This window comes from Amycolatopsis sp. NPDC051106 (assembly GCF_040682775.1).
In the GTDB taxonomy this organism is placed as follows: Bacteria; Actinomycetota; Actinomycetes; order Mycobacteriales; family Pseudonocardiaceae; genus Amycolatopsis.
The window spans coordinates 1-94970 of sequence record NZ_JBFBBQ010000029.1 but is presented as its reverse complement, the minus strand read 5'-3'; the positions used below and the strand labels follow the sequence as shown (position 1 = coordinate 94970).

Annotated in this window: 90 protein-coding genes; 46 read left to right on the top strand and 44 right to left on the bottom strand. The window is 71.9% G+C overall.

Features of this window, described 5'->3' with window-relative positions; translation table 11 throughout:
• From AB0M83_RS22620 to AB0M83_RS22590, 7 genes are all read right to left on the bottom strand, one after another.
• A partial coding sequence (locus AB0M83_RS22620) for a WXG100 family type VII secretion target (protein ID WP_364519988.1) occupies nucleotides 1-2482 on the bottom strand: 2482 nt, incomplete at its 3' end.
• A complete protein-coding gene (locus AB0M83_RS22615) occupies nucleotides 2482-2799 on the bottom strand; it encodes a hypothetical protein (RefSeq protein WP_364519986.1) in 318 nt (105 codons plus the stop codon). The genes AB0M83_RS22615 and AB0M83_RS22620, both read right to left, overlap by 1 nt.
• A 1-nt stretch (nucleotide 2800) precedes the next feature.
• Nucleotides 2801-3058, bottom strand: a complete 258-nt coding sequence (locus AB0M83_RS22610) for an acyl carrier protein (RefSeq protein WP_364519984.1) — start codon at nucleotides 3056-3058, stop codon at nucleotides 2801-2803.
• Nucleotides 3051-4697, bottom strand: a complete 1647-nt coding sequence (locus AB0M83_RS22605) for a fatty acyl-AMP ligase (RefSeq protein ID WP_364519982.1) — start codon at nucleotides 4695-4697, stop codon at nucleotides 3051-3053. The genes AB0M83_RS22610 and AB0M83_RS22605 overlap by 8 nt, the downstream gene beginning before the upstream one ends.
• A 10-nt stretch (nucleotides 4698-4707) precedes the next feature.
• Nucleotides 4708-5310, bottom strand: coding sequence for a cysteine hydrolase (locus AB0M83_RS22600; protein ID WP_364519980.1), 603 nt, complete (start codon nucleotides 5308-5310; stop codon nucleotides 4708-4710).
• Nucleotides 5303-6703, bottom strand: coding sequence for an MFS transporter (locus AB0M83_RS22595; protein ID WP_364519978.1), 1401 nt, complete (start codon nucleotides 6701-6703; stop codon nucleotides 5303-5305). Before AB0M83_RS22595 ends, AB0M83_RS22600 begins: the two co-directional genes overlap by 8 nt.
• Nucleotides 6700-7143, bottom strand: a complete 444-nt coding sequence (locus AB0M83_RS22590) for a MarR family transcriptional regulator (RefSeq protein WP_364519976.1) — start codon at nucleotides 7141-7143, stop codon at nucleotides 6700-6702. The genes AB0M83_RS22595 and AB0M83_RS22590 overlap by 4 nt, the downstream gene beginning before the upstream one ends.
• 78 nt (nucleotides 7144-7221) lie before the next feature.
• Between AB0M83_RS22590 and AB0M83_RS22585 the strand changes: the two genes are divergently transcribed.
• Nucleotides 7222-7686 (top strand): DUF2087 domain-containing protein, encoded by a 465-nt coding sequence (locus AB0M83_RS22585; protein ID WP_364519974.1) that lies wholly within the window; start codon nucleotides 7222-7224, stop codon nucleotides 7684-7686.
• On the opposite strand, the gene AB0M83_RS22580 is transcribed toward AB0M83_RS22585, so the two are convergent.
• A complete protein-coding gene (locus AB0M83_RS22580; RefSeq protein WP_364519972.1) occupies nucleotides 7650-8618 on the bottom strand; it encodes a sigma-70 family RNA polymerase sigma factor in 969 nt (322 codons plus the stop codon). The genes AB0M83_RS22585 and AB0M83_RS22580 overlap by 37 nt on opposite strands.
• A gap of 35 nt (nucleotides 8619-8653) precedes the next feature.
• Nucleotides 8654-9172 carry a bifunctional nuclease family protein gene (locus AB0M83_RS22575; RefSeq protein ID WP_364519970.1) on the bottom strand — a complete coding sequence of 173 codons (519 nt, stop codon included), beginning with the start codon at nucleotides 9170-9172 and terminating at the stop codon, nucleotides 8654-8656.
• Between the two features lie 159 nt (nucleotides 9173-9331).
• Between AB0M83_RS22575 and AB0M83_RS22570 the strand changes: the two genes are divergently transcribed.
• Nucleotides 9332-9805, top strand: a complete 474-nt coding sequence (locus tag AB0M83_RS22570; protein WP_364519968.1) for an SRPBCC family protein — start codon at nucleotides 9332-9334, stop codon at nucleotides 9803-9805.
• A gap of 164 nt (nucleotides 9806-9969) precedes the next feature.
• Nucleotides 9970-11403 carry an MFS transporter gene (locus AB0M83_RS22565; protein WP_364519966.1) on the top strand — a complete coding sequence of 478 codons (1434 nt, stop codon included), beginning with the start codon at nucleotides 9970-9972 and terminating at the stop codon, nucleotides 11401-11403.
• On the opposite strand, the gene AB0M83_RS22560 is transcribed toward AB0M83_RS22565, so the two are convergent.
• Nucleotides 11331-12734 carry a PLP-dependent aminotransferase family protein gene (locus tag AB0M83_RS22560; protein ID WP_364519964.1) on the bottom strand — a complete coding sequence of 468 codons (1404 nt, stop codon included), beginning with the start codon at nucleotides 12732-12734 and terminating at the stop codon, nucleotides 11331-11333. The two genes, AB0M83_RS22565 and AB0M83_RS22560, sit on opposite strands and share 73 nt — an antisense overlap.
• A gap of 81 nt (nucleotides 12735-12815) precedes the next feature.
• Here AB0M83_RS22560 and AB0M83_RS22555 point away from each other — a divergent pair, with 81 nt between their 5' ends.
• Nucleotides 12816-14039, top strand: a complete 1224-nt coding sequence (locus tag AB0M83_RS22555; RefSeq protein ID WP_364519962.1) for an MFS transporter — start codon at nucleotides 12816-12818, stop codon at nucleotides 14037-14039.
• Nucleotides 14040-14051: 12 nt separating this feature from the next.
• Here AB0M83_RS22555 and AB0M83_RS22550 read toward each other — a convergent pair whose 3' ends face one another.
• Nucleotides 14052-15521, bottom strand: a complete 1470-nt coding sequence (locus AB0M83_RS22550) for a helix-turn-helix domain-containing protein (RefSeq protein WP_364519960.1) — start codon at nucleotides 15519-15521, stop codon at nucleotides 14052-14054.
• A 178-nt stretch (nucleotides 15522-15699) separates the two neighbouring features.
• Here AB0M83_RS22550 and AB0M83_RS22545 point away from each other — a divergent pair, with 178 nt between their 5' ends.
• From AB0M83_RS22545 to AB0M83_RS22535, 3 genes are read left to right on the top strand one after another with little or no spacing between them, the layout of a single operon-like run.
• The gene (locus AB0M83_RS22545; RefSeq protein WP_364519958.1) at nucleotides 15700-16713 is read left to right on the top strand and encodes an amidohydrolase family protein; all 1014 of its coding nucleotides are present in this window, start codon (nucleotides 15700-15702) and stop codon (nucleotides 16711-16713) included.
• Nucleotide 16714: 1 nt separating this feature from the next.
• On the top strand, nucleotides 16715-17389 hold the full coding sequence (locus AB0M83_RS22540; RefSeq protein WP_364519956.1) for an iron-sulfur cluster assembly protein: 675 nt from the start codon (nucleotides 16715-16717) through the stop codon (nucleotides 17387-17389).
• Entirely contained in the window at nucleotides 17386-18411 is a 1026-nt protein-coding gene (locus tag AB0M83_RS22535) for an NAD(P)-dependent alcohol dehydrogenase (RefSeq protein WP_364519954.1), read from the top strand. The genes AB0M83_RS22540 and AB0M83_RS22535 overlap by 4 nt, the downstream gene beginning before the upstream one ends.
• A 154-nt stretch (nucleotides 18412-18565) precedes the next feature.
• Here AB0M83_RS22535 and AB0M83_RS22530 read toward each other — a convergent pair whose 3' ends face one another.
• The 3 genes from AB0M83_RS22530 to AB0M83_RS22520 form a co-directional block, all read right to left on the bottom strand.
• Entirely contained in the window at nucleotides 18566-19354 is a 789-nt protein-coding gene (locus tag AB0M83_RS22530) for a hypothetical protein (protein WP_364519952.1), read from the bottom strand.
• Between the two features lie 181 nt (nucleotides 19355-19535).
• Entirely contained in the window at nucleotides 19536-21050 is a 1515-nt protein-coding gene (locus AB0M83_RS22525; RefSeq protein WP_364519950.1) for a CehA/McbA family metallohydrolase, read from the bottom strand.
• Nucleotides 21051-21149: 99 nt separating this feature from the next.
• Nucleotides 21150-21470, bottom strand: coding sequence for a hypothetical protein (locus AB0M83_RS22520; RefSeq protein ID WP_364519948.1), 321 nt, complete (start codon nucleotides 21468-21470; stop codon nucleotides 21150-21152).
• A 209-nt stretch (nucleotides 21471-21679) separates the two neighbouring features.
• On the opposite strand from AB0M83_RS22520, the gene AB0M83_RS22515 reads away from it, so the two are divergent.
• Together AB0M83_RS22515 and AB0M83_RS22510 are read left to right on the top strand one after the other, a co-directional pair.
• Complete coding sequence (locus tag AB0M83_RS22515; protein WP_364519946.1) at nucleotides 21680-21919, top strand: hypothetical protein; 240 nt, start codon at nucleotides 21680-21682, stop codon at nucleotides 21917-21919.
• Between the two features lie 323 nt (nucleotides 21920-22242).
• A complete protein-coding gene (locus tag AB0M83_RS22510) occupies nucleotides 22243-27714 on the top strand; it encodes a biotin carboxylase N-terminal domain-containing protein (RefSeq protein WP_364519944.1) in 5472 nt (1823 codons plus the stop codon).
• 37 nt (nucleotides 27715-27751) lie between these two features.
• Here AB0M83_RS22510 and AB0M83_RS22505 read toward each other — a convergent pair whose 3' ends face one another.
• From AB0M83_RS22505 to folP, 3 genes are read right to left on the bottom strand one after another with little or no spacing between them, the layout of a single operon-like run.
• Nucleotides 27752-28252 carry a DUF6630 family protein gene (locus AB0M83_RS22505; protein ID WP_364519942.1) on the bottom strand — a complete coding sequence of 167 codons (501 nt, stop codon included), beginning with the start codon at nucleotides 28250-28252 and terminating at the stop codon, nucleotides 27752-27754.
• Nucleotides 28249-28989, bottom strand: a complete 741-nt coding sequence (locus AB0M83_RS22500) for a dihydrofolate reductase family protein (RefSeq protein WP_364519994.1) — start codon at nucleotides 28987-28989, stop codon at nucleotides 28249-28251. The genes AB0M83_RS22505 and AB0M83_RS22500 overlap by 4 nt, the downstream gene beginning before the upstream one ends.
• Nucleotides 28986-29849, bottom strand: a complete 864-nt coding sequence (gene folP, locus AB0M83_RS22495) for a dihydropteroate synthase (protein ID WP_364519992.1) — start codon at nucleotides 29847-29849, stop codon at nucleotides 28986-28988. Before folP ends, AB0M83_RS22500 begins: the two co-directional genes overlap by 4 nt.
• 202 nt (nucleotides 29850-30051) lie before the next feature.
• Here folP and AB0M83_RS22490 point away from each other — a divergent pair, with 202 nt between their 5' ends.
• On the top strand, nucleotides 30052-31374 hold the full coding sequence (locus tag AB0M83_RS22490; protein ID WP_364519940.1) for a M14 family zinc carboxypeptidase: 1323 nt from the start codon (nucleotides 30052-30054) through the stop codon (nucleotides 31372-31374).
• Between the two features lies 1 nt (nucleotide 31375).
• Here the strand turns inward: AB0M83_RS22490 and AB0M83_RS22485 are convergent, their stop codons facing one another.
• Together AB0M83_RS22485 and AB0M83_RS22480 are read right to left on the bottom strand one after the other, a co-directional pair.
• Nucleotides 31376-32407, bottom strand: a complete 1032-nt coding sequence (locus tag AB0M83_RS22485; RefSeq protein WP_364519938.1) for a methyltransferase domain-containing protein — start codon at nucleotides 32405-32407, stop codon at nucleotides 31376-31378.
• 138 nt (nucleotides 32408-32545) lie between these two features.
• On the bottom strand, nucleotides 32546-33034 hold the full coding sequence (locus AB0M83_RS22480) for a PadR family transcriptional regulator (protein WP_364519936.1): 489 nt from the start codon (nucleotides 33032-33034) through the stop codon (nucleotides 32546-32548).
• 735 nt (nucleotides 33035-33769) lie between these two features.
• Here AB0M83_RS22480 and AB0M83_RS22475 point away from each other — a divergent pair.
• On the top strand, nucleotides 33770-33991 hold the full coding sequence (locus AB0M83_RS22475) for a hypothetical protein (protein WP_364519934.1): 222 nt from the start codon (nucleotides 33770-33772) through the stop codon (nucleotides 33989-33991).
• Here AB0M83_RS22475 and AB0M83_RS22470 read toward each other — a convergent pair.
• Nucleotides 33972-34874, bottom strand: coding sequence for a LysR family transcriptional regulator (locus AB0M83_RS22470; RefSeq protein WP_364519932.1), 903 nt, complete (start codon nucleotides 34872-34874; stop codon nucleotides 33972-33974). The two genes, AB0M83_RS22475 and AB0M83_RS22470, sit on opposite strands and share 20 nt — an antisense overlap.
• 70 nt (nucleotides 34875-34944) lie before the next feature.
• Between AB0M83_RS22470 and AB0M83_RS22465 the strand changes: the two genes are divergently transcribed.
• The 3 genes from AB0M83_RS22465 (at nucleotide 34945) to AB0M83_RS22455 (ending at nucleotide 38195) form a co-directional block, all read left to right on the top strand.
• The gene (locus AB0M83_RS22465; RefSeq protein WP_364519930.1) at nucleotides 34945-35913 is read left to right on the top strand and encodes a putative sulfate exporter family transporter; all 969 of its coding nucleotides are present in this window, start codon (nucleotides 34945-34947) and stop codon (nucleotides 35911-35913) included.
• Nucleotides 35914-36029: 116 nt separating this feature from the next.
• Nucleotides 36030-37514: a sialidase family protein gene (locus AB0M83_RS22460; RefSeq protein ID WP_364519928.1), complete on the top strand. Its 1485-nt coding sequence runs from the start codon at nucleotides 36030-36032 to the stop codon at nucleotides 37512-37514.
• A gap of 165 nt (nucleotides 37515-37679) precedes the next feature.
• The gene (locus AB0M83_RS22455) at nucleotides 37680-38195 is read left to right on the top strand and encodes an STAS domain-containing protein (RefSeq protein WP_364519926.1); all 516 of its coding nucleotides are present in this window, start codon (nucleotides 37680-37682) and stop codon (nucleotides 38193-38195) included.
• 55 nt (nucleotides 38196-38250) lie between these two features.
• Here the strand turns inward: AB0M83_RS22455 and AB0M83_RS22450 are convergent, their stop codons facing one another.
• From AB0M83_RS22450 to AB0M83_RS22440, 3 genes are all read right to left on the bottom strand, one after another.
• Nucleotides 38251-39573 carry an MFS transporter gene (locus tag AB0M83_RS22450; RefSeq protein WP_364519924.1) on the bottom strand — a complete coding sequence of 441 codons (1323 nt, stop codon included), beginning with the start codon at nucleotides 39571-39573 and terminating at the stop codon, nucleotides 38251-38253.
• 51 nt (nucleotides 39574-39624) lie between these two features.
• On the bottom strand, nucleotides 39625-40131 hold the full coding sequence (locus AB0M83_RS22445; RefSeq protein ID WP_364519922.1) for a flavodoxin domain-containing protein: 507 nt from the start codon (nucleotides 40129-40131) through the stop codon (nucleotides 39625-39627).
• Between the two features lie 109 nt (nucleotides 40132-40240).
• Complete coding sequence (locus AB0M83_RS22440; RefSeq protein WP_364519920.1) at nucleotides 40241-41392, bottom strand: nitric oxide synthase oxygenase; 1152 nt, start codon at nucleotides 41390-41392, stop codon at nucleotides 40241-40243.
• Nucleotides 41393-41809: 417 nt separating this feature from the next.
• Between AB0M83_RS22440 and AB0M83_RS22435 the strand changes: the two genes are divergently transcribed.
• Nucleotides 41810-42814 carry a GTP-binding protein gene (locus AB0M83_RS22435; protein ID WP_364519918.1) on the top strand — a complete coding sequence of 335 codons (1005 nt, stop codon included), beginning with the start codon at nucleotides 41810-41812 and terminating at the stop codon, nucleotides 42812-42814.
• Between the two features lie 70 nt (nucleotides 42815-42884).
• Nucleotides 42885-43166 carry a hypothetical protein gene (locus AB0M83_RS22430; protein ID WP_364519916.1) on the top strand — a complete coding sequence of 94 codons (282 nt, stop codon included), beginning with the start codon at nucleotides 42885-42887 and terminating at the stop codon, nucleotides 43164-43166.
• 63 nt (nucleotides 43167-43229) lie between these two features.
• Here AB0M83_RS22430 and AB0M83_RS22425 read toward each other — a convergent pair whose 3' ends face one another.
• From AB0M83_RS22425 to AB0M83_RS22415, 3 genes are read right to left on the bottom strand one after another with little or no spacing between them, the layout of a single operon-like run.
• A complete protein-coding gene (locus AB0M83_RS22425) occupies nucleotides 43230-43685 on the bottom strand; it encodes a GNAT family N-acetyltransferase (protein WP_364519914.1) in 456 nt (151 codons plus the stop codon).
• 1 nt (nucleotide 43686) lies between these two features.
• On the bottom strand, nucleotides 43687-44691 hold the full coding sequence (gene ligD / locus AB0M83_RS22420) for a non-homologous end-joining DNA ligase (protein ID WP_364519912.1): 1005 nt from the start codon (nucleotides 44689-44691) through the stop codon (nucleotides 43687-43689).
• Complete coding sequence (locus AB0M83_RS22415; protein ID WP_364519910.1) at nucleotides 44688-45767, bottom strand: ATP-dependent DNA ligase; 1080 nt, start codon at nucleotides 45765-45767, stop codon at nucleotides 44688-44690. Before AB0M83_RS22415 ends, ligD begins: the two co-directional genes overlap by 4 nt.
• A gap of 71 nt (nucleotides 45768-45838) precedes the next feature.
• Between AB0M83_RS22415 and AB0M83_RS22410 the strand changes: the two genes are divergently transcribed.
• On the top strand, nucleotides 45839-46345 hold the full coding sequence (locus AB0M83_RS22410) for a DinB family protein (RefSeq protein WP_364519908.1): 507 nt from the start codon (nucleotides 45839-45841) through the stop codon (nucleotides 46343-46345).
• Complete coding sequence (locus AB0M83_RS22405; protein WP_364519906.1) at nucleotides 46345-47277, top strand: squalene cyclase; 933 nt, start codon at nucleotides 46345-46347, stop codon at nucleotides 47275-47277. Before AB0M83_RS22410 ends, AB0M83_RS22405 begins: the two co-directional genes overlap by 1 nt.
• Nucleotides 47278-47283: 6 nt before the next feature.
• Here the strand turns inward: AB0M83_RS22405 and AB0M83_RS22400 are convergent, their stop codons facing one another.
• Nucleotides 47284-48459, bottom strand: coding sequence for a DUF1015 family protein (locus AB0M83_RS22400; RefSeq protein ID WP_364519904.1), 1176 nt, complete (start codon nucleotides 48457-48459; stop codon nucleotides 47284-47286).
• A gap of 125 nt (nucleotides 48460-48584) precedes the next feature.
• Between AB0M83_RS22400 and AB0M83_RS22395 the strand changes: the two genes are divergently transcribed.
• The gene (locus tag AB0M83_RS22395) at nucleotides 48585-50102 is read left to right on the top strand and encodes an MDR family MFS transporter (RefSeq protein WP_364519902.1); all 1518 of its coding nucleotides are present in this window, start codon (nucleotides 48585-48587) and stop codon (nucleotides 50100-50102) included.
• A gap of 9 nt (nucleotides 50103-50111) precedes the next feature.
• Here the strand turns inward: AB0M83_RS22395 and AB0M83_RS22390 are convergent, their stop codons facing one another.
• From AB0M83_RS22390 to AB0M83_RS22380, 3 genes are all read right to left on the bottom strand, one after another.
• Entirely contained in the window at nucleotides 50112-50588 is a 477-nt protein-coding gene (locus tag AB0M83_RS22390) for a hypothetical protein (protein ID WP_364519900.1), read from the bottom strand.
• Nucleotides 50589-50680: 92 nt separating this feature from the next.
• A complete protein-coding gene (locus AB0M83_RS22385) occupies nucleotides 50681-51562 on the bottom strand; it encodes a TIGR03854 family LLM class F420-dependent oxidoreductase (protein ID WP_364519898.1) in 882 nt (293 codons plus the stop codon).
• Between the two features lie 59 nt (nucleotides 51563-51621).
• Nucleotides 51622-52059 carry a MarR family transcriptional regulator gene (locus AB0M83_RS22380; protein ID WP_284745634.1) on the bottom strand — a complete coding sequence of 146 codons (438 nt, stop codon included), beginning with the start codon at nucleotides 52057-52059 and terminating at the stop codon, nucleotides 51622-51624.
• A 64-nt stretch (nucleotides 52060-52123) separates the two neighbouring features.
• Between AB0M83_RS22380 and AB0M83_RS22375 the strand changes: the two genes are divergently transcribed.
• Together AB0M83_RS22375 and AB0M83_RS22370 are read left to right on the top strand one after the other, a co-directional pair.
• A complete protein-coding gene (locus AB0M83_RS22375) occupies nucleotides 52124-52516 on the top strand; it encodes a DUF5313 domain-containing protein (RefSeq protein ID WP_364519896.1) in 393 nt (130 codons plus the stop codon).
• Nucleotides 52517-52532: 16 nt separating this feature from the next.
• A complete protein-coding gene (locus AB0M83_RS22370; RefSeq protein ID WP_364519894.1) occupies nucleotides 52533-53468 on the top strand; it encodes an RluA family pseudouridine synthase in 936 nt (311 codons plus the stop codon).
• Between the two features lie 24 nt (nucleotides 53469-53492).
• Here AB0M83_RS22370 and AB0M83_RS22365 read toward each other — a convergent pair whose 3' ends face one another.
• Nucleotides 53493-54071 (bottom strand): hypothetical protein, encoded by a 579-nt coding sequence (locus AB0M83_RS22365; protein ID WP_364519990.1) that lies wholly within the window; start codon nucleotides 54069-54071, stop codon nucleotides 53493-53495.
• A gap of 240 nt (nucleotides 54072-54311) precedes the next feature.
• On the opposite strand from AB0M83_RS22365, the gene AB0M83_RS22360 reads away from it, so the two are divergent.
• The 3 genes from AB0M83_RS22360 to AB0M83_RS22350 all read left to right on the top strand — a co-directional run bounded on the left by AB0M83_RS22360 (nucleotide 54312) and on the right by AB0M83_RS22350 (nucleotide 56757).
• The gene (locus AB0M83_RS22360) at nucleotides 54312-54887 is read left to right on the top strand and encodes a dihydrofolate reductase family protein (RefSeq protein ID WP_364519892.1); all 576 of its coding nucleotides are present in this window, start codon (nucleotides 54312-54314) and stop codon (nucleotides 54885-54887) included.
• Between the two features lie 34 nt (nucleotides 54888-54921).
• Entirely contained in the window at nucleotides 54922-55548 is a 627-nt protein-coding gene (locus AB0M83_RS22355; protein ID WP_364519890.1) for an alpha-ketoglutarate-dependent dioxygenase AlkB, read from the top strand.
• Nucleotides 55549-55800: 252 nt separating this feature from the next.
• Nucleotides 55801-56757 carry a DUF1152 domain-containing protein gene (locus tag AB0M83_RS22350; RefSeq protein ID WP_364519888.1) on the top strand — a complete coding sequence of 319 codons (957 nt, stop codon included), beginning with the start codon at nucleotides 55801-55803 and terminating at the stop codon, nucleotides 56755-56757.
• A gap of 4 nt (nucleotides 56758-56761) precedes the next feature.
• Here AB0M83_RS22350 and AB0M83_RS22345 read toward each other — a convergent pair whose 3' ends face one another.
• Nucleotides 56762-58039, bottom strand: a complete 1278-nt coding sequence (locus AB0M83_RS22345; RefSeq protein ID WP_364519886.1) for a cytochrome P450 — start codon at nucleotides 58037-58039, stop codon at nucleotides 56762-56764.
• 86 nt (nucleotides 58040-58125) lie between these two features.
• Here AB0M83_RS22345 and AB0M83_RS22340 point away from each other — a divergent pair, with 86 nt between their 5' ends.
• On the top strand, nucleotides 58126-58713 hold the full coding sequence (locus AB0M83_RS22340; protein ID WP_364519884.1) for a hypothetical protein: 588 nt from the start codon (nucleotides 58126-58128) through the stop codon (nucleotides 58711-58713).
• Here the strand turns inward: AB0M83_RS22340 and AB0M83_RS22335 are convergent.
• A complete protein-coding gene (locus tag AB0M83_RS22335) occupies nucleotides 58704-60371 on the bottom strand; it encodes a peptide-N4-asparagine amidase (RefSeq protein ID WP_364519882.1) in 1668 nt (555 codons plus the stop codon). The genes AB0M83_RS22340 and AB0M83_RS22335 overlap by 10 nt on opposite strands.
• Before the next feature lie 111 nt (nucleotides 60372-60482).
• On the opposite strand from AB0M83_RS22335, the gene AB0M83_RS22330 reads away from it, so the two are divergent.
• The gene (locus AB0M83_RS22330; RefSeq protein ID WP_364519880.1) at nucleotides 60483-63554 is read left to right on the top strand and encodes an AAA family ATPase; all 3072 of its coding nucleotides are present in this window, start codon (nucleotides 60483-60485) and stop codon (nucleotides 63552-63554) included.
• 38 nt (nucleotides 63555-63592) lie between these two features.
• Complete coding sequence (locus AB0M83_RS22325) at nucleotides 63593-64252, top strand: hypothetical protein (protein ID WP_364519878.1); 660 nt, start codon at nucleotides 63593-63595, stop codon at nucleotides 64250-64252.
• On the opposite strand, the gene AB0M83_RS22320 is transcribed toward AB0M83_RS22325, so the two are convergent.
• The 3 genes from AB0M83_RS22320 to AB0M83_RS22310 are packed head-to-tail and all read right to left on the bottom strand — an operon-like array spanning nucleotide 64237 to nucleotide 66607.
• The gene (locus tag AB0M83_RS22320) at nucleotides 64237-65082 is read right to left on the bottom strand and encodes an ABC transporter permease (RefSeq protein ID WP_364519876.1); all 846 of its coding nucleotides are present in this window, start codon (nucleotides 65080-65082) and stop codon (nucleotides 64237-64239) included. The two genes, AB0M83_RS22325 and AB0M83_RS22320, sit on opposite strands and share 16 nt — an antisense overlap.
• A complete protein-coding gene (locus AB0M83_RS22315; protein ID WP_364519874.1) occupies nucleotides 65079-66056 on the bottom strand; it encodes an ATP-binding cassette domain-containing protein in 978 nt (325 codons plus the stop codon). The genes AB0M83_RS22320 and AB0M83_RS22315 overlap by 4 nt, the downstream gene beginning before the upstream one ends.
• A gap of 11 nt (nucleotides 66057-66067) precedes the next feature.
• Entirely contained in the window at nucleotides 66068-66607 is a 540-nt protein-coding gene (locus AB0M83_RS22310; RefSeq protein ID WP_364519872.1) for an NAD(P)H-dependent oxidoreductase, read from the bottom strand.
• Between the two features lie 113 nt (nucleotides 66608-66720).
• Here AB0M83_RS22310 and AB0M83_RS22305 point away from each other — a divergent pair, with 113 nt between their 5' ends.
• Both AB0M83_RS22305 and AB0M83_RS22300 read left to right on the top strand, forming a co-directional pair.
• The gene (locus tag AB0M83_RS22305; protein WP_364519870.1) at nucleotides 66721-67722 is read left to right on the top strand and encodes a LacI family DNA-binding transcriptional regulator; all 1002 of its coding nucleotides are present in this window, start codon (nucleotides 66721-66723) and stop codon (nucleotides 67720-67722) included.
• 71 nt (nucleotides 67723-67793) lie between these two features.
• Complete coding sequence (locus AB0M83_RS22300; protein ID WP_364519868.1) at nucleotides 67794-69008, top strand: MFS transporter; 1215 nt, start codon at nucleotides 67794-67796, stop codon at nucleotides 69006-69008.
• Between the two features lie 47 nt (nucleotides 69009-69055).
• Here AB0M83_RS22300 and AB0M83_RS22295 read toward each other — a convergent pair whose 3' ends face one another.
• From AB0M83_RS22295 to AB0M83_RS22285, 3 genes are read right to left on the bottom strand one after another with little or no spacing between them, the layout of a single operon-like run.
• The gene (locus AB0M83_RS22295; protein WP_364519866.1) at nucleotides 69056-69946 is read right to left on the bottom strand and encodes an ROK family protein; all 891 of its coding nucleotides are present in this window, start codon (nucleotides 69944-69946) and stop codon (nucleotides 69056-69058) included.
• Nucleotides 69943-72810, bottom strand: coding sequence for a beta-mannosidase (locus tag AB0M83_RS22290; protein ID WP_364519864.1), 2868 nt, complete (start codon nucleotides 72808-72810; stop codon nucleotides 69943-69945). Before AB0M83_RS22290 ends, AB0M83_RS22295 begins: the two co-directional genes overlap by 4 nt.
• Complete coding sequence (locus AB0M83_RS22285) at nucleotides 72807-74177, bottom strand: APC family permease (RefSeq protein WP_364519863.1); 1371 nt, start codon at nucleotides 74175-74177, stop codon at nucleotides 72807-72809. Before AB0M83_RS22285 ends, AB0M83_RS22290 begins: the two co-directional genes overlap by 4 nt.
• A 207-nt stretch (nucleotides 74178-74384) precedes the next feature.
• Here AB0M83_RS22285 and AB0M83_RS22280 point away from each other — a divergent pair, with 207 nt between their 5' ends.
• Nucleotides 74385-75554, top strand: coding sequence for an ROK family protein (locus AB0M83_RS22280; RefSeq protein WP_364519861.1), 1170 nt, complete (start codon nucleotides 74385-74387; stop codon nucleotides 75552-75554).
• Nucleotides 75555-75587: 33 nt separating this feature from the next.
• On the opposite strand, the gene AB0M83_RS22275 is transcribed toward AB0M83_RS22280, so the two are convergent.
• The gene (locus tag AB0M83_RS22275) at nucleotides 75588-75818 is read right to left on the bottom strand and encodes a hypothetical protein (RefSeq protein WP_364519859.1); all 231 of its coding nucleotides are present in this window, start codon (nucleotides 75816-75818) and stop codon (nucleotides 75588-75590) included.
• Nucleotides 75819-76047: 229 nt separating this feature from the next.
• On the opposite strand from AB0M83_RS22275, the gene AB0M83_RS22270 reads away from it, so the two are divergent.
• From AB0M83_RS22270 to AB0M83_RS22250, 5 genes are all read left to right on the top strand, one after another.
• Nucleotides 76048-76311 (top strand): hypothetical protein, encoded by a 264-nt coding sequence (locus AB0M83_RS22270; RefSeq protein ID WP_364519857.1) that lies wholly within the window; start codon nucleotides 76048-76050, stop codon nucleotides 76309-76311.
• A 72-nt stretch (nucleotides 76312-76383) separates the two neighbouring features.
• A complete protein-coding gene (locus AB0M83_RS22265) occupies nucleotides 76384-77871 on the top strand; it encodes an MFS transporter (protein WP_364519855.1) in 1488 nt (495 codons plus the stop codon).
• 2 nt (nucleotides 77872-77873) lie between these two features.
• Complete coding sequence (locus tag AB0M83_RS22260) at nucleotides 77874-78431, top strand: TetR/AcrR family transcriptional regulator (protein ID WP_364519853.1); 558 nt, start codon at nucleotides 77874-77876, stop codon at nucleotides 78429-78431.
• A gap of 150 nt (nucleotides 78432-78581) precedes the next feature.
• Nucleotides 78582-79148: a snapalysin family zinc-dependent metalloprotease gene (locus tag AB0M83_RS22255; RefSeq protein ID WP_364519851.1), complete on the top strand. Its 567-nt coding sequence runs from the start codon at nucleotides 78582-78584 to the stop codon at nucleotides 79146-79148.
• Nucleotides 79149-79273: 125 nt separating this feature from the next.
• Entirely contained in the window at nucleotides 79274-80356 is a 1083-nt protein-coding gene (locus AB0M83_RS22250) for an alpha/beta hydrolase (protein ID WP_364519849.1), read from the top strand.
• A 28-nt stretch (nucleotides 80357-80384) separates the two neighbouring features.
• Here AB0M83_RS22250 and AB0M83_RS22245 read toward each other — a convergent pair whose 3' ends face one another.
• Complete coding sequence (locus AB0M83_RS22245) at nucleotides 80385-82271, bottom strand: ricin-type beta-trefoil lectin domain protein (protein WP_364519847.1); 1887 nt, start codon at nucleotides 82269-82271, stop codon at nucleotides 80385-80387.
• A 284-nt stretch (nucleotides 82272-82555) separates the two neighbouring features.
• Here AB0M83_RS22245 and AB0M83_RS22240 point away from each other — a divergent pair, with 284 nt between their 5' ends.
• Nucleotides 82556-83914 (top strand): DUF222 domain-containing protein, encoded by a 1359-nt coding sequence (locus AB0M83_RS22240; protein WP_364519845.1) that lies wholly within the window; start codon nucleotides 82556-82558, stop codon nucleotides 83912-83914.
• A gap of 144 nt (nucleotides 83915-84058) precedes the next feature.
• Here AB0M83_RS22240 and AB0M83_RS22235 read toward each other — a convergent pair whose 3' ends face one another.
• The 3 genes from AB0M83_RS22235 to AB0M83_RS22225 are packed head-to-tail and all read right to left on the bottom strand — an operon-like array spanning nucleotide 84059 to nucleotide 85918.
• The gene (locus tag AB0M83_RS22235) at nucleotides 84059-84517 is read right to left on the bottom strand and encodes a dihydrofolate reductase (RefSeq protein ID WP_364519843.1); all 459 of its coding nucleotides are present in this window, start codon (nucleotides 84515-84517) and stop codon (nucleotides 84059-84061) included.
• The gene (locus AB0M83_RS22230) at nucleotides 84514-85311 is read right to left on the bottom strand and encodes a thymidylate synthase (protein WP_364519841.1); all 798 of its coding nucleotides are present in this window, start codon (nucleotides 85309-85311) and stop codon (nucleotides 84514-84516) included. Before AB0M83_RS22230 ends, AB0M83_RS22235 begins: the two co-directional genes overlap by 4 nt.
• A 10-nt stretch (nucleotides 85312-85321) precedes the next feature.
• Nucleotides 85322-85918 carry a TetR family transcriptional regulator gene (locus tag AB0M83_RS22225; protein ID WP_364519839.1) on the bottom strand — a complete coding sequence of 199 codons (597 nt, stop codon included), beginning with the start codon at nucleotides 85916-85918 and terminating at the stop codon, nucleotides 85322-85324.
• 56 nt (nucleotides 85919-85974) lie between these two features.
• Between AB0M83_RS22225 and AB0M83_RS22220 the strand changes: the two genes are divergently transcribed.
• From AB0M83_RS22220 to AB0M83_RS22175, 10 genes are all read left to right on the top strand, one after another.
• Nucleotides 85975-86643 (top strand): class II aldolase/adducin family protein, encoded by a 669-nt coding sequence (locus AB0M83_RS22220; protein ID WP_364519837.1) that lies wholly within the window; start codon nucleotides 85975-85977, stop codon nucleotides 86641-86643.
• On the top strand, nucleotides 86643-87584 hold the full coding sequence (locus AB0M83_RS22215) for a sugar kinase (RefSeq protein ID WP_364519835.1): 942 nt from the start codon (nucleotides 86643-86645) through the stop codon (nucleotides 87582-87584). Before AB0M83_RS22220 ends, AB0M83_RS22215 begins: the two co-directional genes overlap by 1 nt.
• Nucleotides 87585-87688: 104 nt before the next feature.
• Nucleotides 87689-88696, top strand: a complete 1008-nt coding sequence (locus AB0M83_RS22210) for an Lrp/AsnC family transcriptional regulator (RefSeq protein ID WP_364519833.1) — start codon at nucleotides 87689-87691, stop codon at nucleotides 88694-88696.
• Complete coding sequence (locus tag AB0M83_RS22205) at nucleotides 88693-89580, top strand: polysaccharide deacetylase (RefSeq protein WP_364519831.1); 888 nt, start codon at nucleotides 88693-88695, stop codon at nucleotides 89578-89580. The genes AB0M83_RS22210 and AB0M83_RS22205 overlap by 4 nt, the downstream gene beginning before the upstream one ends.
• A complete protein-coding gene (locus AB0M83_RS22200; protein ID WP_364519829.1) occupies nucleotides 89577-90863 on the top strand; it encodes an MFS transporter in 1287 nt (428 codons plus the stop codon). The genes AB0M83_RS22205 and AB0M83_RS22200 overlap by 4 nt, the downstream gene beginning before the upstream one ends.
• Nucleotides 90863-91642, top strand: a complete 780-nt coding sequence (locus tag AB0M83_RS22195; protein ID WP_364519827.1) for an SDR family oxidoreductase — start codon at nucleotides 90863-90865, stop codon at nucleotides 91640-91642. The genes AB0M83_RS22200 and AB0M83_RS22195 overlap by 1 nt, the downstream gene beginning before the upstream one ends.
• On the top strand, nucleotides 91635-92621 hold the full coding sequence (locus AB0M83_RS22190; RefSeq protein WP_364519825.1) for a 2-dehydropantoate 2-reductase N-terminal domain-containing protein: 987 nt from the start codon (nucleotides 91635-91637) through the stop codon (nucleotides 92619-92621). Before AB0M83_RS22195 ends, AB0M83_RS22190 begins: the two co-directional genes overlap by 8 nt.
• Nucleotides 92618-93757: a M20 family metallopeptidase gene (locus AB0M83_RS22185; protein ID WP_364519823.1), complete on the top strand. Its 1140-nt coding sequence runs from the start codon at nucleotides 92618-92620 to the stop codon at nucleotides 93755-93757. The genes AB0M83_RS22190 and AB0M83_RS22185 overlap by 4 nt, the downstream gene beginning before the upstream one ends.
• 74 nt (nucleotides 93758-93831) lie before the next feature.
• On the top strand, nucleotides 93832-94335 hold the full coding sequence (locus tag AB0M83_RS22180) for a helix-turn-helix domain-containing protein (RefSeq protein WP_364519821.1): 504 nt from the start codon (nucleotides 93832-93834) through the stop codon (nucleotides 94333-94335).
• Between the two features lie 2 nt (nucleotides 94336-94337).
• The gene (locus AB0M83_RS22175; protein ID WP_364519819.1) at nucleotides 94338-94874 is read left to right on the top strand and encodes a pyridoxamine 5'-phosphate oxidase family protein; all 537 of its coding nucleotides are present in this window, start codon (nucleotides 94338-94340) and stop codon (nucleotides 94872-94874) included.
• The last annotated feature ends 96 nt before the right edge of the window (nucleotides 94875-94970 follow it).

The window sequence follows — 94970 nt, the reverse complement described above, 5'->3', positions numbered from 1 at the left end:
TGTCGATGCCCAGCGGGTTGTCGGGCTTGCCGTCGCCGTCTTTGTCTTCGCCGAGCAGACTGTCGGGCTTGCCGTCGCCGTCCTTGTCGATGCCCAGCGGGTTGTCGGGCTTGCCGTCGCCGTCTTTGTCTTCGCCGAGCAGACTGTCGGGCTTGCCGTCGCCGTCCTTGTCGATGCCCGACGGGGTGTCCGGCTTGCCGTCGCCGTCCTTGTCGACACCCAAGGGGTTGTCCGGCTTGCCGTCGCCGTCCTTGTCAGCGCCGGGCTCGCCGGAGCCCGTGTCGCCGAGGCCCGCGCCGTCGCCGGAGTCCGTCTTGATGCCTTCGCCGCTGAACTCCTTCAGCGCGTCGGCTGCCTTCTGCTTCGCTTCTTCCGCGGCCTGCTCGGCCGCGGCCTTGCCGTCGTCGCCGGAGCCACCCGAGCCGGAACCCGAACCGCCACCCGAACCGGAGCCGCCGCCCAGACCGGACCCGGCCCCAGAGCCGGACCCGGAGCCGGAGCCGCCATCGAGGCCTTCGTCGCCGCCCAGGCCGCTGCCCCCGGAGCCCAAACCGGCGCCGCCGCCGGACTCGGTCTGGATGCCCGGGCCGCTGAACTGGCTCAACGCGTCCGCAGCCTTCTTCTTGGCCGCTTCGGCGGCCGCGGCCGCCTCCGCCTGGCCGGTGTCGGACGGCGACGGCACCGACGACGGCGAGGTGTCCTCAGAGCCGGAACCCGAACCGGAACCACCACCCGAGCCGAGGCCGGAGCCCGAACCGCCACCCGAGCCCGAACCTGAACCGCCTCCCGAGCCCAACCCGGAACCGCCGCCCTCACCGGAGGGCGTGGACAGGTCGGGGATCGACGGCATCGAGCCCCCACCGCCGGCCCCCGAGCCCGAGCCGGAACCGCTGCCCGAGCCGGACCCGCCGCCGGAGACGTCGGGGATCGAGGGCACCGGACCGCCACCGCCCCCGGAACCACTGCCCGAACCGCTCCCCGAACCACTGCCGGAGCCGCCGTCCGCGCCACTGGGCAGGTCGGTGCCCGGGCCCCCGGATCCCGCCCCACCACCGGGCACCCCGGAACCGGAGCTTCCGTCGGGAATCGACGGCACCGGGCCACCCGAACCCGAGCCGGAGCCCGACCCTGAGCCCGAGCCCGAACCACCGCTCCCCGAACCACCCGAGCCGGAACCCGAACCCGAGCCGGAACCACCGGCGCCCGAACCACTGCCCGAGCCACCCGAGCCACCCGAGCCCCCGGAACCACCGGGGCCACCGGGGCCACCGCCCGAGCCGCCGGCGGTGCCGGATCCGCCCGGCATGCTCACGCCCTCGAACTCGTTCTTGACCTTGCCCATGACCTTGTCGAGCGCGTCGTACGCCTGGTCGACGAGCTCCTTGGTGTCCTTGCAGGTCTTCTCGAAGCCCTTGTAGAGCCGGTCCCACATGTCGGGGTTGAACTGGTTCTGGATCCACTGCTTGGCCAGGTCCTGGCCGTGCTTCTTGATCTCGTCGCCGTCGCAGCAGCCCTGGTCGTTGAGGGTCTTGACCAGGTTGGTGCCGAAGTTGAGGTCCATCCAGCCCGCGATCTGGGCGAGGTCCTGCTCGTTTCCGTGCTCGCCGCTGGCGACCGCGATGACCTTCTGCGCCATCGTGTAGTCGGCCTTGCCGACCAGGTCGGTGTACATGCCGATGACGGCGTCGGCCTTGCCCTTGCACAGCTGGAACACCGTGGTCGCGGTGGTCAGTGTCGCTTCGCTCACGTCGCCGAGCGTCTGGGACAGCTTCGCGGCCTTCGGCTGGATCTTGTCGTTGTAGGTGTCGGACGCGGCGTCCGCACCGGCGCCGCTCCACGTCTGGTACAGGGTCCCAAGCTGGGAACCGGTGTCCTCCAGCGTGCGGTCGACGGTCTCGGAGCCGGTCTTGAAGTGCGCGGCGTCCTGGACGAAGTTCGCGAAGCTGATCCCGCGCTGCTCGTCGAACGGCGCGCGGATGTCCTTGTCGAGGTCGAGCGCGCGGGTGTTGCCGCGGCAGTCGGCCGGGACCTTGGCCAGCAGCGACCCGAAGGTCTCGAACAGCTTCAGCGCGGGCGCTGCGGCGTCGAAGATCTCGTCGGACGTCTTCGTGCCGGTGGCGTCACCGCCGTTTTCGCCGGCCGCGGGCGGCTTCGTGTCGTTCAGCTTGGTCTTGCCGTCGTCGACGGCCTTCTTTTCCTGGTCTTCGTTGTAGGAGTTCTGATCGCCGCTCGACTTGGCCTTGTCGTAGGCCTCGTCGACCGACTGCCCGGCGAAGAGCGGGTTGGCGTTGTAGGCGCCGGCGTACTTCTCGGCTTCCTGCCGCTTCTGCTTGATTTCGTCGGGTTCCTGGTCGGCCAGGAACGGCGGCGGGGGCGGGTTCTCCCGCAGCCAGCTGCTGATCAGCGCGCTCTTCTGAGCAGCGGGGACGCTCGGGTCGTCGAGGATCGCCTTGACGTCGGACCACTTCTTCTTGTCGGCCATCAGAGCGAGCCCCCGGCGTCCGTGATCGCGCCGGCTTGGTTGTCTTCGTTGGTGCCGTAGCTCGTCCCGGCGGTGCCGAGGTTGGTGCCGAAGGAGCCCAGCGTGGTGCTGTAGCCGGAGACCGCCGCCCACAGCGCCTGCGCGCCGGCGGTGTACTTCGCCGCGTGGGCGTTGTGCGCCCGGCCGAAGCCCTCCGCGGTCACCTGCGGGCTCTCCAGGTCCGGGTTGTCGTCCAGCAGGTGCTCCGCCAGGTCCCCGATGGTCTTGGACGCCGTCGACAACGCTTCCGTCGTCGCGGTGTACCCCCCGCCGCTCATTTCAGCGCCTCTCCTCAGATCCTGCAGTTCCCAGAGCTTCCGCGAGCACGTCCGCCACGGACCCGACGTCGGTGAACCGGTCGAGCTGGTCCAGGTCGATCGTCACGCCGTAATAGACCTCCAGCGCCGCGAGGAGCTTGATCCGGCCCTTCGAGTCGATGCCCAGCTCTTCCAGGGGAGCGTCGGGGTCGACGAGGGCCGGGTCGAGCCGGAAGGTCTCACTGACGACCTTCGTGACCTCGGCGCGGTGATCACCCACGGACGTCACCATAACGTGCCTTGGCCGCCGACCGGGCGACCTTGCCACTCGATGTGCGCGGAAGTCCGCCGGAAGGGACCAGATGTACCGCACGGAGGGTGAGATCGTGCTCGCGTGACACCGCGCGCAGCACCGCACGGGTCACCTCTTTGAGGTCCGCGTCGGCGTCGCGCACCCACTCCGCCACCACCATCGCGCCTTCGCCGTCCTCGTCGGCGACGCCGAACGCGGCGACGCGGTCGCGGCGGACCGCGGGGTGGGCCTCGCCCGCCGCCGCCTCGATGTCCTGGGGGTGGAAGTTGCGGCCGTCGACGACGATGAGGTCCTTGAGCCGGCCGGTGACGTACAGGTCGCCGCGGTGCACCACGCCGAGGTCGCCGGTGCGCAGCCAGCCGCCGAGCCCGTCCAGCGTGGCGTCGAACGCGGCCGCGTCGCCCCGGCCCCAGTAGCCGGTCGCGACGTTCGGGCCGTGGATCCAGATCTCGCCGACGGCGCCCTCGGGCTGCTCGTGTCCCTCATGGACGATCCGGACGAGCTGACCGACCGGACGGCCCACGGACACGAGCTCCGGTCCGTCGACGGTTTCGACGGCGTAGCCCTGCGCGAGCGCCTCGCGATCGAACTTCGCGCCGCGCGGCCCTTCTTCTCCCGCGCTCGCGACGTACACGGTGGCTTCGGCGAGCCCGTACGAAGGCCGGTACGCCTCGCGCCGGAAGCCGTGCGGCCCGAAGACCTCGAGGAAGCGTTCGACCGTGCGCGGGCGGACCGGCTCGGCGCCGTTGAGCGCGACCCGCACGTCCGAGAGGTCGAGGTCGTCGTCCCCGGGGCCGGCGTCGGCCGCGAGGTCGTAGGCGAAGTTCGGGGCCGCGGTGAACACCGCGGGGTAGTCCGCCAGCTGCCGCAGCCACCGCCGCGGCCGGTGCACGAACTCGGCCGGGGCCATGAACACGGCGCGGCCGCCGGCGAAGACCGGCAGGCACAGCAGCTGGATCAGGCCCATGTCGTGGAAGAACGGGATCCAGCCCGCGCAGGTCGTGCCTTCGTCGACGCCGTAGGCCCGGCTGCCCTGCCAGCACGCGGCGACGATGGCCCGGTGCGGGATCACCGCGCCGGCGGGCTCCCGCGTCGAACCGGACGTGTACTGCAGGTACGCCGGGCTTTCCGGCGCGACCGGCACCGAGTCGGCGCCCGGCCCGGTCAGCTCGTCCGCCACCAGAAGGTCGCCGGGCGCGCCGAACTCGCGGACCCGCGCCGCGGCGGCGGACGACGTCAGCCACACCCGCGCGCCGGAGTCGGCCAGGACCCCGGCGAGCCGGTCGGCCTGCGCGCGGTTCCCCGGCGCCATCAGCGGGACGGCGATCATGCCCGCCGCGAGGGCGCCGAAGAACGCGAGCGGGTAGGCGAGCTCCTGCCCCGCGAGCACGGCGACCCGCTCCCCCGGCTCCGCGACCCGGCGCAGCCCGCCCGCGACCACGCGGACCCGCGCGGCGAACTCCGCCCACGTCAGCGTGTGTTCGGCGTCGTGGGTGAAGTCCTGGTGGGTGAACAGCGGGCGCGTGTCGTCCGCGCGGGCGAACAGCCGGTCCACGATCGAGGCGCGCAGCACCTCGCCGGGCACGGTCTCGGGCGGGCGGGGCACGCAGCGCAACCTACTGGACGGCCCAGAGGTCACCGAGCCCGGCCACGTCCACGACGGTGCCGGTGCGAGGGAAGAGCGTGCCGGTCAGGAAGTCGTGCGTCGCCTGGTCGCGGTCGGCGCAGGCGTCGTGCAGGACGACGATCCGGTAGTCGCGGTCCATCGCTTCCCGGACGGTGCTCAGCACGACACCGCTGGTGCTGATGCCCGCGAGGACGAGTGTCGTGATCCCGCGCTTCTCCAGCTGCTGTTCGAGGTCTGTCGTCGTGAAGGCGCCGACGCGGATCTTGCGCACCTGGACGTCCTCGGGCCGTGGCGCGAGCCGGGCGTGGATCTGCGTCGCCGGCCCGTCCGCCCGCATCACGGCCCGGTGCTCCGCGGAAGCCGCGTACGGCGCGAACATGCTCGTCTCGGGGATCGCCTCGAACTCGGCGTCTTCGAATCCGACGCGCACCCAGCCGACGTGGGCGCCGCGTCGACGGACGTCGTCGACAACCGTGGTCACGCGGTCGAGGAGCGCCTCGCTGCCGGGCAGCTGCCCGACGATCCCCTCCTGGTAGTCCATCACGAGCAGGGCCGTGCGGTTCGGGTCGAGGGTGGTGGTCCGGTCAGGCATCGGTTTCGGCTTCCTCGGGTCGGGTGGTGCTGTGGTGCTTTCGGGACAGGGAACGGTCGAACACGGTGACGATCAGGAAGAGCACGCCGATGCCGAGCAGCAGTAGCGCGAGCTCGTGCAGGCCGCCGGTGTCGGCGGCGGATCCGTAGAGGGCGCCCTGCAGTGCGGAGGAGACGATCGCGCCGAGGTAGCCGAAGGTGCGCAGCAGCCCGGCCGACGCGGCGATGTCGTCGGGATTCGACTGGCGGTACACGGAGTTCTGCAGCGCGAGGCTGTTCAGCCCCTGCGGCACCCCAGCCACGAGCGCGACGACCACGAGCAGCCAGACGGCGGCCGACGAGTCCAGGGTCAGCAGCAGCGCGCACCCGGCGAGCTGCCCGAGCCCGGCGACGGCCAGCTTGCCGCGGACCGCTTCGCGACGCCCGGTGAGCAGCGACACGAGGATCGCGGTCGCGAACAGCGGCAGGGTGGCCAGGCCGGCTTCGCTCGCCGACAGGCCGCGGCCGTGCTCGAGCCATTGCGTGTAGCCGTAGAGGAAGCTGTACGCCACGACGTAGGCCAGCAGCGCGCGGCCGTAGGTGCGCAGCAGCGGGCCGTTGCGGCCGAGCAGCCGCAGGTCGATGAACGGGTGGGCGTGGGTCAGCTCGCGCACGGTGAAGCCCGCGGCGCTCGCGACAGCGATCGCGAGCAGGTACCAGTCCCCCGCACTCGGGTGCATCAGGAAGAGCAGCAGCGACACGAGCGTGCCGGCGAACAGCGTCATGCCCGGGAAGTCGAGGTCGAAGGAGCCCTTCGCCGCGGGCCGGGCCACCTTCGCGAACCGGCGGGCGCCGAGGACGAAGGCGGCCAGCGCGATGGGGATGTTGAGGGCGAAGGTCGTGCGCCAGCCGCCGACCCCGATGAGCAGGCCGCCCAGCGCCGGGCCGACCACGGAGATCGTCTGGGTGGAGATCGCCAGCACCGTGAGCACGGAGGCGGGACTGTCCCGGCCGGTGCGGTCGCTCTCGTCGCGGATCAGCCGCATCGCCGCGGGGTAGCCGGCGCACGTGCCGAACCCGAGGACGACCCGCGCGACGATCAGCCACGCCAGGTTCGGCGCGACGGTGCCGAGCACGCCCGCCAGCCCGACCAGGGCCGTCGCCGGGAGGAACACGCGCCGCGGGCCGTACCGGTCGATCAGCCGCCCGGCCACCGGCTGCCCGACCGCCGTGGCCAGGTACAGCGCGGAAATCAGCCACGCGGTCGCCGACGCCGGCTGCCCGAACGCGACGCCGATCGGCACCAGCGCGACCGCGATGATCGTCGAGTTGACCGGGTTGAGCACCGCGCCCGAGATCAGCGGGGCGAGCAGCTTGCGGTCGAACCCGTCGAGCGTCCGCTCCCGCGTCGTCATGGTTCGACGATGCGGCCGAGCAGGGCCAGCGCCTCGTTGACCACGGCCAGCTCGTCCTCGGTGAGCCGTTGCGCGAGAGTCCGGGCCAGCCACTCCTGACGCGAGGCCCGGGCCCCCTGGCCGTACGCGCGACCCTCGGGCGTGAAGTAGATCAGCTGGCGGCGGCCGTCTTCCGGGTCGTCCTCGCGGCGGACCAGGCCGAGCTTCTCCAGCGCGGCCACCGTCGCCGCCATCGACTGCGGGCGCACCCGCTCGGCGCCGGCCAGCACGCTCGCCGTGGCCGGCTCCATCTTCGCGAGCCGGGCGAGCGCCGAGGCCTGCGCGGAGGTCAGGTCGCCGACCTCCGTCGCGTCCATCATCTGCCGCCGCAGCCGGCCGACGAGCACGCGCAGCGTCTGCGCGGCCGCGACCGCCGGAGCGGGAACCGTCTTCGAGCCCATATCGACAGGGTAGCCTTATCAGTTGACCCTGTCGAATTTTCGGGACGGGCACGAGGAGTTCGAGTAGGATTCGCGACCATGGCCTCCCCGGAAGCGCTGGTCTCCGCCCTCGCGGATCCCGCCCGTCTGCAGCTGTTCGCCCGGATCTGCGCCGGGCTTCCGGCCGACCACACGAAGCTCGTGAAACGGCTGGTCGACGCGGGGCTCGTCACCGCGGACGGAGACGGCTACCGGGCCGTGCCCGAGGTGTTCCGCGAGGCGCTGGCCAAGGCTCCGAGCGACCCGCTCGACGGGCTGTTCCGCCACGGCAGGCTCGTCACCATCCCGCATTCGGGCCGGCGGCGGCAGCTGCTGCTCGCGCACCTCGCCGAGCGGTTCGAGCCGGGCCGGCTCTACACGGAGCAGGACGTCCGCGAGAAGCTGTCGATGGTCCACGACGACCACGCGACACTGCGCCGCTACCTCGTCGACGAAGGCCTGCTGCAGCGCAGCAACGACGGCGGCACCTACGGCCGCCCGTCGGAAGCCCGCGCCGCCGGCTGAGTCGAGGGGAGGTCGAACAGGGCCAGCACGGCGGGATCGGCGAACACCACGTTGTGCGCCACGCGCGCCTTCTCGACGGTGAACACCTGCAAGGTGTGCAGCCGGTACACCCCGGTGTCGTCGCGGCAGTAGGCCACCAGGGCCGGCTGCCCGTTGGCGGAGGTGCGGGTCATCCGCCAGTCCGGGCCGCGCATCGCGAAGAGCCGTTCGAGGAACCGGCCGTAGCCGTCGCGGCCGAGGAACCACAGCGGCACCGGCGGCATCTCCAGCACGACGTCATCGGCCAGGAGCTCGACGAGCCCCGCGACGTCGGCGGATTCGAACGCCCGGACGTAGCGGTCGAGGACCGCTTCGACCGCCTTGTCGTCCGGTTCGGGAACTTCGTCCGCCGTCAGGCCGCCGAGCCCCGCGTGGGCACGCTGGAGAGCGCTGTTGACCGCGGCGGGCGTCGTCTCCAGGAAGCCGGCCACCTCCGCCGCGCTGAACTCCAGGACGTCGCGCAGGATCAGCACCGCGCGCTGCTTGGGCGGCAGCGTCTGCATCGCCGCGAGCAGCGCCAGCCGCAGCGTGCCCCGGCGGGCCAGGCGCACACCGGGGTCGTCGAGGCGCGCGTCCGGGAACGGGTGCAGCCACGGGATCTCGAACGACGGCGTCAGCGGCGCGCCCGGGTCTTCGCTCGGGCGGCCGAGGCCCGAGGGCAGCGGCCGCCGGGCCCGGCCGTCCAGCGCGGTGAGGCAGGCGTTCGTCGCGATCCGGTACAGCCAGGTGCGCACCGACGCACGGGCCGGGTCGTAGCCGTCCCACGCCTTCCAGGCGCGGACCAGCGTCTCCTGCACCAGGTCCTCGGCCTCGTGCACCGAGCCGAGCATGCGGTAGCAGTGCACCAGCAGCTCACGCCGGTGCGGCTCGGTGCTCGTCGCGAAGTCCGGCATCGCTCTCCCGTCGGTCCGGTACGGGAGATGATTCCCTACAGGTCGTCGAAGTCCTCGGGCCGCAGGCCGTCGAGCTCGGCGCGGAAGCGGGCGACCTCGGCTTCGGTGTCCAGCACGTCGTCGGCGGCGGGGCTTTCGGCTTCCTGCTCGACCTCCAGCTGCACCGACGCGACGTCGAGCACCTCTTCGGCGACGCTGATCGGTGCGTTCTGGCGCAGGCCGAGCGCGACGGCGTCGCTCGGGCGGGCCGACACGCGGGTGCCGTCCGCGAGCACCAGCTCGGCGTAGAAGATCCCGTCCCGCACCTCGGTCAGCTCGACCGCGGCGACGCCCTGGCCGAACGCCGCGAGCACGTCGCCGAGCAGCTCGATCGTGCCCGGGCGCGGCTGCTCGATCTGCTCGCGCGCCCGCACGAGGGCCTCGGCCTCGCCGTACCCGATCATGATGGCCAGCCAGCGCCGGGCGCCGTCTGGCTCCCGGAGCAGCATCAGCGGCGCTTCGCCGGGCACCGGGACGGCCATGCCCACCACCTCGATCGGGATCACGCTGACCACCGCACCCTCCGTGTAGACACTTCCCCGCGCGCGAGGTACCCAGAACTACCTTGTTTGCAACGTGCTCGGGGAGCCGGGTTTTTCACCCGGGCTCTCCTGGGCTGCGGACTGCGCCGGGAATCCTTGCCCGGCCTGGGGCCGCGCTGTCACCGTCGGGGCGTGGAACCGACGATTTCGCGCAGCATCGACATCCCGGCCAACCCGGGCACGGTGTGGTCGTGGGTCACCGACCTGCCCCGGATGGGTGAGCTGAGCCCGGAGAACATCGGCGGCCGCTGGCTGGACGGCACCGGCCCGGCGCTGGGAGCCCGCTTCCGCGGCCGCAACGTGAACGGTGCGCTGCGGTGGTGGACGCGGGTGAAGGTGGTGCGCTTCGAGGAGGGGCACCGGTTCGCGTTCGACGTGCGGACGCCGCTGGGGTCCCGCGTGTCGCGCTGGGAGTACGTGCTGACGCCGAGCCCGGCGGGCTGCCGGGTGACCGAAAACTGGTACCGCAGCGGCAGCTGGGTGGTGCGGAAGTTCATGGGGCCGAAGGTGACCGGGCGCGCCGATCGGCCGGGGTACAACGTGCGGTCGATCGAGCACACGCTGGCCGCGCTGAAGGCCCGCGCCGAGGCCGCGGCCGCCGCCTGAGCGCCCGGCCCAGGTTCCGACGGCCGAAGTCCGGCCAACCGCCGATCCGCACCACGCCGCACCCGCACCGCACTCCCCGCGTGACATAAGTCGCGTCGAACTGGTCAGTCTCTTGTTGAGACCCACTCCTCCGGCTAGGTTGCTTTTTCAAACCTAGGAGGACCATGCCCGACACCGCGCCGAAGCCCGGCCTCGTGCTGCTGGTCGTCTCGACCGCGGCGTTCCTCGCCAGCCTCGACACCTTCATCGTCACGATCGCGTTCCCCGGCATCCGGGCCGCCTTCCCCGGCGACGACCTCGCCACGCTGTCGTGGGTGCTCAACGGCTACACGGTCCTGTTCGCCGCCTGCCTCGCCCCGGCCGGGCGGCTGGCCGACCGCTACGGCCGGAAGCGCCTGTTCCTCTTCGGCGTCGCCGTCTTCACCCTCGCTTCGGCCGCGTGCGCCGCCGCGCCGTCGATCCCCGTCCTCGTCGCCTTCCGCGCGGTGCAGGCGATCGGCGCCGCGCTCGTCATGCCGACGTCGCTGGCGCTGCTGCTGACCGCGTTCCCCGCCCACCGGCGGCCGATGGCGGTCGGCGTCTGGGCTTCGGTGGGCGCCGCGGCCGCCGCGCTCGGGCCGCCCGTCGGCGGGCTGCTCGTGGCGGCGTCCTGGCGCTGGGTGTTCCTGGTGAACCTGCCGATCTGCGCCCTCACCCTGCTGGCCGGGCCGCGCGTGCTGCGCGAGTCGCGGGACACCACCACCGGCGTCCCGGACCTGCTCGGCGCGGCCGGGCTCCTCGTGGGCGTGGGCGCGCTGGCCTACGCGCTGGTCGAAGCGCCCGACCACGGCTGGACCGCGGGGCCGGTGCTGCTCGCGTTCGCGGTCGCCGCCGTCGCGCTGGCGTGGATGCCGCTGCGCTCGGCGCGCCACGCCGTGCCGATGCTGGACCTGCCGGCGCTGCGCGTCCCGACGCTGTGGCTGGCGTGCGTCACGACCGGCCTGTTCGCGGCCGGGTTCGCCGCGATGCTGTTCGGCAACGTCCTGTTCCTGACGTCGGTCTGGCACGACTCGATCCTGGTGGCCGGGCTGTCCCTGGCCCCGGGGCCGCTGATCGTGGTGCCGGTGTCGATCCTCGGCGGCCGGTTCGTGCACCGCTTCGGCCCGGGCCCGGTGGTCGCCCTCGGCGGCGTCTCGTTCGGGGCGGGCGTGCTGATCTGGTTGCTGCGCATGGGTTCGACGCCCGACTACGCGGCCTCGATGCTGCCAGGCCAGCTCCTGACGGGCGTCGGCGTCGGGCTGATCCTGCCGAGCCTGTCGGGCGTGGTGGGCACGGTTCTGCCGCCGGCGCGGTGGGGCGCGGGCTCGTCGATGGTCAACACGACGCGCCAGATCGGCACGGTCCTGGGAACGGCGGTGCTGGTGGCGATCTTCGCGGGCACCCCGGACCTGACGGACTTCCGGCGCGGCTGGTTCCTGGTCCTGGGCACGGCGGTGGCGACGTCGGCGGGTGGGCTCCTCATCGCCGCGCGCCGCCGGACGGACCACTACGTGGAAACCCAGGCCTGGTCCAGCGCGGCGAGTCCGTCGTCGATCCGCTCCACCGGGATCGAGCCGTAGCCCAGTACCAGCCCCGGCGACGGAGAACCGCCGCACAGATCGGAAAGCGTCTGCACCGCCACCCCCGCGGCGGCCGCGCGCGCGGCGATCGGCTCCAGGTCGGCGTCGGCGAGGGCGCACAGGTGCAACCCGGCCGCCGACGGGACCACCCGGAGCCGGCCGGCGAACACCCGGTCCACAGTGGACGTGATCCGCTCGTGGCGCCCCGCGTACACCTTCGTCGCGCGGCGGATGTGACGCGCGAACAACCCTTCGTCGACGAACCGGGCCAGCGCCGCTTGAGCCGGGACGTCGCCGTGCCAGTCCGACAGCTGGCGCGCGGTGCGCAAGGCGTCGCGCAACGACGAAGGAGCCACCAGGAAACCCAGGCGCAGCAGGGGAAGCAGCGTCTTCGAGAACGATCCGACGTACGCCACCCGCCCGCCGCGGTCCAGGCTCTGCAACGGCTCCAGCGGCCGGTCGGAGAACCGGAACTCGCTGTCGTAGTCGTCCTCGACGATGACCGCGTCCGCCCGCTCGGCCCACGCCAGCAGCGCCGTGCGGCGGGCCAGGGACATCGGCGTCCCGAGCGGGAACTGGTGTGACGGCGTGACGTACACCAGCTTCGTCCGCGACGGCAGCGCGGCGACGTCGAGGCCTTCGCCGTCCACCGGCACGCCGACGACTTCGGCGCCGTGGGACGCGAAGAGCAGCTTCGCTTGCCGGTAGCCGGGTTCTTCGACGGCGACGCGGTCACCCGGCGAAAGCAGCACTCGGCACAGCAGGTCGAGAGCCTGCTGCGCGCCCTGCGTGACGAGCACGTCGTCCGCGTCGGCACGCACCGAGCGGGAGACGCCGACGTGGCGGGCGATCGCCGCCCGCAGCCCCGCGTGGCCGCTCGGGTCGGCGTAGTGCGCGAAGCCGGACCGCAGTTCGCGCCCGAGCAGCCGTCGCCAGGTTTCCAGGGGGAACAGCGCGGCATCGGGGATGCCGACGCGGAAGTCGTACTCCGGCGCCTTCGCCACCGCGGCGGCCGGCGACGGCAGCGAACGCCAGATCGCCTTCGGCTGCGGGCCCCGAGCCGAAGGGGTCTTGCGCGGCTTCGGCGCGGGCAGCGAACCGGTCACGTAGGTCCCGGCGCCGACGCGGCCGGTGAGGAACCCGTCGGCGGTCAGCCGGTCGTAGGCGACCGCGACGGTGTTGCGCGAAACCGCCAGGCGCCGGGCCAGTTCCCGGGTCGGCGGCAGCCGCTCCCCCGCCCGCAGCCGGCCGTCCAGCACGGCGTCACGCAGCTGCCGGTAGATCCGCGCGGACAGGTCGCCGCGCCCGGCCAGGCTGACGTGGAAGTCCATCCGGCGAGCCTACATTGGCCCAATTCGATTGGCGCGAATTGGATCTGGGATCGGGCCAAAGGCCGCTCTAGCGTTACCGGCATGACGCTGACTGTGGACCGCCCCGCGCCCCCGCGTTCCGGCCGGCTGCTGGCCGCCGCCCAGCTGGCCGGCTCGCTCGGCGACGGCGCGTTCCTGACCTGCTCGGTGCTCTTCTTCACGCGGATCGTCGGTCTGAGCCCGGCGCAGGTCGGGCTGGGTCTCACGCTCGGCTGGGCGGTGGGTTCGGTCGCGGGCGTGCCCCTCGGCCACCTCGCCGACCGCCACGGCGCTCGGGGGTCCGCGGTGCTGCTGGCGCTCGCGACGAGCGCGTCGATCCTGACCTTCCTGCTGGTCCGCACGCCGCTGCTGTTCGTCCTCGCGGCCTGCCTCTACGGCAGCTGCCAGACCGGCCTGGCCGCCGTCCGCCAGGCACTGCTGGCCGCGCTGGCCGACCCGGAACGGCGGACGCGCATCCGCGCCCAGTTGCAGTCCGCGGGCAACGCGGGGCTCGCCGTCGGCGCCGGGCTGGGCGGCCTCGCGCTTTCCGCGGACACCGCGCCGGCGTACCTGACGGTCTTCGTGCTCGACGCGATGGGTTTCGTGGTCACCGCGGCGCTCATGCTCGCGCTCCCCTCCGTCCCGGCGTCGGCCACGCGCACCGGGGAACCGAAGCTGGCGGTGCTGCGCGACCGGCCGTACGCGCTGGTGACGCTGCTGAACGCGGTCCTGCTGCTGCGGATGCCGCTGCTGAGCGTCGCGATCCCGCTGTGGATCGTCGAACGGACCGCCGCGCCGGGCTGGGCGGTGTCCGCGCTGTTCGTGCTCAACACGGTCGTGGTGGTGCTGCTCCAGGTCCGCGTGGCCGGACGGCTGGCGAGCATCGGTGCGGCGGCGCGGATGGTGCGCCGGTCCGGGCTGCTGCTCTTCGCGTCGTGCGTGGCGTTCGCGCTGTCGGCGTCCGGGACTTCGCCGTGGGTCGCGTTCGCGGTGCTGGTGGTGGGCGCGGTGGTGCAGGTGTTCGGCGAGATGCTGCAGTCGGCGGGCACGTGGGAGATCGGCTTCGCGCTGGCCCCGGCCGACCGGCAGGGGCAGTACCAGGGGTTCTTCGGAACGGGCGTGTCGGTGGCGCGCGCGGTGGGTCCGGTGCTGCTGAGCACGGTGGTGATCGGCTGGGGCCTGCCGGGATGGCTCCTGCTGGGCGCGCTCTTCCTCGCGGCGGGGTACGCGATGGGCCCGGCGGTCCGGTGGGCCCAGTCGACCCGGACCACGGCCGGTCCACGCTGACCAGCCCCGTCCCTACGACTTCAGCTGCCGCGCGTTCAGCCCGTACTGCGCCATCTTCCGGTAGAGCGTCGCCCGGCCCATGCCGAGCTTCCCGGCCGCGTGCACCACCGTCGCCCCGGGCTCGGACAGGCAGCGCACGATCTCGTCCCGTTCCATCGCCTGCAACCGGCTCAACCGGTGCCCCACCCCGCTGAACACCTCCGCGGGCAGATGCGCCGTATCGACCACGTCGGACCGCGAAGCCGCTTCACGCACAACCCGCCGTAGCTGCTTCGCGTTCTCCGGCCAGTCGTAGGCCGTCAACGCCCGCGATGCCGCGGAAGTGAACGTGACGTCCCGGCCGCGGTCCCGCCGCGCGAAGTGGTGGGCCAGCGGGAGGACGTCGTCCGGGCGGAAGCGCAGCGCCGGCAGCTCGACCACCCGGTCCACCAGCGGCCGCAGCGCCGCCGGCACCGCACCCGCGTCCGTCGCGGTGAGCGCGAACGGCGGCGGCCCGTCGCCCCGGACCTCGGCGAACTGCCGCGCCAGCTCCTCCGCCGCCCACGCCGGCAGTGCCTCCACGCCCGACACGATCACGCACGTGCCGTCCTTGGCCAGCTCCGGCGTCCACAGCGTCAGCCAGGTGTCGACGTCGTCGGGCGCCGGCGGGCGCGCGTTGAGGAGGCGCTCGCGGGGCCGCAGTTCCCGCCGCGCCAGCGCCGCCAGCGCCGTCTTGCCCGCGCCCGGCTCGCCGACGACCGCGACGACGCGTCCCTCCTCGAACGCCTTCCGCGCGGAGCCGGCCGCGGTGGTCCAGGCGGCCGACAGCCGCGTGACGTCACCCGGGGCGACACGGTCGGCGTAGACCCGGAAGACCTCGCCGCGCGGGGTCGGCCGGGCGATGCGCCCGGACGCGCGCGCCAGCATGAGCGCCGCCGTGTTGCCGGCGGCGGCCTGCGCCAGCGCCAGCAGCAGCTCCGACGACTGCTCCGACCAGGTCGTGAGGTTGACGCTGCCGGCGAGTGACGCGGTCAGCGGGTCGAGCACCGGCACCGCCGCGCAGGTGTAGCCGCGCAGATCGGTGCAGTAGTGCTCGCTCGCCCGGACCAGCGACGGCGCCCGGTCGGCGAGCGCCAGGCCGAGCCCGTTGGTGCCCGCGTTGCTCTCCGCGAAGTAGAACCCCGGCGCCAGGTGCACGCGGTCGAGCGAGCGGTTGATGGACGCGTCCGTGCACAGCCGGCTCAGCACCAGGCCTTCGCTGTCGGTGATCATCAGGCTGATCGGCTCGTTGGCCAGCGTCGCCTGCAGGCCGCGCAGCACCTCGGTGCCGCACTCGTAGAGCAGCGAACCGGTGTCGACCGCACCCGAGAACACCGGCATGACCTCGTCCTCGGGCACGCCGTAGCGCTCGCTGCGCTGCCACGACGCCCGCAGCCGGGGCGCGATCGCGGCCGCCCCGCGCGCGTCGAACGAGCGCGTGACCTCCACCTGCGGGTTCTCCACCTGGGCCTCCCGGGACGCGGCTCTGCGTCGGACTCACCCAGGCTACGTCGGCCTGCCCGGTCCCGGCGCGCGCCGCTGTCTCATATCGAGACACGAGAGGGGTCCCTGACCAGCCCGGACGTCCCTACCGTCCCCTTCGACGTGGCCAATGGCGGACACGAAACGCGGAGGACAGCGGATGTACAGCAAGGACGGCGAGACGTACTTCATCGTGGACGCCCACGTGGCGCTTTGGGACGCGCGCCCGGAGAACCAGCGGAACATCCACGGCAAGCAGTTCATCGACTGCTTCTACGACTACCACCGCAACCTCAGCCCCGAGGCCGAGGTGTGGCCGTACGAGGACTACCTCTACCAGGGCGGCGAGCGGCTGATGCGCGACCTGTTCGAGAACGGGTACGTCGACCACGCGATCTTCCAGCCCGCGCACCTCGGCGCGTTCTACGAGAACGGCTTCGGGCAGACCGAGGAAGCCTTCGCGCTGGCGCGGAAGCACCCGGACAAGCTGACCTACAACCACAACTTCGACCCGCGGTTCGAACAGGCCGGCATCGACCGGCTGCGGCGCGACGCGGAGCGCTTCGGCCTCAAGGGCGTCAAGCTCTACACCGCCGAATGGCAGGGCGACTCACGCGGCTACAAGCTCGACGACAAGTGGACGTACAAGTACTTCGAGGCCTGCCAGGAGCTGGGCATCAAGAACATCCACGTCCACAAGGGACCGACGATCCGCCCCCTCGACCGCGACGCGTTCGACGTCGCCGACGTCGACCACGTGGCCACCGACTTCACCGACCTGAACTTCGTCGTCGAGCACTGCGGGCTGCCGCGGCTGGAGGACTTCTGCTGGATCGCGACGCAGGAGCCGAACGTCCACGCGGGACTCGCCGTCGCGATGCCGTTCATCCACACCCGGCCGAAGTACTTCGCGCAGATCATCGGCGAGCTGCTGTACTGGCTCGACGAAGACCGCATCCAGTTTTCCAGCGACTACGCGATCTGGACACCGCGGTGGCTGATCGAGCGGTTCGTCGACTTCCAGATCCCGGAGGACCTGCCGGAGTACGCGCCGCTGACCGTCGACCAGAAGAAGAAGATCCTCGGCCTCAACGCGGCGGCGATGTACGACATCCCGGTACCGGCCGAGCTGCGGCTGGCTCCGGTCGAGCCGCAGGCCGTGTCGGTGGCGTGAGGTGGACGCCCTCACCGCGCTGGACGCGGTCCTCGACCCCGAGCTCGACGAGCCCATCACCGACCTCGGCTTCGTCAAGTCGCTCACCGTGGAGGGCACGCGCGTGACCGTCCACTTGCGACTGCCGACCTCGTTCTGCGCGCCGAACTTCGCCTACCTCATGGCGTCGGACGCGAAGGACGCGCTGACCGCGCTGCCGTGGACCTCCGAAGTCGTGGTCGAGCTCGACGACCACCACGACTCGGACCTCATCAACCGCGGGCTCGCCGCGGACGCCGGCTACCGCGGCACGTTCGGCCACGAGGCCGACGAAGACCTCGAGGAGCTGCGGCAGACGTTCCGCCGCAAGGCGCACCAGGCGGCGATGGAACGCGCGCTGACGGTGCTGCTGCGGGCGGACGAGCGCGTCGACCTGCACGGCGTGCGGCTGGCCGACCTGCCGGACGTGTCCGCGACGCACGCGCTGCTGCGGCGTCGCGAGGCGCTCGGGCTGCCGTCCGACCCGTCGGCGCCCGTGCTGGTCGACCACGACGGAACTCCGTTCCCCCGCGAGGAAATCCCGATCCGGCTGCGGTTCGCGCGGTCGGTCCGCATCTCGATCGAAGGCAACTCCCACTTCTGCCGGGGCCTGCTGCGAACCCGTTACCCCGAAACTCCCGTGGAGGCATCAGCATGAAGGCGGTCCAGGTCGTCGGGTACGACGAGCCCTTGCGGCTGACCGAGGTCCCGGAACCGCGGGTCACCGGCCCGTTCGACGTCGTCGTGCGGATCGGCGGCGCCGGCGTCTGCCGCACCGACCTGCACATCCTCGAGGGGCAGTGGAAGGAGAAGTCCGGCGTCACGCTGCCCTACACGATCGGGCACGAGAACGCGGGCTGGGTGCACGCGGTGGGCAGCGCGGTCACGAACGTCGCCGAGGGCGACAAGGTGATCGTGCACCCGCTGATCACGTGCGGGCTCTGCCGGGCCTGCCGCTTCGGCGACGACGTCCACTGTGCACAGTCGTTGTTCCCCGGCATCGACACCGCGGGCGGCTACGCGGAGTACCTCAAGACGTCCGCGCGCAGCGTGGTGAAGATCGACGACTCGCTGGAACCGGCGGACGTCGCGGCGCTGGCGGACGCCGGGCTGACGGCGTACCACGCGGCGGCGAAGGCGGCGCGGCGCCTTCGTCCCGGCGACAAGTGCGTCGTGATCGGCGCGGGCGGGCTCGGGCACATCGGCATCCAGGTGCTCAAGGCGATCTCGGCGGCCGAGCTGATCGTCGTCGACCGCAACCCGGACGCGGTGAAGCTGGCGGTGTCGATCGGCGCGGACCACGGCGTCGTCGGCGACGGCACCCAGGTTTCGCAGGTGCTGGACCTGACCGGCGGAAACGGCGCGGAGACGGTGATCGACTTCGTCGGCGAAGGCGGCGCGACCGCCGACGGGATCGGCATGCTGCGCCGGGCGGGCGACTACCACGTGGTCGGCTACGGCGAGAACATCGACGTCCCGACGATCGACATCATCTCGACGGAGATCAACCTGATCGGCAACCTCGTGGGTTCGTACAACGACCTGTGCGAGCTGATGGTGCTGGCCGCCCAGGGCCGCGTGAAGCTCCACACGGCGCGCTACCCGCTGGAGGACTTCCAGAACGCCCTCGCCGATCTCGACGCGGGCCGCATCCGCGGCCGCGCAATCCTCATCCCCTGACCAACCGGCACTTTTCACCCAGACGTGCCCTCCGGAGCGGGAACTCCGGATCACTTTCCCCACGAAAGTGACGTCCACAGCGGGCCCTAGGCTCACTTTCCCGACGAAAGTGAGCCGGAGTGCGTACTCCATGTCACTTTCACGTGAAAGTGCGTTACTGGCTGGGCGGGGCCGCTGGGGCCTGGTGCAGGGAAAGGTCCGGGCCCGCGGCGGAGTCTGGAGTCCAGGCTCCGGACTCCGCCGTCCACGTCTGGCCGGCGAAACTCACCTTGTCCACCCCCAGCGCCTCCGCGCGGCCGACCAGCCAGCTCGCGTACGCCCACCCCTGCGCCGCCGGGTGGGCTCCGCTCAGCCGGGCCGTGCCCAGCTCCGCCGTGGCGGACGCGGCCACGTCGCCGGGAGCCGCCGGGGTCAGGTTCCGGCACGTCAGCGCGGCCGGGAACTGGCCGGTGAACGCCGCCGCCATCGCGCGGGACTGCGGCTCCCACTGCGCGTACGCGTCCGGGACGCCCGAACGCTGGATCTCCTGGGCCGCCTCGGTGATCGGCATCGTCTCCCAGCCCGGCAGCTTCTCGAGCTTCTCGTAGAACGCCGTCGCCGCGTAGACCGGGTCGCGCAGCTGGGCCACCGTGCCCCAGCCCTGGCTGGGCCGCTGCTGGAACAGCCCGACCGAGTCGCGGTCACCGCCCTCGAGGTTGCGCAGCTTCGACTCCTGCAACGCCGTGGCCAGCGCGACCGTCGCCGCGTGCGGCGGCAGCCCCAGCTTGGTCCCGACGGCCGCGATCCGCGCGGCGTTGTCCATCTGCTCCGGGGTGAACGTGTACCCGTCCTGCCCGGGCACCGTCACCGTGCAGCCCGGCGTCTTGACCTGGCCGCGCGTCAGCACCACCGCCACGACGACCCCCGCGGTCAGCACCACGACCGCCCCCAGGAAGAGGGCCACCTTCAGGCCACACCCGCGCACCCTGCCCCCCGCTCTCACCCGTTCGCACCAGTCTGCCAAAGGCAGGACGCGGCACACCGGGTGGAGGTTCAGTGAGGCTTATTCAGCCGTCGGCCGCCGCATGACTTCCGCGGCGATCAGCGGTGGGCGGGTGGGCGCGGCGACCTAACCAGAATAAGCCTCAGCCGTCCCCGAGGAAGATCGGGTTCGACATCGCCACCATCGCGTTCGGCTGGGTGGTGTTCGGGCCCCCGGACGGGCGGCGGACCTCGACGCGGACCCACCGGGAGTACCGCGGGTAGGTCGTCCACGTCACCGTGGCCGCCCCCGAGTCGCCGACGGTCTCCGTGTGCTCGGGTCCCAGCTGGTCGAGGAACGTCACCGTGGTCCCGGGCACGCCGGCGACCACCGCGCGGACCGTCACCGGCGTCCCGGTGCCCGCCGGCAGGCGCGAGCCGATCCCCGCCGTGCGGCCGCCGCCCGACGCCGTGAAGTCCAGCTGGACCGCCGACGACTCGGCCAGCCACGACCGGCCTGCCTTCAACCCCTCCAGCAGCTCCTTGCGGCGCAGCCGGTCGGCGAGGACCACGGTGTGCGGGAGCGCGACGCGCTGGTCCGGGTTGTGCGCGTCGGAGTCGCCGATGGCCGGGATGAACCGGCCGCCGCGCAGCAGGCCGTCCCAGTGGATGACGCTCGCTTCGTCGTCCTGGGTCCACGGCCCGTTCCAGACCTCGACGAGGTCGGCGATCTCGTACGCGAACTCGTAGGTGCAGCCGAGGCAGTTGGCGAACGGGTGCGCCGCGGTGACCAGCCCGCCCGCGCGGTGCACCTGGTCGGTGAAGCGGCGGAAGTCCCGCGGGTCGGCCGCCCGGTAGCGCCAGTCGATCCACGTGCCGGCGGGCAGGCCGATGGCCGGCCAGTGCCCGGACCGCGTCGTCACCTCTTCGCCGTTGAGGATCAGCAGGTCGTCAGTGGCGTACCGGCCCCACACCAGCTGCGAGCTGGACGTGTTGTGGTCGGTGGAGACGATGAAGTCCAGCCCGGCGGCGCGGGCGTCGGCGACCAGCTGCTCGGGGGTGCGGCGGCCGTCGGAGTGGACGGTGTGCAGGTGGCCGTCGCCGCGGTACCAGGCGCGGCCGCGCTCGCGGGCCGGCGCGGTCTCCGGCGCCGGGTCCGGCTCGAACGGCGCGGCGTCCGGCCCGAAGGTGAGCGTGATGTCCACTTTGTAGGTCAGGCCCTGCGGCGCGACGGTGTACGGCCCGAGGATGACGTGCCACCGGCCCGGCTTGATCGGACCGGCGAGGTAGCCCGGCGTCGCCTCGGACGCGCTGATCGAGAACCGGTCGCGGAACCCGCCGGACCAGCCGCGGAACCCGCGGGCGGTGCCCAGTTCGTGGCCCTCGGGCCCGAACATCCCGATGTCGCAGGCGTTCCCGCGCGTACCGGCGGGCACCGGGGGCTTGTCGTAGGAGTAGACGACGTCGATCTGCCGGACACCGCGCGGCACGTCGACCGGCAGGTAGTACCAGTCCGGGACGTCCGGCTTCAGGGTGCCGGTGACGGTCCGGGTCTGGCTGCCGGTGCCACCCGGCTGGTCGGCGAACGCGACACCCGGCAGCATCCCCATCGCGGCCCCGGCCGCCGCCACGCCACCCGCGCGCAGCAGCGCGCGCCGGCTGAAGTCCCCAGAACTCATGCGTACCTCCGCATCGAAAGACGACCCGACGCTAGGGGAGCAACGCGAACACCGACAAGAACCGGCGGTGAACTCTCGGCGCGCGGCCGTGGTGTCCGGTCAAGACTTGACGCGCCGCGCGAGGACCGTCGCGAGGCCGACGACGGCGGCGGCCAGCCCGAGCCGCGTGACGTCGGCGGCGGGCACCCAAGTCACGGCGCCGCCCCGGACGACGAACGCCCCGGCCGGCCGGGCGAGCACCCCGAACCCGGCGCCCTCCCGCACGGGCACCGCTTCCGTGTCGCCCGCGCCGCCGCCCCCGCCGCCGAAGACGGCCGCGGCCGGGATCACGACGGTCCCGTCGCGCTCGACCGGATCGCCGTAGACCAGCTTCGCGGTGAACAGGTCCCGCGCGGTCGACGCCAGCTGCCCGAGTTTCATCGGGCCATTCTGGCGGTGGAACGGCCCGCGGCACGCCTCCCTGGCAGCCCGGACCGCACACCTCCGTGACCGGCGAAACCCGACGGATCTCCGGCGCCCCCGCCACGGTCCGGCGAGTTTTCCCCACGATCGGGTGTAAACCCCCGCTATCGCGGGCATCAACCAACGACACCTGTGCCCCGACCGGGCAGCTTCGAGGGGAGACCGCGATGACGTTCCAGTTCGTCGGCCGCTGGCTGGGCAGGCACCGCGAACGCCCCGGGGTCACGGTGGACCTCTCCTGCGGCGGCCGCGTCACGCTGCGCGAGATCGACGGGCAGCCGATGCTGACGATCACGACGGCCCCGGGTCCGGACGGCCGGTGCGACGTCGCCGCCGTGCCGCTGTCGGAAGCCGAACGCCACGAGCTGGGCCAGGTGCTGGAGTCGGACGTCCTGCTGGCCTCCTGACCGCCACCCCTGCTTCGCCCCCGGGTCACGTGCCGGGGCGAGGCGGAACAGGGGTCCCGTACTTCCGCGCAACCGGATGTTCCCCTACTCGTTCCCGCCGTAAGCTCCGCACCGTGCTTTGTGGCAGTCCTCGCGAGAAATGCGTCCGTGGCAGTGTGGCCCCGGTCGCTTTTGTGGGGTTCCCACAACGCAGCCGCCTTGGCATGCGCCATCGCGGACATTGGTCTACCCGGCGGTAATCCAGCAGGGTGTAGACAGGTGCAGGCGACGCCCCAGGACAGGTGCGTCGCCTTCTGTGCGTGGGTACTTGGGAGGCTCAACCGGTGTTCAATCGTGTCGCCATCGTCAACCGCGGAGAGGCCGCGATGCGGCTCATCCACGCCGTCCGGGATCTGTCGGCGGAAACCGGTACGAAGATCGAGACGGTCGCCCTCTACACCGACGCGGACCGCACCGCCACCTTCGTCCGTGAGGCCGATCTGGCCTACGACCTCGGTCCGGCCTCGGCGCGCCCGTACCTCGACCTGGCCAAGCTGGAGCAGGCCCTCGTCGAGACGAAGGCCGACGCCGCGTGGGTCGGCTGGGGCTTCGTCGCCGAGGATCCGGCCTTCGCCGAGCTGTGCGAGAAGATCGGCATCACCTTCGTCGGGCCGAGCGCCGACGCGATGCGCAAGCTCGGCGACAAGATCGGCGCGAAGCTGATCGCCGAAGAGGTCGGCGTGCCGGTCGCGCCGTGGAGCCGCGGCGAGGTCGCCACCCTCGAAGACGCGCTCAAGGCCGGCGACCGGATCGGCTACCCGCTGATGCTCAAGGCCACCGCGGGCGGCGGCGGGCGCGGCATCCGCATGGTGGCCTCCGGCGAAGACCTCGCCGACGCCTACGAACGCACCAGCCAGGAAGCCCTGCGCGCGTTCGGTTCCGGCGTCGTGTTCCTCGAGCGCCTGGTCACCGGCGCCCGGCACGTCGAGGTCCAGGTGATCTCCGACGGCGCGACGGCGTGGGCGCTCGGCGTCCGCGACTGCTCGGTGCAGCGGCGCAACCAGAAGATCATCGAAGAGTCGGCCTCCCCCGTCCTCGCGCCCGCGCAGACCGCCGAGCTGAAGACGTCGGCCGAGCGGCTCGCGGTCGCCGTCGGCTACCGCGGCGCGTGCACCGTCGAGTTCCTCTACCACCCCGGCGAGAAGCTGTTCGCCTTCCTCGAGGTCAACACCCGCCTGCAGGTCGAGCACCCGATCACCGAGATCACCACCGGCACCGACCTGGTCCGGCTGCAGCTGCACGTCGCCGGCGGCGGCAAGCTCGAAGGCGACCAGCCGGCCGAGCTCGGTCACGCCGTCGAAGCCCGGCTCAACGCCGAGGACCCCGACCGCGACTTCGCCCCCTCCCCCGGCCGCATCGCGCGGCTGGCGCTGCCCGCCGGGCCCGGCATCCGCGTCGACACCGGCGTCAGCGAAGGCGACACGATCCCCGCCGACTTCGACTCGATGATCGCCAAGATCATCGCCTACGGCCGCGACCGCGACGAGGCGCTGGGCCGCCTGCGCCGCGCGATGGCCGAGACCACCGTGATCATCGAGGGCGGCGCCACCAACAAGAGCTTCGTGCTCGACCTGCTCGACCAGCCCGAGGTGATCGACGCGAGCGCCGACACCGGCTGGATCGACCGCGTCCGCGCCGAAGGCCGCCTGGTCACCCACCGGCACTCCGCGGTCGCGCTCGCCGCAGCCGCCATCGAGGCCTACCAGGACGAGGAAGAGGTCTCCGTCCAGCGGCTGCTCTCCACCGCGCACGGCGGCCGCCCGCAGGTCCAGCACGAGGTCGGCCGCCCGCTCGACCTCAAGCTCCGCGGCGTCGGCTACCGCGTCAGCGTCGCGCGCATCGGGCGCCAGCGCTTCCGCGTCGGGATCTCGGCCGGGACGTCGGAGGTGCACCACGCCGACGTCGAGATCGACCGCTTCGACGCCCACAGCGGCCGGATCCGCGTCAACGGGCAGCGGTTCCGCCTGGTGGCGGCCACGCACGGCCCGATCCACCTCGTCGAGGTCGACGGCGTCACCCACCGCGTCAGCCGCGACGAAGGCGGCGTCGTCCGCTCCCCCGCGCCCGCGCTGGTGGTCGCGACACCGCTGTCCGTCGGCGACGAGGTCGAGGCGAACGCGCCGATCCTCGTGCTGGAGAGCATGAAGATGGAGACGGTGCTGCGCGCGCCGTTCCGCGCCCGCGTCCGCGAGTGCCCGGTGTCGGTAGGCAGCCAGGTCGAGACCGGCGCCCCGCTGATGCGCCTGGAGCCGCTGGCCGACGGCGCCGAGGACGAGGTCGCCGAGGAGACGGAGACCGTCGAGATCGACCTGCCGGCCGAAGCGGCGGACGTTTCCGCGGCCGACCGCGTCGAGCGCGGTCTCCAGGACCTGCGCAGCCTGCTGCTCGGCTTCGACGTCGACCCGTCGGAGCGCAAGCGCGTCCTGTCGGCCTACGTCGCCGCGCGGGCCGAGCTGGGTGGCCGGCCGGTCGAAGGCGAGCTGGACCTGCTCACCGTCTTCGCCGACCTGTCCGAGCTGAGCCGCAACACCCCGGGCGGGGAGCTCGACACCGTGCCGAACGGCGCGGTGCACAGCCCGCGCGAGTTCTTCCACAGCTACCTGCAGAGCCTCGACGTCGAGCGCGCGGGCGTCACCGAAGGCTTCCAGGCCAAGCTGGCCAAGGTGCTCGGCCACTACGGCGTCACCGACCTGGAGCGCACCCCGGAGCTGGAGTCCGCGGTCTTCCGGATCTTCCTGGCGCAGCAACGGACTTCGGCCGACGTCGCCGTCGTCTCGGAGCTGCTGCGGCTGTGGCTGGCCGGGGCTCAGCCGGCGGAGTCGCTGAGCGACCGCGCCGGGCTGACCCTGGAGCACCTGGTCGAAGCCACGCAGGTGCGTTTCCCCGCGGTGTCCGACCTGGCCCGCGGCGTGGTGTTCCGCTGGTTCGCCCAGCCGCTGCTGCGCCGTCACCGCGCCGAGGTCTACGCCGCCGTCCGCACCGAACTGCGCTACCTCGACCAGCACCCGGACGCCGCGGACCGCGCCGAGCGGATCCAGGCCATGATCACCGGCTCGCAGCCGCTCGTCCGGCTGATCGGGCAGCGGATCGGGCGGCCCGGCCGCGACCACGCGCCGCTGCTGGAGGTGCTGACCCGCCGCTACTACGGCAACCGCCGGCTGTCCGGAGTCGCCGTGCGCGACATCGCCGGCTGCCGGCTGCTGACCGCCGAGCTCAACACCCCGGACGGCGTGCTGCCGCTGGTCACCACCGCCGTCGACATCACCGCCCTGCCCGACGCCGTCCGCGCGCTCGGCGAGGTGGCGACCGAAGGCGTCGTCGCCGACCTGTACGTGCGCTGGGAGGACCAGCCGGACGTCGACGCGGCGGCGGAGCGGCTCGGCGCCCTGCTGGCCGAGCACCCGCTGCCGGCGAGCGTGCAGCGCGTCGTGCTCACCGTGGCCGGCACCGGCGGCGCGGTGATGCACCACCACTTCACGTTCCGGCGCGACGGCGCGGGCTTCACCGAAGACCGGCTGATCCGCGGCCTGCACCCCCAGATCGCGCAGCGGCTGCAGCTGCAGCGGCTGCACGAGTTCGACCTCACCCGGCTGCCGTCGGCGGACGAGGAGATCTACCTCTTCAAGGCCGTCGCGAAGAGCAACCCGGCCGACGAGCGGCTGATCGCGATGGGCCAGGTCCGCGACCTGACGCCGCTGCGCGAGGCCGACGGCCGGCTGGTCGCCCTGCCCGCGCTCGAGGACGCGGTGACCGCCTGCCTCGACGCGATCCGCAACATCCAGGCGCAGCGGCCGCAGAACAAGCGGTTCGACACCAACCGGATCATGATGTACGTCTGGCCGCAGACGGAGCTGACCACCGAAGAGCTGAACACGCTCGTCCAGCGCATCCTGCCGACGTCGGTGGGCGCCGGGCTGGAAGAGGTCCAGTTCCTGGCCCGCCGGCGCACCGAGGCGGGCAAGCTGACCGAGCTCGCCGTCCGGATCACCTTCGACCCGGGCCACGGCGCGCGGCTGCACGTCGGGCCGGCGTCGACCGAGCCGGTCAAGCCGCTGGACGACTACCGCCTGAAGGTGCTGCGCGCGGCGCGGCGCGGAACCGTCTACCCGTACGAGCTGACCGGGCTGCTAGCCGGGCCGGAGGGCACGTTCACCGAGCACGACTTCGACGCTGCCGGCGCGCTGGTGCCGGTCGACCGGCCGAAGGGCCGGAACACCGCGGCGATCGTCGCGGGCGTCGTCACGACCCCGACCGAGCGGCACCCCGAGGGCGTCACCCGCGTCGTGCTGATCGGCGACCCGACGAAGTCGCTCGGCGCGCTGTCGGAGCCGGAGTGCTCGCGCGTCATCGCGGCGCTCGACCTGGCCGAGCGCATGCGGGTGCCGCTGGAGTGGTTCGCGCTGTCGTCCGGGGCGCGGATCTCGATGTCCTCGGGCACCGAGAACATGGACTGGGTGGCCGCGGCGCTCAAGCGGATCGTCACGTTCACCCAGGACGGCGGCGAGATCAACATCGTGGTCAACGGGATCAACGTCGGCGCCCAGCCGTACTGGAACGCCGAAGCCACGATGCTCATGCACACCAAGGGTGTCCTGATCATGACGCCGGACTCGGCGATGGTCCTCACCGGCAAGCAGGCGCTCGACTTCTCCGGCGGTGTGTCGGCGGAGGACAACTTCGGCATCGGCGGTTACGACCGCGTCATGGGCCCGAACGGCCAGGCGCAGTACTGGGCCCCGAACCTGCCGGCCGCCCGCGCGGTGCTGATGTCGCACTACGACCACACGTACGTCGTCCCGGGCGAGGCCGGACCGCGGAAGGTCGGCACGAACGACCCGGTCGACCGCGACGTCTCGTCGTTCCCGCACGCGATCGTCGGCAGCGACTTCACGACCGTCGGCGAGATCTTCTCGGCCGAGCACAACCCGGACCGCAAGAAGCCGTTCGACATCCGCACGGTGATGCGCGCGCTGTCGGACCAGGACCACCCGGTGCTGGAGCGCTGGGCGGGCATGGCCGACGCCGACACGGCCGCGGTGCAGGACGTGCACATCGGCGGCCGCCCGGTCTGCCTGGTCGGCATCGAGTCGCGTTCGGTGCCGCGCCGCGGCTTCCCCCCCACCGACGGGCCGGACACCTACACCGCGGGCACGCTGTTCCCGCGGTCGTCGAAGAAGACGGCGCGGGCGATCAACGCGGCGTCGGGCAACCGGCCGCTGGTCGTGCTGGCGAACCTGTCCGGCTTCGACGGCTCGCCGGAGTCGCTGCGCAAGCTGCAGCTGGAGTACGGCGCGGAGATCGGCCGGGCGATCGTCAACTTCGAGGGCCCGATCGTGTTCACCGTGATTTCGCGCTACCACGGCGGCGCGTTCGTGGTGTTCTCCAAGGCGCTCAACCCGAACATGACGGTGCTGGCCCTGGAGGGGTCGTTCGCCTCGGTGCTGGGTGGCGCCCCGGCGGCGGCGGTCGTGTTCGCCGGTGAGGTGGCCAAGCGCACGGCCAACGACCCGCGGGTGACCGAGCTCCAGACCCAGGTCTCGGCGGCCGGTGCCGCCGAGCGGGCCGCGCTCAGCGCCAAGCTCGCGGAGATCCAGTCGTCGGTCCGCGCGGAGAAGGTCAGCGAAATCGCGGCGGAGTTCGACAAGGTGCACAGCATCCAGCGCGCCGTCGAGGTCGGCTCGGTGGACGCGATCATCAGCACGGCCGAGCTGCGGCCGCGGATCATCGAGGCGATCGAGCACGGCTTGAAGAAGTAGCGTTCCGGGGCCGGTCACCGAGGTGGCCGGCCCCGGCTCACGCCGTCGGCACGGCCGCCGTGAACCCGGCCGCCGCGGCGAGCCGCTCGAGTTCACCGGCGCGGCCGGCCGGCAGGAGCACGAGCGGGTAGCAGTCGGATTCGATGTCCAGGACGGCGAGCGCCGTTCCGGCAGCGGCCAGCCGGTGCCCCGCCGCCGCCAGGAACTCGTAGGTGGGCAGGTCCGACTCGGCGAGCCCCGCCCAGGCCTCGGCCGGAGGCGCGGACCGCAGCGCCCGAAGCCGGCTGACGATCTCGTCCGCCGCTTCCTTCCAGTCCACCTCGGCCAGCAGGTCGTGGTCGGCGAGCGCGTCCACCAGCGCGATCCAGGCCAGCTCGGGGATCGGCTCGTCGATGCCGCGTTCGTCGAGCTGATCCGCGTGCGCGACCAGGTAGGCGCCGGGGTCGTCGTGCGCGGCCGCGGCCCGCCCGGCGACCTCCGGCACGGCCGGGGCCAGCAGCGCGGCCACCGCGACCAGCGCGTCACGAGCCGCCGTCACGGCACCAGGTACCGGGTCAGCAGGCTCGCGCCGTCGGTCAGGACCGTGGCCAGCTCCAGCTCGAGCGGGTCGAACGCGCCGCCCACCGCGGCGCGGTCCGCCGTCCCGGCCACGAGGAACGGCGCGACCGTCAGCCGGAACTCGTCGACCAGGCCCGCCTCGGCCAGCGACGCGAACAGCTTCGGCCCGCCTTCGCAGTCGATCCGCCGGAGGCCGCGCTCGGTGAGGGCGGCCACGGCGACGTCGAGCGCCACCGCGTCCTCGCCCGCGACGACCACCTCGGCCCCCGCCGCCTTCCAGGCGTCGCGCAGGTCCGCCGGCGCCCGCTCGCAGGTGAGCACGATCGTCGGCACCGCGGCCCGGGTGAGCACCGGCGCGTCCGGCGGCAGGCTGCGGCCCGTCGTCACGACGGCGATCGGCGGGATCGGCTCGAGGCCGTTGCGGCGGCGGCGCTCGGCCGTCGCCGCGTCCGGGTGGACGCCGTCGAACTCCTCGATCACCGCGGTCCCCGCCCCGAGCAGGAGGACGTCGGCCAGGTCGCTGCCCAGCTTGAAGACGACCCGGTCGGGGGCGGTGGACAGCGGCCGGGACCGGCCGCCCACCGTGATCGCGCCGTCGGTGCTCGCCACGAAGTTGACGACCAGCCACTTCGCGGCGTCGGGGAAGCGGTAGAGGGCTTCCAGGTCGTCCGGTCCGATCTCCCGGGTGCGTTCCGGTGGCCAGATCTGCCGGATCACAGCCACCGCACGGCGTTCTTCGGCGGACGGGTGCCGACGATGCTCGCGATCATTTCGGTGACGTGCCGCGTCTCGCGGACCTGGTGCGCCCGGAACATCGCGGCGCCCTGCGCGGCCGCGTGCGCGGTGGCGGCGAGGGTGCCGGTGACCCGGTCACCCATCGGGACGTCGAGCGTCTCGCCGACCACGCCCTTGTTGGACAGCGCCATCAGCACCGGCCAGCCGGTGGCGACCAGCTTGTCGACGTTGCGCAGGATCTCCAGGGACTGGTAGGTGTTCTTCGAGAAGTCGATGCAGGGGTCGATCATCACCCCTTCGCGGGGCACGCCCTTCGCGACCGCCCGCTCGGCGAGCTCGGCGGTGTCCTTGACGACCGCCGCGACCACGTCGTCGTACTGCGGTTTCACCGGGTCGGTCCGCGGGTCGAGACCGTCGACGTGCGCGCAGATGTACCCCGCGCCGTGCTCCGCGGCGACGTCGAGGATCTCCGGCTCGTAGGCGGCCCAGTTGTCGTTGATCAGGTCCGCGCCGGCCCGGCACACCGCGTCGGCGACCTCGGCGCGGTAGGTGTCGACGCTGACCACGACGTCCGGGAAGTGCTCGTGGGCCCATGCGACGGTCGGCACCACGCGGGCGATCTCCTCCGCGACCGTGACCTCGGGCCCCGGGCTGGCCGGCACGCCGCCGATGTCGATCACCGCCGCGCCGTCCTCGATCGCCCGGCCGATGGCCGCCTGCGCGCGCTCCTCCAGGTACGTCACCCCGTTGTCGTAGAACGAGTCCGGGGTGCGGTTGACGATCGCCATCACCAGCGCGTGGTCGCTGGACAGGCGTTTGCCCCGGAAGACGAGTTCGTGGATCGGCAAGCGGCACCCCCGGTCGGAAAGCGGATCTGACCACTCCGAGCATAGTGAGCGCGGGCCGCGGAGGTGGGCGCGACCGGTTTCGCGACTTTCGGGGGTATGGCAGGTTTGTCCCGGAGCGACACACTGTGCGTGCCGGTCCGGTGACCGAGTGCCCCGGGCCGGAACTCCATCCGTGCGGCCGTGAGGAGATCCCCCGATGGTGTCAAGGTCCCTGTCCCGGCTCGCCCTGGCGGCGACCGGGATCGTGCTGTCCGCGCTCTTCGGCGGCACCGCGGCCGCGCAGCCCGCCGCCGACACCCCCGTGTTCTGGCGCGTCCCGGCGACCCCCGCCCAGGCGCACGCCCTCGAGAACGCCGGGTTCGACGTCGAGGAAGGGGACGCCGGAGCCGCCTACGTCGTCGGCGGCCAGGCCGTCGTGAACCGGCTGCGGGCGCTGGGCTACCGGCCTTCGTTCTTCGACACCGTCTACAAGGAACTCCCGGCGCAGGCGAACTCCCTGGCGGCCGACACGTTCTACGGCGGGTACTGCACCGTCACCGCGCACGAGAACCACCTCGCCGCCGTCGCCGCCGCGCACCCGGACCTGGCCACGAAGTACACGATCGGCCAGTCGTGGAAGAAGACCAAGGGCCAGGGCGGCCACGACATCCAAGCCATCTGCCTCACCAAGAAGCAGTCCGGCGACTGCACGCTCTCGACGACGTCGCCGAAGCCGAAGTTCTTCATCATGGCCCAGATCCACGCGCGCGAGCTGTCGACCGGCGAGCTGGCCTGGCGCTGGATCGACTACCTCGCCGACGGCTACGCCACCGACGCCACCGCGAAGTCCATTCTGGACACCACCGAGGTGTGGGTGGTGCCGATCTCCAACCCGGACGGCGTCGACATCGTCGCCTCGGGCGGCAACTCGCCGAAGCTGCAGCGCAAGAACGCGAACAACACCCGCGGCGGCTGCACCGGCACGAACATCGGCATCGACCTCAACCGGAACTCGACGTTCAAGTGGGGTGCCGACTCCAATTCGGCCTGCTCCGAAACCTACCAGGGCGTGAGCGCCGGCTCCGAACCCGAGACGCAGGCGCTGGAGAAGCTGGCGCGGTCGATCTTCCCGGACCAGCGCGGCACCGGCAACAACGACCCGGCGCCCACGACGGCGAAGGGCACGATGATCACGTTGCACAGCTACGGCAACGACATCATCATCCCGTGGGGCTTCACGCAGGCCACCTCGCCGAACGACGCGCAGTACCGCAGGCTCGGCGCGAAGTACTCGGCGTCGAACGGCTACCTCGTCGGCACCAACGAGGAGACCGTCGGCTACGACACGAGCGGCACCACCGACGACTTCACCTACGGCGAACTCGGCGTCGCCAGCGTGACGTTCGAGGTCGGCGGCTCGAGCGGCACCTGCGGCGGCTTCCTGCCCCGCTACACCTGCGTCGACAGCACGTTCTGGCCGAAGAACAAGGGCGCGTTCGTCACCGCCGCCAAGGCCGCGGCGGCGCCGTACCAGCAGTGACTCACGGCCGGCAGGCGTAGATGCAGTTCTGCGGACGCGGGGAAGCGAGCACGTCGACGTGCCCGAATCCCGCGTCCGCGAGCATCTCCCTCGCGGTTTCGGTACCCCACATCGCACCCAGCGCGGCGCCGCCCTCGGCCAGCGACGTCGTCGTGCAGTACATCAGGCTGATCGAGTAGCAGAGCGCGGCCAGCGGGTTGCCGACGTTCTTCGCGACGTCGCTGGAGAAGTTGGTGTCCACCATGAAGAACAGGCCGTCCGGCTTCAGCGCACCCCGGATCCGGCGGAGCACGACGTCCGGACGGTCCTGGTCGTGGATGGCGTCGAAGGCGGTGATGACGTCGAACTCACCGGCCAGCTCCGCGGCGTCCCCGACGGCGAACTCGGCGTTCGCCAACCCGGCCGCGGTCTCCCGCGCCTGCTCGACGACGGTCGCGTTGATGTCGAGGCCGGTGAACCGCGACGCGGGGAAAGCGCGGGCGGCGACGGCGACGGCGTTCCCGGTGCCGCAGCCCAGGTCGAGCACGCACGCCCCCGCGGTGAGTTTCTGCTTCAGACCCGGGACGGCGCCGAAGAAGCCGTCGACGAGGTGCTCGCGGTAGACGTGCTTCCAGCTGTCGCCGGTCTTCGCGCCGAGGGTTTCGAGGTAGGGGCCGTACGCCGACCGCGGGACGCCGCCGCCGTCGGCGAAGCTGCGTTCGAGGTCGGGCAGGATGCCGGTGAAGGCGCTCAGCGTCAGCAGCGACGGCATGAGGTTCGCCGACGTCTCGCCGAGCAGGAACTTCGCGTGCCCGGGCGGGAAGGCGTACTGCCCGGCCTCGAGGGTGAAGATGCCGCCGGTGACCATGGCGCCCAGCCATTCGCGGACGTACCGTTCGTGCAATCCGGCGCGTTCAGCGAGCTCGGCACTCGTGGCAGGCCCCTGAGCGGCGGCTTCGAAGAGCCCGGTGCGGTGCCCGACGCCGATGAGCATGGTGAGCGCGCTGCCGGTCATGATCGCGGTGAGGTGCGCCGCGAAGTCCCTTTCCTCCATGCGGCGGTAGTCTAGCGGCCGGGCGGACCGTCCACATCGGACAACTCACTTTGGCCGAGCGGTCGTGAGGGGCACCGTCAGGGCTCATATGCCCCTGAGGGTGCCCCTCACGGCTTGCGGGCTCGAGTATCCGGCCAGTCAGTCCTCGTCCTCGAGGCCGGCGTCGGCGAGCACCGCGTAGACGCGGCGGCGCGCGTCGGCGAGGATCTTCTTCACCTCGGCCACCTGGGCTTCGGTACCGCTGTAGCCGACCTGGGCGGCCGCGCCGGACAGCTCGCCGAGCGCGTGCCACAGTGCCGCGAAGCGGTCGGCGCCGGGCTCGTCCTCGGGCGTGCCGTCGTCCCAGAGGGCGGCGAACTCGGCTTCCCGCCCGGCCACGTGCTCCCGGCCGGCCTCGGTGAGCTCGGCGACCCGCCGGCCGCCGGTCTCGGCCGTGTGGACCAGGCCCTCGTCCTCCAGCTGCTGCAGGATCGGGTAGACGGAGCCGGGGCTGGGCCGCCACCGCTCGTTCGTGCGGCGCCGGATCTCCTGCATCAGCTGGTAGCCGTGCATCGGCTCTTCGGCCAGCAGCGCCAGCACCGCCGGCCGCACGGGCCGCGCCTGCGCCCGGCCGCGGAACTCCCGCACCCGCTGGAACGGCCCGGCCCCGCCACCCCAGCCACCAGGCCCCCCGAACGAACCGGGGCCGCCAGGAAAGCCCGGGGCACCGGGGAAGCCGGGAAAACCGGGCGCACCCGGCGGACCAGGCGGCTGCGGAGGATGGGGCGGGAACCCACCGCGCGCCAGTTCGGGACCGGCGTCCCAGTCCTCGTGGCCGGAAATGCCGTGGTCGTGGCCGGGGTGCTCGCCTGGCTCGTGACCTGGCGAGTGGTGACCCAAGTGGTCGGCGGGTCCGCCCGGGAAACCCTGGTCATGGCCCAGGTGTCCGGCGAGTCCGCCCGGAAAACCGTGACCGGGGTGACCGAAACCGCCGTGGGGTGGCCCGAAGTGCCCCGGCAGGCCGATCCCTGGATGGCCCGGTCCTCCGTGGGGTGGTCCGACGTGGCCCGGATCGCCCGGCTCTCCCCCTTCGTCGGGATGCCCGTGCCCCGGATGGCCACGCCCGCCCGGCCCCTCCCCCTGCGCCGAGCGGCCGGGCCCCGGGTGACCCAAGCCGCCGTGGCCGTGGTGGCCGGCCAACCCGGGCCCGTGCCCGCCGAACCCGCCCCCGAAACCGCCGAACATGCGTCCCGCTCCCGCACTCATCTCCATGACTGCCTCCTCCACTCGCCGTATCGCCGACACTACGACGATATATCGCCGTGCGATCGACGGCAACCCGCGGCCCCTCCCCTACGCTGGCGGCGAAACGAGGAGGGGATCATGGACGCAGCCGAATACGTGCTCCACAGCCCGCTGTTCTACGACAACTACGGCACCCCGCAGGTGACCCCGGCGACCGTGGCGAGCATCCTGCCGGAGCTGCGGGAGAACTGCCGCCGGATCGCCGTGCTGGAAGCGAAGATCGACTACGTCGCCGGCGCCCTCGCGCGGATCGAAGCCAAGCTCGACGGCCGGCCGGACCTCACGCCGCCCCGGACTTGACCGCCAGGGTCAGCAGCTCCGCCGCCGGGCCCGACAGCCGGCGCCCCGCCGGCCACACCGCTCGCAGCACCCGGCCGAGCTCGACCCCGGCCACCGCGACCGGCACCAGCCGGCGGCCCGCCACCTCGCGCACCACGTCCAGCTCGCTGATCACCGCCGGTCCGGCGCCGGCGATCACCGCGTTGCGCACCGCCGACGCCGATCCCAGCTCCAGCAAGGGCCGTACCGACCCCGCCCCGGCCCGGCGCAACGCCGCCTCGACCGTCTCGCGCGTCCCCGAACCGGGTTCCCGCACCACCAACGGCGTCGCCGCCAGCTCGGCCGCCGTCAGCGGACGGCGACGGCGCGCCCACGGGTGCCCGGCCGGGACCACCACGACGAGCCGGTCCGTCGCGACCCGCCGCGTGGACAGGCCCGGCCACGGCCCCGGCGACTCGACGAACCCGAGGTCCACCCGGCCGCCGGTGACCAGGTCGGCCACGTGTTCCGAGTTCACCACCTCGAGCCCGACGTAGGTGTCCGGCTCGATCCGCTTCACCTCGCCGATCCACGCGGGTACGAAGTGCTCGGCCAGCGTCATGCTCGCCGCGACCCGCAGCTTCGCGCCGCGCTGGGTCCGCAGCGCCTCCGCACCCGTGCGCAGTCCGTCCACTTCGGCCAGCACGCGGTGCGCCCAGCCCGCGATCACCCGGCCGTCCGGGGTCAGCGCCGAACCCCGCCGGGTCCGGTCCACCAGGGACAGTCCCAACTGTCTTTCCAAAGTGGACAGCCGCTTGCTCGCCGAAGGCTGGGCGATGCCGAGCGCCCCGGCCGCCTGCCCGATGCTGCCGAGGTCGTCGACGAGCACCAGCAGGCGCAGCGAGTCCAGATCCGGTCCGGTCATAGCCCCAGTCTATGACCTCCCCGCGAAGCGACGGCTACCCGAACTCCCCGGCGAGAGGGACGCTGGGAGCATGGCACTGACGGCAGCGAAAACCTCCGGCCTGGCGATCACCGGGCTCGGCGTCGCCGCGGCGTACGCACTGAGCTCGGTCTGGCCGGTGGCGGGCGCACTCACCGTCGCCGTGGTGCTGGGCATCGTCGCCGGAAGCACGCCCATCCTCACCGACGAGCACCGCACGGCCGTCGCCCGGATCACGAAACGCCTGCTGCGCGCGGGTGTCGTCCTGCTCGGCCTGCAGCTCGCCATCCCGGCCGTGCTCGCGCTCGGCCCCGGCACGCTCGCCGCGGTGGTGCTGACGGTCACCGTCACGTTCCTCGGCACGCTCGGCCTCGGCAAGCTCGTCCGGGTCCCGCGCGGCCTCGCCCTGCTGGTCGCCACCGGCTTCTCCATCTGCGGCGCCTCGGCGATCGCGGCGATGGAGGGCGTGGTCGAGCGCGACGACGAAGACGTCGCGACCGCCGTCGCGCTCGTCACCTGCTACGGGAGCCTCGCCCTCGGCGTGCTCCCCCTGCTCGCCCGCGCCCTCGGCCTGGACGCGACCAGGGCCGGCAGCTGGGCCGGGATCTCGGTGCACGAGGTCGCGCAGGTCGTCGCGGCCGCCGGGCCGGCGGGCGCCGCCGCGGTCGCGGTCGCCATCGTGGTCAAGCTGAGCCGGGTCGTCCTGCTGGCGCCGGTGGTCGCGATCGTCGGTGCCACCGAGCGCACCCGCCGCGGCGGGCACACTCCCCTGGTCCCGCTGTTCGTCCTCGGGTTCCTCGCGATGGTCGTGGTCCGCAGCACCGGGCTCGTCCCGGCGTTCGCGCTCGACGTCACGAAGACGGCGTCGACGCTCCTGCTCGCCGGCGCGCTGTTCGGCCTCGGCTGCGCCGTCCGGCTCGGGCCACTCCTGCGCGGTGGCGGCCGGGCGCTGCTGCTGGGTCTGCTGTCGACGCTTCTCGTGCTGGGGACCGGGTTCGGCACGCTGGCCGCGTTCACCTGACGTTCCCCTACCGGCAACGTGTACGTCGTTATACGCCGGGTTGTACGGGTCTTGTACAGGCCGAGTCGACGCTACCGCCGAGACGTAGGACGTAGAACGAATCCGCAGGAGAGCCCGTGAAGATCACCCGGATCGCCCGAGGCCTGCTGGCCGGGCTGCTGGGGTGCGCCGCAGCCGCCGTCCCGGCCGCCGTCGGCACCAGCACCGCGCAGGCCGATGTCGCCAGCACCCTGGTGTTCAGCAAGAACACCGAGGGTCACGACTGCTACCGCATCCCCACCGTCGTCAAGGCCGACGACGGCGCGCTGCTCGCCTTTGCCGAAGGCCGTAACGGCGGTGCGAGCTTCTGCAACGATCTCGGCGCCATCGACCTCGTCATGAAGCGCTCCACCGACGGCGGCAAGACGTGGAGCGCGCTGCAAACCGTCATCAAGGCGAACGGCGACACGAAGGGGAACCCGGCGCCGATCGTCATCCCGGGCAGCGACCGGGTCGTGCTGCTCTCGACCATGCAGTGCTTCACCAACCCCGACTGCGGCCGGGTTCCGCGCGTGTCGATCAGCGAGGACAACGGGAAGACGTGGGGTGCGCCGAAGGTGCTGACCACGGAGCTCGGGTTCCCGTCCGCGCCGAGCTGGCTGGCCACCGGGCCGTCGCACGGGATCGTGCTCACCCGCGGCGTCCACAAGGGACGGCTCGTCGCCGGCATGAGCTACTCGAACGTCGGCGCCCTGGTCTACAGCGACGACAACGGCACCACGTGGCACCTGGGCGCCACCGACAAGCCGGCCGTGAGCACGATGAACCCGCAGGAGATCAGCGTCACCGAGCTCACCGACGGCCGGGTCTACGCCGCCGCGCGCAACCAGGCGAACGACGGCGACAAGTGCCTGCTGGACGGCACGCACAACCGGGCCTTCGCGATCAGCTCGGACGGCGGCGCCACCTTCAGCTCGAAGTTCGCCTTCGCCACCGATCTCGTCGCCCCGACCGTGGAGGGTTCGACGGCCCGGATGAGCGCCACCGACACCGGCGGCAAGTACAACCGGATCCTGTTCGCGGCACCGTCCACTTGCGACCGTCGCAAGGAGCTGCGGGTGCACTCCTCGTTCGACGAAGGCGCCAACTGGACCGGCACCGCGGGCAGCCTGCTCGTCTGGGGCCAGGACGCCGCGTACTCCGACATGGTGCAGCTGTCGCAGTTCTCGGCCGGTGTGCTGTTCGAGGCGGGCCCGGAGTTCCACGCCAACGACACGATCCGCTACGCCACGGTCACCGAAACGGCTCTCGGTGCCCCGGCCTGCGGTGGCGGCTACAGCGTGCTCGACTCGAAGCCGCTCGGCACGGCGGGCACGGTCTACCTGTCCTACAACGCGGCCAACGGCCAGAACTGCGTCAGCACGATGAAGAGCGCGGCCACCGGGACACCCACGGCGACCTCGGCCTTCCTGGAGGTCCAGGGTTCGACGCGGCAGACCGACTCCGGCTCCTTCTCCTGGTTCGCCGGCCCGGTCAAAGCGGCCGCGGCGGACAAGTGCGTGAAGTGGGGCGGCGCCACCGGCGGCGCGTCCTTCGCCAGCGAGTTCGAGCACTGCGGCTGACCGGCGAGGGTGGGACCCGACCCTGACCGGGTCCCACCCTCCGCGCAAGCCGCCCGTCGAAGTGGGCACCCGGGTCCGGCTGACGATCATCGCCTGCGAAGCGGGACTCGTCACACTGTGAGCCGCACTTGTTGCGCCCGGGGCCCCGCGAGCGATGTAACAGGTATGGTCTGGCCCGAAGACGACGCACGGCACCGCGAAGTGATCGCGGCCCTGCACGCGTGGGCCCGCGAAATCGACGCCGTGCCCTACCCGCCCGGCCTGGGCATCGACGCGCTGATGGCCCGCCACTACGAGAGCCTCCGCGAAGAGGCCGCGACGGCGCTGGTCGTCACGACGACCGCCGAGGTCAGCGTCCTGGCCGTCCGCGGCGACATCGACCTGGCCGGGAGCACCCGGCTGCGGTCCCGGCTCGCCGACGAGGTCGGCCTGGCCCCGCGAGCCCTGGTCCTCGACCTGACCGGCGCCGCCCACTGTTCCGCCCGCGGGCTGGCAGTGCTCCTGGAAGCGGCCGAGGAGGCGCGCGCCGCGGGCGTCCCGTTCGCGATCGCGGGGTGCGTGCCGGTGGTCCGCCGGGCGATCGACGCGCTGGGCCTGGGCGAGGCGCTGCAGCTCCACGCCACGACGGCCGAGGCGGTCGAATGGCTCGAACTCGTCGAACGGCTGAAGACGCTGCACTGACTTCGCGCCGACCGGAGTGATCCGGTTCGCGGTCCCGCTCCCGCCGTCCGGTGGGCTACTTCGGCCCGGCCGGCGCCGCCGCCACCGCCGACTCGCCGAACCGGATCCCCTTGGCCTCCTTGCCGAGCGCGGTGAGCACCGCGACCGCGATCAAACCGGGCACGACCGTCCACAAGAGAGCGGACGAGTACCCGTGGGACTCCGCGATCGCCTGCTGGATCGGCAGGTTCAGCGCCGCGAGCAGGTTGCCCAGCTGGTAGGTCACGCCCGGGTAGAAGCCGCGGATCGCGTCCGGGGACATCTCCGTGAGGTGCGCCGGGATCACGCCCCACGCGCCCTGCACCATGATCTGCATCAGGAACGAGCCCAGCGCCAGCATGCCCGCGCCGTGGTCGAACGCGAAGATCGGGATCACCGGCAGGCCGAGCACCGCGGCCGTCACGATGGTCCGCCGGCGGCCGAGGCGTTCCGACAGCGTGCCGAACACACACCCGCCGATGATCGCGCCGACGTTGTACAGCACCGCGATCCACGTGCTCGTCGCCGCGCCGAGGCCGGCGCCGCCGTTGTCGTGGGCCTTGAGGAAGCTCGGGTAGACGTCCTGGGTGCCGTGGCTCATCCAGTTGAACGCCGTCATCAGCAGGATCAGGTAGAAGAAGCGGCGGATCACCTTCGGGTTCAGCAGGATGTCCTTGACCGACGTCCGCGTCACGCGCAGCTTCTCCCGCGTCGTCTCCCAGACCTCCGACTCGCGCACCCGCGCGCGGATCAGCAGGGTGATCAGCGCCGGGAAGATGCTCAGCACGAAGATCCAGCGCCACTCGAGGCCGAGGGCCGAGTGGAACAGCAGGTACGCGAGCGCGGCGAGCAGGTACCCGATCGAATAGCCGACCTGCAGCAGGCCGGAGAAGAACCCGCGCCGCGCGACCGGGATCTTCTCCATCGCCAGCGCCGCGCCGAGGCCCCATTCGCCGCCCATCCCGAGGCCGTAGACGAACCGCAGGATCAGCAGCACGGTGAAGTTCGGCGCGAACGCGCACAGCAGACCGGCCACCGAGTACAGCAGGACGTCGGCGATCAGCGGGATCCGCCGGCCGGCCCGGTCGGCCCACAGGCCGAACAGCAGGGCGCCGACCGGGCGCATCACCAGGGTCGCCGTGGTGATGAACGCCAGCTGCGTCGCCGTCGCGCCGAACGACTTGTCCTTCGCGATGTCCGCGAGGACGAACACGACGAGGAAGTAGTCGAACGAGTCCATGCTCCAGCCGAGCAGCGCCGCGAGGAACGCGTTGCGCTGATCGGATGTAAGCGCTTTCTTGCCGGCTTCGGGCCCCGCCTGCCGATCCGTCACGTTCGCCCCGTCCCGTCGGTTCTCCACCGGAAGACCTCAGGGCTGGTCTAGCACTCACCGCCCCGCGCGGGCAAGGGTTCAGAGCGGGACGCGGGTGCGGACGCGGCGGCCGACGTCGCGGGCCCACGCCTTGATCCGGTCCCAGTCGCGGAAGTCGCCCGCGCGCTGCCCCGACGCCATCAGCCGCGGGATCAGGCCGCGCACGCACGCCGGGTCGAGCCGGCCGCCGAAGGTGGCGGTGCGCTCCGCGTCGATGCGCGCGGCGAGCAGCGCCACGTTCGCCGGCAGGCTGACCTGCTGGGAGGCCGCGCCCGGGCCGCACGGCCCGCTGTGGAACAGCCACACCGGACGCTCCGCGAGCACCGCGGCGTGGCGTTCCAGCAACCGGACGGCCTCGGGCCGCCACCGGTGGTAGTACAGGGCGCTGCCGACGACGACCGCGGCGTAGTCGCCGACCGCGGCGACGTCGGCGGCGTCGCGCACGTCCACGCTCAGGCCGGCCTCGCCGAGCTCGGCCGCGATGACCTCGGCGATCTGCCGGGTTCCGCCGTGGCGCCCGGCGTAGGCGACGAGGACTGCGGTCATGCGTCCCATTGTCGGCCTTGCCGCGCGGTACTGCGCCGCGGGCCGGGCACGATCCGCCATACGGACGTTCCCCCGTTGCTCTCCGTGGTTCCCGGCCCTCGCGGCTGCCTCAGTCCGGTGAGAGGAACGCCGGTCGCAGCCCGGGATCCGGCGGGTCGTAGTACCGGTGGAAGACCGGGGTCTGCCCACCGGACAGTGGAGGGACGATCCAGCTCCAGTCGGCCGGGCACCGGCGGCCGGACCGTTCCTCGCGGTCGAGGTGGGTCAGGAACCGCCGCGACTCGGTGTGGTGGTCGGCCATCGTCACGCCGGCCGCGTCGAAGGAGTGCTGCACCGCGAGGGTCAGCTCGACCAGCGCCCGGTCGCGCCACAGCGTGCGTTCGCTCGCGGTGTCCAGGCCCATCAGCTCGGCGACGACCGGCAGCAGGTCGTAGCGCTGCTCGTCGGCGAGGTTCCGGGCACCGATCTCCGAGCCGACGTACCAGCCGTTGAACGGCGCGGCCGGGTAGGTGATGCCGCCGATCTCCAGGGGCATGTTGCTGATCGCCGGCACGGCGTGCCAGCGCAGCCCGAGCCCGGCGAACCAGCGGTGGTCGGGGTGGGTCAGCGGGACTTCCAGGACGGCGTCCGCGGGCAGCGTGAACAGCTGCGGATCACCCGGGACCGACTCGATCAGCAGCGGGAGGACGTCGAAGGAGCCTCTTCGCTCCGGTGGCCGCCACCCGAGTCTTCGCACCTGCTCGGTGAACTCGGCGTAGCGCGGGTCGCCGAGCACCGAACCGTCCTCGAAGCGGTACCCGGCGTACCGGATCAGCTGCTCGTTGTGGATGCGCGGCCCGGGCTCCGCGGGTGTGTCCGGGGCGAACACCGTGATCGTCGGCCGGATCCGGCCACCGCGGGTGGCCTGGCGCAGGTGGGCGACGCACTCGCCGGCGATCGCGGCCGGGTCGGTGACCCGGCGCCGGTCGCGGATCCGGAGGCTGTGCCAGTACAACCGGCCGATGCAGCGGGCGGAGTTGCGCCACGCGACGCGCGCGCCGTAGGCCGGCTCGGCGGCGGTGTGCCGGTAGGTGCCCGTTTCGGCGATTTCCGCGCGGACCTCCGCCAGCCGTGTCTCGAATCGGTCGCCCTCTTCGGCGGCGCCTTCGGCGAACATCCGGTCCAGGAATTCTTCGGCTTCCGCGGAATTGACGCTCTGCTCCGCCGAGACGCGCTGGTAGATCGGTGGAGCGGACGTCACCCGCTCGGGTGTAACCGTCACGACGTCACCCCACTCTCCGAAATCGTGCTCTGCATCCCGACGGAAAGGTTCACCGTTCCTCCGATGGTCGCCGACAACGGGCCTGGCCGGAAGTTGCTGCCACAGCAGCACCTCCGGCCAGGCCGGGGAGAGTACCCGACGTTCTCGCGGACGCAATCCACCGGACGGGAACGGCGCCGCACCTCGATCTTCCATTTCGCTCCCGCCAGCGAAAACGCCGGAAAAATAACTGTCACCATGCGTTATCCGGACATGTCGCAGCGCATTCTCCGTCAATCGATCACAGTGGACGGTGAACCCGCCGTGATCCTTTCTCGCCGTATCGCATTCGTCTTTTCGAGGGTATTCGGCGAACGGCCTACTCCGGCGGCGGTCCCCCGTGTATCAGCACGCCCGCGCGCGTCGTAGAGTCGTTTCGTGCGCAAGATCCCCGTGGTCCTCGTCGCCGGGTTCCTCGGCGCGGGCAAGACGACGCTGCTCAACCACCTGCTCGCCAACCGCGAGGGCGCCCGGGTCGGCGTCGTGGTCAACGACTTCGGCAGCGTCAACGTCGACGCGCTCGCCGTCGCCGGCCAGGTCGACACGATGGTTTCCCTCGGCAACGGCTGTCTGTGCTGCGCGGTCGACGCGAGCGGCCTGGATGCCATGCTGGGGCGGCTTTCCTCGGCCGAAGCGGGAATCGACGTCATCGTCGTCGAGGCCAGCGGCATCGCCGAGCCGCGCGACCTGATCCGGCTGATGATCGCCAGTGAGAACCCGGACATCCGCTACGGCGGGCTCGCGGAGGTCGTGGACGCCGCCGAGTTCGAGGCCGCGCGCGAACGCCACCCCGAGCTGGCCGACCACCTGCGTCTGGCCGACCTGGTGGTGCTGAACAAGGCCGACCGGGTGCCCGCCGAGGCGCTGGCCAAGGTCACCGCGACCGTCGAGGAGCTGGCGCCGGGCCGCCCGCTGCTGGTCACCTCGCACGGGCGCGTCGACCCGAGGCTGTTCTTCGACCCGGAGCCCCGCGGCGAGCGCGTCGGCCAGCTGTCCTTCGACGACCTGCGCGAAGACGACCACTCGCACCACCTGCACGCGCGGTACGAGACGGTGACGTTCACCGCCGATACCCCGCTGGCCCCGCGCGCGTTCGTCGACTTCCTCGAACGCCGGCCGGCCGGGCTCTACCGGATGAAGGGCCAGGCGGACTTCGCCGCCGACACGCGCTTCCACCTGCACACGGTCGGGGGGTTCGTGCAACTCGAGCGGTCGCCGTGGCCCGCCGGCGCGCCCCGGCGCACGGAGCTGGTGCTGATCGGCGCGGGCCTCGACACCGGCGCGGTGCTGGCCGACCTGGAGCGGTGCATCGCGCCGGACCCGTCGGCGGTCGACGAGCGCGGCCTGCTGCACATCCTGCGCTACCTGCCGGACGAGGCCTGAGGGCCGCCCGCCACGCCGAAGATCGGCAAATGCAGCCGGGTGCCGCCGGCCGCGACGGAGACTGGCGGCCATGACGACCACCGCGGTGAGCGCACCACGCTGGTACCTGGTCGGCGTGCTGCCCGAAGAAGTGCCGCTGGCGCACGTGATGACCCGCTCCGGCGACCTCCGCTACCGCCGCTCGGCGTGCGGCGCGAAGGAGTCCCGCAGCTGGAAGCCGGTGGACTTGACGACGTCGGAGGTGGCGCCCTGCCCGGCGTGCGTGGCGACCCTGCCCGCGCCCCCGGCGGGAGTCCGGGTGACCCCGGCCGGCGACGACCGCGGCCAGCTGTCCCTCGAACTGGAACTCTGAGATGCAGTGAATGACTCATTCCTGGCGTCCGGCGCCAGGAATGAGTCATTCACTGCGCTCCGGCTACCGCAGGACCTTCTCGTAGCAAACCGATTCGGGGTCGGCCTCGTGCGGCGGGAAGTTCGGCACCCGCCGGTACCCCGCCCGCTCGTAGAGCCGCATCGCCGCCGGCTGGCGCACTCCCGTCTCGAGCCGCAGCCGCACTCCCCCGCCGCCGCGGGCCAGCCGCTCGGACTCCGCCACCAGCGCCGTCGACACCCCCGTGCCGCGCGCGTCCGGGGCGACGAACATCCGTTTCAGCTCGTACACCCCCGGGCCGACGGGCTCGACCGCGCAGCAGCCGATCACGCGCTCGCCGTCGCGGGCCAGCAGGTACCGGCTCGCCGGGCCCAGCGGCCGCGGGCGCGCGTCCGGCGGCAGGTCGTAGGCCACGACCAGTTCGGCCGTCATCGCCGTCATCAGCGCCAGCAGGAACCCGTCGTCGGCCGGGCACTCGGCGACCGTCGCCACCTCAGCCACCTCACGCCTTCTTCGCCCGGCTCGGCGCGACCCGGGGCGGCTCGTTCGGCATCTTCGGGTACACCGGCGGCCACGGCGCGTCCATCAGCCCGTTCTTCAGGTCCGTTTCGGACATCTCCAGCAGCGGCTCGATCGACTGCGGCCGCTCGCCCGCCCCGGCCCACGGGTCGCCGCGCCCGGCCACCCGGGCCGGCACGGTGCTCAGCGTGAACGCGTCGGGCTCGACGCCGTCCAGCTCGTCCCACCCGATCGGCGTGGACACCTGGCCGCCCACCCGCGGCCGCACGCACCAGGCGCCGAACACGGTCTTGTGCGGCGCGTTCTGGTTGAAGTCGACGAACACGCGCGAGCCGCGTTCTTCCTTCCACCACTGCGCGGTGATCTTCTCCGGGTGCCGCCGCTCCAGGGCCCGCGCCAGCGCGACCGCCGCGGCCCGCACCTGGAAGCCGTCCCAGCGCGGCTCGAGCATCACGTACAGGTGCAGCCCCCGCGACCCGGACGTCTTCAGATGGCCTTCGATGCCGTGCTCGGCCAGGAACTCCCTGGTCAGCAGCGCCGCCTCGCGCAGCTCGTCGAACCCGATACCGGGCGACGGGTCGAGGTCGACGCGCAGCTCGTCGGTGACCTCGGGGGTGTGCGCGAGGTAGGGCCAGACGTGGAAGCCGAGGCAGCCCAGGTTCACCGCCCACAGGATGTGGGCCAGGTCCTTCGCGACCAGCGCGTCGCTCGTCGTGCCGTTCGGCGTCGAGACGACCGTGGTGCTCAGCCAGGGCGGGGCGCCCTTCGGCACGCGTTTCTGGAACCAGTTCTTGCCGCCGGCGCCGTCCGGGTAGCGCTCCAGCAGCAGCGGGCGGCCGCCGAGCCGGGCCAGCAGCGGCCCGGAGACCGCCCGGTAGTACTCGACGAGGTCGAGCTTCGTCTGCCCGTGCTCGGGGAAGTAGACCTTGTCCGGGCTGGTGATCTTGACCTCGACGCCGTCGACGTCGAGCAGCATCGCCTCGCTCATCTCGCCTCCCCGAACAGCTTCGCGAGCTCGGCGGGCGTCGCCTCGTCGAGCTGGGCGTACGTGCACGATTCCGGGGTGCGGTCGGGCCGGAACCGGACCAGCCGCCCGCCGTGGCGGAACCGGCCGCCTTGCAGGTGCTCGTAGCGGACCTCCGCGACCCATTCGGGGCGCAGCGGTTCCCAGGTCAGCTCCTTCTGCGGCGCCCACCGGCTGTTCGCGCCCGGCCGGCGGCCCGGTTCCGGCTCGTACTCGGCCCAGGACCGCCACGGGTGGTTCTCCAGGGCGTTTTCGCGCAGCGGCGCCAGCTCTTCGACCAGCTCGGCCCGCCGCGCCTTGGTGAAGCTGCTGGCCACGCCGACGTGGTGCAGCACGCCCTCGTCGTCGAACAGCCCCAGCAGCAGCGAGCCGACGCCCGCGCCGTCCTTGTGCCAGCGGAACCCGGTGACGACGCAATCGGCCGTGCGCTCGTGCTTGACCTTCAGCATGACGCGCTTGTCCTGCTCGTACGGCAGGTCGGCGGGCTTGGCCATGACACCGTCGAAGCCCGCGCCCTCGAACCGGGTGAACCAGTCCTCGGCCTGGGCGGGGTCCTCGCTGAGCGGAGTCAGGTGGACGCGCTGCAGGCCCTCGGCCGCGGTCGAAAGAACGCTCTCCAGCCGCTTGCGCCGCTCTCGGAACGGCTCTGCGGTGAGGTCGGTGTCGCCGAGGGCGAGCAGGTCGAAGGCGATGAAGCTGGCCGGCGTCTCCTCGGCGAGCTTGCGCACGCGCGAAGCCGCGGGGTGCAGCCGCAGCTGCAGCACCTCGAAGTCGAGACCCTGCGGCGTGACCAGCACGATCTCACCGTCGACCACGCACCGCGGCGGCAGCGCGGCGGCCAGCAGCTCGACCAGCTCGGGGAAGTAGCGGGTCAGCGGGCGGTCGTTGCGGGAGCCGAGCTCGATCTCCTCGCCGTCGCGGAACACGATGCAGCGGAAGCCGTCCCACTTGGGCTCGTAGAGCAGCCCCGGGTCACGAGGCACCTCGTGCACGGCTTTCGCGAGCATCGGCCGCACGGGCGGCATCACGGGCAAGTCCACCGCGCGAGCTTAAAACACCGGTACGACAATTCCTTGAGAAAGAAAGAGCAGGGCGTGATACACACTCCATCGTGACCACCGAACGCCCCGAACCGCCGCTGGTCGGGGGCGAGCGCGAAATGCTGCGCACGTTCCTCGACTTCCACCGCGCCACCCTTGCCATGAAGTGCGACGGACTGTCCGACGAGGACCTGCGCCGCGCGTCGAGCCCGCCGTCCACGCTTTCGCTGCTCGGCCTGGTCCGGCACATGGCCGAGGTCGAGCGCACCTGGTTCCGGCGGGTGATCGACGCCGAGGACGTCCCGCTGCGGTGGTCGGCCGAGGGCGACTTCCAGGCGGCCTACGACGCGAGCACCTCGACGCGCGCGGAGACGTTCGAGGCGTGGCAGACCGAGGTCGAGCACTCGCGCAAGATCGAGGAGGCGGCCGAGTCGCTGGACGTCACGGGACACCAGGCGCGCTGGGGCGAGGACGTCTCGCTGCGGCTGGTGATGCTGCACATGATCCACGAGTACGCCCGGCACAACGGCCACGCCGACTTCCTCCGCGAAGCCATCGACGGCGTCACGGGGGCCTGATGGACGTGCTCGCCTGGCTGCGCGACTCCGACCCGGCCTTGCGCTGGCAGGTGGAGCGCGACCTGGCGGGCGAGCCGCCTCCGGTGTGGGAGGCGACGCGAGCCCGGGTCGCCACGGAGGGTTTCGGCGCGCGGCTGCTCGCGCTGCAGGATCCCGACGGCCAGTGGGCGGGCGGCGCGTTCTTCCCGGCGGGCTTCAAGGGCGAGGAGGCCCAGCCCTGGACGGCGACGACGTGGACGTTGAACTCGTTGCGCGAATGGGGCCTGGACGCGTCGGCGCTGCGGGGAACCGCCGCGTCGCTGGCCGCGAACTGCCGGTGGGAGTACGAAGACCTGCCCTACTGGGAAGGCGAGGTCGACTGCTGCATCAACGCCTGGACGCTGGCCAACGGGGTGTGGCTGGGCGCGGACGTCTCCGGGATCGCCGGCTGGTTCGTCGCGCACCGGCTGCCGGACGGCGGGTGGAACTGCGAGTGGGTCGAAGGAGCGACGCGCTCGTCCGTCCACTCGACACTCAACTCGTTGAAGGGCCTGCTCGCGTTCGAGACCGCGACGGGCGGCACCGACGCTTCCCGCGCGGCGCGGCTGGCGGGCGAGGAGTACCTGCTGGAGCGCGGGCTGTTCCGGCGGCTGTCGACGGGTGAGCCGATCGCGCCGTGGGTGAGCGAGTTCGCGTACCCGATCCGCTGGTTCTACGACGTGCTCAACGCGGCTTCGTACTTCCGCGACGCCGGCCGGCGCGACCCGCGCATGGCGGAGGCGATCGAGCTGATCCGCTCGGCACGGCAGCCGGACGGCACGTGGCTGCAGAACGCGCGGCACACCGGCCGGGTGTGGTTCGAGGTGGACGTCCCGCCGGGTCAGCCGTCGAAGTGGCTGACGCTGTTCGCCACCCGCGTCCTGAACTGGTGGGACTCGCAGGCCGCCACCTGACCGCGGTCACCCTCCGGGCCGCGGTAGCTCCGCCAGTACCAGCCCGCTGCGCGGCTTCGGCGTGAAGTAGGTGGCCTTCCGCGGCATCCGGCGGCCGGCCGCGTGCACCGCGAGCACGTCCGCGTACGGCACCGGCGCGAGCAGGACCAGCGCGTCCGCGTCGGCCGGCACGGGCCGTCCCGCGGGCAGCGGCAGCACGCACGGCCCGTCCGGATCCACCCCGACCGCCTCGGCGAACAGGACCCGCTCGACGATCTCGTGGTCGATCACCGGCCCCGGGCCCGGCTGCTCCGGCAGCGGGACCCGCAGCACGGCCGAGCCGGCCCGGACCACCACCTCGCCTGTGACGGGCACCGCGTGCTCGTCGTACCGGACGTCCAGGCCGGCCGCGCACCAGCGCGACACCAGGTCCTCCGGGCCGAGCCCGGTGCCCGTCAGGACCCGGTTGATCGCGCCGATCCGCAGCTGCGGGCCCGCGGTAACCAGGGCCAGCAGCGCCCCGTGCCCGGCCGCCGACGCCGCGGCCACCCGGTGGTTGCCGTCGGCGACCAGCAGATCGGTGGCGGCGACCGCGGCCAGCAGCCGGTTCTGCAGCGGGCCCGCCGGCACCACCCACAGCTCGTGCCGCCGCCCGGCCGCGTCCGCGGTGGACAGATCGGGCAGGCCGAGGCCGGCGCAGGCCCGCTCGACCTGCTCGGTCAGCAGGTCGCCGCCGGCCGCCGGGACGAGCATCGCCGCGCTCGTCGCGCAGCCCAGTCCGGCCAGCACGGCCGCGCGCTCGGCCACGACGTCGGCGTAGACGTCCTCGGTGTGCCGGACGCGCGCGGCGCCGTCGTCGGTCACCGCGGCCGGGTCGACCAGGCACAGCAAGCCGAGCGCCACGCCGTCCGGCCCGTCGATCCGGTAGGGCGCGACGAACTCGCGCACCGGCCGGTAGAACCGCTTGCGGAGCCGTTCGAGCACGGCCCGCGCGACCGGGACCGCCGCGGTCAGATCGAGCCCGCGCGCCAGTGCCGCGGGTGTGCGGGCCGGGTGCTGCACGGCCAGCAGGCTGTCCGCGGCACCCAGCGTGGCCAGCGCCGCGACGACGCGGTCGGGTTCGGCGAACTCGTCGACGTCGGGGCCGGGCACCGCGTCGCGGACCACCCACCCCTGACCGATCGGCCGGATCCAGTCGTTCATCGCACCCATCTTCCGCGCATCGCACTGTGACGGAAATTCACTGGGGTACCCAGTCCCCGGATGGAATGCTTAGGATTGCAAAGTAGTTGATCCCCGTCATGACTTCCCCGAGGAGCAGCCCGCCGATGACGATCCCCGCCGCCACCAGCGCGAAAGGGGTCGGCTTCCGGTCGGACCGCGGCCCGGTGCTGATCGCGGTCATGCTGAGCACCGGCCTGGTCGCCCTCGACAGCACGATCATCGCGACCGCCGTCCCGTCGGTGGTGCGCGACCTCGGCGGGTTTTCGCAGTTCCCGTGGCTGTTCTCGGTCTACCTGCTGACCCAGGCGGTCACCGTCCCGCTCTACGGCAAGTTCGCCGACGTGCTCGGCCGCCGTCCGGTGATGTTCTTCGGGATCGCGGCGTTCCTGGTCGGCTCGGTGCTGTGCGGCGCCGCGTGGAGCATGCCGGTGCTGATCGCGGCGCGCGCGGTGCAGGGCATCGGCGCCGGCGCGATCCAGCCGATGTCCATGACGGTGATCGGCGACCTCTACACGGTGGAGGAACGCGCCCGCGTGCAGGGCTACGTCGCGAGCGTCTGGGGCATGGCGTCGGTGGTCGGCCCGACGCTCGGCGGCGTGTTCGCGGAGTACCTGGACTGGCGCTGGATCTTCTTCATCAACCTGCCGCTGGGCGCGATCGCCGCGCTGATGCTGTTCCGCAACTTCTCCGAGCGCGTCGAGCGCAAGCCCCACAAGGTGGACTACACGGGCGCGGCGCTGCTGACGGTCGGCTGCTCGCTGGTGATCCTGGGTTTGCTCGAAGGCGGCGTCGCGTGGGCGTGGGGCTCGGTGCCGAGCGTGGCGATCTTCGTCACGGGCGCGGTGCTGCTCGTGGCGTTCGTGCTGGCGGAGAAGCGCGCGGCCGAGCCGGTGCTGCCGCTGTGGGTGTTCACCCGCCGGATCCTGGTGGGCGGCAACCTGCTGTCCGTGGTGGTCGGCGCGGTCCTGATGGGGCTGACGTCGTACCTGCCGACGTACGCCCAAGGCGTGCTCGGCGCGGGCGCGCTGGCCGCCGGGTTCGCGGTGGCGGCGTTGACGGTCGGCTGGCCGCTCTCGGCGTCTCTGGCTGGCAAGATCTACCTGCGCATCGGCTTCCGCGACACGTCCCTGATCGGCACGGTGTTCGTCGTCGGCGGCGCCGTCCTGGTGGCACTGCTCGACGCGTCGTCGTCGATCTGGTCGGCGGCGCTGGCGGCGTTCGTCCTGGGGTTGGGCCTGGGGATGACGTCGAGCCCGACGCTGGTGGCGGTCCAGTCGGTGGTGGGCTGGGACCGCCGCGGCGTGGTGACGGCGACGAACCTGTTCAGCAGGTCGCTGGGCAGCGCGGTGGGAGCGGCGGTCTTCGGCGCGATCGCGAACGCGACCTTGGCTTCGCGGTTCGCCTCACCGCCGGCGGAGGTGGCGGGCAAGTTGCCGCCGTCGGTGGACGCGACGAGCCTGGTCCTGGGCGGCCACACGGACAATTCCCCGGTGACGACGTTCGTGCGGGGCGCCTTGGCGGAGGCGACGCACTACGTGTTCGTCGGGCTTCTGGTGGTGGCGGCGGTTTCGGTCGTGGCGCTGCTGCTCATGCCGCGGAAGGCGGAGCAGCTGGAGTTCTGAGCGGCCCCGTCAGTGGTCGCTGCCGTAACAGACGGCTTCGCGGCGATCGCAGTTGATGTAGCCCTGGGTGTGGTGCCAGTAGTCGTACATGTCGAAGTTGACGTGCTCGATCCCGCCCGGGCGGTTCGCCGTCAGGCTGATCGTCCCGAACCACCAGGTGTAGTCCGCGCTCGGGCAGTATTGACCGCCCTGCGGCGGGTACTGTCCGCCGTCGGTGACGACAGTGGAGCCCTGCCGACCGATAATCGTGAAATCGATGCACTCGCCGCCTTTGACGAACAAAGTGACTTCGGACAGCGTCACGGTTTTCAGCGAGGCCGACCAGCTCATCCCACCCTTGAGCGACCCGGCCGTGGCTCCCGTTCCGCCGCCGTGGACCACGGCGAGCGCGAACTTGGCCGGTGAGGCGACGGCGGGCACGGCGGTCGCCGCCACGAGTGCCGCCGAGATGCCGAGGATCGTTCCGAGTCGTGCGAAGGGGCGCATCGTGGGAGTCCTTCCAGTCCGGGTGTGGTCGCGGTGGAAACGCGTACACCCGGCCGCGGGTTGATACCCGTCGGACGGCTCACTCGATCGGCTCAGTTCTGCAGCGGCACCAGTTCCGCCTGGAACTTCTCCAGGAAGTCGTCGAAATCCCCGTGCCCCGGCCGGATCACGAACTTCGACAGCCCCGCCTCGATGTACTGCTCCACCAGCCGCCGGGCCTCGGCCCAGCTGGTCGCCACGAGGTCCGTCAGCGGGGCGCCGGGACTACGCCGCGCCGCCATCGCCGCCAGCTCGTTCGGGATGCCACGGTCCGCCACCAGCAGGCTCAACCCGAAGTGGTCCTCCTCGATCTCGCGCCCCGCCTCGGCCGCGGCGGCTTGGATCGCGACGACGGCTTCACGCGCCTGCGGCGGCGTGTGGAAACTCCCCAGCCACCCATCGGCCAGCCGGCCCGTGCGGCGCAAGGCCGCCGGCGCCGAGCCGCCCAACCAGACGTCGAGACGCTTCGCCGGCCGCGGCCCCAGCGACACGTCGGCGACCTCGAAAAAGGAGCCGGAGAACGACACCGAGTCCTCCTCCAGCAGCCGTCGCAACAGCACCAGCGACTCGTCGAACACCGCCGCGCGGCGCCCGGCCGGCACCGGGAACAGGTCGTGCTCCGCGGCGCGCGCGGGACGCAGCCCGAACACCGGCAGCACCCGCTTCGGCGCCAGGCCGGCCAGCGTCAGCAGCTGCTTGGCCACCAGCACCGGGTGCCGGCCGGGCAGGATCGCGACGCCGGTGCCGACCTTGAGCTTCGACGTCCGCGCCAGCGCGTGCGTCATGCCGATCATCGGGTCGACCTCGGGCGAGTAGACCAGCTCGGACAGCCACAGCGAATCGACGCCGGCGCTCTCGAGCCGTTCCGCGAGGCCGGCGAACTCCGCCGGCCCGGTTCCCGCCGCCGGTGCGACACCCAGCCTGATCTTCAGCACACTGCCCCCTCGCGAGTCGGCCCCCGAAGACGACAACGCGCCGGCCGGAAGAACATTCCTCAGGCCGTCGCCGCGATCACCCGGGACAGCACGCCGTGGAGCGCCTCCAGTTCGGAGACCTCCATCCCGAGCGTCTCGACCACCTTGTACGGGATCTTCTCGGCCTCGGCCCGCAGCGCCCGCCCGGACTCCGTCAGCTCGACGATCAGCTGGCGCTCGTCGGCCCGGCTCCGGCTGCGCGTGACGTAACCGAGCGCCTCCAGCCGCTTGAGCAGCGGGGACAGCGTCGCCGGCTCGTGCCTCAGCGACGCACCCAGGTCCTTCACCGACCGCGGCGACCGTTCCCACAGCGCGAGCATCACCAGGTACTGCGGATGGGTCAGGCCGTACGGCTCCAGCAGCGGCCGGTAGATCGCGATCACGCTGCGCGAAGCCACCGACAGCGCGAAACACACCTGCCGGTCGAGCTTCAGCGGGTCCTCACCGAGGTCGATCATGGCGCGATCCTAACGTGGCCCACGAGACAATTAGTACACTAACTATTAGTGTACTCTAGACCTCATGGAACGACCTGGTGTGCTCCGCTGGTTCGGTTACGCCGTCGGCGTCAAACTGCCGGACCGCTACAAGGACTGGGCCCTGTACGACGCGACGTCCAAGCACTGGCGCGCGCGGTACGTGCTGCAGCGCTCGGTCGGCATCGTGCCGCTGTGCGCGGTGTGGCTGCTGCTGCCCGGCTCGATCTGGCTGCGCCTTTCGCTGGTCCTCATGGCGGCGCTCGTCGCGTACTTCTACTCCTGCGCCTACATGGAGGAGAGCATCGAGCACCGGCTCGGCCGGCAGGGCTTCCCGCACCACACCGGCCGCCGCGTCCGCGCCGAAGCGGCCGAGGCGAAGAACGCCGAGGCGACGGCCCGCTACCTCGCGCGCTACCGGACCCCGTCGGAGGGTTAGCTACAGTCGGGGGACGATGAGACGCAAGCTCCAGCCCCCGATCCCGCCCCGCCACGGGCTGGAGGCCGCCCGGCTGAAACTGCCCGACGGCGAGTGGCCGACCCTGCTGGCCCACCTCGTCGACCGTCTCCCGCGGGTGACGCCGGACCGGATCGAGCAGATGCTGCGCGAGGAGCGCATCCACGGCACGGACGGCCCGCTCGGCGTCGACGAGCCGTACGCGCCCGGATCGTTCATCTGGTTCCACCGCGACCTGCCGGACGAGGTGCCGGTGCCGTTCGAAATCCGCGTCGTGCACCGCGACGAGCACCTGCTGGTCGTCGACAAGCCGCACTTCCTGGCGACCATCCCGCGCGGGCAGCACATCCTCGAGACGGCGCTCGTGCGGCTGCGCCGCGACCTCGACCTGCCGCACCTCTCCCCCGCGCACCGCCTCGACCGGGTCACCGCCGGGCTGGTGATGTTCGTGATCACGCCGGAGCTGCGCGGGAAGTACCAGACGCTCTTCCGCGACCGGAAGGTCCACAAGGAGTACGAGGCGATCGCGCCGTACGACCCGGCGCTGGCGCTGCCGCGGACGGTGCGCAGCCGGATCATCAAGGAACGCGGAGTGCTGGCCGCACAAGAGGTCCCGGGCGAGCCGAACGCCGAGACGTACGTCGAGCTGGCCGACCACCACGACGGCCTCGGCCGGTACCGCCTGGTGCCGTCGACCGGGCGGACGCACCAGCTGCGCGTGCACCTGAGCGGTCTCGGCATCCCGATCCTCGGCGACGACTTCTACCCCGAACTGCGGGAGAAACCCCTCGGCGACTTCACGAAACCCCTGCAGCTGCTGTCCCGGGTCCTCGCCTTCGACGACCCGGTCACCGGGACGCACCGCCGGTTCACCAGCGGCCGCCGGCTGGCCGCCCGCGACGGTCTCGACGCGTGGGCGGCGCCCCCGGCGTGACCCCCGGGGACGCCGCCGGCGGCGTCACCTGTGCCAGAACTTGATCCCGCTCCACGTCACCGTGATCGGTCCCGCGCCGCTGGCCGTGCGGTAGCTGCCGAACTTGTCGTAGTAGCTGCCGCCCGGGCTCGAGATCGTCTGCTTCAGCGAACCGTTGAGGTACACCTTGTGCGAGCTGCCGACCTGGTTGATCGTGTTGACCCGCACCGACGTGCCGACGGTCGCGCCGCTGCCCAGCGTCGCCCCGCCTTCGACGGCGTACATCCGGCCGCCCTTCTCGACGGCCAGCAGGAAGTACGGGCCGGCACTCGAGCCGTCCCGGAACGTCTGCTTGAGACTGATCCGGGAGCCGGTCATGCTGGTGATCTTGAACGATCCCTCGAACTGGTGGGTCCCGCCGGAATACGTGGTGTACCGGCGTTCCGCCCGCTGGTCACCACTCGCCGTGGAGCACATCAGCTTGAAGGTGAGCCCGGAGACGTCACCGCATCCCCGCTCCTGCTCCGAGTAGCCGGGCGAATCCGATATCCACGGGCCGGTCCCGACCTGGGCGTCCGCTGCCGGGGCGAATACCGCGAGCCCCGCCACGACCGCCGCGAGCACGCCCGCGCCGCGAAGTCTGCGCACCGTCCAACCTCCTGTATCACTCGAGGCGGCGGTAGCGGGACACAGGTCCAGACCTTTGTCCGACGTGGCTGTGACTGTACGAGTCCGGACGGCCACGGACAAGACCCACTTGCACGCCGGGCAGCGCGTCGGAAGTTTTCCGCGGCGCGCTGTCGAATCCGGTCGTCCCCGATCGACACACTGGTGAACGCACGCAAGATCACCCCAGGAGGACCCATGCGCACCCTGATCTCCACCTCGTTCGTCTCCCTCGACGGCGTCGTCGAAGCGCCCGGCGGCGAACCGGGCTACCGCAACTCCGGCTGGACCTTCAAGGACATCGAGTTCGACCCCGCCGCCTACGCCATCAAGGGCACCGAGCAGGAAGAGGCGACGGCGCTGCTGGTGGGGCGGGTCAGCTACGAGGCGTTCGCGCCGGTGTGGCCGGGCATGACCGTCGAGTTCGCGGGCTACAACGCGATGCCGAAGTACGTCGTGTCGACCACGCTCCAGGAGTCCGACCTCGTGACGAACTGGGGCGAGACGACCATCCTCCGGTCCCTGGACGACGTCGCCGCGCTCAAGGAGTCCGAGGGCGGGCCGATCATCGTCCACGGCAGCGCCGCGCTGAACCGCGCGCTCGCCGACGCCGGCCTGGTCGACCGCTACCACCTGCTGGTGTTCCCGGTCCTGCTCGGCGCGGGCAAGCGGCTGTTCGGCGAGACCGACAAGGACAAGCAGGCCCTGAAGCTCGTCGAGAGCGAGTCCTACGGCAACGGGATCCAGAAGCTCGTCTACGACGTGATTCACTAGAACAGGTGTTCGATCTTGGTGTAAGCTGGGGACCATGAACGCGGGTCTGCAGTCTTCCCTGTTCGGCACCGAGCGCGCGATCGCGCTGCGTCCGCTCGCGCCCGAGCGGACCGACCTCGGCTCCGGCGCGTGGGTCGACATCCAGCCGGGCTGGCTCGAGGGCGCCGACGAGCTGTTCGCGGCGCTGGTCGAGGGCGTGCCGTGGCAGGCGGAGAAGCGGAAGATGTACGACCGCGTCGTCGCCGTGCCACGGCTGCTGAGCTACTACCGCGAGAGCGTGCCGCTCCCCCACCCCGCGCTGGTCGCGGCGCGGGACGCGCTGAGCAGGCACTACCTGCGGGAGCTGCGCGAGCCGTTCCGCACGGCGGGCCTGTGCTACTACCGCGACGGCCGCGACAGCGTGGCCTGGCACGGCGACCGAATCGGCCGCGGAGCCCGCGAGGACACGATGATCGCGATCCTCTCGGTCGGCGCGGCCCGCACCCTGGCGCTGCGCCCGCGGGGCGGCGGCGGCAAGACGCTGGCGCGGCCGCTGGGGCACGGGGACCTCCTGGTGATGGGTGGAAGCTGCCAGCGGACCTGGGAGCACTCGGTCCCGAAGACGGCCAAGCCGGTCGGGCCGCGCATCAGCATCCAGTTCCGGCCCCGCGGAGTGAACTGACCCCACAATCACGTGACCCGAGCCGGATCTCGCGTGATCGAGCACGGAACTCGCGTGATCGAGCACGGAACTCCCCGGATGGGCGAGTTACGCCTCGATTCACGCGAGTTCCGGCTCCCATCACGCGAGTTCCGGCCTCAGTCACCCGAGTCACGGCTTCGCTTACGCGATTCCGGGTTCGATTCGGTCTCGCCACCGAACCGGCACGGTAAGTCCACAGAGGACCGTCCGGAACCCCCGTAGGATGGCCGGGTGCACACCCTCGCCGAACCGCCCCTCTTCGCCCGGCTCCGTCCCGCGCGCCGGGTTCTCATCGCCGGCGCGGGCGGCGGCTTCGACGTCTACGCCGGACTTCCCCTCGCCGTGGCCCTGAAAGCCCAGGGCAAGGATGTCCACCTGGCGAACCTCGCCTTCAGCGACCTGAACCGGCTCGACCTCGACGACTGGCTCTCCCCCGACGTCGCCGCCGTGCACCCCGGCAGCGCGGGCGACGACGCCTACTTCCCGGAACGGACCCTCGCGCGGTGGCTCGGCACCCAGGGCTGGCCGCCCGTCGTGCACGCCTTCCCGCGCACCGGCGCCCGGCCACTGCGCGATGCCTACGAGTACCTCGTGGCCCACCTGGCCGTGGACACCGTCGTCCTCGTCGACGGCGGCACCGACATCCTCCTGCGCGGCGACGAAGCCGGCCTCGGCACGCCCGAAGAGGACATGGCCAGCCTCGCCGCCGTCGCCGCGCTCGAAGGCGTCGACCGGCTCGTCGTCAGCCTCGGCTTCGGCATCGACGCCTTCCACGGCGTCTGCCACGCCCACGTCTTGGAGAACCTCGCCGCCCTCGACCGGGCCGGCGGGTACCTGGGTGCCCTGTCCATCCCGTCCGGTTCCGCGGAAGCCGCGACCTACCTGGACGCCGTCGCCGACGCGCAGCGCGCGACCCCGGACCGGCCGAGCATCGTGCAGGGCCAGATCGCCGCCGCGCTGCGGGGCGAGTTCGGCGACGCCCAGTTCACCCCGCGCACCGCCGGCAGCGAGCTGTTCGTGAACCCGCTGATGGGCGTCTACTTCAGCGCCGACCTGGCGATCCTGGCCGGCAGCGTCGGCTACCTCGCCGAACTCGAGGACACGGACACCATCGTGGACGTCGCCCTGGCCATCGAAGCCCACCGCGACCGCGTCGAGCGACGGCCACGGCGGGCGATCCCGCACTGACGCTTCAGTCCACCAGCACCGGCAGCTCGTCCAGACCGTACACAATGGACACCTTGCGGAAGGAAAGCTCTTCCGCCGGCACCGCCAGCCGCAAGTTCGGGAAACGGCGGACCAGCGCCGGGTACGCCGTGCGCAGCTCCATCCGGGCCAGCTCGGCGCCGATGCAGCGGTGGATGCCGTAGCTGAACGCCAGGTGCGACGTCGGCTCGCGGGCGGCGTCGAACTTCTCCATGTCCGCGCCCAGCTTCGGGTCGCGGTCCGCGGCCGACAGCGACACGAGCACGATGTCGCCCTCGCTGATCCGCACGCCGCCGATCTCCATGTCCTCCTTGGCGAACCGCGGGAACGCCATCTGCACCACCGTCAGGTAGCGCAGCAGCTCCTCGACGAACCGGTGCACGGACTGCTCGTCGCCGCGGACCGCTTCGAACGCCTTCTCGTCGCGCAGCAGCACCAGCGCGCCGAGCGCGAGCATGCTGGCCGTGGTTTCCAGGCCGCCGGTGAGCACGCCGTCGGCGAGCCCGGCCAGCTCGCGGTCGGAGATCTCGTCGCCGTGTTCCTTGATCAGCATGCCGAGCAGGCCGTCGCCGGGCTCTTCGCGCTGCTTCTTCACGATGTCGAGCAGGTAGGTCAGCGACTCCGACATCGCGCCGAGCGACGCACTCGCGCCGCCGAACAGGTCGAAGCGCGCGGTGCCCAGCCGCTGGAAGTCTTCGCGGTCCTCGTAGGACACGCCGAGCAGTTCACAGATGGTCAGCGACGGGATCGGCAGCGCGAACGCCTGCCACAGGTCGACCGGGCCCTCGGTCTTGGCCATCGCGTCGAGCTGCTCGGCGACGATCTCGTCGATGCGCGGGGTCAGCCGGTTGAGCCGGCGCATGGTGAACTCCGGCGTGAGCAGCTTGCGCAGCCGGGTGTGCACCGGCGGGTCCGCGAAGCCGAGCCCGCCCGGGTTCTGGTCCTCGGTCACCCCGGCGTTGCCGACGAGGTTGGTGAAGTCGGTGGAGAACTCCGTCACCTTGCCGAGCACGGCCTTCGCTTCGTCGTACCCCGTGACCAGCCAGGCGTTCATCCCGAACGGCAGGTCGAGCTTGCTGATCGGCGCCTCGGCCCGGATCGCGCCGATCTCGGCGACCGGATCGAGGCTGTCGCGCCGGAGCGGCAGCAGCGCCGCGTCGGGCAGGAAGGACGACATCTTCTCGAGGTCGAAGCCCTTTTTCGACTGCCGCGCGAGATACCGACGCCCGACCCAGCCCAGGACCCGTGAGCGGAGACTCCCCATGCATCCGACAGTACCGCACTAGCCCGATCGGGTGAGGCACGGCGAGACAGGACTCACCTGCGCCGCCGCCGGGCACGATGTGCCGCGTGCCGGGTGACGACGCGTGGTGGTGGGTGGTCGAGCACCCGTCGATCTTCGAGGACGACGGACGGCTCACGTTCGTGCGCGGTGCGGACGCCGACGCGATCTTCCGCGCCTTCGACCTCGACCCGGCCGAAGCCCGGCCCCGGACGCTGCTCGAAACGTGGGGCACCGGAGGTGAGGCCTACGACGGGCATTCGTGCGTCCGGGTCGCGGTGGAAGGCGAGTGGGCCGCGGTGATCGAGCCCGTCCGGGCCACCGGCGACGCCTCCGCCCGGCCGTCGTGCCTGCACACTCTGGGGTCCGAGGTCTTCTCGGTCGCGCTGACGACGATGGACGCCGGCGAGCTGGTCTACTTCCGTGGCGGCCGGATGCGGTTCGGGATGGGACTCGGAGAGGCCTACGACTCCCGCGGCGGCGAGCTCGCCGAGCGCTTCGCCGAGCCGCTGCGCGACGCCGGGTTCTTCGGCCCGTCCGGGCCCCGCGAGCCGGCCGTCGAACTGGTCGCGGCGCTCGCGATGGGGTCGCGGGAGCTCGGCTTCACCCTGACCGCCGGGCGGTGCCGCGGCCCGTTGCCCACGGTCTACCGGTGACCACCCGGCGGGAGCTCCCGGTTCTCGGTGATCAGCCCGTGCTCGCTCGCCACGTAGTGGAAGTACGGCCGGCCGAGGTCGTCGGACCCCGCGAACGACGTGCGCGAACGGCCGTCGGCTTCGGTGTTGACGCCGTTCGTGCGAGCCAGCACGCCGGATGAGCTCAGCCACTCGCTGGACGCGCGGACCGGCCACCACGCCCGGCCGTCGCCCGTGAGGTCGCCCACGGTCTTCGTCATCTCGGCCGCACCGGAGATCCGCAGGTTCTGGTCGTCGGTGATGTTCGCCGTCGCGTCGGTGGTCAGCGGGTAGGACCACGTGTGCCGGGCGGCCGAGCGCACCCGTCCGTCCACAGTGGACGTCGACGTCTGCTGTCCCGAGTCGCCCTGCACGACGTGCTGGGTGAAGCCGCCGCCGGTGACGTCGTCGCTGTTGCGGTAGTCGCGGGTGCGCTCGACGCGGGTGTACACGCGACCCTCAGAGGTGTCGACGTAGCCCGCGGTCACGTCGTGGCGCTTCGCCGTCACCTTGACGTTCACGCCGCCGGCGATGTCCTTCACCGCCGTCTGCCGCACGGGCGCCGCCGCGACGTCGTGCTGGGTCAGGGCTCCGGATGTCTGCGCGGCTTTTTTGTCGGTGTAGAGCAGTAGGGTCGGCACGACGGTGAATTCACCGCCGATGTCCGGGAACGAGAAGGAGAGATCGTGCGCCCCGCCGTCCACGAGCCGGCCCGCGAACGGCGTGATGTCGTAGGTTTCGGCGTGCAGGCTGAACGTGTCGATCGCGACGATCGGCCGCCACAGCTGCGGCACGATCCCGCCGGAATAGATGTGCGGGAAGGTGAACGCGCTGCCGGCGGGCGTCCCGTCGAGCGCGAAGTTCGCTTCGCGGTACGGCCCCTTGCCGCAGAGCCCGGCCGCCGGGTACTTCGCCGACACCGCGTCCGGCACGTCGTCGAACCACTGCTCGTCGCAGGCGTGCCCTTCGAGCGTCACCTCAAGGTAGGCGCGCGTGATGTTGCGCGGGAGGTCCTTCGCGGTGAAGTGCACGGTGGGCGCCGCGGGGGTCGCGTCGGCGTGCCCGAAACCGGCGACGTGATCGGCGGTACTGGGCGCGGGGTGCTTGCGGTCGGCCTGGTAGTAGGTGAGCGTCACGGTTTGCGCGTAGACACCGGTGTAGATCGGCGAGTTGTAGTTCTCGATGCCGCCGTGGAACGGCTGCGGCGTGCGCAGCAGCGCGGCGTACGGCGTCAGGTCCTTGTCGAAGTGGTAGGTGATCGGGCGGGTGCCCTCGCCGCTGGGCTCCTCGGTCGTTCCCCACCAGACCTCGGTCGCGCCGATCCGCAGGTCGCCGATCCGGTCGTACTGCCGGCCGCTGACCGTCACGGTCTGGTCCATCACGACCTTCGCCCACGGGCCGGGGCACGCCTTCGGCGGCGTGAGCGTGCCTTCGTAGAACTGCGGGGTGCCGTCGGCGGTGTTGGAGCGGAAGGCATCGGCGAGGGTCACCGTGCAGTGCGGGGTGTCCGGCCGGGTGACCGCGGGCGCCGCCGTCACGGGATTGTCGGTGCTGCCCTCGACAATGGGCGCGGCCGAGGCGACCGCCCCGGAGAGCACCCACGTCAGCACAACGGACAGGACGATCGTGAAGATCCGCACCCGGACTCCTCCCAGCGGCAGGCACACCGCTGCGCAGCCTAGTGCGGTAATCGTGCGACGAACGGCGGGAAAGCATGAGAGGCTCGGCACCGGAATCGGGAGGAACCGGACATGACAGCCGCGCTCATCGGGCGGGCGCACCCCGCCGCCACGCTGCGGGCCGAACTCGACCGGGCCGTGGCGAGCCACGGCGGCCTGGTCCTGGTCACCGGTGAGGCCGGGATCGGCAAGACCACGCTCGTCACCGGGCTGGCCGACGACGCCCGCCGGCGCGGCGCCCTGGTGCTCGCCGGCGCCTGCTGGGACTCCGAGAGCGCGCCCGGGTACTGGCCGTGGGTCCAGGTGGTGCGCGCGCTGCGGCGTGAGCTGCCGGAAGAGGAGTGGGCGCGGGCCGACACGGCGACGCTGTCGGCGCTGCTCGGCGAGTCGGCGGGCGCGCCGGCCGAAGACGGCTTCCGGCTGCACGACGCGGTCACGACCGCGCTGGCCGCGGCGGCGCACGACCGCCCGGTCGTCGTGGTGCTCGACGACCTGCACTGGGCCGACGCGGCGTCGCTGCGGCTGCTGGAGTTCGCCGCCCGGCACACCTGGTTCGAGCGGCTGCTGCTCGTCGGCGCGTACCGCGACGTCGAGGTCGACGCGCCCGGTCACCCGCTGCGCGAGCTCGTCCTGCCGCTGGTGGCGAAGGCGACCACGGTGACGCTGACCGGGCTCGCGCCGGCCGAGGTGGCCGAGCTGATGAGCCGCACCGCCGGCACCGAGCCGGACCCCGCGCTGGCCGCCGAGGTGCACCTGCGGACCGGCGGCAATCCGTTCTTCGTCGAGCAGACCGCGCGGCTCTGGCACAGCGGCAGCCCGGTGTCGGCCGTCGCGCCCGGGGTCCGGGATGCGTTGCAGCGGCGGCTTTCCCTGCTGCCGGCCCCGGTCACCCGGTTGCTGACCGACGCCGCGGTGCTGGGCCGGGAGTTCCACCGCCGGATCCTCGCGGCGCTGACCGGGGCACCGGTCCCCGAAGTCGACCAGTTGCTGGCCCGCGCGGCCGCGGCGCGGCTGGTGACCGCGCTCGGTGACGGCCGGTTCGCTTTCGCCCACGACCTCGTGCGGGAGTCGCGCTACGCCGAGCTGGGCCCCGCCGAGGTCCGGCGAAGACACGCCGCGGTCGTCCACGCGCTCGACGCGGCACCCGACCTGGTGCCGCTCGTGTTCGCGGCCGACCGTGCCCGGCACGCGTACCTCGCCGGCGACGAGGTCGAGCCCGCGCGCGCCGCCGGGCTGCTGGTGGCCGCGGCGCGGGACGCGAGCGCGCGGTTGGCGAACGAAGAGTCCGTCGGCCACTACCGGCGGGCGCTGGAACGGGCGGCCGAGCCACGGCAGCGGGTCGTGGTCGCGCTCGACCTCGGCACCATGCTGAGCCGCTGCGGAGACGACGAAGAGGCGTGGCGCGTCTTCGACGAGGCAGTGGCGCTGGTGCGTGAGCTCGACGACGACGCGCTGCTGGCGCGGGCCGCGCTCACCCTGTCCCGCACCGCGCCGGCCGGGGCGCGCCTCGACCTGACGTCGGATCTGCTGGTCACGGCGCACGAACGGCTGGCGGGGAAGCCGGCGGAGCCGCTGTCGCTCGACCGCGTCACGCTGGAGCTGGCGGCGCGGGCCGCGGTGCTGGCCCGCGACGGCGACGACGACCAGGAGCTGTCGTTCACGCTGTGGGCGCGCCACGACCTGCTCTGGGGTCCGGGCAGCGCGCGGGAGCGGGAGCGGCTGACCGACGAGCTGGCCGTGCTGGCGCGGCGGACGGGCGATCGCGAGAACGAGTACTTCGCGTCGTCGCTCAAGTGGGTCGCGCTGCTGGAGCAGGGCGACCCGCGCTACCTCGACCAGTTCCGGGCGTTCCAGGCACTGACGGCCGGCAGCGGCCTGCGCGGCGCCGAGTTCGCGGCGCTGCTGGACCGCAGCATCGTCGGCGCGCTGCGCGGCCGGTTCGCCGAGGCGCACGCGGACCTGGACCGCGTCGAGGCGGCGTACGGCCACGAGTTCGGCGGCTACATGGTGGAGCAGGTGCGCTGGAGCTACCTGCTGCTGCAGGGCCGGTTCGACGACCTGGCGGCGCACACCGCGCGGCTGGCCGCCGGCGACCACCCGCACCCGGATCTGCTGGCGGCACTGGCGGGGGTCCAGCGAGGGGACGCGACCCACGAGGTGGCCGGGCCGTTCTCCCGCGAGTTCGCGCCGATGTGGCTGCGTCACCAGGCCCAGGCGGCCGCCCTGACCGGGGATCGTGCGCGGTGCGAGCAGGTCCTGGCCGAGCTGACGCCGTACTCCGGCGAGTGGCTGGTGGCGTTGTACGGCTGCGAGTTCAGCGGGCCGGTGGACCTCTGGGCCGGTCTCCTCGAAGCCGCCCTCGGCCGCCGGGATCCGGCGATCGAGCGGCTCACCACCGCGGCGGCCTCGGCGGACCGGCTGCGCCTGCGCCCGTGGGCGGCGGAGATCCGCGCCCGCCTGGCGACCGTACTCGCCGAGCGCGACGCCCCCGGCGACGCGGAGCGGGCCGCAGCGTTGACGGCGGCGGTCCGCGCGGAGGCGTCGGAGCTGGGCATGCCGCACCTCGCTGCGCCGCCACCGGTCCCGTTGCCGGTTCCGGCCAACGAGTTCCGCCGCACGGACGAGGTGTGGACGCTGCGATTCGCGGGCCGCGAGGTCCGGGTGCCGGACGCGAAAGGCTTGCGAGACCTGCACATCCTGCTCAGTTCGCCCGGTGCCGAGATCCCGGCGGTCCGCCTGCTCGCACCGGAAGGCGGCGAGACGGTCGTGGCGGCGCGGCGCCTGGGCGGCGACCCGGTCCTCGACGAGACGGCGAAGTCGGCGTACCGCCACCGCCTCGACCACCTCGACGCGGAGATCGACGAAGCCACGTCCCTCGGCAACGACAGGCTGGCGGCGAAGCTGGACCGCGAACGCGAGGCACTGCTGGCGGAGCTGCGAACGGCCGCCGGACTGGGCGGCCGGACCCGCCGCCTCGGCGACGAGACGGAGCGAGCCCGCAAAGCGGTGACGGCCCGCATCCGCGACACGCTCCGCAAGCTGGCGGACTCCCACCCACAGCTGGCCGAGCACCTCAACGAGAGGGTGACGACCGGTTCGTCGTGCCGCTACGCCCCGCAGTCCGACATCCGCTGGCGGCTGTGAAGCCGTAACAGCCGCGCCCCACGGGCGACCCACTTGCCATGACGATGACCGACCTGGCCCCCTTGGCGCTCCCGGAGTGGGCGGTTCCCACGGTGCCCCGCCGACAGGCGGTCGAGGAACACCGCATCCGCATCCAGGCCGAGTGGTGGCGCACGGAACTCGACCGGCGGGGCCTGCCCGGTGACCGGCCGACCGGGCCGACCTTGACGCGCGCCGAAGTGTGGGCGCCGGCCGGTGATGTCTTCACTTTGCTGTGGCGCACGCTGGCCTGGGGTGCCGGCTCGCACCTGCGCCAGAACGCGCGGCGGCTGGACAGCATCGCGACCGACGTCCCCGCCGCCGAGGCCGTCTTGACGGAAGCCGCCCAGGCGTCGCGCCAGGATCCGACGCGCGCCTTCGAACTCCTGCGACCCGGGCGGCTGAACAGGTTCCGGTCGCTCGGCCCGTCCTTCTTCACGAAGTTCCTGTACTTCGCCGGGGGCGGCGCGCCGGACCACCCATGCCTCATCCTCGACCGCGTGGTCGCGACCGCGTTGCGCGACCACTGCGGGTGGGACTCGCTGCACCGCACCGGGCCCTGGCCGGCGGTGACCTACGAGCGGTACTGCACCCTGCTCGCCCGCTGGGCCCGGACCGCCGGCCACGCTGCCGACGAACTCGAATTCAGACTCTTCAACCATGGTCACTTGCGGTTGTAGAGCCGCATCGTCAAGGTCCCGAACACCGCCACCAGCACCACCGAAGCGCCCAGCGTGATGAGTACCGCCGGCACGTCCCACGCGCCCGCCATCGTCGAACGCACTCCCGTCACCAGGTGCGAGATCGGGTTGAGGTCCACGAACACCTGCAGCCACCCCGGCATCGTCTCCGGGCTCACGTAGATGTTCGACAGGAACGTCAGCGGGAAGATCACCATCATGCTGACCCCCATCACCGATTTCTCGCTGCGCAGCAGCAGCCCGAACATCGTCCACACCCACGAGAACGCGAACGAGAACACCAGCAGCAGCGCCACCCCCGCCGCGACGCCGAGGAACCCCCCGCCCGGGCGGAAGCCCAGCACCAGGCCGACCAGCATGATCACCACCGACGCGATCAGGTAGCGCAGCACGTCCCCCAGCAGGTAGCCCACCATCGCCGACGGGCGCCAGATCGGGAGGGTGCGGAAGCGGTCGAACACGCCCTTCTCGATGTCGGTGTTGACCGCGATCCCCGTGTACATCGTGATCATCACGACGCTGCTCGCGAGGATGCCGGGCAGGAAGAACTGCAGGTACTCCCCCGGCGAACCGGCCAGTGCGCCGCCGAAGAGGTACGTGAACATCAGCGTCATCATGATCGGGAACGCCGTCACGTCGAACAGCTGCTCGGGCACGTGCTTGATCTTCAGCACCGCCCGCCAGCCGAACGTGAACGACGTCGAGAGCGCGCCCGGGCGGGGAGGCCGGTGGGTCGCGACGAGCACCGCCGCCAGGTCTTCGGGCTTCGGTGCGGCGAGTTCGGTTTCCTTGACTGCGGTGGTGCTCACGCTGCTTCCTCTCCGCTCGCGGTGTGGTCGGTCAGGGCCAGGAAGACCTCGTCGAGGCTGGGCTGGCCGAGGGAGAACGTGTCGACGGTGATCCCGGCGGCCGCCAGTTCGGCCAGCGCGCGGGCGGACTGCTCCGCGGCCGCCATGTCGCCGGCCGCGGCGGTGAGCCTCGCGGTCAGCGCCACCGGGTCGGGCTCGCGCTGGACGGCGGCGTCGACCACCCGGTTCAGCACGCTCTCGGCGGCCTCGCGCTGCGCCGCGTCGCGCAGCCGCAGGTGGATCGCGCCCGCGCCGACCGACGCCTTCAGCTCCCCCTGGGTGCCTTCGGCGATCACGCGGCCGTGGTCGATCACCGCGATCCGGGACGCCAGCTGGTCGGCCTCGTCGAGGTACTGCGTGGTCAGCAGCACGGTCGTTCCCTGCGCGACGATCGCGCGCACGATGTCCCAGACCTGGTTGCGGCTGCGCGGATCCAGCCCGGTCGTGGGCTCGTCGAGGAACAGCAGGTCCGGCGTGTTGAGGATGCTCGCGGTGATGTCGAGCCGCCGCCGCATGCCGCCGGAGTACTGCTTGACCTGTTTGCCGGCGGCTGCGGTCAGGCCGAACGCCGCCAGCAGCTGCGCGGCGCGGTCGCGCGCCGCCTGCCGGGTGTGGCCGAGCAGGCGGCCCAGCAGCACCAGGTTTTCGGCGCCGGTCAGGTCTTCGTCCACCGACGCGTACTGCCCGGTGAGGCTGACCCGGCCGCGGACGGCGTCAGCGTCGCGGACGACGTCACAGCCGAACACGCGGGCCTCGCCGCCGTCCGGGCGGAGCAGGGTGGCGAGCATCCGGACGGTCGTGGTCTTGCCGGCGCCGTTGGGTCCGAGGACGCCGTAGACGGTGCCGGTGGGCACCACGAGGTCGACACCGTCGACGGCCCGGGTGTCACCGAAAACCTTGACGAGCCCGGAGGTTTCGATCGCGGGTGAGGTCATCTGCGGTCCTTTCACGCGCAGTAGGGGCGGGCCCGGCGGGCGTCGCGCAGCGCGAGCCCCCACCAGGTGAGTTCGTCGAGCAGGGCCGGCACGCGTTCGTCGTCGAACGACGGCGCGAGCAGGTCCAGGGAAACCGCGTCGCGCATCGTCACGGTGTGCAGCTCCAGGAAGACCTCCCGCAGCTGTTCGACGGCGTGGCGGCCGCGGGCGCGGTAGCCGTAGGAGACGAAGCCGACCGGTTTCGCGTGCCACTCGTCGTAGGCGAAGTCGATCGCCTGCTTGAGCGGCCCGGGAAAGCTGTGGTTGTACTCGGGTGTGACGACGACGTACGCCTCCGCCCGGGCGATGCGCTCCCGGAACCGGGTCAGCCCCGGCGTCGGCTCCGCCGGGTACGCCGCCGGGAGGTCCGCCTCGGCGAGGTCGACGGGGTCGAGGTCGAGGCCCGCCCGCCGGGCCGCCGTCGCCGTGAACCAGCCGCCGACGCGCGCGCCGGCCCTGCCTTCGCGGGTGCTGCCGATCAGCACCACCACCCGCAGCGGCCCACTGTCCATTCCGGCCTCCTCTCGCCCGCTACCCGGAAGGCGCGAGACGCGCTGCCAGATCCAATCTGGCTGAAACGTTTCATCCGCGTGGTAGGCTCGCGCTTTCTCTGCGAGGGGGTGCTTTGGTCGGCATCAAGGACGTCGCCAAGCGGGCCGGCGTCTCGATCGGCACGGTGTCCAATGTGGTCAACCGGCCGCACGTGGTCGCGGTGGCCACCCGGAACCGGGTGCTGTCGGTGATCGAAGAGCTCGGCTACGTCCGCGACGAATCGGCGCGGCAGCTGCGCGCCGGCCGCAGCCGGATCATGGGGCTGCTCGTGCTCGACCTCGGCAACCCGTTCTTCGTGGACGTCGCCCGCGGCGCCGAGCAGGCCGCGCACGCCGAAGGCCTCAACATCATCACCTGCAACAGCGGCCAGCGGTCCGACCTCGAGGCGTCCTACCTGGCCATGTTCGCGGAGCAACGAGTGCGCGGCGTGCTGCTGAGCCCGGTCGCGACGTCCGGCGAGGCCCTGCGCGCGTTCCGCCGCAGCGGCACGCCGTACGTGTTCGTCGACCGGAAGGCGCCGACGTCGGAGGCGAGCTCGGTCGCGGTGGACGACCTCGCGGGCGGCGCCCTCGCGGCCCGCCACCTGCTGGAAACCGGGCACCACAACATCGCGTTCGTCAACGGTCCCGCCATCCTCGCCCAGTGCCGCGACCGCGAGCAGGGCGTCCGCACGGCGCTGGCGGGGTCGGCGGCGGAGCTGACGGTGCTGGAGGCGATCGGCCTCGACGTCTCGTCCGGCCGGGACGCGGGCGCCCGCCTGCTGGGCATGAGCCCCCGCCCGACGGCGGTGTTCTGCGCGAACGACCTGCTGGCCCTGGGCGTGCTGCAGGCGATGGTCGGCGCGGGCGTGCGCATCCCCGAGGAGATGGCGATCGTGGGCTACGACGACATCGAGTTCGCCGGCGCGGCGGCGGTGCCGCTGACGTCGGTCCGCCAGCCGGCCCAGCGCCTCGGCCGCACGGCGGCGGAGCTGCTGCTGGCGGAGACGGCGGACACCACGGTGGAGCACCAGGCCGTGGTGTTCACGCCGGAACTGGTCGTCCGCGAGTCGACCCGGGTGCGTCGCGGAGCGTGACCGACGTCGCCGGAAAATAGTTTGGCTTGCTCACGACTTTTCGGCACACTGCCGATCATGGGGCTTCGCGCGTGATCAACAGGTGGGCGCGGCTGCAGGCCGTCGCGGTGTCCGGTTCCTCCGCCGAAGGGCTGATGCTCGCCGCGCTTCCGCTGCTCGCCGTCTCGCTCACCACCGATCCGCGCGAGATCTCACTGATCAACATCGCCGGGCAGGCGCCGTGGCTGCTGCTCTCCCTCTTCGCCGGCGTGCTCATCGACCGCGTGCGGCGGACCGCCGTGCTCGCCTGGGCGTATGCCGTCCAGGTCGGAGCCGCGGTCGTGCTCGCCGCCGTCGCCTCCGCCGGGCTGCTCAGCCTGCCCGTACTGCTCGTCGTCGCTTTCGTCGTCACGTCCGCGCAGGTCCTCGGGGACGGCGCCAGCGGGGCGCTCGTGCCCGAACTCGTCGAGCCCGACCGGCTCGCCCACGCCAACGCTCGCCTCACCGTGATCGACCGGGGTGTCGTGCAGTTCGTCGTCCCGCCGCTGACCGGCTTCCTCGTCGTGGTCAGCGCCGGGGCTCCCGCCTGGCTGGCCGCCGCCTGCGCGTTGCTCGCCCTGTTCCTGACCCGGCGCATCCCGTCGGCGTCGGTGGTGGCCGCGCGGACCCATCCGCTCCGGGACCTGTCGGCCGGGCTCACGCACCTGGTCCGGACGCCGCTGCTGCGGTCGATCACGATCAACGTCGCGCTGGGCTCGTTCGCCGCCAGTGCCGGTAACTCGATGCTCGTGCTGTACGCGACGCAGATCCTGCACGTGGGCTCGGTCGGTTACGGCCTGCTGCTCGCCTGCCTAGCGGTCGGTTGGGTGGCGTCGTCGTTCGTGGTGCAGAAGATCGTCGACCGGCTCGGGTACTCGTGGTCGATGCGGTGGGCGCAGAGCCTCGGCGCGGTGGCGCCGCTGCTGCTGGCCGTGCTGCCGCCGTGGCCGCCGCTGATCGGCGTGGTGCTGGTCTTCCTGACCTCGACGGTGCTGGTCTGGAATGTCTGCTCCCAGTCCAGCCGCCAGCGCTTCACCCCGGCGCCGCTGCTCGGCCGGGTGCTGACCAGCCACCGCGCGCTGGCCTGGGGCCTGACCCCGCTCGGCGCGCTGACCGGCGGCCTGGTCGCGGCGCACTGGAGCCTGCGAGGCGTCTGGGTGGTGGTCGCGGCGATCCAGGCGTTCAGCGCGGTGCTGGTGTGGATCCAGCTGTCCCCGGAAGCCTTCCGCCGCACCGAACTCGCGACGGCCGAGGCCGCCCGGGCTTGATACCGGGTGGCGCACCGGGTCGGGGCACCGGCACGCCACCCGGAGGCCTACCCGCCCAGGGCCAGCGCCACCGCGCCCAGCAACGCCGCGTCCTGGTCGAAGCGGGCCGATACCAGCTCAGGCGGGAACGGCACCGCATGCGCCAGCCGATCCGCCAGCGCCGGCAGCAACACGTCGGCCGAGCGCACCAGCCCGCCGCCGACCGCGATGCGTTGCGGGTCCAGTGCGATCGCCAGGTTCGCCACGTGCATCGACAGCTCGTCGAGCGCCGCCGTCACCAGTTCCTTGGCCTCGACGTTCTCCTTGGCCAGGGCGAACAGCTCGCCCGCGGTGACCGGGCGGCCGAGCAGATCACTCGCCCGGCCGCCCAGCCCACGCCCACCGACGGCTTCCTCGAGCGGCGCCGCTCCGCTCGCGAAACCCTCGGTGTCCTGCGGCGAGAGCAGGTTGTACCCGATCTCGCCCGCAGCTCCGTTGGCGCCGGTCAGCAACCGGCCGCCGACCAGCACCGCCGCCGCGATGCCGGTGCCCAGGGACAGGAACACCGCCGGGTCGGCCCCGGCCAGCGCGCCCCACCGCCACTCCGCCAGCGCCGCCGCCTTCGCGTCCGTCCCCACCGAGATCGGCACGGCCGGGAACTCGGCCGCCACCCGCTCGGCCAGGTGCAGCTCCTCCCAGCCCGGGACGTTCGGCGCGAGCAGGATCCGGTCCGGCAGCACGATTCCCGGGCTGACGACGCCGATGGCGGACGGCTCCGCGCCCGCCTCGGTCAGGAGCGCTCGCGCGCCGGCCAGCGCCCGCACCACGACCTGCTCGGCCCCCGCCTGAGCGTCGGTGTCCAGCCGGCGCGTGGCCAGCAGGTTCCCGTCGCGGTCGGCGAGCCCCAGCGCCACTTTCGTGCCGCCGAAGTCGATCCCGAGAATCCGTTCCTTGTTCACTCCCTGGTCCCCTCGATCTGCGGCGCGACCGCCGCGTCCCCGTGGTGGCCGTGCCCACCGGCCGCCCGCACCACGATCCGGCCGGTGTTGAACCCGTCGACGCTGATCACCGGCACCGCGCCCCGGAGGTCGGACGCCTGGTAGGTGACGGTCAGCGTCTGCGACTGGCCCGGCCACAGCGTGATGTCGTTGTCGTCCCAGGTCGCGTTCGCGAGCTGGTTGTCGCCCGGTCCCTCACGTCCGTCCGGCGTGCCGCGGCGGACGTCGGCCCGCAGGAAGAACGCCGCCCCCGGCGTCTTCGCCGTGTTGGTCACGGTCACCGTCGAAACAAGGTCGCCGCCGTTCGCGCGCGTCGAAGCGACCGCACTGACCTGCGACTTCGGCAGGTTCTGCAGCGCCTGCAGGTTGCTGTACTGGGACAGCGTCGCCTGCGGGTTGCCCAGCGTCTTGCCCCAGTCGACGACGTCCTTCTGCGTGGAGAGCCAGTAGACGTTCCGGTCGACGACCTTCCCGCCCTGCTTCACCTGCAGCTCGACGAAGTAGACCTGCGCGGGCGCCGGGGCCTTCGTCTCGGCGGGCACCTTCGGCTTCAGCACCCCGGTGCGAACGCCCTGGCTGCCCAACGAGATCCCGCCAGCGGTTTGATCATCGAGAACTTTGCCCGCGGTGTCGAGCACGCGGGCCTGCACCGAAAGGCCGGACTGCGTGCCCGCGCCGAGGTTGTCCAGGGTCACCGAACCGTTGTCGTAGCCGTAGATGGCGTGCAACGGCTTGTTCGCCTTCTTGGCGCCGAAGAACGCGCCGGCCTGGTCACCGTCGTCGTTGTACAGCGACCACAGCAGCGTCGGCCAGCCCTTGTTCAGCTGCCAGTAGACGACACCGGTCGCCGGGTTGTCCTTGTCCGTCGAGTGGTGCAGGAACGCCTCGAACTGCGAGCGGGTGTTCTCGTAGTTCGCGATGTTCGCGAGGTCCACATAGGACTTGAGCGAGTTCCACTTCCCGTACCGCTGCATGATCGACTGGTCCAGCGTGTAGAGCGTGCCGAACTTGTAGCCGCCGTGGCCCGGCTCGAAGTTCGCGTGGTACTGGTTGTATTCCGGGTCCTGCCACAGCTTCGCCTGCTCGGCGGGCGACAGGAACCGCTTGATCGAGTCCAGCGTCGGCACGGTGTGCCCGGCGCTCTGCTCGCTCGCGAAGCCCCACGACCCGCCGGCGTTGGTCCGCGAGGAGTCGTCCGCGTCGAAGTGGGAGGTGTCGTACCAGTAGGACGGCGGGACCCAGTCGTACGGGCCTTCCTTCTCCCCCGACTGCCCCAGCGTCGGCGTGCTCTTGTACTCCGCCGAGGCGATCACCGGTACCTGGAAGTCGGCTTCCTTGAACGCTTTCAGCGTCTCGGACTCCTGACGCGGCACCGGCTCGTTGTCACTCCAGCCGTAGTTGAAGACGCTCGGGTGGTTCCGCTCCATCCGGGCGATGGTGTACGCCGAGTCGTGCATGATCCGGTAATCGCGCTCGGTCAGCGTCGAGGCGTCCTCGGGCTGCCAGGCGTCACAGCACAGGAACCCGCCGATGACGAGCAGCCCCGCGCGATCGGCCTGGTCGTAGAAGTCCTGCGGCATGTCGTGGCCCTCGAGGCGAACGCCGGAGAGGCCCATGTTCTTGATCAGCGCGATCTGGTGCGCGGTGTCGGCCTGGTCGTAGCGCAGGAAGAGATCCGGCGCGAAGCCGCCGCCGCGGAACACGAAGTCCTTGCCGTTGATCGTGAACTGCCGCGCCCCCTCGGGCAGCGGCGCGGACTTCCCGACCAGGCGCGAAGTCACCGTGCGGATGCCGAAGGTGCTCTTGGACGACGTCGACAGCACGCCGTCCTGCGAGACCGAGGTGGTCAGCGTGTACAGCGGCTGGTCGCCCATCGAATACGGCCACCAGACCTGTGGCTTGTCGATCTTCACCGGCGCGAAGGCCACCGTCCGCTTGGTGTTCGCCGGGATCGTCACGCGCTGGTGGACGACGATCGGCGCACCCGAAGGCGGGTTCACCGTCGCCGCGACGTCCCCGGTCTGCGGGCTCGCCGCGTCGTTGGTGACGTCGACCTTCACCGTCAGCTTCGAACTGGAGAGGTCGGGGGCGTTGTCCTGCACGACGTGCGCGTTGTCGCCGGTCAGCGCGTCGGACACCTGCAGGGTCGGCGGGAACTGGATGCCGGTGTTGTTGTCCGGCGGGATCTGACCCCAGTCGACCTGGTCGAGCGTGTACATCTTCAGCGGGTCGTTGGGGTAGACCTTGATCGCCAGGGTGTTCTTGCCCGGCTTGACGAGCTTCGAGACGTCGAACGTGTGCCCGGCGAACGCGCCGCTCACGACGTCCTTCGTGGCGACGAGCTTGCCGTTCACCCAGACGTCGCCCTCGCCGACGATGCCCGGGATGGTCAGCTTCGCGTGCTGGCCCGGGCGGATCGCCGGGGTGAAGTCGGTGCGGTACCACCACGGGTCGGCGAACGGCTTCGTGACGACGGGGCCGAGCTTGTCGACGTAGCCGAAGCACTTGCGCATGTTGTCGGAGTAGAAGACGTCCGGGCACTGGCCGTTCTGCACCAGGGCGTTGATCTCGGTGCCCGGGGCGCCCGCGTCGTCCGGCTTGACCGGCAGCCAGCCGCGGGTGCCGTAGCCGGGCGTCGACACCTTCTCGCCGCCGTCCTTGACGTTCGCGGTGGTGAGGACCTGCCAGCCCTGGAGGCCGATGGTGCTCAGGCCGTGCGGTTTCGCCGCTTCGGTGTGGACGTCCTGCGCCGAAGCCGGCGTCGCGACGCTGAGCACCCCCGGCACCAGGAGCAGCGCGGCCAGCGCCGCGAGCTTCTTCGTCATGTCTGAGCCCCTTCGGTTTCGGTGTCGGCGAAGGCTTCCTTGATCTCCTTCGGCCCGAACGGCCACGTGTTCTCGGCCTTCGCATAGACCAGGTACGCGAGGGCGCCGACGGCGATCCAGCCCAGCGACAGCCCGATCGACAGCCAGGTGGCGGAGACGTAGATGTAGACCCAGCCGACCAGCGCGACGATCGTCGGCACCGGGTACAGCCACTGCCGGTAGGGCCGCTTGAGGTTCGGCTGACGGCGGCGCAGCGTCACGATCGCCGCGACCTGGGCCAGGGACTGGATGATGACGAGGGTGGCGACGGCCGCGTTGATGACGTCGGTCAGCGTGAACAGCGAGCCGATGATGGTGATCGCGCCCATGGTGAGGACGCCGGCGGTCGGCAGGTTCAGCTTCGGGTGCAGCTTGCCGAACATCGAGAGGAACACCTTGTCCCGCGCGGCTTCGAACGGCACGCGCGAGCCGCCGAGCAGGCCGGCGAACACCGAGCCGATGGCCGCGACGACGATGAAGACGGTGACGACCTTCGCCGTGGCGGTACCCCACGCCTGTTCCAGCACGGTCGAGGCGACCGACGTGGCGGTCTTCAGCTCCTCCAGGGGAACCGAGCCGAGCACGCCGACCTGCAGCAGGAAGTAGAGGCTCATGATGCCGACGATCGAGAAGAGGATCGACCGCGGGATCGTCCGTCCCGGCGTGCGGACTTCGCCGCCGAGGTAGGCCGTCGTGTTGTAGCCGAGGTAGTCGTAGATCGCGATGATCAGGCCGGCGCCGAGGCCGCCCCAGAACGTGCCTTCGCCGGCCGAGCTGAACGCGCCCGGGGTGAAGGCGAACGCCTGCGCGCCGCTGAAGTGCGAGAAGGCCGCGACGATCGTGGTGAGCACCGCGATCAGCATGACCACGAACAGCACGGTCGTGAGCTTGCCGATCTGGCCGATCTTGCGGAACAGCGCGGCCACGATGACGAGCGTGATGCCGACACCGATGATCTTGCCCAGCGGCGTCGTGCCCGCGTCGTCGGTGACCCCGGGGATCAGGTAGCCGAGGTACTGGACGAGGCCGATGATGCCGGTCGACATGATCAGCGGGATGAACAGCACCGCGCTCCAGACGAACAGGAACGGCATCAGCCGTCCGGTGCGGTACTGGAACGCTTCGCGCAGGTACAGGTAGGTGCCGCCGGCACCCGGCATCGCGGCGCCGAGTTCGGCCCAGATGAGCCCGTCGGCCAGCGCGACGATCGCCCCGATGATCCAGCCGAACATCGCCTGCGGGCCGCCCATGGTGGCGACCATGGCGGGAATCGTGACGAACGGGCCGATACCGCACATCTGGGTCATGTTGATCGCGGTGGCCTGCATCGGGCCGATCTTGCGCTCAAGGGCGGGTTGCGGCTCCCCTGAGCGAGTGGGTGAACTCACGACGTGCCTCCGTCTAGTAGTTAGTAAAGTTTCTTAACATAGAACTCCCGGGGCTGGAAGAGGTCCGTGGATAAACTTGCGGCAACGCGGAGCGGAGATGGGGACGTCGTGGGGCGAATCGGGCCGCAGGTGGGAACCCCGGCGAGCATGCGCGCTCTGAACCAGCGTCTGGTGCTGGAGCGGCTGCGCGGGCAGGGCGAAGCGACCCGGCCGCAGATCGCGGCCGCGACGGGACTGTCGAAACCCACGGTGGGACAGGCGCTCCTCGATCTCGAGCAGCACGGACTGGTCCGGACCACCGGCCGCAGCCTGGCCGGCCCGGGACGCGCGGCGGTCGTCTACCGTGCGGCGCCGGACGCGGGGCACGTCGTCGGCGTCGACATCGGGCGGCGGGCGGTCCGGATCGCCGTGGCCGATCTGGAAGGCAGCATCGTCGCGCGGCTCGACGAGCCGAACCGGTGCCGCTCCGCGAGCGCTTTGGTGCGCACCGTAAGCGAATCCGTCGAACGCGCGGTGGCATCGGCCGGCCTGACCCCGCACGACGTCGTCTCGACGGTGGTCGGCACGCCGGGCGTCCCCGACCCGGCGACGGGGACGGTCCACCGCGCACCGAACCTGCCGGGCTGGGAGCGGCGCGGAGTGCTGCACGAGCTAGTCACGGCACTGGCCGGCGCCGGGGCGGACGTCGTGGTGGAGAACGACGCGAACCTGTGCGCGGTGGGCGAGCACGCGCTCGGGGCGGCCCTGGGCGTGGACGTGCTGGTGTGCCTGACCGTCGGCACCGGGATCGGCATGGGGCTGCTGGTGGAAGGCCGCCTGTTCCGGGGAGCGCACGGCGCGGCGGGCGAGATCGCGGACCTGCCGTTCGGCCCGCGGCCGGCGGGGGCGGGTGCGCGGCGGCCGGGCCCGGTGGAGACGGCGGCGGCGGGGCAGGCGGTGGTCTCGGCGGCCCGTTCGCTGGGATTGACCGCGCGGTCGGCGAAGGACGTGTTCCGGTTGGCCCGGGCCGGCGACTCTCGCGCGCTTCAGGTGGTCGCGGAGGAAGCGGAGAAGCTGGCTTACGTGGTCGCGGCCGTGACCGCGGTGCTCGATCCGCGGTTGATCGTGCTGGGTGGCGGGATCGGGGGCAACGCGGACTTGCTCGCGTCGCCGATGCGGACGGCGCTGGCCGCGACGCTGCCGGTGGTGCCGGAGATCGTGGCGGGGCAACTGGGTGAGGACGCGGTGCTGGCGGGAGCCATCGCGACGGCGCTGGAGACGGCCCGGGAGCTGGTGTTCGACCGGCGGGGGGTGCGCCGCGCGGCCGGTGGAGCGTAGGCCGACCGATCGATCACCACGCCGTTCCGCGAGCTAGTCCGAGGGACCGCGCAGCGTCAGTACCACTCGCAACACGTGCTCGACCGCCGTCGGGAACGGCGCTCCCCGCAGTTCTCCCCGCTCCGCCAAGTTCTCCGCCGCGAACTCCAGCACCCGCTCCGGCCCGCCCCGCCGCACCACGAGCGCGGCCAGGTCCTCCAGGTCCAGATCAGGGTGGTCCAGGCGCGTCAAGGCGAACTCGATCATCAGCTCTTCCGACGTCATGTCCACCTCCTCCCCTCCATCCTAAGCACCCCGGAGCTAACACTTGATCGAACAGACTTCGAGCCCCGATGTGGTGATGTCCACGCCCGGACCGGACACCCACAGCAGGCACGACTGGGCCGTTCGACGGAGATTTCGGGCGATCGTGTACAGAAGGCGAATACCCGGTAACCCGGACGAGCCGGTCAGTCATGATGTTGCACTCACCCGGCGACGGATCGGAGGCGACATGGCCCTGCATCGCCGGCGCACGCGAGCCGGGATCCGCCGGCCGCGGCACGCTCTCCCCGCACCCTGGTGGCCCCCCGTTCTCGTGGCCGCCTCCGTCGCCGCGGTGATTCCCGGCGACACCGTCGGAGGCCTGCTCGTCGGGACGAGCGTCCTCGTCGCCCTGACCGCGCTCGCTGCGGCCCGGCGGGTACTGGGACACGCTTCGGTGCACGTCAACCTGATCCTCGCGGAAGAACTGGCCGCCACTCGCTTCGACGACTGACCACCGCGCACGGCAGCGGTGTGAGCTGCTTTACCTCGCTTACTGTACCGTCCAGACGGTATAGTAAGCGTCATGACCGCCATCCTGCCGACCCCGGGACCCGTCCTGAGCCACCGGCGCCGCTGGGCCGCCCTGGGCGTCCTGGTCGGCGCGGTGCTGCTGCTCGCCGTCGACGGCACCGTGCTGTACCTCGCCGTGCCGTCGCTGACCCGCGAGCTCGCGCCGACCGCGACCGAGATCCTCTGGATCGGCGACGTCTACTCCCTCGCCCTGGCCGGCCTGCTGGTCACCGCCGGGAACCTCGCCGACCGCTTCGGCCGCAAGAAGGTGCTGCTCATCGGCACGGCGGCGTTCGGCCTGGCGTCCGCCCTGGCCGCCTTCTCCCCCACCGCGGGCGTGCTCGTGGTGGCCCGCCTGCTGCTCGGGATCGCGGGCGCGACGATCATGCCGTCGACGCTCTCGATCATCCGCACCCTGTTCGCCGACCCGCGCGAGCGCACCCGCGCCATCGCGATCTGGTCGGCCGGGTCCGGCGGCGGCATCGCGCTCGGCCCGCTCGTCGGCGGGGTGCTGCTGGAGCACTACTGGTGGGGCTCGGTGTTCCTGATCAACGTGCCGATCGTCGTCGTCTTCCTGGTCGCGGGCGCCCTGCTGCTGCCCGAGTCGCGCGATCCGCGTCCCGGCCGCTTCGACCTGCTCTCGGCCGGGCTGTCGCTGGCCGCGATCGTCCCGCTGGTCTACGCGGTCAAGCACGCGGTCGGCTCGGGGATCGACGCCCAGGTGGCCGTCGCGGCCGCCGTCGGGATCGGGTCCGGCGTCGCGTTCGTACGCCGTCAGCGACGGGCGGAGAGCCCGCTGATCGACGTCGCGCTGTTCCGCAATGGCGCGTTCAGCGGTGCCGTCCTCGCCAGCTTCATCGCCGTGTTTGCGCTGATGGGCCTGCTGTTCTTCTTCTCGCAGTACCTGCAGCTCGTCCGCGGTTTCACCCCGCTGCAGGCCGGGTTCGCGGAGATGCCGGCGACGCTGGCGTCGATCGTCGTCGTGGCCGCGGTCGGGATGGTCGTCGGCCGGCTCGGCCGCGGCCGGGCCGTCGCGGCGGCGCTCGCCGTCGCCGCGCTGGGGCTCGCCCTGGTCGCGGTGACCGAGCGGGCGCAGTACTGGTGGCTGGGCCTCAGCCTGGTGCCGGTCGGCCTTGGTGTCGGGCTCGCGCTGACGCTCACCGTCGACTCGGTCCTGTCCGCGGTCCCGCGGGACAAGGCGGGCTCGGCGTCGGCGATCTCCGAGACCGCCTACGAACTCGGTGCGGCGCTGGGCATCGCGCTCCTCGGCTCGCTGGTCACCGTGGTCTACCGCGCTTTCCTGCCGGCCGGCCCGGTTCCCGGCGAGGTGCGCGACTCCCTCGCCGCCGCGGCGAACGTGCTCGACCCGGCGTCCGAACTCGCCCGCACGGCACGAGAGGCGTTCACCGGCGCGATGCAGGTGACGTCGCTCGCGGCGGCGGTCATCACCGCCGTCGCCGCGGTGATCGCCTGGCGTACGATTCCGTCCGGAAAGGACTGACCATGCCTCGCAAAGCCGGACGCGGCCCGGAAGAAACCCGCCGGGCCCTGCTCGACGCGGCCGGGACCGTGATCCGCACCCGCGGGATCTCCGCCTCGCTCGACGACATCGCCAAAGCGGCCGGCGTGTCGAAAGGCGGACTGCTGTACCACTTCCCGGCCAAGGACGCGCTGGTCCGCGCGCTCGCGCAGGACATCCTGGACACCTACCGCGCCGAGGTGCAGGCAGCGCTGGACCCCGAAGACACGGCGCCGGGGCGGCTGACCCGCGCGTACGTCCGCGCGTCGCTGGACACCTCCTACGACGAGATCGCCGTCCGCGAGAACATCGCCCTGGTCGCCCAGCTGATCTCGATCCCCGAGATCGCGGAGCTCGCCCGCGCGGACGCCGAGCGGTGGACCGAGGACCTGCGCGCCGACGGCCTCCCGGACCACGTGGTCACCCTGGTCATCGCGGCGGCCGACGGGGCCAGCACGGCACCGCTGTGGGGCGTCGGCCTCGAGGTGGCCGCGGCGCGGAAGCTGGAACAGCAGCTCATCGAGCTCACGCTGAACGCCTGATCCCGGCGTTTGTCAACCCGCAATCAGTACTGGTAAATCACCACTCGCACGGCCCTACGGAAGTCGGCTCCGGGAACGGGAAACACCCGGTAAATTTTCGACAGCGCGCGCAAATCCGGCAAATCCCCGTCCCCCACGAGGAGTCTTCCGATGTCGAGGAAGTTCGCCCTGGCCGGCGCTGTCGCGCTGGCCCTGGCCGTGACACCGATCGCCGCGGGCACCGCGTCCGCCGCTCCGGCCGGCACCCAGCAGGAAGCCGCCGTCACCACGGTCTACTACAGCACGGCCAGCGCACCGTCGTTCCGCTCGGTGATCAACGCCGGTGCCGCCAACTGGAACCGCAGCGTCACCAACGTCAGGCTGGTCGAGCGCAACTCCGGCGCCAGCCTGCGCTACACCGAGGGCAACGACCCCCGCGGGTCCTACGCCTCGACCAACGGGCACGGCAGCGGCACCATCTTCATCGACTACACCCAGGCCCGCCAGTACAACCCGACCCGCATCGCGGCGCACGAGACCGGGCACGCCCTCGGGCTGCCCGACCACTACTCGGGCCCGTGCTCGGAACTGATGTCCGGCGGCGGCCCCGGCCCGTCCTGCACCAACGCGGTGCCGAACTCGGCCGAGCGCAGCCGCGTGAACTCGCTGTGGGCCAACGGCCTCGTGGCGACGAACCAGGCGGACCAGCAGATCTACGAAACGATCTACGGCTTCTGATCCACCGCGCCGGTGGCCTCCGGGCCACCGGCGCGCTCCGCCGGTTCGTCCCGGCCGACCCTGTCCGGGACGAAATCGGTGATCATCCCGATGGCGGGACCCGTCCGCGTCAATACGGTCAAACGATGCGAAAAGCACTTCTCGCCGGTCTAGCCGGCGCACTCGTCGTGACCGCCACACCCGCCGCCAACGCCGCCGCGCGGCTTGCCCTGCCCGTGCCGACCGGACCGTACGCCGTCGGCAGCATCGAACTGCACCTGATCGACCACGCGCGGCCGGATCCGTGGGTCGCGGGGACGACGCGCGAGCTGATGGTGACCGTCCGGTACCCGGCGCGTCCCGGCAGCGGCCCGAAAGCGCCCTACCTGTCGCCAGGAGCCGCGAAGCTCGTGTCCGAAGAGGACGCGACGCAGCTCGGCATTTCCGCGGACCGCCTGGACTACACGTTTCCCACGCACGCCCGCACCGGCGCGCCCGCGGCCGGCGGACGGTGGCCCGTCGTGCTCTACTCCCCCAGCGCGAAGTACCCGCGCTCGGTCGGCACCGCGCAGCTGGAACAGCTCACCAGCGAGGGTTACGTGACGGTGGCGATCGACCACACCCACGAGCCGGCGGCGGTGGAGTTCCCCGGCGGCCGCGTCGAACGCCGGGTACTGCCACCGGGCACCGACGGCAAGAAGCTGATCGCCACGCGGGTGGCGGACATCCGGTTCGTCCTCGACGAGCTGAAAGTCTCGTCCCACCGCGGAAATCCCGCCGGACTCTCCCTCGACCTGACCCGGATCGGCATGTTCGGCCACTCCGCCGGCGGGTTCACCACGGGCGAGACCATGGTCTCGGACCCCCGCATCGACGCGGGCGCCGACCTCGACGGCAGCATGGCGTACTCCCAGTCGACCCGCGACTTCGGCCGCGTCGCGAACGAAGGCCTCGACCGGCCGTTCCTGCTGCTGAGCGCCGGCGACCACAGCGCCGCGTCCGATCCTTCGTGGCAGGAGTTCCTGAGCCACCAGCGCGGGCCGGTCCGCGAGCACCACCTCCCGGATGGTGAGCACTTCAGCTACACCGATTACCAGGCACTGCTTCCCCGGCTCGGCTTGGACCCGGCGGCGCTCGCGCCGTTCATCGGCACCGTCGACGCCGGGCGGAGCGTCGCCATGCAGCGCGCGGAGCTCGGCGCTTTCTTCGCCCGGTACCTGCGGGACTGACCGGCCGTACGTGGCGGCACCGCGCGGGTCACCGCCGGGTCCACTGCTGGTTGGCCCCGCCGCCGCAGGTCCAGAGGATGATCTTCGTGGCGTTCGCGGTGCCGGCGCCGCTCGCGTCCAGGCACAGCCCGGACAGCGCGTTGGTGATCGTGCCGTCGGCGTTGAGGGTCCACTGCTGGTTGCGCTGGCCGTTGCAGTCCCAGATGACGACCGCGGTGCCGTTCGACGTGCCGCTGTCGTAGGCGTCCAGGCATCGGGTGCCGTTGACGACGAGCTGCCCGCGGGCCGGCGTCCAGGTCTGGTTGGGTCCGGCGGCGCAGTCCCACAGCTGGGCCTGGACACCGTTGGCGATGCTGTTGTCGTCGACGTCCAGGCACCGGCTCGACTGCGTTCCGACCACCTGGACCCCGGCGGTGCCGGGCAGCGGCAGGATCGCGACGTCGGCGAGGGGCGGCGAGGCGCCCGTGAACGTCAGGGAGTTCGTCCCTTTGCCCAGCGAGACCACGGCGGACACGGTCTTGGTCTCGCCCCCGGTCGCCGGGAACGCGACGACGGTCGGCTGCTGACCGTTGACCGCGAGCGCCGGCGTCTGGGTGGTGGTCGCGCTGTAGGTGAAGGTCGCGACGGCCAGACCCGTTGCCGCCGCCGTGATCCCGGTGAGTTTTGAGCCGTAGTGCGCCGATGCGGCGTCGGTCCCTTGGACGGTCACCAGCACCGAATCGTTCGCCGGCACGCTCACGCTGTAGCCGGTGGCGAAGCTGCCGTTGTCCTTGCCTGCCCAGAGGTTCCGCACCTTCGCCGGTGCCGTGGTCAGGCCGAGGTCGGCCCACCGCACGGTCATGGTCGCCGCCGACGACGTCCGGTTGAGCAGCAGCACGGCCCGCTTTCCTGCGCCGGCGAGGACTTTGCCGTAGACCTGACGGCCGGCGGAGTCTTCGGCGACCTTCACCCCCTGCAGTCCCCGCTGATCCTGGTCGACGGCGATGACTTCCCGGTTCTTGAGGACCGCCGCGGTTTCCGGGCTCATCGTCGCGAGGTTGTTGCCCGCCAGCAGCGGCGCACCGGAGATCGCCCACATGCCCAGCTCGGTCCGGCCCTGCGCGGCGGAGAGCCCGGGCATGCCGACGGTGAGCATGTCCGGATCGTTGACGTACCCGGTGTGCTGCGAGACGGGGTGCTGCGCCTGGTCGAAGTTGGTCAGCGCCTGCGGGAGGGTCGCGGTCTGGCCGTAGTAGATGATGTCGGTGCTGGTGCGCCACATCGGGGCGGTGCCGGCGCCCCAGTTCCACGGGTTCTTCTTGCCCCAGTCGCAGACGGAAAGGGTGAGTGTGCGGCCGGTCTGCGCGGTCGCGGCGCGGTTGGCGGCGCTGATGGCCCGGTAGGTGCTCGCCGGGTCGAGGCCCTCGGCGTCGCCGCCGCACCAGTCGACCTTGACGAAGTCGAAGCCCCAGCGCTGGAACTGCAGCATGTCCTGCAGGTAGTGGCCTTCGCTCCCGGAGCCGGGCGCCGCGGGGCGGCCGGTCGGGAAGTAGTAGCCGCAGCCGTCGCGCCCGGCATCGGTGTAGATGCCGGCTTTCAACCCTTTGCCGTGCAGGTAGTCCGCGATCGCCTTCATCCCGCCCGGCCACTCGGTTTCGTCGACGGTGATGTTCCCGGAGCTGTCGCGGGTTCCCTGCCACCAGCCTTCGTCGATGTTGACATGGGTGTAGCCGGCGTCCTTCAGTCCGGCCGACACCAGCGCGTCGGCCTGCGCTTTGATGACGTTGTAGTCGATCTTCGCGGCGAAGGAGTTCCATGAGGCCCAGCCCATGACCGGTGGCGTCACCGGCTGTTCCGCGGCGGCGGTCGCGGTGCCGGGGGTCAGGAGCGTTCCGGCCAGTAGTAGGAGCACGGTCAACGCCTGGCGCAGCTTCATGGCTTCGCTCCGACTTCGTCGTCGATTGTGTTAGCGTTAACATTCGGGTGTACGGTTGGATTGTTGACCACAGGTGGTTTGCTCGTCAAGGGGCGGATGGTGGAACGTTGTCCGCTGGTTTTACTGATACGGCTTCGCCGGGGCGTGGGAAATCGGCGCTTCGTGTACTCGCTTACCGCTCGGGGCGAGAGCGCCGATTCCCCACGCAGTGGTGTCCCTGCCGCTGTACAGCTTCCAGCTGATCGAGTGATGAATCTGTGTTCGACTGCCGGTAATCTTGTTGTGTGGACAGCGAAACGGCGTGGAAAGCGGATGCGGTGGCCCTGGCCGATCGCATCTCCGCGCTGCTCACTGTTGTGCGGTCTGCCGAGGCCGAGATCGGTACTCTGCTGGCGGAAATCGAGTCCCGCGGTGTTATGGAGTTGTTCGGATACCGTTCTGTCGCACGGCTTTTCGAGCATCTCGCCGACGTTCCCAAGGCCGCCGCCGAGACCGTGGTGAAGCGAGCCCGCGCCCTCACCCCCAGCCGGACTCTGGATGGCACGCCCATTCCCGCTTTGGCTCCCGCCACTGGCGCTGCTGCGACGGAGGGTTGGTTGAGCAGTCCGATGATCGACACGATCGTCGGGGTGATGACCCAGATCCCGCCCGAGCACCGCGACGACGCCGAGCAGCACCTGCTCACGTTCGCCTCCGAAGCCGGACACAAACAGGTCGCCGCCCTGGGCGCCCGCATCCTGGCCCACCTAGATCCCGACGGCGCCGAACCGGACGAGACCGAACCGGCCAAGCCCAGTCGCGAGTTGTCGTTTCGCCGCAAGAGAACCGGGTTCTGGGAGCTGAACGGCCGGTTCGATGACGAGACCGGTGCTCGAGCCAGCGCCCTGTTCGACGCTCTCGCCGAGCGCCACAGCACCGACGAGGGCCATGACTTACGCTCGCCGTTGGAACGCTACGGCGACGCCTTCTCCGACGCCATCGACCTGGCTTACAACTCACCAGACCTGCCGATGCAGGCCGGCGAACGAGCCCACGTGATGGTCGCGGTCTCGCTGGCAGACCTGAAATCGAGCATCGGCCAGGCCATGCTCGGCGACGCCGGCACCATGCCCGAGCCCGCTGCCAGTCAGGCCACCCAGACCGGCGCTGCGTCCAACGCCGCTGCCGGTCGGGCCACACTCGGCACCACGCCCAAGCCCCGCCTCGGGCGGGCCCTCCTCGGCGACCTTGGCACCATTTCCGCCGCCGAAGCCCGCATCCACGCCTGCGACTGCAAAATCATCCCCGCAGTCCTCGGCGCCAAGAGTGAGCCCCTCGACCTCGGCCGTCACCACCGCCTTGTCTCTACCTCGCTCCGCCGCGCGCTGTACCTGCGCGACCGCGGCTGCGCCTTCCCGGGCTGTCATCGCCCACCCCGTCACTGTCAAGGCCACCACATCCGCCACTGGGCAGACGGCGGGCCGACCGAACTGGGCAACCTGGTCCTGCTGTGCGCCCACCACCACCGGTTGCTGCACCGCTCGGGTTGGCAAGTCCGCATCGCCGCCGACGGCCTACCCGAATTCCTGCCACCAGCATTCCTGGACAAACGCCGAAAACCCCGGCGCAACAACCTCCACCAACCACTGCCATTCGCGGCGTAAGCAGACGGGGTAGGCCCGCAGCCAACCGGCTACGGGCCTACACCCACGCCCGAGGCGTCCCCAGGTCGACCGCCGACGAAGCAGCAGCGCGGCCCCACCGTGGACCCGGCACATTCCGAACAACCGCCGACAAAATGTCCCGGCTCAACCCCATGTCAAAAACCGGTAATGCAGCCCGGTCGAAGACTCCTGCCACTCCCCCACGGAGTCCGGCGCACGACCCACCTCAGGCGCCCGCGTATCACCCTCGAAGCTCTCCCGGATCTCCGTCACCACGACCCGGTCCGCGAACGGCAACGCGGCCCGGTACACCGCCGCGCCGCCGATCACCCAACCGTCCTCCGACACCGTCGTGAGCGCACGCCCCAAATCGGGGAAAGTCTCCACGCCCTCCTGCTGCGTACTCGACAACACCACGTTGCGCCGGCCCGGCAACGGCCGGAACCGAGGCGGCAGCGACTCCCACGTGCGGCGTCCCATGAGGACAGTCGCTCCCGCCGTCAGTGTGCGGAAGTGTTTCAGGTCCTCCGGGAGGTGCCACGGCAACCCGCCGTCGCGGCCGATCACGCCGTTCGCCGACTGGGCCCACACCAGGCCGATCACACCGCCACCGGGGCCTTGATTCCGGGATGTGGGTCGTAACCGTCGAGAGCGATGTGCTCGTAGGTGTAGTCGAACAAGCTGTCTGCGGGCTTGAGGCTCAGCGTGGGGAACGGCCGCGCGTCGCGGGCGAGCTGTCTGCCGACCTGCTCCTCGTGGTTGTCGTAGATGTGGCAGTCGCCGCCCGTCCACACGAAGTCGCCGACGCCCAGCCCCACCTGGGCAGCGATCATGTGCGTCAGCAGCGCGTAACTCGCGATGTTGAACGGCACGCCGAGGAACAGGTCCGCGCTGCGCTGGTACAGCTGGCAGGACAGCTCGCCGTCGGCCACGTAGAACTGGAAGAACGCGTGGCACGGCGGCAGCGCCATCTGCGGGATCTCCCCGACGTTCCACGCCGACACGATGATCCGCCGCGAGTCCGGGTTCTCGCGCAGCGTGCGCAGCACCTCGGCGATCTGGTCGACGTGCCCGCCGCCAGGAGTCGGCCACGAACGCCACTGGACGCCGTACACCGGGCCGAGATCACCGTCCGGTGCGGCCCACTCGTCCCAGATCGTGACGCCGTTCTCCTGGAGCCACCGGACGTTGCCGTCGCCGCGCAGGAACCACAGCAGCTCGTACGCGACCGACCGGAAGTGGACCTTCTTCGTGGTGATCAGCGGGAAGCCGTCGGCCAGGCGGTAACGGAGCTGGTGCCCGAAGATCGACCGCGTGCCCGTGCCGGTGCGGTCAGCCTTGCGGGCTCCCGTCTCGAGGACGTGGCGGAGGAGGTCTTCGTACTGCGTGTCGGGCATGCCCGCGAGCCTAGACGAGCCGCTCCAGGTAGGCCCGCAGCATCGCCTTCAGCTGGTCGAGCAGCGCGGTGGCGCCGTCGGGATCGGCGCGGAACGCCTCCTGGATGACGGCGTCGGCGGCCAGGAACGCGGTGCGACACGCCGTCGCGGCCTCGGCGTCGTCGCGGAGCAGGCCCTGCGCGACGAGCACGCGGTGCACGCCGGTGGCCATCACGCGCTTGTGGGCGGCGTCGGCCTCCCGCGTCGCCTCCGTCAGCCCGCGGCCCAGCCACAGCGCGCGGAACCCGGGTTCGGCGCGGTAGAGCGCGGCGAACGCGTCGACGAGCAGGCCGACGGGGTCGTCCCAGGTCTCCTTCGCCGCTTGGTCGGCGAAGGACGTCATCAGGTCTTCGAGCCGGGCGAGGTAGCCCTCGGCCAGCGCCTCGGTGATGGCGTCCCGGTCCGGCAGGTACTGGTACAGCGCGCCGACGGAGACGCCGGCCGCGGCGGCGACCCGGGTCGTCGTCAGGGCCTCGACGCCCTCCTCGGCGAGCAGCCGGTCGGCCGCTTCCAGGACGCGGGCCAGCTTCTCCCGGGCCCGGGCCTGACGCGGGACTCGCCGCAGCATCCACCGCTCCAAACCTGAACGTGACTTTGTTTCGCATTTATTCTAGCCTCGGGGCCATGGCAGTGGGAAGTTCCGTACTCGACGACGCACGGCGGGCGGTGGCCCGCGCGAGCAACGGCCTCGCGGGCGAAGGCCTGCTGATCGGCACGGCGGGCAACGTGAGCGTCCGGGCCGGTGAACACGTGGCGGTGACCGCGACGGGGGTCGTGCTGGGCGCGGCGACGCCGGACGACGTGACCGTCGTCGACCTCGACGGGACCGTCGTCGCCGGCGAGCTCGCGCCGACCTCGGAACTGGAGCTCCACCTGGGGATCTACCGGCGCTATGACGCGGGCGCGGTGGTGCACACGCACTCGCCGCAGGCCACCGCGGTGTCGCTGGTCCTCGACGAGCTCCCCTGCGTGCACTACCAGCAGCTCGCGCTGGGCGGCTCGGTCCGGGTCGCGCCGTTCGCCGTGTTCGGCTCGGCGGAGCTGGCCGCCGGGACCCTGGCGGCGCTCGACGGCAAGGCGGCGGCGCTGCTGGCCAACCACGGCGCGATCGCTCACGGCCCGACGCTGGACGCGGCGATGGACAACGCGCTGCTCCTGGAGTGGGCGTGCGGGCTGTACGTCCGGGCCGCCGCGCTCGGCGCGCCCCGGGCACTGGACGACCTGCAGCAGGAAGCCGTCGTGACGGCGGCCGTGCGGAGCGGGTACGGCCGGCCCCGGCGGATCGAGGACTGATGACGCAGACCGTCGTGACGCTGGGCGCGCACGTGTTCGACGTGCAGGTCCGGCCGGTCGAGGCCATCCCGGAGGGCCAGGGCGCCGCGCTGGTGGAGCAGATCCGGTTCGGCCCGGCGGGGACGGCCGCGGGCACGGCGGTGACGCTCGCGAAGCTCGGCGCCTCGGTCCGTTCGGCCGGCGCGGTCGGCGATGACCCCATCGGCGACCTGCTGCTGTCGATGCTCGCCCGGTACGGCATCGACACGTCGCTGGTACTGAGACGCGCGGGCGTGCAGACGTCGGCGTCGGTGCTGCCGATCCGTCCGGACGGGAGCCGGCCCGCGTTCCACGTGCCGGGGGCGAACCTGGGGTACGAGCCGTCGGAGGCTGCCCTGGCCGAGCTGACCCGCGCGACCCACCTGCACCTGGGCGGACCGGAGCTGATGGGCGGCGACGCGGCCGCGGCGATTCTCGCGCCGGCGCGGGCCGCCGGCGTGGTGACGTCGGCCGACCTGCTGGCGCCGGGTGATCCCGGGGTACTGGCCTGGATCGCGCCCGCGTTGTCCTCTTTGGACTACCTCCTGCCGAACGAAGACCAAGTGCTGGGCCTGACAGGCTCCGCGTCCCTGGAAGACGGCGCCCGGGCGTTGCTCGAGCAGGGAGTCGGCTGCGTCGCGGTCACGCGGGGAGCCCGCGGAGCGCTGGTGGTGACGGCGAAGGAGACCATCTCGGTGCCCGCGTTCGCGGTACCGGTGGTCGACACGACGGGCTGCGGCGACGCGTTCTCGGCGGGCTTCCTGCGGGGCGTGGGCTTGGGCCGCCCGTTGCGCGAAGCGGCCGTGCTCGGGTGCGCGGCGGCCGGGTTGGTGGCCCAGGGCCTGGGCAGCGACCACGGCGAATTCGACCTGGCGGCGGCGGACACCTTCGCGGCGGCGACGCCGGTCCTCCCGACGCACTGACCCAGCGCAACAGCCGGGTCCGCGACCTCGCCGCCAGCCAGCCTGCGGTTTTCATGCACCCACACCCCTTGACTTGACGTTTTCCTGCATTCAGGATGCCTGTTGTGCAGAACGAAGGCAAAGCGACCGAGCTGGACCGTCGTATCGTCGCGGCCCTCCAGCTCAACGGCCGGGCGTCCTGGGGCGCCATCGCCCGGCACGTCGGCGCCAGCGAGTCCACCGTCCTCCGGCGCGCCGAGAAGCTCACCGAGAGCGGCCGCCTGCGGGTCATCGGTGTCGTCGACGTCCTCCGGTGCGGGCTCGGCGTCCCCGTCCTCGCGCGGCTGAAGTGCCGTCCCGGTACCGCCGCCGCGGTCGCCGACGCCCTCGCCGCCCGGCCCGACGTCCGGTACGCCACCGTGCTCGCCGGGAGCGCCGACTGCTCCGCCGAGTTCGTCCTGCCCTCCTACGCCGACATCGCGAGCCTGCAGGAAAACGGTTTCCCCGCCGCGGAGGCCATCCGGGACGCCGAGACCTTCGCCGTCATGCGGACCTTCACCTCCAACCACGACTGGGACTCCGGCGAGCTCACCCTCGAGGCGGCGAAGGAGCTGCGCGGCGGCGAGGTGCGGCCGTTCGAGGAGCAGCACTGGGAACACGCGCCCGAGCAGCTCGACGAGCTCGACCTCGCGATCTGCGCCGCTCTCGGCGAAGACGGGCGGCTGCCCTTCAAGGAAGTGTCCAAACAGGTCGGCACCAGCGAGTCCACCGTGGCCCGCCGGGTCGATTCGCTCGTCAGACGCGGCTGCCTGCGGTTCCGGACGCTCGCCGAACCCGCCATGTTCGGCTACGCCCTCGAGTTCATGCTCTGGCTGTCGGTCGTCCCCGGCGAACTCGACCGCGCGGGACAGCAGCTCGCCGCCCACCCCGGCACGAAGTACCTGAGCGCCACCACCGGCCGCTTCAACCTCGTCGGCCAGATCGTGCTGCGCCACTACGGAGAGCTCTACCGCCACACCACCGACGTCGTCGGCGCGCTGCCCGGGCTCCGGGAGGCCGACGTGACCCTGCAGGTTTCGACGCTCAAGCGCGCGTGGGCCCCGACGCCCGCCGCCAGCTTGGAGGACGCATGACCGACCAACCGTGGCAGTGGGACGAAAAGACGTGGCGCGGACACGTCGAGCACGTCCGCGCCGGGCGCTCGCTGCGTCCGGCGTCGTGGCCCGGCGGCGCGAAGGTCGCCGTCGCCCTGTCCTTCGACTCCGACCACGAGACGCCCGCCCTGCGCGACGGTGACGTCCTGCCCGGCAAGATGGCGCAGGGCGAGTACGGCGCCCGCGTCGGCGTGCCGCGCATCCTGAAGCTCCTGCGTCAGCACGAGGCGCCCGCGTCGTTCTTCATGCCCGCGGTGTCGGCGCTGCTGCACGACGGCGAAGTCAAGTCCTATGTGGACGGCGGACACGAGGTCGCGCTGCACGGCTGGATCCACGAACGCAACACCGCGCTCACCGAGACCGAGGAACGCGACCTGGCCTTCCGCGCCGCCGACGTCCTCGAACGCCTCGCCGGGACGCGGCCGGTCGGGATCCGGACGCCGTCCTGGGACTTCTCCGCGCACACCCTCGCCATCACGCGCGAGCTGGGCCTGAAGTACGACTCGTCGCTGATGGCCGACGACGATTGCTACGAGCTCGTCGAGAACGGCGAGCCCACCGGCGTCGTCGAGCTGCCGGTGGAGTGGATCCGCGACGACGCGCCGTACTTCATGATGGACCGCTTCGCCTCGCTGCGGCCCTACACCCCGCCGCGCGGCGTGCTTTCGATCTGGCGCGACGAGTTCGACGCCGCCTACGCCGACGGCGGCCTCTTTCAGCTCACCATGCACCCGCACATCATCGGCCACCGCTCGCGGATCGCGATCCTGGCCGAGCTCCTCGACCACATCACCGGCCACGACGGCGTCTGGTTCGCCACGCACGCGCAGATCGTCGACCACGTCCTGCGGGAGCAGCCATGACCACTGTGGACACCACCGTCGTCTCGCACAAGCTGACGGCGCAGCAGCGCAAGGCGATCGTCGCCGGCGCTGTCGGCAACACCGTCGAATGGGTCGACTGGGCCGTCTACGCGACGTTCGCCCCGGTCTTCGCCGGCCAGTTCTTCGCCGGCGGCAACGAAACCACGGCCCTGCTGTCCACCTTGGCCGTGTTCGCCGTCGGGTTCGTCATGCGGCCGATCGGCGGCGCGGTGCTCGGCGCGTACGCCGACCGGAAGGGCCGCAAGAAGGGACTCACGCTCACCATCTCGCTGATGGCCGGGGCGTCGATCGTCATCGCGGTGTGCCCGACGTACGCCCAGATCGGGGTGCTGGCACCGATCGTGCTCCTGCTCGCCCGGCTCGTGCAGGGCTTCTCCGCGGGCGGCGAGTTCGGCTCGTCGTCGGCGTTCCTCATCGAATCGGCCGCACCCGGACGCCGGGCGTTCGCCGGTTCGTGGCAGCAGGTTTCGGTCGGCCTCGGCTCGCTGCTGGCCGCGCTGATGGGCACGATCCTCAACTCCACGCTGTCGGACGCCGACCTGCACGGCTGGGGCTGGCGGCTCGCGTTCGGCCTCGCCGGGCTGCTCGGCCTGGTCGGCCTGTGGCTGCGGGTGTCGGTGCACGAGACCGAGGCGTTCACCAAGATCGCCGCGAAGTCCCGCCGCAACCCGGTGGTCGCGATGCTGCGCGATCACCCGAAAGCCGCGCTGCGCGTGGCCGGCGTGACCATCGCCGGGACGCTGATCTACTACGTGTGGGTCTCCTACATGCCGGCCTACGCCCACCTGGCCACCGGCATCCCGCTCAAGACGGCGCTGCTGGCGAACACCCTGGCCATGGTCGTGTTCATCGCGCTGCTGCCCTTCGGCGGCCTGCTGTCCGACCGGCTCGGGCGCAAGCCGACGATGACGGTGTTCGCCGGCGGGTTCGTGGTGTTCGCCTGGCCCGCGTTCCACTTCCTGGGCAACAGCTTCTGGAGCGTGTTCGTCATCGAGCTGATCGGGCTGGTCCTGATCGTCGGGTACTCGGCGAACTGCGCGGTGATCATGGCCGAGCAGTTCCCGCCGGAGGTCCGCACCACCGGCATCGGCCTGCCGTACGCGCTCGCCGTGGCGATCTTCGGCGGTACCGCGCCGTACGTCACGACCTGGCTCAACGCGAACCACCTCGGCAACCTCGTGTGGGTTTACGTCGCGGCCGCCGCGCTCATCGGCGTCGCGGTCTACCTCACCATGCCCGAGACGAAGGGGAAGGAGCTGTAGTGCGGACCGTGCTCGTCACCGGGGCCGGCGGCGGCATCGGCGCCGCGATCGCGGCCCGGTTCGCCGCCGCGAGCGACCGCCTCGTCCTGTCCGACCTCCGCGCGGCGGAACTGTCCGCAGTGGCTTCCGGACTGGCCACGGAGGTCGTCGAGCTGCCCGGGGACCTCGCCGACGCGGAGTACGCCGAAGGGCTCGTCGAGCGGGCCGGACCGGTCGACGTCCTCGTCAACGCCGCCGGGATCTACCCCGCCACTCCCCTGCTGGACATGACCGCGGCGATCTGGGACCGCGTGCAGGACGTCAACGTCCGGGCCGCGCTCCTCACGACCGTCGCCTTCGGACGGGCGCACGCGGCGGCCGGGACCACCGGCAGCGTCGTCAACATCTCCTCCGGCGCGGCCACCCGGGCGCGTCCCGGCGCCGCGCACTACGCGACGTCGAAGGCCGCGCTGGAGATGGTGACCAAGGCCTGCGCGGTCGAGCTGGGGCCACACGGCATCCGCGTGAACGCGGTGAGCCCGGGCTTCGTCACCGTCGACAGCGACGCGAACCCGGTCACCGAGGCGTACGCGGCGGCGGTGTCGGTGAACCCGCTCGGCCGGCGCGGCGAGCCCCGCGAAATCGCCGACGCCGTGTTCTGGCTCGCCGGTCCCGAGGCTGGCTGGATCACCGGCGCCGTGCTGCGCGTCGACGGCGGTTCGACCGCTGGCGCGGCCGGGCTGCCGCTGCACTGGAGCGGGGAGACCCCCGTCCAACAAGGAGAGGAAGCGCATGTCTGACCGGCGCTCGTACACCGTGGTCGGCGGCGGCGCGATCGGCGGGACGCTCGCGTTCCACCTCGCGCGGGCCGGGCACCCGGTGTCCATCGTGGACGCCGACGCGGGACACGTGGCCGCGATCGCGGACCGCGGGCTCACCCTGCGCCGCCCCGAGGGCGACGAGACCGTGGAGCTGCCCGCCTTCGTCCCGGACGAGGCCCCGCCGGTACTCGGCCGCGTGCTGCTGGCCGTCAAGGCCCAGGCCACCGAGGCGGTGTTGCCGTGGCTGGCCCCGCGGCTCGCGTCCGACGGTTTCGTCGTCTCGCTGCAGAACGGTCTCAACGAAGGGCTGATCGCGGCCCACGTCGGTCCGGAAAGGACGGTCGGGGCGTTCGTGAACCTCTTCGCCGACGTCGTCGAGCCCGGCGTCGTGCGGGACGGCGGCCTCGGCGCGCTGGTCGTCGGCGAGCCCGACGGCCGGATCACCGGCCGCGTCGAGGAGGTCGTCGCGGACCTGCAGGCGTGGGGCCCGGCGAAGGCGACCGCCAACGTCGAGGGCTACCTGTGGGCGAAGCTCGGCTTCGGCGCGATGCTGACCACGACGGCGCTGGCCGACGCGCCGATGGCCGACCTGATCGACCGGCACCGGCCGCTCATGCATGCGCTCACCGCGGAGGTGTTCGCCGCGGCCGGCGACCGCGTCCTGGAGCCGTTCGACCAGTTCGACCCGGCCGCCTACCTGCCGGGCGCGACCGGGCGCGAGGCGGCGACCGACCGGCTGGTCGCGTGGCTGCGGACCCAGCCCAAGGACCGCAGCGGCATCTGGCGCGACATCGCCGTCCGGCACCGCCCGGTCGAGGTGCACCACCACTACGCGCCGGTGCTCGCGGCGGCGGACGTCCCGCTGCTGCGGGCGATGCTGACCCGGCTGCGCGACGTCGAGACCGGCGCCGCCGCGATGTCCGAAGACCACCTGACCGAACTGGAGCGAGCGCTGTGATCCGCGAACTGCACGAGTGGGTGCGCACGCACCGCGACGACCTTCTGGCCGACGTCGCGGCCTACGTGGGCATCGAGACGCCCAGTGACGACAAGTCCGCTTTGGACCGTGGACTGTCCTGGGTGGATGGCTGGCTGCGCGAACGGCTGGGCTCCCCGGCGAATGTCCGCGACGTCGACGGCGGGCAGTACGGCGACATCAAGGTCTATGACTTCCCCGGCTCCGGTGAGCCGGTGCTCCTGCTGTGCCACTACGACACGGTGTGGCCGCTCGGGACCCTCGCCGCGTGGCCGTTCACCGTGGACGGTGACCGCGCGACGGGACCGGGGATCTTCGACATGAAGTCGGGCCTGGTGCACGCGGTGTGGGCGCTGCGCGCCCTCGACGCCGCCGGGCTGCCGCGCCCGGCCGTGCGGCTGGTCCTCAACGGTGACGAAGAGATCGGCAGCCCGGCATCCCGGCCGGTGATCGAGGAGGCCGCAGCGGGCACGCGCGCGACGCTGGTGTTCGAGGCGAGCGCCGACGGCGCGGTGAAGACCGCGCGCAAGGGGGTCGGCCTGTTCCGGGTGCGCACGACGGGCGTCGAGGCGCACGCCGGGCTGGACCCCACCAAGGGCGCGAGCGCGATCGACGAGCTGGCGCGGGCGGTGCTCGCCCTGCACGGGCTGTCCGATCCGGACGCCGGGACCACGGTCAACGTCGGCGTGATCACCGGCGGCACCCGGCAGAACGTGATCGCGGGCGCGGCGTCCGGCGAGATCGACGTCCGCGTGTCCAGCGCGGCCGAGGCGGCGCGCATCGACGCCGGCCTGGCGGCGCTTGCGGCGCACGACTCCCGGGCGGCGGTCGAGGTGACCGGCGGCTGGAACCGGCCGGTGATGGAACGCTCGGAAGCGATCGCGCGGCTGTACGAACTGGCGCGTGAGGAGGCCGCGGAACTGGGCCTCACGCTGCGGGAGTGCTCGGTCGGCGGCGCCAGCGACGGCAACTTCGTGGCGGCACTGGGCCACCCGGTCCTGGACGGCTTCGGCGCGGTCGGCGACGGCGCGCACGCCCGGCACGAGCACATCAGCGTCGAGGGGATGCTGGAACGGACGGCGCTGGCGGCCGCCGTGCTGCACCGGCTCGCCGGCTGACCGCTCTCGGTTTGCCACCGGGTGCCGCGGGGTACTACCGCTCTCGTAAGGCAACCAGTTGTGAGGTGGGAGCAGTGCGGGAAGCGCGGTCGCGGTGTCCGATCAACCTGTCGCTCGAGATCTTCGGCGACCGGTGGACGCTGCTCGTGCTGCGTGACGTCGTCTTCGGCGGGGCCCGGCACTTCCGTGAGCTGCTCGGCGGCGAAGAGCGGATTTCGTCGAACGTGCTGGCCGACCGGCTGGCCGTGCTCGTCGAGTACGGGCTGCTGACGCGGGCCGGCGATCCGTCGCACAAGCAGAAGGTCACCTACAGCCTGACCGAGCGGGCGATCGACCTGGTGCCGGTGCTCGTGCAGCTCAGCGCGTGGGGTGTCCGGCACCTGCCCGTGGCCGACGAGTACGCGGCCCGGGCCGCGGTGCTCACCGCCGGCGGTCCGCCGCTGTGGGAGGCCTTCATGGACGAACTGCGCGAAACTCACCTCGGCACCCGTCGCGAGGAGGCGCCGGACGGCCCCACCGTCGCCGAGCGCCTGGAGGCCGCCTACGCGGCATCCGTGCGCGACCGACGAACGGAGTGATCATGGAGACCCGGCTCGACGAACGGTTCAGCGACCCCGGCACCGAGCCCACCGGCTGGGCGGAGACCGTGAAAGCCCTGGAAGCGGCCCAGATCAGCTGGCTCACGACAGTTCGTGCGGACGGCCGCCCGCACGTGACCCCGCTGGTCGCGATCTGGCTCGACGGCGCCCTGCACTTCAGCACCGGCGAGACCGAGCAGAAGTACCTCAACCTGACCGCGAACCCGAACGTCGTGCTGACCACGGGCCGCGACTCGTGGGACGACGCCCTGGACGTGATGGTCGAAGGCACCGCCCGGCGCGTCACCGGCCGGGCCGAGCTGGCACGGCTCGCCGAGGCGTGGCTGGCCAAGTGGGACGGCAGCTGGGTTTACGAGGCGACCGACGAAGGGCTCCGACAGGGTGGGCACGACGCGGCGGTGTTCGCGGTCGAGCCGGCGAAGGTGCTCGCCTTCGGCCGGAAGCGCTCGAGGACCGGCAAGTCGATGCTGTCCACAGTGGAGTTCACCCACACCAGCCACGTGCCCGCGGGACGCTGACCGCCACCCTGGCCCCCGATGCAGTGAATGACTCATTCCTGTCGTGGTCACGCGGCCGCGGTGGCGTGAATGACCCATTCACCTCGTCCCACGACA

Bases quoted from the DNA above. Each gene is read 5' to 3' on its own strand.
- AB0M83_RS22615 (WP_364519986.1), bottom strand. From the start codon at position 2,799: ATGAGCGGCGGGGGGTACACCGCGACGACGGAAGCGTTGTCGACGGCG.
- AB0M83_RS22600 (WP_364519980.1), bottom strand. From the start codon at position 5,310: ATGCCTGACCGGACCACCACCCTCGACCCGAACCGCACGGCCCTGCTC.
- AB0M83_RS22595 (WP_364519978.1), bottom strand. From the start codon at position 6,703: ATGACGACGCGGGAGCGGACGCTCGACGGGTTCGACCGCAAGCTGCTC.
- AB0M83_RS22590 (WP_364519976.1), bottom strand. From the start codon at position 7,143: ATGGGCTCGAAGACGGTTCCCGCTCCGGCGGTCGCGGCCGCGCAGACG.
- AB0M83_RS22585 (WP_364519974.1), top strand. From the start codon at position 7,222: ATGGCCTCCCCGGAAGCGCTGGTCTCCGCCCTCGCGGATCCCGCCCGT.
- AB0M83_RS22580 (WP_364519972.1), bottom strand. From the start codon at position 8,618: ATGCCGGACTTCGCGACGAGCACCGAGCCGCACCGGCGTGAGCTGCTG.
- AB0M83_RS22565 (WP_364519966.1), top strand. From the start codon at position 9,970: ATGCCCGACACCGCGCCGAAGCCCGGCCTCGTGCTGCTGGTCGTCTCG.
- AB0M83_RS22560 (WP_364519964.1), bottom strand. From the start codon at position 12,734: ATGGACTTCCACGTCAGCCTGGCCGGGCGCGGCGACCTGTCCGCGCGG.
- AB0M83_RS22555 (WP_364519962.1), top strand. From the start codon at position 12,816: ATGACGCTGACTGTGGACCGCCCCGCGCCCCCGCGTTCCGGCCGGCTG.
- AB0M83_RS22545 (WP_364519958.1), top strand. From the start codon at position 15,700: ATGTACAGCAAGGACGGCGAGACGTACTTCATCGTGGACGCCCACGTG.
- AB0M83_RS22535 (WP_364519954.1), top strand. From the start codon at position 17,386: ATGAAGGCGGTCCAGGTCGTCGGGTACGACGAGCCCTTGCGGCTGACC.
- AB0M83_RS22525 (WP_364519950.1), bottom strand. From the start codon at position 21,050: ATGAGTTCTGGGGACTTCAGCCGGCGCGCGCTGCTGCGCGCGGGTGGC.
- AB0M83_RS22520 (WP_364519948.1), bottom strand. From the start codon at position 21,470: ATGAAACTCGGGCAGCTGGCGTCGACCGCGCGGGACCTGTTCACCGCG.
- AB0M83_RS22515 (WP_364519946.1), top strand. From the start codon at position 21,680: ATGACGTTCCAGTTCGTCGGCCGCTGGCTGGGCAGGCACCGCGAACGC.
- AB0M83_RS22490 (WP_364519940.1), top strand. From the start codon at position 30,052: ATGGTGTCAAGGTCCCTGTCCCGGCTCGCCCTGGCGGCGACCGGGATC.
- AB0M83_RS22485 (WP_364519938.1), bottom strand. From the start codon at position 32,407: ATGGAGGAAAGGGACTTCGCGGCGCACCTCACCGCGATCATGACCGGC.
- AB0M83_RS22475 (WP_364519934.1), top strand. From the start codon at position 33,770: ATGGACGCAGCCGAATACGTGCTCCACAGCCCGCTGTTCTACGACAAC.
- AB0M83_RS22470 (WP_364519932.1), bottom strand. From the start codon at position 34,874: ATGACCGGACCGGATCTGGACTCGCTGCGCCTGCTGGTGCTCGTCGAC.
- AB0M83_RS22465 (WP_364519930.1), top strand. From the start codon at position 34,945: ATGGCACTGACGGCAGCGAAAACCTCCGGCCTGGCGATCACCGGGCTC.
- AB0M83_RS22455 (WP_364519926.1), top strand. From the start codon at position 37,680: ATGGTCTGGCCCGAAGACGACGCACGGCACCGCGAAGTGATCGCGGCC.
- AB0M83_RS22445 (WP_364519922.1), bottom strand. From the start codon at position 40,131: ATGACCGCAGTCCTCGTCGCCTACGCCGGGCGCCACGGCGGAACCCGG.
- AB0M83_RS22430 (WP_364519916.1), top strand. From the start codon at position 42,885: ATGACGACCACCGCGGTGAGCGCACCACGCTGGTACCTGGTCGGCGTG.
- ligD (WP_364519912.1), bottom strand. From the start codon at position 44,691: ATGAGCGAGGCGATGCTGCTCGACGTCGACGGCGTCGAGGTCAAGATC.
- AB0M83_RS22405 (WP_364519906.1), top strand. From the start codon at position 46,345: ATGGACGTGCTCGCCTGGCTGCGCGACTCCGACCCGGCCTTGCGCTGG.
- AB0M83_RS22400 (WP_364519904.1), bottom strand. From the start codon at position 48,459: ATGAACGACTGGATCCGGCCGATCGGTCAGGGGTGGGTGGTCCGCGAC.
- AB0M83_RS22395 (WP_364519902.1), top strand. From the start codon at position 48,585: ATGACGATCCCCGCCGCCACCAGCGCGAAAGGGGTCGGCTTCCGGTCG.
- AB0M83_RS22390 (WP_364519900.1), bottom strand. From the start codon at position 50,588: ATGCGCCCCTTCGCACGACTCGGAACGATCCTCGGCATCTCGGCGGCA.
- AB0M83_RS22380 (WP_284745634.1), bottom strand. From the start codon at position 52,059: ATGATCGACCTCGGTGAGGACCCGCTGAAGCTCGACCGGCAGGTGTGT.
- AB0M83_RS22375 (WP_364519896.1), top strand. From the start codon at position 52,124: ATGGAACGACCTGGTGTGCTCCGCTGGTTCGGTTACGCCGTCGGCGTC.
- AB0M83_RS22370 (WP_364519894.1), top strand. From the start codon at position 52,533: ATGAGACGCAAGCTCCAGCCCCCGATCCCGCCCCGCCACGGGCTGGAG.
- AB0M83_RS22360 (WP_364519892.1), top strand. From the start codon at position 54,312: ATGCGCACCCTGATCTCCACCTCGTTCGTCTCCCTCGACGGCGTCGTC.
- AB0M83_RS22355 (WP_364519890.1), top strand. From the start codon at position 54,922: ATGAACGCGGGTCTGCAGTCTTCCCTGTTCGGCACCGAGCGCGCGATC.
- AB0M83_RS22345 (WP_364519886.1), bottom strand. From the start codon at position 58,039: ATGGGGAGTCTCCGCTCACGGGTCCTGGGCTGGGTCGGGCGTCGGTAT.
- AB0M83_RS22330 (WP_364519880.1), top strand. From the start codon at position 60,483: ATGACAGCCGCGCTCATCGGGCGGGCGCACCCCGCCGCCACGCTGCGG.
- AB0M83_RS22325 (WP_364519878.1), top strand. From the start codon at position 63,593: ATGACGATGACCGACCTGGCCCCCTTGGCGCTCCCGGAGTGGGCGGTT.
- AB0M83_RS22315 (WP_364519874.1), bottom strand. From the start codon at position 66,056: ATGACCTCACCCGCGATCGAAACCTCCGGGCTCGTCAAGGTTTTCGGT.
- AB0M83_RS22310 (WP_364519872.1), bottom strand. From the start codon at position 66,607: ATGGACAGTGGGCCGCTGCGGGTGGTGGTGCTGATCGGCAGCACCCGC.
- AB0M83_RS22290 (WP_364519864.1), bottom strand. From the start codon at position 72,810: ATGACGAAGAAGCTCGCGGCGCTGGCCGCGCTGCTCCTGGTGCCGGGG.
- AB0M83_RS22285 (WP_364519863.1), bottom strand. From the start codon at position 74,177: ATGCAGGCCACCGCGATCAACATGACCCAGATGTGCGGTATCGGCCCG.
- AB0M83_RS22280 (WP_364519861.1), top strand. From the start codon at position 74,385: ATGCGCGCTCTGAACCAGCGTCTGGTGCTGGAGCGGCTGCGCGGGCAG.
- AB0M83_RS22275 (WP_364519859.1), bottom strand. From the start codon at position 75,818: ATGACGTCGGAAGAGCTGATGATCGAGTTCGCCTTGACGCGCCTGGAC.
- AB0M83_RS22270 (WP_364519857.1), top strand. From the start codon at position 76,048: ATGGCCCTGCATCGCCGGCGCACGCGAGCCGGGATCCGCCGGCCGCGG.
- AB0M83_RS22265 (WP_364519855.1), top strand. From the start codon at position 76,384: ATGACCGCCATCCTGCCGACCCCGGGACCCGTCCTGAGCCACCGGCGC.
- AB0M83_RS22260 (WP_364519853.1), top strand. From the start codon at position 77,874: ATGCCTCGCAAAGCCGGACGCGGCCCGGAAGAAACCCGCCGGGCCCTG.
- AB0M83_RS22255 (WP_364519851.1), top strand. From the start codon at position 78,582: ATGTCGAGGAAGTTCGCCCTGGCCGGCGCTGTCGCGCTGGCCCTGGCC.
- AB0M83_RS22250 (WP_364519849.1), top strand. From the start codon at position 79,274: ATGCGAAAAGCACTTCTCGCCGGTCTAGCCGGCGCACTCGTCGTGACC.
- AB0M83_RS22245 (WP_364519847.1), bottom strand. From the start codon at position 82,271: ATGAAGCTGCGCCAGGCGTTGACCGTGCTCCTACTACTGGCCGGAACG.
- AB0M83_RS22230 (WP_364519841.1), bottom strand. From the start codon at position 85,311: ATGCCCGACACGCAGTACGAAGACCTCCTCCGCCACGTCCTCGAGACG.
- AB0M83_RS22225 (WP_364519839.1), bottom strand. From the start codon at position 85,918: ATGCTGCGGCGAGTCCCGCGTCAGGCCCGGGCCCGGGAGAAGCTGGCC.
- AB0M83_RS22220 (WP_364519837.1), top strand. From the start codon at position 85,975: ATGGCAGTGGGAAGTTCCGTACTCGACGACGCACGGCGGGCGGTGGCC.
- AB0M83_RS22215 (WP_364519835.1), top strand. From the start codon at position 86,643: ATGACGCAGACCGTCGTGACGCTGGGCGCGCACGTGTTCGACGTGCAG.
- AB0M83_RS22205 (WP_364519831.1), top strand. From the start codon at position 88,693: ATGACCGACCAACCGTGGCAGTGGGACGAAAAGACGTGGCGCGGACAC.
- AB0M83_RS22200 (WP_364519829.1), top strand. From the start codon at position 89,577: ATGACCACTGTGGACACCACCGTCGTCTCGCACAAGCTGACGGCGCAG.
- AB0M83_RS22190 (WP_364519825.1), top strand. From the start codon at position 91,635: ATGTCTGACCGGCGCTCGTACACCGTGGTCGGCGGCGGCGCGATCGGC.
- AB0M83_RS22175 (WP_364519819.1), top strand. From the start codon at position 94,338: ATGGAGACCCGGCTCGACGAACGGTTCAGCGACCCCGGCACCGAGCCC.